Raw genomic sequence first — 110,820 nt, 5'->3', positions numbered from 1 at the left:
CGAGATTGCGGAAATCCGGATGGCCGTTATACCAGCCGACAAAGGCCATCGAGCCATAACAGCCCGGCAAATCCTCGCCCGGCACGCCCAGTGGCCGGTCGGCATGGGCACCCAGCGCCAGCACCACGGCGTCGTAATGGTTGCGCAGCTCGGCCAGCGGCAGGTCGCGACCCACCGCGACGTTGCCCAGGAAGCGCACATTTTCGTTGGCGAACAGACGGTCGAACTGCCGCGTCACCGCCTTGGTGCCCTGGTGATCCGGGGCGACGCCGAACCGTACCAGTCCATAAGGCGTGGCCAGCCGGTCGAACACGTCGATTTTCAGCTCCGGACGCTGGCGGATCAGGGCATCGGCGCAAAACAGCCCGGAAGGGCCACTGCCGACAATGGCGATATGGTGCAGCACGGCTTCGTTTCGTCTATGATTGCCAAAATGTCGCCGCAACCTTAGTGCAGCCTGACGCCGTTATGCAAACCTGGTACCCCGGATTTCCTCCCAGCCGGCCGGGCTGTTTCATATCCGAAGCGTTTCCCGACCGATGAGCGAACAAGACCCTCCCAGTTTCCGCGTGCTCAATCCGCAGGGCCGCGCGCCGGCGGTGCTGATCTGCGACCATGCCTCGCGCCGCGTGCCGGTAGCGATGAGCAATCTGGGCCTGCCGGACGACGAGCTGCTGCGCCATATCGGCTGGGATCCCGGTACCGCGGCAATCACCGAGAAGCTGGCGCAGACTCTCGATGCGCCGGCCGTACTGAGCGGCGTGTCGCGTCTGGTGATCGACTGCAACCGCCGGCCCGACGATCCGACGCTGATCTGCGAAGTGAGTGACGGCACCATCGTGCCAGGCAACCGCAACCTGGATGAGGCCGAGCGCGAGCGCCGGCTGAACAAGTATTTCCATCCCTATCATGCAGCGATTGCCGACACGCTGGATGCGGCGGGCCAGCGCGTGCCCGAACCGGCATTGCTGTCGATCCACAGCTTCACGCCCCGTATGCGTGTGAAGGGCCTGGATCGCCCCTGGCATATCGGCGTGGTCTGGGACCGCGACGGCCGCCTGGCCCAGCCGCTGCTGAAGGCGCTGCGCGACGAAGGCGACCTGGTGGTGGGCGACAACGAGCCCTATAGCGGCAAGGACCATTCCGGCTATTCGATCTTTGCCCATGGCCAGAACAAGGGCCTGCATCATGTGATGATCGAGGTGCGGCAGGATCTGGTCAGCACCGATGCCGGGATCAATGAATGGGCGGGGCGGCTGGACCGCTGCTTTCGCCGCATGCTGACCGAGGCGGGGCTGCTGCGCCCGGCCGTCGGCGCCGCCTGACGCAACCGGCATCGGGGGAAGAATGGCGGTCGACGATTTCACCATCGGTATCGAAGAGGAGCACCTGCTGGTGGATCGCCAGACCGGCGTGCTGGCGGTGGAGCCGCCCGATGCGCTGCTGGCCGAATGCGAGTCGCTGGTCGGCGGCCAGATCAATCCCGAATTCCTGAAATGCCAGATCGAGATCGTCACCAAGGTCTGCCGCGACATGGGCGAGGCGCGCGCCGATCTGGTGCGCCTGCGTTCGGCCATTGCCGAGGTGGCGGCCAAGCATGGCCTGGCGCCGATTGCGGCCTCGACGCATCCGTTTGCGAAATGGAGCGACCAGAAGCATACCGACCGCGAGCGCTACGACCGGCTGGCGAAAGACCTGGCCGGCGTGGCGCGACGGCTGATCATCTGCGGCATGCATGTCCATGTCGGCATCCCGGACGAGGACCTGCGCATCGACCTGATGAACCAGGTCAGCTATTTCCTGCCGCATCTGCTGGCGCTGTCGGCGTCTTCGCCTTTCTGGCAGGGCGAGGAGACCGGGCTGCAGTCCTACCGTCTGTCGGTATTCGACAGTTTGCCCCGCACCGGATTGCCCGAACGCCTGGAGACCTGGGGCGAATACCAGCGGCTGGTGAACCGCCTGACCCAGGCCGGCCTGATCGAGGATGCGACCAAGCTGTGGTGGGATATCCGTCCTTCGGCGCGCTACCCCACGCTGGAACTTCGCGTCACGGATGTTTGTACAAGACTCGATGACGGCATCAGCATCGCCGCGCTGTACCGCTGCCTGTTGGCCGCACTGCTGCGGCTGCGGCAGAAGAACCAGCGCTGGCGTCTCTATGCCAATGCGCTGATCGACGAGAACCGCTGGCTGGCCCAGCGTTATGGAATCGCCGGCAAGCTGGTCGATTTCGGCAAGGGCGAGGCGGTGCCCTATGCGGGGTTGCTGGAGGAACTGATCGAGCTGGTGCGCGAGGAGGCCCTGGCGATGGGCTGCCTGGCTGAAGTAGAGCGGGCGCGGGGTATCCTCTCGCGCGGCACCTCCGCCCAGCGGCAGTTGCAAGTCTATCGTGACGCGCTACATGCTGGCATGGACAAGCCGGCAGCGCTGAAGACCGTGGTCGACTGGCTGATCACCGAGACGGTGAATTTCGAAATACCGGGTTAAAAGGAGGCCGCGATGGCTGATGCAATCGACGACAAGACGCAAGTAGAGCTGGAGGCCGCCGCTTTCCGCCGGCTGCTGGAGCATCTGCGCGAGCGCACCGATGTGCAGAATATCGATCTGATGAACCTGGCCGGCTTCTGCCGCAACTGCCTGTCCAACTGGTATCAGGACGCAGCCAAGGACAAGGGCATCGCCATCGAAAAGATGGCGGCGCGCGAGACCATCTACGGCATGCCCTATGCCGACTGGCAGGCGAAATACCAGAAGGAAGCCTCGCCGGAGCAGCAGAAGGCCTTCGCGGAATCGCAGAAAACCCACAAGCACTAGGGATAACCGCGATCTGTCCACAGGCGACGCATTCCTGTGGATAACTGACGGCCGAACGAGAGCAAGTGGTAGGCGGGCGGGCCATGCTGGCTATAATCCGCGCCAACCGCGTTTTCACTGTTTTGCAAAGGTCGCCTGCCATGGCCAAACTCATTTCCGGCAACTTCTCGACAGATCAGCTCAACCAGCTTGTTGCGCGCATCGAGCGTCTGGAAGAAGAGAAGAAGGCGCTGGCCGACGACATCAAGGAAGTCTACGCCGAAGCCAAGGCGCATGGCTTCGATATCAAGATTCTGCGTCAGGTCATCCGCCTGCGCAAACTCGACAAGGCCGATCTGGCCGAGCAGGAAAGCTTGCTGCAGGTCTATATGGAAGCGCTGGGCATGACGACCGATCACAGCGCCGGCGCCGAAGCGGCCGAGTAAGCATGCGCGCCGCCGCCAGCCTGATCTGCGGACTGGCGGCGCTTTTCGCTCTGGAAGCGGGTGCGCAGCAACGGCCACAACTGGTGCCGCCGCTCACCAACGAAGACGCCCAGGCCTGCGTCACGGTCGCCAACCTCACCGAATACAACTGGCCGATCGGTATCCGCCGCGAGGGCCGCGTCAATTCGACCCTGATCGCCAAGCCGCGCGAAGTGAACCGCTATTGCGCGCCTGACCGTCTGGCGCCGAACGAGGTCATCATCGTGCAGCTCAAATCGAGCTGGTTTCCGTTGGGCGAGTGCCGCCTGAAGAATCGCGGCACCATGGAAATCTATCGCGAGAAAAGCGACATCACCGACAGTGGCGAAGCCACCAAGGTGAAATGCCACGAGGGGCGCTAGGTCACTCCGTCACGGCCGCGCCAGCGCCCACCGCCAGACCGGGCCGTCTTCGGGATCGTCCACCGCTTCAATCAACGCGAAGCCGCGTTTGCGCAGGATCGCCGTCGAGGCATTCTCCTCCGGCAGCGTATGGGCCAGCACCACCTTCACATCATATTCGTTGAAGGCGATTTTCAGCAGCTCGCGCGCCATCACACTGGCCACGCCCTGGCCTTCGTAACCCGGGAAGGTGAAATAGGCGATTTCGATCAGGCCCTGCACCGGGGCTGACTTGAAAGCGCAGGTACCGACCAAGGCATTATCGGTCTCGCGCAGCGCGAAATAGCTCAACCAGGGATCGGTGGCGCGGGTCCGCTCATAAAGGTCGAGAGTGGCCGTTGCCATTTCGGCGGCGATTTCGGCCACCTCGGCACGGTTGGGATGCTCGGCCAGAACCGCCATCGGACTGGCAGACAGGCTTTCCAGATAGGGAGTGTAGAGCGGCTTGAGCGTCAGCATGGGCGGGTTCTGGCCGATCCGACCCGGTTGCGCAAGGCTTCAGCGCTGGCTCAGCCACGCCAGCACGGTCGGCAGCACCACTTCTGGCTTGCGCACCCAGCGGAAATGATCGACCCCGTCGATGCCCATGGCTTTCGGATCGAGGTGGTGACGGCTCAACTGGGCCTGCGGCATCTTGCCGACCAGGCCGTCGGTTGCGCGTTTGGGCGCGAAGAAATCGCCCTGCAGCGAGATCGCCAGTACCGGCAGTGTCACGCTGGCCAGTGCATCCCTGTGGTTCAGGCGCGGGCTGCCCAGGATGAAATCGCCGGTACGCGCCTGCCGCGCCCAGTCGGCAATCACGCCGCGCGCTTCGCGGCCGGCGAAACGGAAGCTCTGGCCGGGGAAATGGCCGAGCAGGCGTGCGGTAAGTGTTGCGGCCTGGCTGTAGAGCAGGAAGCCGAAGCCCCAGAGTTTCCAGTGCACCGAACTGATTGCCACCAGGATCAGGCCGGAAAGCTGTGCCTGTTGCTGCCCCGCATAGAGCATGCTGATCTGGCCGCCGAGACTGTGGCCGAACAGATACAGCGGCGCCTGCGGAAAGCGCGCCTTCACGGCGGCGACGGCCAGCGGCCAGTCTTCGGTCAGCATCTCGTGATAGCCGAAATCGTAATCGCGTCCGGGCCGGCGGCCGCCGCTTTCTTCATGGCCGCGCAGTTCGGCAACAGTGACGTGGCAGCCGGCCTCGCGCAAAGCTTGCGCCAGACGGTCGTAATAGCCGGCTTTCACGCCCATCGCCGGTTCGATCAGCAGCGCCGGCGCCCCGGCATCGGCGGCCGGATAGACGGTCAGCGCGAAGCTGGTTCCTTCATTGCGCTGCAGACGGATGGTTTCGGGTGTAATGGCAGGTGTCGTCATGGCGCGATCAAGCCACGGCCGGACGGGCGGCGCAATTACCTTTCGGGTTATACCGCTGCGGCATGCCGCAGCGGTATCCCATCACATCCGGTTTATTCTGCCCGGGTTACTCCGCCGCTGTGGCCAGCGGCGCCGGGTTGCGGAAGCTCGCCAGCAGCTTGGCTTCCTTGTCCTTGGCATCCTTCAGGTGCTTCACCTTCACATGGCCGTAACCGCGGATGTCCTCGGGGATTTTCGCCAGTGCCACGGCAAGGCCGTGGTTGTCCGGCGTCAGCTTGGCGCAGAGCTCTTCGATCAGGGCGAAATAATCCGCGATCAACTGGCGTTCGATCTGGCGCTCGTGGGTGTAGCCGAAGACATCGAGCTTCGTGCCGCGCAGCCCCTTCAGTTTGGCCAGCAATGTGAAGGCCCGCATCATCCAGGGACCGAACTGCCGTTTCGTCGCGACGCCGGTTTCGGGATCGGGCGGGTTGATCAGTGGCGGTGCCAGATGGAAGCTCAGTGTGAAGTCACCCTCGAACTGTGCGTTCAGCTTTTTCAGGAACTCGCCGTCGGTATAAAGCCGGGCAACCTCGTATTCGTCCTTGTAGGCCATCAGTTTGTAGGCATAGCGTGCGACCGCCTCGGCGAAGCCGGTCATGCCCTTGGCCTTGTTTTCGGCGGCGCGGGCGGTTTCGACCAGCGCCTTGTAGCGCTGCGCATAGGCTTCGCTCTGGTAAGCGACCAGCCGCGGCATACGGTCGGCCAGCAGTTCGTCGGTGGTCTTGGCAAAGGTCTTGAATTCCGAGACCGGGATGGCCGGACGGGCGATCTCGTCGACCGCCTTGGCATCCTGGGCATAGAGACGGCCCCAGTTCAGCGCCGTCTTGTTGCCTTCGATGGCCGTGCCGTTCAGTTCGATCGCCTTCAACAGGGCGTCCAGCGACACCGGGATCAGGCCGCGCTGCACGGCATAGCCCAGCATGAACATGTTGGTGGCGATGGCGTCGCCCATCAGTGCGGTGGCGATGCGGGTGGCCTCGACGAATTCCGACAGGTTCTCGCCGGCGGCGTTGCGGATCGCCTGCGTCATCTGGTTGTCGTCCAGCTGCAGGTTCGGGTTGAGCTGGAAGGCGGCCGTTGGCGTCAGGTGCGTGTTGATCAGAGCCCGGGTCGCGCCGCGCTGCATCTTCTCCAGAGCCGCGTCGCCGGCTGCCACCACCATGTCGCAACCCAGCACCAGATTGGCACCGCCGGCCGCCACGCGCACGGCATGGATATCTTCCGGGTTCTTCGCGATACGCACATGGCTGAGCACGGCGCCGTTCTTCTGCGCCAGGCCGGTGAAGTCCAGCACGCTGGTGCCATAGCCCTGCACATGGGCTGCCATGCCCAGAATCTGGCCGATGGTGACGACGCCGGTGCCACCGATGCCGGTGATCAGGATGTTGTAGGGCTGGTCCAGCGGCGCGGTCTCGGGCGCCTTCAGGTTGGCGAACAGACCGTCGGCCGCGTTTTCGGGGTTGTGCTGCACCTTCACCCTGGCGCGCTTGACCTTGCCGCCATGCACGGTGACGAAGCTGGGACAGAAGCCTTTCACGCAGGAAAAATCCTTGTTGCAGGACGACTGGTTGATCTTGCGCTTGCGGCCGAGCTCGGTTTCCTGCGGCTCGACCGAGACGCAGTTGGATTTGACCGAACAGTCGCCGCAGCCCTCGCAGACCGCCTCGTTGATGAACACCCGCTTGTCCGGATCGGGGAAGGTGCCGCGCTTGCGGCGGCGGCGCTTCTCGGCGGCGCAGGTCTGGTCGTAGATGAGGACGGTACAACCTTCGATCTCGCGCAGTTCCTTCTGCACGGCATCCAGATCGTCACGATGATGGAAGGTGACGCCCGGCGCCCATTCGGTGCCGACCGGATACTTGTCCGGCTCGTCGCTGACGAGCGCGATGCGGCGCACACCCTCGCCATAGACCTGCAGGCTGATCTGCTGGGGCGTGAGCTGGCCGTCATGCGGCTGGCCGCCGGTCATGGCGACCGCGTCGTTGAAAAGAATCTTGTAGGTGATGTTCACCTTGGCCGCGATGCTGGCACGCAGCGCCAGCAGACCCGAATGGAAGTATGTGCCGTCGCCCAGATTGGCGAAGATGTGGTTGTCCTCGGTGAACGGGGCCTGGCCGATCCAGGGCGTGCCTTCGCCGCCCATCTGCGTAAACGTCGCGGTCGAGCGGTCCATCCACAGCGACATGAAATGGCAGCCGATGCCGGCTACGGCGCGGCTGCCCTCGGGCACGCGGGTGGAGGTGTTATGGGGGCAGCCCGAGCAGAAATACGGCGTACGCTGGGTCTTGCCGATGCTGCTGGCCGCCGTCTCGCGCTCTTTCTGCTCGATGAAGGCGATGCGCTCCTCGATGCGGGCATTGGTGCCGTAACGCTTGAGCCAAGTGTAGAGCGCCTTGGCCACAATGGCTGGCGAGATTTCACCCGAAGAGGGCAGCAGCCACTTGCCGTCGGCATCGAACTTGCCGATGACGCGCGGGCGCACGTCTTCGCGCCAGTTGTAGAGCTGCTCTTTCAGCTGGTTCTCGATGATCGCGCGCTTTTCCTCGACGACGATCACTTCCTCCAGGCCTTCGGCGAAATGACGGGCGCCTTCGCGTTCCAGCGGCCAGACCATGCCGACCTTGTAGAGCCGGATGCCCAGATCGGCAGCCATCTCCTCGGTGATGCCGAGGTCTTCCATGGCTTGCCGCACGTCCAGATACGACTTGCCGGTGGTGATGATGCCAAGTCGCGGACGCGGGCTGTCGATCACCACGCGGTCGATCTTGTTGGCGCGGGCAAAGGCCAGGGCAGCATAGGCCTTGTGGCGCTGCAGCCGGTCTTCCTGCTCCAGGATCGCATCGGGCCAGCGGATGTTCAGGCCGCCCGGGGGCATCTGGAAATCGGTGGGATACTTGATCTGCAGGCGACCGGGATCGATGGAGACGCTGGCCGAGCTTTCGACGGTTTCGGTCTGGCACTTGAAGCCGACCCAGACACCGGCATAGCGCGACATCGCCCAGCCGAGCAGGCCGTAATCGATGAACTCCTGGACATTGGCCGGATGCAGCATCGGCATCATCGCGGCCATCATCATATGTTCGGACTGATGCGCCACGGTGGAGGAGGCGGCGCCGTGATCGTCGCCGCACAAAGCCAGCACGCCGCCATGGGGCGAGGTGCCGGCAGAATTGGCATGTTTGAACACGTCCATCGAACGGTCGACGCCGGGGCCCTTGCCATACCAGATCGAGAAGACGCCGTCGTATTTGGCCTTGGGGAACAGGTTGAGCTGCTGGCTGCCCCAGACTGAGGTGGCGGCCAGGTCTTCATTCACACCCGGCTGGAATTCGATGTGGTTCGCTTTAAGGAATTTACGCGCTTTCCAGAGCTGCTGGTCGAACAGACCCAGCGGCGAGCCGCGGTAACCGGAGATGAAGGCTGCGGTGTTCAGGCCGGCGGCCAGATCGCGCTTTCGCTGCAGCATTGGCAGGCGCACCAGCGCCTGGGTTCCGGTCAAAAAGACGCGACCGCGTTCGAGGGTGTATTTATCGTCCAGCGTGACATTCGCCAGCATTCGATATCCTCCCGATACCTTAGCTCTGAACTCTTTAAAGCGCGCTCTGAGCGGTCGCTTCCGGCGACCGGCCAAATAGGTCAGTATTGCTTACCTAATTATAGGGCGCTCGCGGCGCCGGGTCGAGGACTAAAACGTGCTGTGTTCCACATGGTGCGGCCGGGTTGCTCTTTCATCTGATTCTGATAGACAGCGCGGGGGTGTCAACGCACCGCAATATCAAGTTCTGGATCATCCATGGCCATTCTGCTCACCGGCGCCGCAGGATTTATAGGGTTTCATGTCGCGCAGGCCTTGCTGCAGCGCGGTGACGAGGTGATCGGCCTCGATAACCTGAACGATTATTACGATCCACGCCTCAAACACGCACGACTCGAACAGCTTCAGGCTCATAAGGGTTTCCGATTCCATCAGGTGGATATTGCCGAGCCCGATCTTGTGCGCGAAGCAGTCAAGGGCGCTGATATCCGCAAGGTGATCCATCTGGCTGCCCAGGCCGGCGTGCGCTATTCGCTGACCAATCCATACGCGTATATCCGCGCCAATGTGCTTGGCCATACCGTGATCCTGGAACTCTGCCGCAGCCTGCCCAACTGCGAGCACCTGGTCTACGCCTCGTCCTCATCGGTATACGGCGGCAACACCAAGCTTCCCTTTGCGGTGGAAGACCGGGTCGACGCGCCGATTTCGCTCTATGCCGCGACCAAAAAAGCCGACGAGCTGATGAGCCATGCCTATGCGCATCTCTTCGGTCTGCCCCAGACCGGTCTCCGCTTCTTCACGGTCTACGGTCCCTGGGGCCGGCCGGATATGGCGATGTACATTTTCACCAAGGCGATCTTCGAAGGCCGCCCGATCAAGGTGTTCAATTACGGCAACATGGAGCGCGACTTCACCTATATCGACGATATCGTCGCCGGCGTGATCAAGACCTTGGATAATCCGCCGCCGGCCGATGAACACGGCCGCCGCTATCGCCTGTATAACATCGGCAACAACAAGTCCGAGCCGCTGCTACGCATGATCGACCTGATCGAGCAGGCGGTCGGCCAGAAAGCCGAAAAAGAGCTATTGCCGCTGCAGGAAGGCGATGTGCCGGCCACCTATGCCGATATTTCGGCGATCCAGCGTGACACGGGCTTCAAGCCGACAACGCCGATCGATGTCGGGATCCCGCGCTTCGTTGACTGGTATCGCCGCTATCACAACATGGTCGGATGAGCCCAGTCTGCCATGAGTGAAGTGCCGCAGATCACGACCGAAAGCTTCGACCCGAAGGTGGTCGAAGCCATGGTCCTGCAGGGTATTCCGCATTGCGCAGCCCTGGGCGTGAAAGTGATCGAGGCGACGCGTGAGCATGTCACGCTGTCACTGCCCTATAATCCCGATCTGGTCGGCGACCCGGTCAGCGGCGTGCTGCATGGGGGTGCCGTGACCTCGCTGATCGACAGCGTCGCCGGTATGGCGGTTTTCGTTGCGCTGTTCACGGCGCAGCGGAAATTGCAGGCCATTGCCACGCTGGATCTGCGCATCGACTATCTGAAGCCGGCGATGGCACAGAAAGACCTGTATGCGACGGCAGAATGCTACAAGCTGACCCGGTCGATCGCCTTCATCCGGGCGCGCGCCTATCATCCGGATACTCCCGACGATCTGGTGGCAAGCTGTGTCGCCACCTTCATGATCGGCTCTTCCGACAAGCCGCCGCTGCCCAAGGACATTCCGGCTCCAGGGCAGGCGTCATGAGCCAGGATTTTCCGGCCCTGATCGCTGCGGCGCGGGCGAAGCGCGATTTCTCGCCCTTTCTTGAGGCCGTGCCGTATTTCCGTTTCCTCGGGTTGAGTGTGCGCGAGCGGGATGGCGAACTAGTCTGTGTATTGCCCGCCGATCAAAAGCTGATCGGCAATGCGCGTCTGCCGGCATTGCACGGCGGCGTGGTCGGCGCCCTGCTGGAATCGGCGGCTATCGTGCATCTGATCTGGGCCGGCGACACCGACACGATCCCGAAGATCATCGATCTCTCGGTGGACTATCTGCGCTCGGCCCGCCCGGTCGAGACTTTTGCACGGGCGATCATCACCAAGCATGGCCGCCGTATCGCCAATGTCCGCGCCGAGGCCTGGCAGGACGACCCGGCCCGGCCGGTGGCGACCGCGCACGCGCATTTTCTGCTGGGATAACAGCCGCTTTACCTGGCTCGGGCTGGTCAAACCCGGACTCAGCGCCCATATAATGCTGCAACCGCATAACGAGGTTTCCGCATGGCTTCCCCTGCTGCCGTTTCTCCCGCTGCCCCTGTTGCCGCCAACGATTTCGGCGCCCTGCCGGTCTGGGATCTGACTGATCTCTACCCTGGTCTGGACTCGGCGGAACTGCAGCGCGATCTGGCCAGGGTGGCCGATGGCGCGGCAAAGCTGGAGCAGACCTGGAAGGGCAGGATCGGAACGGCGTCGGGCGACGATCTGGCCGGCGTGATTGCGGAATACGAGCAGATGCAGGATCTGATCGGCCGTATGTATTCCTACGCCTCGCTGGCCTATGCCGGCGACATGGCCGATCCCAAGGTCGCCGGCTTCTACCAGGACATGCAGGAGAAGCTGAACGACATCACCACCAAGCTGCTGTTTCTGACGCTGGAGCTGAACCGCATCGAGGACGCAGCGCTGGAGCAGAAATACGCGGCCTCGGCCAGGCTCTCGCATTACAAGCCCTGGCTGCGCGACCTGCGGCTGTTCCGCGAGCATCAGCTGGAAGATGAACTGGAACGACTCCTCCATGAAAAGGCCGTGGCCGGCCGGGCCGCCTGGAATCGCCTGTTCGATGAGACCATGGCCGGCCTGCGCTTCCCCTATGGCAAGGAGCAGCTGACCGCCGAACAGGTGCTGCACAAGCTCTCGGATACCGATCCCAAGACCCGCAAGCTGGCGGGCAAGACGCTGGCGAAAGTCTTCAAGCAGAATGTGCGGCTGTTCGCGCTGATCACCAACACACTGGCCAAGGACAAGGAAGTCGAAGACCGCTGGCGCAAGTATCCGACGCCCGAGGCCTATCGCCATCTGTCCAACTGCGTCGAACCCGAAGTCGTCAACGCGCTGACCGATGCGGTCACCGCCGCGTATCCAAAACTTTCGCACCGCTATTACAAGCTGAAGGCCCAGTGGATGGGTACCAAGAAGCTGAACTGGTGGGACCGCAATGCCCCGCTGCCCGAGGACAACGACCGGGTGATCGCCTGGGATGAGGCGCGTGACATCGTGCTGAAGGCTTATGGCCGCTTTTCGCCGCAGCTCGCCGATCTAGGCCGGAAATTCTTCGATAATGCCTGGATCGATGCTCCGGCGCGGCCGGGCAAGGCGTCTGGCGCCTTTGCCCATCCCACCGTGCCGAGTGCGCATCCCTACCTGCTGCTGAACTATCAGGGCCGCACGCGCGATGTGATGACGCTGGCCCATGAACTGGGCCATGGCGTGCACCAGTTGCTGGCCGCCGAGCAGGGTCCTCTCATGTCGGATACACCGCTCACGCTGGCGGAAACCGCCTCGGTCTTCGGCGAGCAGCTTACGTTCCGCGCCCTGCTGGATGCTGCCGGTCCGGAACGCCGCAAACTGATGCTGGCCTCCAAGGTCGAGGACATGCTGAACACCGTGGTGCGTCAGACCGCCTTCTTCAAATTCGAGCGTCAGGTCCATGCCGCCCGCCGCGAGGGCGAGTTGACGCCGGATCGCATCGGCGAGATCTGGATGGGCGTGCAGAAGGAAAGCCTTGGCCCGGCGCTGAAATTCGATGCGGATTACAGCACCTTCTGGTGCTATATCCCGCATTTCATCCATTCGCCCTTCTATGTGTATGCCTATGCCTTCGGCGACTGCCTGGTGAACGCGCTTTATGCCCGTTACCAGGATGCCGAGCAGGGTTTCCAGGAGAAGTATTTCGCCATGCTGAAGGCCGGCGGTACGCTGCGGCACCAGGAGCTGCTCAAGCCCTTCGGTCTCGACGCCTCCGATCCGGCCTTCTGGTCGAAGGGCCTGAACGTGATCGGCGGCTTCATCGACGAACTGGAACAGCTCTCTTAAATGTCAGAACGCGACAGCACGCTGGGCCGGGTCCGCCGTTACGCCAGGGTCGGTGCGTCCGTTGGCGGTCTGGCGGCGCGGCTGGGGGCTGAGCGTGTATTGGGCGTAAAGATGGATCGCGGCCGGCATGCCGCCGATCTGCGCGCCGCGCTTGGCGGGCTGAAGGGCCCGCTGATGAAGGTGGCGCAGATCATGTCCACCATCCCCGATGCGCTGCCCAAGGAGTATGTGCAGGAGCTGGCGCAGCTTCAGGCCAACGCGCCAGCCATGGGGCCGGCCTTTGTTAAACGCCGTATGGTCAGCGAACTCGGGCCGCAATGGCAGACGAAGTACAAGAGCTTCGATCTCGCCGCCTCGGCAGCGGCCAGCCTGGGCCAGGTACATCGCGCCACCGTCAGGGATGGCGGGCTGCTGGCGGTGAAGCTGCAGTATCCCGACATGTCATCGGCGGTGGAGGCGGACCTGAAGCAGCTCAAGCTGATCTTCGCCATCTACAAGCGCTACGATGCGGCCATCGATACCACGCATATCCACGACGAGATCGCCACACGGCTGCGCGAGGAGCTGGATTACGAGCGCGAGAGCCGGCATATGGGGCTCTATGGCACCATGCTGGCCGACGAGGCGCAGGTGCATGTCCCCGTCGCCCTGCCGGATCTCACCACCAAGCGCCTGCTGACCATGAGTTGGCTTGAGGGGCGGCGTCTGCTCGATTTCCAGGATGCGCCCCAGGAGACCCGAAACACCATCGCCATGAACCTGTTCCGCGCTTGGTATGTGCCGTTCTACCGTTGCGGCGTGATCCATGGCGATCCGCATCTGGGCAATTACACGGTGCGCGAGGATTTCGGCATCAACCTGCTGGACTTCGGCTGCGTGCGTATCTTTCCGGCGAAATTCGTTGCCGGCGTGATCGACCTCTATCGTGCCATCTCAACCAATGACCGTGCGCTGGCCGTGCATGCCTATGAAACCTGGGGCTTCTCCGGCCTGAGCAATGACGTGATCGACACGCTCAACCTATGGGCCGAGTTCGTCTATGCGCCGCTGCTGGAAGACCGGCCGCGTCGCATCCAGGAAATGGAGCAGAGCGGCGTCTATGGCCGCGAGGTGGCCGAGGAGGTGCACCGCAAGCTGAAAACGCTGGGTGGCGTCACGCCACCGCGTGAATTCGTTTTCATGGATCGTGCCGCCATCGGGCTCGGGGGTGTGTTCCTGCATCTGAAGGCCGAGATCAACTGGCACCGGCTGTTCCACGACCTGATCGCCGGTTTTGACGCGACGGCGCTGGCCAAACGCCAGGCGGCGGCGCTGAAATCCGCCGGGCTGGAACTGCCCGAGGCGGCCTGAAGCCCGGGAACCGCAGCTGGCCTTGTGGGTTTCACTCCGAGGAGAGGAGACCGCAAATGCCGCCGCAGACCCCTGCCAGCCATCCGCCCGAAACCCATGAACCGGCCGCCTTCGAAAGCGACCTCGATCGTCACCGCAGCGGCGATGACGAAGTCTATGGCTCCCATGGCGTCCAGGCTGACACCGTGCTGCCACCGGCCCGGCCCGGACGGCTGCGCGGCCGGCCGCTGAAACGGGTGGGGCGGGACCGGGTCTGAACCGATTTGCGGTTGCCGGAGCGCCACTTTGGCCTGAAAATGGCGGCATGATCGACAGCCTGTCATCTTTTTCGTCGGCCATTGCCGCCAGCCCTGCGAAAGCCGGGAATGCTCCGGCTCTCGATCCGGCGACATTTCCCGGCGCAGCCGTGTTCGGCGGCATCGCCGGGCAGTCGCCGGAGCAGCGCAGGGCGCTGGCGCGCCAGCCGGTGGTCACGGGGGGCGGCCTTTCCAGCGGCGCCACACTGCTCGGCGCCCAGCAGAGCGCCTCCTCCGGGGGCAGCAGCGGCGCCAAGTCGCCGGGCGAGCTGACCGAGGAAGAGCAGAAGGCGGTCGCCGAACTCAAACAGATCGATGCCAAGGTGCGCGCCCATGAGCGCGCCCATGCGGCCGTCGGCGGCGCCCATGCCGGTGCGCCGTCCTACAGCTACACCCGCGGTCCCGATGGCCAGATGTATGCGGTGAGTGGCGAGGTTGCCATCGATATCGGGGCGGAGAATGACCCCGAGGCCACCCTGCAGAAAGCCACCCAGGTGGCGGCCGCAGCTCTGGCGCCGGCCGATCCTTCCGGCGCCGACCGCGCTGTGGCCGCCGCTGCGGCTGCTTTGCGGCTGGAGGCTCTGGCCCAGATTCGTGAGCAGAAGCGCGCCGAACAGGCGGAAAAGGATACCGATAAAGGCAGCGGGGGCACTGCTCCGGCCGGCGAAGCCAGCCGGGCGACGCAGGCCTACCAGGCCGCCATCGGCAACGCCATCAGCCAGTCCAGCCGGGGGCTGGGTCAGCTGGTCGGCCTGAGCGCCTGATTTCGCAGGCCTTTCCGGCCATCCGCCGCTGCGGCAGGGGTTGTGCCGGCTTTGGACGCCAGCGTAATATCCCAGCCCGATTCAACGTTTACGACAATCCCTGAGAGACAGAGGGCGTTATGGCCGAAGAACACAAGATGGGCACCATGGACATCAGCCAGCACAAGGCATCCTGGGATGGCTTCATGAAGATGACCACCTGGGGCTCGATTGCCACGATCGTGCTGCTCATCCTGCTGGCAATTTTCGTGGTTTAAGACGGCCCGGCGGCGCCCTATCGGCGCCGTCTTTGTTTTTAAGCGTTCGGGGGGATCTGCATGAAAATCGGTATTCCGAAGGAACGCCGCACCGGTGAGAAGCGGGTCGCCGCCTCGCCGGAGACGGTGAAGAAATTCGTCGGCCTTGGCTGCACGGTGGTGGTCGAAACCGGCGCCGGTCTCGCCGCCGATATCCCCGATGACCAATACACCGCCATGGGCGCGCAGATTGCGTCCGATGCCAAAGCCGCGATCGGCGACGCCGATATGGTGCTGAAGGTGCAGCGGCCGATGACGGCGGCCGAAGGCAGCGATGAACTGGCGCTGCTGAAGAAGGGCGCCGTGCTGGTTGCCGGCCTGCAGGCCCTGCAGCAGCGTGACCAGGTGAAGGCCTATGCTGCCGCCGGCGTGAATGCCTATGCCATGGAACTGATGCCGCGCATCACGCGCGCGCAGTCGATGGACATTCTCTCCTCGCAGTCAAATCTCGCCGGCTACAAGTCGGTGCTGGACGCGGCGGCCCATTTCGGCCGCGCCTTCCCGATGATGATGACTTCGGCCGGCACGATTGCCCCGGCGCGTGTCTTCATCATGGGCGTTGGCGTGGCAGGACTTCAGGCCATTGCGACGGCAAAACGCCTCGGCGCCGTGGTGTCGGCCACCGATGTGCGCCCGGCCACCAAGGAGCAGGTCGAAAGCCTGGGCGGCAAGTTCGTCTGGGTCGACGACGAGGAAGCTCGCAGCTCGCAGACCGCCGGCGGCTACGCCAAGGAAATGTCGGCCGAGTACAAGGCCAAGCAGGCGGCCCTCGTGGCCGAAACCGTGAAGAAGCAGGACATCATCATCACCACCGCACTGATCCCTGGCCGTCCGGCTCCGGTGCTGGTGACGGAAGAAATGGTGAAGTCGATGCGTCCCGGTTCGGTCATCATCGATCTCGCGGTGGAAGCCGGCGGCAATTGTCCGCTGAGCAAGCCCGACGAGGTCGTGGTGGTCAACGGCGTCAAGATCGTCGGCTATACCAACTATCCCAGCCGCGTCCCGGTCGATGCCTCCAACCTTTATGCCAAGAACCTGTGGAATTTCCTCAGCCCGCATTGGGACAAGGACGCCAAGACCTTCAAGTTCAATCCGGAAGACGAAACCGTCACCGGCACCTGCCTGACCCGCGATGGCCAGGTGGTGCATGCGATGCTGAAAGAGGGGAACTGATCATGGGTGAGATTTATTCCTTCTTCTCGCTGCTGACGGTTTTCGCGCTCGCCTGCTTCGTCGGCTATTACGTGGTCTGGAGCGTGACGCCGGCCCTGCATACGCCGCTGATGAGCGTCACCAATGCGATCTCTTCGGTCATCATTGTTGGTGCGCTGATCGCCGCCGGCGCGTCGGCGGTATTCGACGCCTCCAAGGTCTTCGGCCTGCTTGCCATCGCCCTGGCTGCCGTGAACATCTTCGGCGGCTTCCTGGTCACGCAGCGCATGCTGGCCATGTACAAGAAAAAAGAAAAGAAGTGAGGGCCGCGCCATGCCGATCCAACTGACCGCGCTGCTCTACCTCGTCAGCTCCATCCTGTTCATCCTGGCGCTCCGCGGCCTGTCGTCGCCGGAGACCAGCCGCAAGGGCAATACCTACGGCATGGTCGGCATGGGCATTGCCGTGCTGACCACCATCGCCAATCTGGGCGCGCTCAGCGACACCATCGTCTGGGTGCTGGTGGCGCTGGTGATCGGCGGTGCCGTCGGCACCGTGCTGGCCCGCCGTATCCAGATGACGGCGATGCCGCAGCTGGTTGCCGCCATGCACAGCCTCGTCGGCCTCGCTGCCGTGTTGGTGGCCGCGGCTGCCTTCTACAATCCGGCGCCCTACGGCATCGTCAATGCTGCCGGCGTGATCACGGTGGCGGCGCGCATCGAGATGTCGCTCGGCGTGGTGATCGGCATCATCACCTTCTCCGGTTCGCTGGTGGCGTTTGCCAAGTTGCAGGGCCTGGTCTCCGGCAGCCCGGTGATCTTCAAGGGGCAGCATTTCCTGAATGCCCTGATCGGCCTGATCATTGTCGGGCTGGTCGTGGCCTTCTGCATGAACCCGAGCCGCGAACTGTTCTGGGCGGTGACGGTGCTGGCGCTGATCGTCGGCTTCACCATCATCATCCCGATTGGCGGTGCCGACATGCCGGTCGTCGTCTCGATGCTGAACAGCTATTCGGGCTGGGCCGCGGCCGGCATCGGCTTCACCCTGCAGAACCCGGCGCTGATCGTCACCGGCGCGCTGGTCGGCTCCTCGGGTGCGATTCTGTCCTACATCATGTGCAAGGGCATGAACCGCTCGCTGTTCAACGTCATCCTTGGCGGCTTCGGCGGCGATACCGCCGCGGCGGCCGGCGGCCAGAAGGTCGACCGTCCCTACAAGAAGGGTTCGGCTGACGACGCCGCCTTCATCATGAAGAATGCCGGCAAGGTCATCATCGTGCCGGGCTACGGCATGGCGGTCAGCCAGGCCCAGCATGCGCTGCGCGAGATGGGCGACAAGCTGAAGGAAGAGGGCGTGGAAGTGAAATACGCCATCCATCCGGTGGCGGGTCGCATGCCCGGCCATATGAACGTGCTGCTGGCCGAGGCCAATGTCTCCTATGACGAGGTGTTCGAGCTGGAGGAGATCAACTCCGAATTCCAGACCGCCGATGTCGCCTTTGTGATCGGCGCCAATGACGTGACCAACCCGGCTGCCCGCGACGATCCGAAGAGCCCGATCTTCGGCATGCCGATCCTGGATGTGGACAAGGCCAAGACCGTGCTGTTCGTGAAGCGCTCGATGGCCTCGGGCTACGCCGGTATTGATAACGAATTGTTCTATAAGGACAATACGATGATGCTACTGGCCGATGCCAAGAAGATGGTGGAAGACATCGTCAAGGGGCTCTGAAGCTTCCGCCTGGGGCAAACCCACCCGTTCAGACGGCCCGGATCGCGAGTCCGGGCCGTTTTTTGTTTGGAATTTCTATAAATCATAATTTTTCCATTGCACTTTTGACGCGAGCGGAATGTGCTAAACACGGGCGCGAAAAAAGGCCCAGACACAAAACACGTTCCACGATCATGTCCTCTCTGTCCGATCAAGATCTGATAGCGTACGATCCTGCCTTGCTGCGGGAGGGCGCAGACGTGATGCAGGTCCTCGATTTCACCCATCGAAACCTTGAGAACGCCAACTTTGAGGGCCGCACCTTGCAGCGGGCCAAACTGGCGGGCAGCAACCTGCGTTCGGCCCGTATGTCGCGTGCCGACCTGCTGGAAGCCGACCTGTTCGGGGCCGATCTGGCTCGCGCCGACCTGCAGGGCGCCAACCTGACCAAAGCGATCCTGCGCGGCGTGAATCTCAAAGGCGCCAACCTGAACAACGCCGTCCTGATCGACGCCGATTTCCGCGGCGGCGTGATGATGCGGCCCGGCGGGCAGACCCGCGTGGGCAGCGAAATCCCCGATCTGACCGACTGCCTGCTGGAATATGCCACGGCCGCGCGTGCGCAGTTCTCGGGCGTCGACCTGAGTGGCGCTTCGCTGGTGGGCGCTGATCTGTCGGGTGCGAATTTCTTCGGCAGCAACCTGCGCAACGCCGATCTGTCCTATGCCAATCTCAAGGGGGCGAATTTAAGCGACTCCAAGCTGATCGGCACGCGGCTTGTGGGCGCCAATCTCAGCAACGCGCAGATCGTCAATGCCACGGTAGACGGTGTGGTGGCGGTGGGCGCGAATTTTGCCGATGCGGTGATCCGCGGCGTCGGGATGGATGGTTTCGACACCGAGAACCAGAAGCTGGTGGAAGAGTATGATTTCGCCGCTGACCTGGCCGATGCAGTGGACCAGCATCGCACCTGGATGGTGTCGGGCGGCAAGAATGGGCGCCAGCTCAATCTTTCGGGGCGTATGGTCGCCTACCACGATTTCTCGGGCATGAATTTTGATGGCGCCGATTTTACCGACAGCGACTTGCGTGGCTGCAGTTTCGACCGGTGCAGCCTGCTGATGGCGAATTTCGTGCGCGCCAACCTGGCAGGCGCCAGCTTCGCGCAGGCCAGGATTTCCGGCGCGCGCTTCGTGGAGGCCAACCTGCGCTGGGGCAACCTGTCAGATGCGGCCTCGGGCAGCCTGCCGATCTACCTAGGCGATGGACGCTTTACCGGCCGCCATGCCACCACCGATTTCAGCCGGGCCAACATGGCCAATGCGAAGCTGGATGGCCTCGACCTGACCTCCTGTCTGCGCGACAGCGGCACTGCCGACTGACCGCTTTCAGTCTTCCGGCGTTGCCGCCGTGGTGCTGCGTATCAGATCGGCATGCTGCAGGCCGCAGTAATACGGCTCGCCCTGATCGGGGAAGGCATTGAGCTTGGCGTTGTAGCAGCGATGCTTGAAACCATGCTTGTCGGTGATGGTGATCAGCGTCGGCCGGTGCCGGCCATCCTCCAGCGGGCCGGTCAGGTAGAAGGCAATGCGGTCGATCCGATAGCCCAGGATGCGCAGCTCGCCCAGATTGGACAGCCGCTCGCTGGTTGCGATCAGGAATGTTTCGGTGTCGCAATGCTTCTGCCCCAGGCCCAGCGGGCGCTCGAAGTCGCCGATCAGCAACTGGTCGGACAGGGCGGTACTGATCAGGCGGGCCACCTGGATGGTGACATCGCCGACGATGAAGGAGCCGCCGTCGCTGCCGTCCTTGCGCGGCTGGTGATACAGGAAATGGCTGCCGATGCTCAGGCATAGACGCAGCACCGGCACCGTCGAGGCCGTTGTCACCGTACGCTTCAGGGCCGAGAACAGGATCTGGAAGATGGCAACGGCGCAGAAGAAATCGATATCAGCGCGTAGGCCCTGGCGCTCGTTCCAGACATAGAAGCCGTCGCCTGTTGTGGTGCGGCCGAAACTCACGGCCAGGCCCTGTACCCGCGCCATCTCCTCGGCCAGGTTGAGCGAGAATTCCAGGGTGGTGAGCTGGGCGGCCTGCAGCTCCGGGCTGGCCTTGGAAAACTCGACGATGTCGATCAGCAGTACCGCACGATGTTGCGTGCGGGTTACGGTGAACAGGCTGAAGACCTGTTCGACCAGGGCCGGCGGTGTTTCGCCGGGGCCATAGCCCACCGGCATCTCCAGGCGCAACTCGACCGGCTGCACGTCCAGCAGGCGGGCGGCATCGTCCAGCTCCGCGCCATTCATCAGGTTGCCCTCGCCGAACACCGACAGATGCCGGGCATGGTCGCTGAACAGGCGGACCTTGGGCACGGTAATGATTTCGATGCCGCGCCGGCTGGGCCGCCAGCCCACCAGGGCGTTGCTGCCGAACCGCCACAGATCGAAAAAGATGCCATGCAGCTGCTGCTGCACCGCATTTTCACGGAATGCCCCGTATGCCGTCATTTTTTAAGGGACCCACCCCTTGGAGTTTGCGGTTGAATAGCCGCACCCGGGGCGGCGAATCAACGGCAATCTCTGCCGCCCCCATGCTGCCCCGAACCGGGCGGTCTGCATACCCTTCTGTGCCGGACGGCGCGCCGGCCGGGCCGATTGGGGCCGGAAGCGGTCTTTTTCAGCCCCGGGCAGGGAACCGACCCCCCGGTTTTACGTTTGAAGCTATGGACTTGTGCCAGGCAGGCGGCACTTTGGGTGCCGTCAGCCTTGCAGGAATGGCAAAACCGCCTATGTTAGGTTCGTCATTCTACTTGGACTGCCGGCCTGCTACCCCCCTCGATCATTTCGGATGGGTCCAGACCTCTGCCATCCTGGACATAGTCTGATGCGACGTACATGAGTGCGCCGCTGTTACCATCTGAACGAGGAATAAGCACATGGCCGTCGGCACTGTGAAATGGTTTAACGGCACTAAGGGTTACGGTTTCATTCAGCCGGAGAACGGCGGCGCGGACGTGTTCGTCCACATCTCCGCCGTCGAACGCGCTGGCATGTCCGGCCTGAACGAAGGCCAGAAGGTTTCCTTCGAGGAGCAGCGCGATCCGAAGCGCGGCAAGACCTCGGCGGTGAATCTGAAGGCCGTCTGATCCATCATCGGATTTAGGCGAAGGGGCGTCCGGCGACGGGCGCCCCTTTTTCTATCCCCATACCTCATTGCAGGTATGCCTTATTGCAGGAGAGCGTCATGGCTTTCAAACCGAACTACAATCAGCAGCGCGCCGAACGCGATCGCGCCAAGGAACAGAAGAAGCAGGAAAAGCTGCAGAAGCGCCAGGAAGAGTCGGAACGGCGTAAAAGCGGTCAGACCGATGATGCCCCGGATGGCGGCGTGACGTCCGATCCGGCCTGAGGCCGCCTAGAGTTTTTGTGGAGTAGCCCCATGGCCAAGAAGAAAATCAATCCGAACGCCGCCTTCATCCTGTTTCACGTCATCTATCAGGATGGCGCGCAGACCTCGAACCGCCGCGTGCCGTCGGAACTGATCGGCGGTCTGGATGGCGAAGCCCCCATCAAGGCCTTCCTCGAGGGGCAGGATCGCGAGATCGCCGAAAAATCCGGCCGTCCGCGCGGCCCGATCAAGACTATCACCCGGGTTCCGGGCCAGTAACGCGGCCTCAGCGCTGCCGCAGCTTGCCCAGCAGGCTGCTCAGCGCGGCGCCCTGGCGGGCGTTCAGTTGTATTGCCGGCGCTGACGTCGGCGCCATCACGGCATCGTCCTGGGGATTGGCAATCCGTCGCAGCGCCCGCACCAGATCGAATTGGTCGATCGGCTTGGGCACGAAATCATCGGCGCCGGCGGCCAGATAGCGTTCGCGGTCGCCCTTCATCGCATTGGCAGTCAGCATCACCACCGGGATTTTGGCCACTGCGCCGTCCAGGGCGCGGATGGCGCGGGTGGCGCTCATGCCGTCCATCTCCGGCATCTGGCCGTCCATCAGCACCACGTCATAGGGGCCGCGCTGGGTCACGGCCGTCACCGCCTCGCGGCCGTTCTCCACGATATCGGCGCGGCAATCCATCAACGCCAGCAGATTGCGCACCAGCATCTGGTTGCCGGGATGGTCCTCGGCGACCAGCACGCGCAGGCCGAGGCGGGGCAGGGTCGGCTGGCCTTCGCCATCCAGGGCGGCGTCGGGCATGCCCAGTGCGCGGTCGCAGAGGATGGTGAAGCGGAAGGTGGTCCCGTTGCCGTAGCGGCTTTCCACGTGGATGTCGCCGCCCATGGCCTGGATCAGCTGGCGCGAGATCGCCAGGCCGAGTCCGGTGCCGGCATGGCGGCGGGTCATCGACAGGTCGACCTGGCTGAAGCGCTTGAACAGCTTCTGCAGGTCTTCTTCGGTCATGCCGATGCCGGTATCGCGCACGGCGCAGCTCAGCTCGAAGCGGCCGTTGTCGATCGGTCGGCAGGCCACTTGCACATCCACCCGGCCACGGTCGGTGAACTTGATGGCATTGCCGATCAGGTTCAGCGTCACCTGGCGCAGGCGGCGTGCATCGGCACGCAGGGCTGCCGGCAGCGAGCCGGTGATGGTGAGTTGTACCGGCAGGTCCTTTTCGGCGGCGCGCTGCTGCACCAGTTCGATGGCGCCGCGGAACAGCGGCTCCGGCGCGAAATCCTCGGGCATCAGCTCGATCTCGCCCGACTCCAGCCGCGAGAGATCGAGGATGTCGTTGATCAGCGCCAGTAGGTGGCGGCCGGATTCCTGCGCCACCTGGGCATATTGCCGGGCATCGTCGTCCAGCGGCCGGTAGAGCATCAGGGTGATCATGCCGAGCAGCGCGTTCAGCGGCGTGCGCAGCTCATGGCTCATATTGGCAAGGAAATCCGACTTGGCCTTGGTCGCGCTCTGCGCCAGTTCCATCGCGCGCTGCAGCTCGGTGGTGCGGGCGGCGACCTGTTCGGCCAGCACCCGGTTGTCGGCGCGGATATGGCGCTCGGCCTCGATCAGGGCGGCGGCCATGGTGCGGATCGCCGCATGCAGGTCGGTCAGTTCGCGCGGCGCCACGGCCGGCAGCGGCGGGAAGGCGATGTCGCGGGCGCCGCCGGCAATCGCCGTTGCGGTGTCGCTGACGCCGGTGAAGACCCGGGCGAGATAGCCGGCCAGGCTCCAGCCGGCCACGGCAAAGACGGCAGCCAGCCCCAGGCCGAGCAGCCAGAGATTGCGTTCGAAGCGATGCAGCGTGGCGAGCGCACTGGCTTCGGGCCGGCGCAGCACCACATGCCAGCCCAGGCCGGGGAAACTGTCATACCCGGGCGAGCGCACCGCCACGGTCAGAAAGCGGCCATCAGGCCAGTCGGCCATGGCGCCGGCATCCCTGGCGGCGACCAGATCGCGCAGCAGCGGCTTGGCCGTCGTGCTTTCATTGATGAAAGAGCCGGGCAACGGCACGCCATCCTTGTCGACCAGCGCCACCTGGATATCGGTGCGGTCCAGCCCCAGGCTCTGCAGCACGTCATGGCGCAGGCGGTCCGCCCAGCGCCAGTCCATATGGGCGGCGAGCACGCCGATGGTTTTGCCGCCCTTGTCGGTCAGCGGCAGCGCGATATCGACAAAGCGCAGCGGCTCGCGGCCGCCGGGATTGAGGATCTTGTCGAGCATGACGGCTTCATGCACGTCGCCGAACCACAGCCCCTTGATGCCCTGCTGGAACACCGGGCGCGACGAGCCGTCGGCGCCTTCCATCAGGCCATCATTGGCGGCGATGACAATACCCTTGTCATTGGTGACGCCGAGATAGGCATAGCGCTTGCCGCCGCGCGGCCCGGCATTCAGCCGCTCGATCTCGGCGCGCATGGCGTCGGGCTGCCAGTTCGGATTGCGCATGACATCCAGCCGGCTGAGCAGGACCAGCTCCTGGGCGCGGTGATGCATGCCGGTGTCGAGACGGTTGGCCAGCTGGATGCCGGCCATGCGCAGCTGTTCGGCGGCGCGACGCGCGATCAGCTCGGCGCCGTAGATCTGCAGAATGCCGGCGGCGATCAGGATGGTCAGCGCCGGAATCGCTGCCAGCAGCAGCGCCAGCCCGGCGCGCAGCGGAATATGGCGCCGCCCGGCATGGGCGGCAGCCTTGAGTTCACCCCCGATTGAGGTTCTGCCGAGCTGTTCCATTGGATGTCCGATTGATCCGTGGCGGGCAATCTAGACCGTGGGTCGGGCCCGTCCTATCGCCGTTTTCCCGTCCAACCGGAATACGGGGTTATTTTCCGGTAACCTCCGGCCACGACTCGGGATTCGCCATGCCGTGGCCGGGGCTAGACGGCGCGTTTCAGCGTCACGATGGCCTCGTGCAGCGCCTGCAGGAAGGCCGAGCGGTCCTTCTGCGAAAACGGCCGCGGCCCGCCGCCCACGCGCTCGGTCGGGCTGGCGTCGCGCAGACTGGTCATCAGGTTGCGGGTGGCGAGGTCCATGCCGATCGAGGCCTCGGTGAAGGTGCGCCCCGTCGGGCTCAGGACCGTGGCGCCGGTCTTCACGCAGCGGGCGGCCAGCGGGATATCGGCGGTGATCACGATGCTGCCGGGGCCGGCCTGTTCGGCGATCCAGTCATCGGCCTTGTCCAGCCCGGCTTCCACCACCACCAGCCGCAGCCAGGGCTCGCGCGGCACGTTGAGCCAGGCATTGGCCACCACCACCACGGCGGCGCCATGGCGTTCGGCCACCTTGTAAATCTCGGCCTTGACCGGACAGGCATCGGCATCGACATAGATGGTCGGCGGCTGGGACATGGCTGCTTTATGCCATGCCATGATAGGATCGCGCCATGAGCAAGGCCTTCACCAAAGAGTCGGACAACGACCCCGACGACGACCTGGAAGACGCCGCGCCGCCGATCCCGGCTGGCGCCAAGAATTACATCACCCCTGCCGGCCTGAAGCGCCTGCAGGGCGAACTGCGCCAGCTCAAATCCGTCGAGCGGCCCAAGGTGGTGGAGATCGTCTCCTGGGCCGCTGGCAACGGCGACCGCTCGGAGAATGGCGACTATCTCTACGGCAAGAAACGCCTGCGCGAGATCGACCGCCGCATCCGCTTCCTGCTCAAACGCCTGGAAATCGCAGAGCCGGTCGATCCGAAGCTGCAGAAGAACCGCGACCAGGTCTTCTTCGGCGCCACGGTCACCTATGTCGATCCCCATGGCGAAAACAAGACCGTGCGCATCGTCGGTATCGACGAGGCGCGGCTGGAACAGGGCGAGGTGAGCTGGATTTCGCCGGTCGCTCGCGCCCTGATGAAGGCGCGCGCCGGCGATATCGTCGACCTGCGCACGCCGCACGGGCCGGAACAGATCGAAGTGCTGAAGATCGCATACGAGGACCAGGCCGCATGATGAAAGCCATTCCGGTGAAGCTCGCCGAGATTTACGTGCCGGCGAAATTCAAAAGCACCCTGGATGCGGCCAAGGTCTCGACGCTGGCCGACCAGATTCTGGTCGATGGCGGCATGACCACGCCGATACAGGTGCGCCGCGACGAGAAGGAAAAACGCTATGTGCTGATTGCCGGCTTGCACCGGCTGGAAGCCATGCGCTCGCTCGGCGAGGCGACGATTGCCTGCTACATCGTGGCGGCGCGCAAGTTCTGATCCCCATGCAGCCGTTTGACGCCATCATCATCGGCGCCGGTGGCGCCGGGCTGTTCTGCGCCGGTGTGGCCGCGCAGCGCGGCCGGCGCATCCTGCTGCTCGATCATGCCGACCAGCCGGGCGAGAAGATCCGTATTTCCGGCGGCGGCCGCTGCAACTTCACCAATCTGCATGCCGGCCCGAACGATTTCCTGTCGCAGAACCCGCATTTCGCCAAATCGGCGCTCAGGCGCTACACCTGCCAGGACTTCATCGCCCTGGTGGATCGTCACGGCATTCCCTGGCACGAGAAAACCCTGGGTCAGCTGTTCTGCGACGGCAGCTCCAAGCAGATCATCCAGATGCTGCTGGACGAATGCAGACACGGGCCCGGCCAGGTCGATATCCGGCTCGCCACCTCCATTGCCACAGTCGCGAAAACCGACAGCGGCTTCCGCGTCGGGACGGCGAATGCCGAGTCCTTTGAGGCCACGCAGCTGGTGATCGCCACCGGTGGACCCAGCATCCCGAAAATGGGCGCCACCGGCTGGGGCTACGATCTGGCCCGGCAGTTCGGCCTCGCTGTGATCGCGCCGAAGCCGGCGCTGGTGCCGCTCACCTTCGATCCGCGCGAGGCCGGCCGCTGGACCGACATGGCCGGCGTGGCGGTGGAAGACTCGGAAGCCGCCTGCGGGAAAAAGTCCTTCCGCGAGGCGTTGTTGTTCACGCATAAGGGCCTCAGCGGGCCGGCGATCCTGCAGATTTCCTCCTACTGGGAGCAGCGCGGACGGACGGAGCCGGTGCGGCTCAACCTGCTGCCCGGCCGGGATGGTTTTGCGCTTTTGAAAGCGGCGCGCGCCGAGCGCCCGAAAGCCGACCTCGCCACCGTGCTTGCCACCCTGCTGCCCCGGCGGCTGGCGCAGCGGCTGGCCGAGATTGCGGTCTCAGACGGCGCGCGCATGGCGGACCTGTCGGATGCGCGCCTGCGCGGCGTGGCGGCGGTGATGCAGGACTGGCAGCTGCAGCCCGGCGGCACCGAAGGCCACGCCAAGGCGGAAGTGACGCTCGGCGGCGTGGATACGGATGCGCTGTCGTCGCAGACCATGGCGGCGAAAGCCGTGCCCGGCCTCTATTTCATCGGCGAGGTGGTGGACGTGACCGGCCATCTCGGCGGCTTCAATTTCCAGTGGGCGTGGAGTTCCGGCCACGCGGCGGGGCAGGCGCTGTAGCGCCAGCCAGCAGCGTAAGGATGGGTCAGCGCGGCGGCCCGCCCCTGACGTCCCAGCGCCCGACTTCCCAGCGCCCGACTTCCCAGCGGACACCATTCAGCATCACCATGGTGGGCGGAGACAGCAGGACCGGCGTGGCGGGGCGGCTGCGAATCTGCAGGATCATCGCCGCGGCCAGCAGCACGGCGGCCAGCGCTGCGACACCAGCCGGATTGCCGGCGCCGGGCAGCAGCGCCAGCAGCAACAGGCCCAGCAGCGCGGCACGGTGATGTGGCGGGCTGACGGGCCGCGGCAGGCGGCAATTGGCGGGATGGGAACGAGGATAGCGGCGCATGGCCATAGTCTGGCCGGGCCGTGGCCGTGGCGGCAGGCAGACAAACAGTAACGCCGCCGCAGGTATCCGGAAATTTAGCAGGCCGGCCGGTGTTTTTGGGGGGCAACGCCAAATCCCCCCACCGTCATGCCACGGCAAGGCCGTGGCATCCACGTCTTGGGTTTCGGCAAAGAGTCGTGAATGCCACGCAGGCGTGGCATGACGAGAGTGTAGCCTGGCGCCTCAGGCCGTGGCGCGCTGCTTCGCCAGTTCGGCATTCAGGCTGCCCGGCTGCAGTTCCGGTACGATCTGCCGGGTCTGCACGATCTCGACGGTTTCGAACACCGGCTCGCGGAAATAGGGATCGCGGGCCAGATGGGCATCCAGCGCCGCGCGGTCGGGCATCTCCAGCACCATCAGGCTGCCGATCACCGCGCCGCTGTCATCGATCATCGGTCCGCCATAGCGAAACACCTCGCGGCAGCCGGCGACGAATTCCAGATGGGCGGCGCGCCATTTCTGGCGCATGCCGGTGCCGGGACGGTCCTTGGCGGTGACGATGAAGAGCATGATGGGGCCTCCGAAATGCGGGATGGCTGTGAATAGCACGATGAGGCTATGCGGTCAGCTTGCTGACGCGGATGTGAATGACGTCCAACCTGTGCCGAGACTCTATTCCATCGGCGAAGTGGTGGGCGTTATCGGCTATCTCAGCGGCTTCAATTTTCAGTGGGCTTTGGAGCGGGTAACCCTGTAGGGGCATCGCGGTATCGTTAGCTAATATAGGATCGTCGCTGCGCAGTTTCCATCATGCTAACCGAATCGTTAAATACTATGAGGAGGGATCCATTAAATCTCGCTCAAGTTCCGTAACCTCTCTTCGGAGGATGCGGAAGAATTGCTTCCTGTTCTCATCTTCAGGTCGTTTCATCAAATCTTCAACTGAAGTGCCAGTCATTTGGCTTAATGCTTCTACGATCTGTCTTGGAGAATATGCATCGAAGTTTGGGATGTACGACGTGTTCTCGCTGCTATAGCGAATTTCGTGATAAGCGCGCACGAATTTCTTTAATCTTGGAATGAGATGGCTCAAGCCCCGAATTTTAAATTGTTTGATAATAAAATGATCAAGACTTTCAAATTGTTTTAAGTTCTCCGATAGCGAAAAGAAAAAAACCCACCCGTATCTTTGTTCGTTAAACACGCAGCCAGTGATCTTGATATTAAGGCGCCATATAAGCTTTGATTCATTAGGCTTGTGCTTGTGTGCCGTTAGAACCGAAAGGATTGTTGAGTACATCTTCTTGTAAGAAGTCTCTCTGATAGAGATTAAGCTTCGCGTTATATGGAATCCTAAATAGGAAACGCCTTCATCAACTGATGCGGTTGTTGTTTTTGTTCCTTCTTCTTCCAAAGGATGAAATTCCAGTCCTAATGGTTTGGTGAGGTGCTTTACGGCGCTGTACGCCGTAAGAACTTCCCCCTCTGGGCAAATGATAAGGATATCATCCACGTATCGAAGGTATTTCCATTTTTCAGAAAGCACTTTATCGACTTCTGCCAAATAAACAGAAGACAGCATATTTGATATACTCAGTCCCTGCGGGACGCCCTTCTCATTTTTTCTCTTACCCGTGAATGTCTTTAAGGCTTTCCGAATTAGCTCTATCGCCTCTTTTTTCTGAGTGTGCTTTCGAATTTTCCGAATTAGTACGTCGTGTAAAATTGATGGAAAATATTCTTTTACGTCTAAGCGGAGAAAATGAAGAGGCTCTTTAGAAGTTCGAATGTAGTCTCGTATTTCTTTTATATAGACGTGTGGTTTTTTTGTTCTCAGGTATGGGAATAGTTCTATTAAGAAATTGCACAATGCCCGTAATGTTAGGCGGTCTCGGAATGTTGGAATGGAGATAATGCGGGGGGGTCTTCCGGCGCCTTTTGAGATCAGTTTCTCTCTATAAGGCGTATATTGGTATCTATTTTGAGATACCTTCTCAGAGATGATCGATATCTCTTGATTTAAGCGCTCTGAGAAATTCCGATGAGATACCCCATCCAATCCAATTGCGCCGGATTTATCTAGATGCTCTTTAAATATCTCAAGTAACGACTCTTCTTTAAATATTGCATTAAATATCAAATAAGGGCGCATCGCAGTATCAAAGCAATGCGACGAATGGAATTAAAGGCAATATCACGCTGGCAATAACAAAAAAGTAGAAAACTATTTTTCTTATATAGAATCCCAGAATTTTCTTCCATGTTGGCTTTATATCGAGTCCGTCGTGGTTTGATTTTATTGGCCTGTTTCTGAGGTGAGAGTTTACGACGATCAGGTCATCATAGTCCTGCTCGGAATGATTCGGATATTGCGAGAGTATATCATGATACCGAGTGGTTAATTCAGCATAGGAAAAGGTGCCGTCTAAAAGGCCCTGGAGTTTTAGGTAGCATTCGCGAAATTGAATTGCTTTCTCAAAAAAGCGGAATCCGTATATGGCGATAGAAAATGCAAATACCGCGATGCTTAAGCAAATCATGATTTTTTCGAAGTAAGCGATAATATGGGTGAATTTCTCCGCCCATATCGAATAAACAATCAGATGAAGAGAAAGGTATAAGTTTAGTGCGTGGGATGTTGTGCCGTAAACTCGATAACGTGCTTCGGAAATGATCCGCGTTTTATAGGTTATCCATATTTTATCTTTGTATTTCTGGGCAATGTCTTCCAATGTTTTCAACCTCGGTGAAGGGGTGCGGGTGTAAAGACTGATAAGCAACTATCTCCCACTTTGTGGGATAGCAATGGAAGCTAGGGGTTGCCCCCTGCTGTCTAAGAGGAGCCCCTCTATTAGGGGAGCTAGTCACAGGGTTCCTGCAACTCCACCCGCACCGGAAAACCTTACATTTTTCACATTATTTATGGCAAGGACGCATCCGCTGGGCGTGCTTAAGGCACTATTCTTTACGTTTAAGCATGCGTAGTGTTCCGCCTACTGATCGAGTGAAAAGGGAAACGCCATGGCCGCTGAGGCCCAAGAAATCGTTGAAGGCACCACCTTCGATTACATCATTGTCGGCGGCGGTACCGCCGGCCTGCTGCTCGCCAACCGGCTGTCGAAAGACCCCAGGAACAAGGTGCTGGTGGTCGAGGCCGGCGGCCGCGACAACTGGGTCTGGTTCCACATCCCCATCGGCTACCTGTTCGCCATCGGCAATCCGCGCGCCGACTGGTGCTACCAGACCGAACCGGTGCCGGGCCTGAACAACCGCGCCATCGGCTATGCGCGTGGCAAGGTGATCGGCGGCTGCACCGCCATCAACGCCATGGTCTACATGCGCGGCCAGGTGCAGGATTACGACACCTGGGCGCAGATGGGCCTCTCCGGCTGGGGCTGGGACGATGTGCTGCCCTATTTCAAGAAACACGAAGACTTCCATGGCGGCGCATCGGCGCTGCATGGCGCCGGTGGCGAATGGCGCGTGGAAAAAGCCCGCGTGCGCTGGGATCTGCTCGACAGCGTCCAGCAGGCCGGCGAGCAGATCGGCATTCCAAAGACGGAAGATTTCAACCTCGGCACCAACGAGGGCTCGGGCTATTTCCAGGTCAACCAGAAGAAGGGCTTCCGCTGGTCCACGGCTTCCGCCTTCCTGCGACCGGTGATCGACCAGCGACCCAATCTCGGCATCGTCTCCAATGCCCATGTCGAAAAGATCGAATTCGATACCGCCACCGACAGCGGCCGGCCGCGCGCCAGATCCGTGATCGTGTCGGACGATTTCGAGCGCCGCCGCGTCAAGGCGCGCAAGGAGATCATCCTCTCGGCCGGCGCCATCAACTCGCCGCAACTGCTGCAGTTGAGCGGCATCGGTCCCGCGGCGCTGCTGAAAGAGCACGGTATCGATGTGCTGGTGGATGCGCCCGGCGTCGGCGCGAACCTGCAGGACCATCTGCAGTTGCGGCTGATCTACAAGGTGAAGGGCGCGCGCACCATCAACGATGCCGGCCTGTTCGGCCGCGCACTGATGGGGCTGGACTATGCGGTGCGTCGGCGTGGAGCGCTCACTATGGCGCCCAGCACCTTCGGGATGTTCACGCGCTCGTCGCCTGAGCATGAGACGCCGAATGTGGAATTTCATATCCAGCCGCTGTCGCTGGACAAGTTCGGCTCGCCGCTGCATGCCTTTCCGGCGTTCACCGCCAGCATCTGCAACCTGCGGCCGACGTCGCGCGGCCATGTGAGGATCAAATCCAGTGATCCGAAGCAGGCGCCGGCGATCCAGCCTAATTACCTGGATACCGAAGCCGATATCCAGGTGGCGGTCGACAGCCTGAAGCTGACGCGCAAACTGGCCGCCGCGCCGGCTCTGGCGAAATACCGGCCGGAGGAATACCTGCCCGGCCCGCAGGTCCAGACCGAAGCCGACATGCGCGTCGCCGCCGGCCAGATCGGTGCGACGATCTTCCATCCGGTGGCCACGGCGAAGATGGGCGTCGACGGCGATCCGATGGCGGTGCTGGACGGGCGCCTGCGTGTAAGAGGGGTGGATGGCCTCAGGGTGATCGATGCCTCGGCCATGCCGCTGATCCCCTCGGGCAATACGGCGTCGCCGACGCTGATGATCGCCGAGAAGGGCGCTGAGATGGTGCTCGAAGATAATCGCGGCTAGGCGAGGTCGCGGCCGAGGAAGTTGGAGATATTCAGGATCAGCGCCGCGTCATCATGGCCGGTTGCGGCCCGATGGGCGAAGGGTAGGAGCATGCGCCTGTAGCGCTGATAGTCGCGGTTCATCCAGAACAGGCTGCGCTCCACATAGTGCGGCTGGCCGCTGCGGCAGACGAAATCATATTCGGGCTGGATCTTGGCATTTTCGGCCCCGTGAAACTGCGCCATGGTCAGGCCGGTAAATTCATAGCCGTGCACCTCCACCATGGCGGTGCCAGCCAGCCGCACGCGATAGTCGAAGCCGTTTGCCCCTCGCGTGACGTCCCATAGCACGATATGGGGCAGCAGATCCGGGATGCTGAGCGGGTCGAGATCCTTGCGGTCGGGCAGGGGGCCGCCGTCATTGCGGGGCAGGCTCCGCCACCAGTCGAGGGCGCGACGCAGGCGCGCATCGGTGATGCGGTCAAGATCGGCGCCGGCGGCAATAGGCGGATCAGGGGAGAGCATGGTCCGACTCTGCGCGACCGGCCGTTCCGATACCAGCAGATTCTCCAAAGATCCGATGCCGGGAACGAAAACGGCGGCCTGTGGCCGCCGTCTCTGCACTGTATGTGGGGCGCCTTACTTGATGCCGGCGGCGCGCACGATGCCTTCGGTGATCATCTTGGCGGCCTCGTCGGGGCCGACCCAGCCGGCGCTCTTCACGAACTTGCCCTTTTCCAGGTCCTTGTAGTGGACGAAGAAATGCTCGATCTGCTCGATCAGGCTGGCCGGCAGGTCCTGGTAGGTCGCGACATTGGTGTAGAAGGGATGCAGCTTGTCGACCGGCACGGCGATGATCTTCTCGTCGCCGCCGGCCTCGTCTTCCATCTTCAGCGCGCCGATCGGGCGCGAGCGGATCACGGCGCCGGCCACCACCGGCACATGGCTCACCACCAGAATGTCGCAAGGGTCGCCGTCGCCGCCCAGGGTATGCGGGATGAAGCCGTAATTGGCCGGATAGAACATGGCGGTGTGCAGGAAGCGGTCGACGAACAGCGCACCCGAATCCTTGTCCAGTTCGTATTTCACCGGCACGCCGCCGGCCGGAATCTCGATCACGGCGTTGATGTCGTAGGGCGGGCTCTTGCCGACGCTGATGCGGGCGATATCCATGGTCGTGGTCCTTTGGTCCTTGGGGACTCTGGCGGGGAAGCGGCGTCTTTTTCGCAAATGCAGCAGAAAACGCAACCGCTTGATCCTTAATATTTTCGTCGCAGATGGTGCCTCCCGGTGACTAAGATGGGGCCTCTGGAGCTGGGGGGAGTATGCATCGGGAACGCAACGTCAAGATTGTCGCCACCTTAGGCCCCAGTTCCAGCAGTCCCGACCGTATCCGGGCCCTGTTCGAGGCCGGCGCCGATGTCTTCCGCCTCAATTTCAGCCATGGCAGCCATGCCGATCATCTGGAGCGTATCCGGACGGTCCGCGCCCTGGAGATCACCAGCGGCCGGCCGATCGGGCTTTTGGCGGATTTGCAGGGGCCCAAGCTGCGAATCGGCGCCTTCCGGGATGGTGCGGTGGAGCTGCTGCAGGGCCAGAGCTTCCGTCTCGACCTGCAGGCCGGCGCCGGCGACATCACGGGGGTGCAACTGCCGCATCCCGAAGTGCTGGGCAGCCTGAAGCCCGGCGCCGAGCTGCTGCTCGATGACGGCAAGCTGCGCCTGCGGGTGAAGGCCATCGGCGTCGGCTGGGCCGAGACCGAGGTGCTGGTCGGCGGCCGTTTGTCCGACCGCAAGGGTGTCAACCTGCCCAATGTGGTGGTGCCGCTCTCGGCGCTGACGCCCAAGGATCGCGCCGACCTGGCCTTTGCGCTGGAGCACGGCGTCGACTGGGTGGGCCTGAGCTTCGTGCAGCGGCCCGATGATCTGCGCGAGGCGCGCGCCCTCATTCAGGGCCGCGCGGCGCTGCTGGCCAAGATCGAGAAGCCCTCGGCCGTGGAGACGCTGGACGAGATCGTCACGCTCTGTGACGCGCTGATGGTGGCGCGCGGCGATCTCGGCGTCGAGATGCCGCTGCAGGCGGTGCCGGGCCTGCAGAAACGCATCGTGCGCACGGCGCGCCGTGCCGGCAAGCCGGTGGTTGTCGCGACGCAGATGCTGGAAAGCATGATCAAGGCGCCGGTACCGACGCGCGCCGAGGTCTCCGATGTGGCGACGGCGGTCTATGACGGCGCCGATGCGGTGATGCTGTCGGCCGAAACGGCGTCCGGCGATTATCCCATCGAGGCCGTGCGCACCATGAACAGCATCGCCGAGCAGGTGGAGCGCGATCCGCTCTATCGCGGCATCATGGATGCCGAACACAATAACCCGGAGAATACTGCGTCCGATGCGATCACCGCGGCCGCCCGCCAGGTGGCCGAAACCATCAACGCCGCCGCCATCGTCACCTATACGATGTCGGGCTCGACGGCGCTGCGCGCCGCGCGCGAACGGCCGCGGTCGCCGATCCTCTGCCTGACGCCGCTGACCGAGACGGCGCGGCGGCTCAGCATCGCCTGGGGCGTCAATGCGGTGGTATCGGCGGATGCGATCAACTTTTCCGACATGGTGTCGAAGGCGGTGGCATTTGCACGCACCAGCGAAATGGCAAAGCCCGGCGATAATCTGGTCGTGACTGCCGGCGTGCCCTTCGGGACGCCGGGCAATACCAATGTGTTGCGGATTGCGCGGGTGGAGGCCGGCTGATGCCGACGATTGCGTTACTGATCGGTTCGAATGTGCTGATGACCTTTGCCTGGTACTGGCACCTGAAATACCAGGAGCAGGCGCTGTGGAAGGTGATCCTGATCTCCTGGGGCATCGCCTTTTTCGAATACTGCCTGGCGGTGCCAGCCAATCGTATCGGCTACACCACCGGCGGCTTCACGGCGGCACAGCTGAAAGTCATGCAGGAGGTGATCACGCTGGCGGTGTTCGCCGGTTTTGCCGTGTTCTATCTGGGCGAGGGGCTGCGCTGGAATTACCTGGCCGCCTTCTTGTGCCTGATCGGCGCGGTCTTCTTCATCTTCCAGAAATGAAGGCGGCCTAAAGCTCTTTGGCGTCGATCTTCCGGCGCAGCTCTTTCAGCTTGTCGGCGCCGTCGGTCAGATGCGGGTTGGCGGCCATGGCGCGGCGATAGGCGCGCAGCGCTTCTTCCAGGTTGTCCAGCCGCTCCATAATCAGGGCCAGACCGGTCAGCGCGCCGAAATGCCGTGGCTCAAGTTTCAGCGTGCGCTCGATATCGGCCACCGAGCCGGCATAGTCGCCGGCCAGGAAGCGCACGGTGGCGCGTTTGTTGTAGGCCTCGGGGAAATCGGGCTTCAGTTCGATGATGGCGGTGAAGATATCGGCGGCGCGCTTGTGGTCGCCCTTTTCCATCACCGTCATGCCGCCCTGCATCAGGGCATCCAGCGTGTCGGACTCGCTCTTGCCCCAGGCTTCCCAGATCTTGCGCTCAAGCTGGCGCGCCTCGATGGGATTCTGGGTGTCCTGCAGTTTCTCGAACAGGCTGTCGACCACGCTCTGCCCGGCCGCCGGAAGCGCCAGGAACAGCAGCGAAAGCAGCGTGGGGATCGCCAGTAACCGCATGAGTCGAATGGTAGGTCCGCAGCCAGCCCCCGGCAAGGGCCGTTTTGCCGGCGCATTTATTTGTGATCGCCGGGAATAAACCGGCCTGCCGGCGGTCTAACCCTCCAGCGGCTGCCGCGAGGGCGGCCGGCCAACCAAAAAGGGGATTTCCCGATGATGATGCGCAACCTGATGCTGAGCGGCCTGCTGGTTCTCGGCCTTGCCGCCTGCGCCACCCAGACCACCGCGCCGGCCGTGCCCGGCGATACCGCCCTGGGATCGGTTCTGGTCGATGCCAAGCGCATGACGCTCTACACCTTCGACCGTGACACCGCGCCGGGCAAGTCGGCCTGCAACGGCCCCTGCGCCGTCAACTGGCCGCCGCTGGTGGCAACCGCTGGCGACATGACCAAGGGCGACTGGAGCGTGATCACCCGCGACGACGGCAGCAAGCAGTGGGCCTACAAGGGCAAGCCGCTTTATGGCTGGGTGCGCGACACCAAGCCGGGCGACACCACCGGCGACGGCTTCCTGAACGGCGCCTGGCACGTCGCCAAGCCCTGATCCGGAGGGTATGGTCGGGCGGCGACCCAGGGACGTTACCCCGCTGTCGCCGCTCACCGCCTGGACATCTGCATGCTGTTCCGCCGCGCCCCGCATCCGATTGAAGCCGAGCTGCCGCGCCTGCGTCGCTTCGCGCTGGCGCTGACGCGCAGCCGCGATGGTGCCGACGACCTGGTGCAGGACTGTATCGAGCGGGCGCTTGGCGCCTGGGGCACGCGGCGGGGCGATGCCGGCAGCCTGCGGCCCTGGCTGTTCGCCATCCTGCATAACCGCTGGCGCAGCCGGTCGCTGCGCGAAGGCAGCCGGCCCGACGGGAATGCGCTGGAGGATGCAGCCGAACCGCAGGCCAGCGGCGGACAATGGGAGCGCCTGGAATTGCGCGACATGGATGCTGCATTGGCCCTGCTGCCCGAGGACTGGCGCGCCCTGCTGCTGTTGGTCGTGGTGGAAGGTTTGAGTTATGAGGATGCGGCCAAGGTGCAGGATATTCCGGTTGGCACCGTGATGTCGCGGCTGGCGCGGGCGCGTGATCGTCTGCGTCGTCTGATGGATGGCGAACCACCGGAAGGCAGGGATGGCCAGGCGGTTCATCTGAGGAGAGTGAAATGACCGGCGATGCTGCAAGGACCGTGACCGAAGCGGATCTGCAGGCCTATGTCGATGACCGTCTGCCGGCCCATCGCCGCGCCGATGTGGAGGCGTATCTGGCCCTGCATGCCGAGGATGCGGCGAAGGTTGCCGCCTGGCAGCAGCAGACCGAAGATCTGCGCGCGCATTTTGCCCCGGCACTGGATGAGCCGGTGCCGGCCGAACTGGCGGCGTTGTTTGCCATCCAGCGTCAGCGCAGTGCAGCGACGGCCCGGATGCTGCGCATCGCCGCGCTGCTGCTGGTTGCCGTGCTGAGCGCCGGCGCCGGCTGGTTCGGTCGCGGCTATATGTCGCCCGCCGTCACGGTGGCGGGCCTGCCGCAGGAAGCGACGCGGGCGCATCTGATATACAGCCGCGAAGTGCTGCATCCGGTGGAAGTCACCGCCAAGGAAGAGCAGCATCTGGTCGCCTGGCTGTCCAAGCGTGTCGGCACGGCGCTGAAGGTGCCCAGCCTGATCGCCCAGGGCTACGGCCTGGTGGGGGGCCGCCTGCTGCCGGCCTCCAGCGGCAATCATGCCGCCGCGCAATTCATGTACGAAAATCGCCAGGGTCAGCGTCTGACACTCTATGTGCGCTCGGGCGAGGGCAGCACGGATACATCTTTCCGCTTCGCCGGCGAGGGTAGTGCGGCAGCTTTCTACTGGGTCGATGGTGGTTTCGGTTATGCCCTGACCGGCGAGAGCGGCCGCGAAGCCCTGCTGCCGGTGGCGCGCGTGGTCTACGAACAGCTCAGCCGCTGACCGGTTTTTACAGGCGGCCGAGGCCGGCCTGGCGCAGCAGCGCCGCACCCAGCGGATGCGAGGGGTTGGCGCCATCGAACTTGATGGTGAAGTGATCGGCACCCTTGATGCGCAGCAGGCTGGCATTGGTGCCGGCATCGCGCAGCGCCTGATGGAAATCCACACTCTGGGCGATCCAGCCCTCCGGCTCGGCATCGCCGCAGGCGACCAGCACCGGCCCGGTGACGCGTCCAGCCAGCTTCAGCGACTGGCGCGCCAGGCTGTTGCGCACGGCCATAGCGCCATCCAGCCGGATATCGGCGTTGACGCTGACATGCAGCACCGGTTCCAGCTCATAGACGCCGCTGACCAGGCCTAGTGATGCAATGGGTGGCTGAGGAGGAAGATCGCCAGGCCAGGGTGCGGCGGCCATCATGGCGGCCAGATGCGCACCGGCCGAATGGCCGATGACATGGATTTTCGTCGGATCGGCGCCCCAGTCCGCGGCGCGGCTGGCGATATGCACCAGCGCATCCTGCATCTGGCGCACGATGGCATCGATGGTGATGGCAGGGCAGAGATCGTAGTTCAGGTTCACCACGACGGCGCCGGCCTTCACGAAGGGCACGATGGCGAAGGTGGTGGTGTTCTTGTCTAGCCCGCGCCAATAGCCGCCATGGATGAAGACCACCAGCGGCGCATTGGGCTTCACGACGGCAGGTTTGTGCAGATCGTAGGTCTGCAGCGGGCCCGGTCCGTAGCGCAGATCGTAGTCGCCGCCGATCTCGGCCTTGGCCAGGGCCGAGCGTTCGACATAGGCGTTGAAATGCTGCTCGAAAGCCGGCACGGCCTTGCGCGGATTGAACTGCGCCTCGATCTGTTCGGAGGACAGGCCGCGCCAGTCGAAGCTGCTCATATCCGGGTCAATCCTTGTAGGTGCCGGCCACGCGGGCGCGGGTTTTCAGCAGGGCCAGTACGGTATCGATGGTCGGCGTGGCGATGTTCAGCTTGCCGGCCAGCTCGGCGATGACACCGATCAGGGCGCCGATTTCCATCGGCCGTTCGGCTTCCAGGTCCTGCAGCATCGAAGTCTTGTGCGGACCGACCTTCTGCGCCGCATCCATGCGCTGGGCGATGGTCATCGGGAACTGGATGCCGAGCGCTTCGCCGATCTTCTGCGCTTCGGTCATCATGCCGCCGAGCACCGCTCTCGCATCCGGATCGGCCGCCAGGCCGCCGAGCGTGCCATGGGTGAGCACGCTGACCGGGTTGAAGGACAGGTTACCCCACAGCTTGGTCCAGATCTCCTGGCGAATGTTGTCCACGACGGGGGCGTCTATACCCGCTTCCGTCAGGATTTTGCTCAACTGCTGCACGCGCGCGGATTTGCTGCCGTCCGGTTCGCCGATCGGCAGGCGGCTGCCGCCGCTATGGCTGATCACGCCGGGTGCGGAAATGGCGCCGGCAACCCAGACCACGCTGCCGATGGCGCGCTCCGGTCCGATCAACGACCATTGCCGGTCACCGGGATCGACGGAGGCCAGCCGCGTGCCATCCAGCGGACCGCCGTGACGATAGAAATACCAGTAGGGCATGCCGTTCATCGCCGTAATCATGGCGGTATCGGGTCCGAACAGCGGCAGCATCTTCTGCGCCATGTCGGGCACCGCCGGCGCCTTCAGGCTGAGGATCACCACATCCTGCGCACCGGCTTCGGCCGGATCGTCGGTGCAGGCCGGATGGGTGGTGAACCGTCCACCTGCGGTCTCCACCGTCAGGCCATGGGCGCGGATGGCGTCGCGATGGGCGCCACGGGCGATCAGGGTCACCTCATGGCCGGCACGTGCCAGCAGGCCGCCAAAATAGCCGCCGATGGCGCCCGCACCCACGATAGCGATCTTCATCTCAGGCTGCCTCGATATTGGGACGATGCTGGGCCATCCAGTTGGTCAGGCGTTCGCGTTCCAGTGCGGTGGCCCAAAGGCCGCATTTGGTGCGACGCCACAGCACATCGTCGGCCTCGCGCGCCCATTCATGGCGCATCAGGTAATCCACCTCGCGGGCATAGAGCCCGCCGCCGAAATGTTCGCCCAGATCGACGGCCCATTGCGCATCGCCCAGAATGGCATTGACCGCGGCGCCATGCCGGCGCGCCAGGCGGGTCAGCCAGGCCGGGTCGAGGCCGGGATAACGATGCTTCAGATCGGCGACAAAGGCTTCGAAGGTGAGGGCGCCGAGATCGCCGCCCGGCAACGGCTGGGTGCCCGACCAGCTTTTGCCCATCTTGGGGTAGAAGGGCAGAAGCTTGTCCATCACCTGCTCCGACAGGCGGCGCGCCGTCGTCAGCTTGCCGCCATAGACCGACAACAGCGGCGGCTCACCGGTTTTGGCGTCGAGGTCCAGCACATAGTCACGCGTAATGGCGGAGGGGTCGCTGTCGCCATCGTCATACAGCGGGCGTACGCCGGAATAGGACCAGACGATCATGTCGCGGGTCACGTCCTGCCTGAAATACTCGCTGGCGGCTTCAAGAAGGTAGGTGGTCTCTTCCTCGCTGATGCGCGGCGGGCCGTTCAGTTTCTCGAGCTGCACGTCGGTAGTGCCGACCAGGGTGAAGTCGCGCTCGTAGGGAATGGCGAAGATGATGCGGTTGTCGGCATTCTGGAAAATGTAGCAGTGGTCGCCATCGAACAGCTTTTTCGTCACGATATGGCTGCCCTTGATCAGCCGGACACTGTTCTTCGGCGTCTGGCGGAAGGCGCCTGTCAGTGTCTCGCGCACCCAGGGACCGCCGGCATTGACGATGCCGCGCGCCGTCACCTGCCGCGTGCTGCCATCGATCTGGTCGGTCAGCGTCGCATGCCACAGGCCGCCTTCGCGTTTTGCGGCTGTAACCGCGGTGCGGGTGTGGATCTGCGCGCCCTTCTGCCGGGCGCTCATGGCGTTCAGCACAACGAGACGCGCATCGTCGACCCAGCAGTCGGAATATTCGAAGCCGCGCTTGAATTTCGATTTCAGCGGTTTGCCACGCAGGTCGCCGCTCTCGAAGTCGACGCCGATGGAGCCGGGCAGGGTCTGGCGGCCAGCCAGGTGATCGTACAGGAACAGGCCGATACGGATCATCCAGGCCGGACGCAGGCCCGGATGATGCGGCAGCACGAAACGCAGCGGCCAGATGATATGCGGCGCCATCTTCATCAGCACTTCGCGCTCGCCGAGCGCTTCGCGCACCAGACGGAATTCGTAATGCTCCAGATAGCGCAGGCCGCCATGGATCAGCTTGGTGGCGGCGGAAGACGTGGCACCGGCCAGGTCGCCGCGTTCAGCGAGGACGACGCTGAGGCCGCGGCCGGAGGCGTCGCGGGCAATACCGGTCCCGTTGACGCCGCCGCCGATAATCAACAGATCGGCAGGTTCAGAAGACATTGAAAACAACCGCTGGAAGGCTGGAAAGCGGCCTTTATACGGTCACGCTGACTTGCTGTGCAAGGTCGAGGTCCAGGCGGCCGCGCCGGGCGGCGCTGCGATAGGCGCCCAGGGCCGCATTTCGGGCCTCGGCCGGGGGCTCGGCCTCCTCGGTCTGGGCCAGCTGCTGGGTATGGTAGGTGTTGACCCCAAACGCTTCGCGCCAGGCGCGCCGGCGCTCCAGATGGGGCGGAATCTCGATCGTCGGATCGGCGGCCTCGCCACGATCGCTGCGCCGCCGCAGCAGTTCCATCACGCCCGGGCTGGCGCTGCGGGTCTTTTGCAGCAGGCTGCTGCCCTGGGTGGAGGGAGAATCGCCGGTTTCGGTGCGGAAGGGTTCCGCGGTCGTACGCTGGCGTTTACGGGTTTCGGAGGCGGAATCCGGCTGCGCGCCCGCAGGCGTGACCCCGATCCCAATAACCGCCGGATTGACCATGAAACCCCGTCCTTAAGCCCCGGACTCAAGCAGGGATTCGGTAAACGCGAGGTTAATCATGTAAAATTGTGACCGGATTTTACGGCCGATCCAGGCGATAAACGTCCACCATGCCCATGCGGCCCTTCACAGCCAGCCGGCCGACCAGCGGCGGCGGCGGCTCCAGCCGCGCCAGGCCCACGGTCTGGGCACTGGCGAGGGCGATGAACGGCTCGTGCGCCAGCTGGTGATCGTGGCCAAGCTGTTCCAGGCGCTGGGCCGTGTTCACCGTGTCGCCGACCACGGTGTAGTTGATCCGGCCGGGCGCCCCGATATTGCCGACCACCGCCGGGCCGGAATGCAGGCCGATGCGCATGCGCAGGGTTGGTTTGCCCAGCATGGCCCGGCGGGCATTGTCGGCCGCCAGCGCCTGACAGATCGCCATCACCGCCCGGCAGGCATGGGCGGCATGGTCTTCATCGCGCTTGATCGCGCCCCACACGGCCATGACGGCATCGCCGATGAACTTGTCGACAATGCCGTTCTCGGCTTCGATGCAGGCAGTGACCAGGGCGAAATGGTCGTTGAGGATTTCCGCCGTCTCCTCGGCGCTCATCTGCTCCGACATGGCGGTGAAGCCGACCAGATCGGTGAAGATGACGGTGACGTCGCGCAGCTTGCTGACATTGACGGCATCCTCGCCCTCGCGCACCAGGCGGTTGACCAGCTTGCGCGGCACATAGTTGCCGAACCAGTGCAGCGCCGCATTGGCAGCGTTGATGGCCTGTCCGGCGTCGTCCAGCTCGCGCAGACGCGTGCGATCCAGCGGCGGCGCATCGAAGTCGAGATTGCGCAAACGGTTGGCGGCGGCGCCGATGGCCAGCAGCGGCCGGCGGATCAGATGCGCAAGACGCCAGGCGATCAGCAGCGACAGCACCAGGCTGAGCAGGCCCACGGCGGCGGCCAGCTGCAGGCGGCTGATTTCGCGGTCGATCTGGTCGAAGGCGAAATAGCGGCCGACCAGCCAGGGCTTGTCGCCGAAGCTGGTGATGCGGCGATAGACAAAAATCCACTGGCGACCTTCGGCCTCGATGATATGGGCGCTGTCGGCATCGCCGAGCAGGCTGCGCGCCATCACGCGGTCGAGCCGGCCGCTCCAGATGCGGCGCAGCACGGGATCGTGAATCTTGTTCAGGCGCGGAACCGGGTTCTCCATCGAGAGGCCGTATTCGTGATTCAGCAGCGTGGGATGCGCCAGCACGAAATCGTCGTCATAGAGGATGAAGTTGGCGGCTTCGTTGTCGACGCTGTCGGTCTCGATCAGCCGCGACAGCGTCACCAGCGACACCACGGCCAGCACCTGACCGACGAAGACCTTGTCGATCACCACCGGGGCCTGGGCATTGATGAGGGCCTGGCCGATTTCGGGATTCCAGATCAGGTCGCCCCAGTGCACCGGCTTGTCATGCAGGTCGGGCCGGTTCTGCAGTTCGAACAGGCGGCGCAGCGCCTCCAGCCGCGCGGCCGCGTCGGGGTAGTCGCGCAGGCTGTCATGCAGGGCCAGCAGGTTGCCGTTCTGGCGGATCACGCGGGTGGCGATGGTGTCATTGCGCAGGAAGCCGAGGGCGTCGACCTGTGGCAGGGCGTCCAGGGCCGCGCTCATGTAATCGGTCAGGCGGCCGAGGTCGTTGACGCCGATCTGTTTGCGCTGCAATCGGGTGCGCAACGCTTCCACCTGGTCGGCGGCCGGGTCCAGCTGGTCGCGGGTGCGCTCGACAAGCTGGTTGACGATGCGGTCGTTGCGGTCGCGCAGCAGTTCCACCGTATTGAGGCGGCCGCTCAGCATGGCAATGCCATAAGCGATGCCGGCCAGCACGACGAGCAGGCCGACCGCCATGGTCAGGACAAAGGTGATGGACGGGCGCACGCGCACCCGGCGCGAGCCGGACTTCACTGGAGGCGGATTGGCAGGCGGGAGTGTGGCCCGCTCACCCCTTGGTTCGGGCAAGAGCTTCGACCTGCTTGCGCAGATCTTCCATCTGCTTTTTCAGGGTATCGACCTCGGCGGGCTTTTCACCAGCGGCGGCCTTGTCGGCATCGAGAGAGTCGCTGCCCGCCACGAAGGGGTTGAACAGCGTCATGGCGCGCTGGAACATCTGCATGTTGTTGCGGCCCATTTCCTCGATGCTGCGGAACGGGAACATCTCGCCGAAGGCTTCGGCCATATACTGGCGCATCTCGTCCTGATTGCGCTGGAACGAGGCCATCGAGATTTCGAGATAGCTCGGCACCAGGGTCTGCAGGCTGTCGCCGTAGAAGGTGATCAGGCGGCGGAGGAAACCGATCGGCAGCAGCTGCTGGCCGACCTTCGATTCTTCCTCGAAGATGATCTGGGTCAGCACGCCGCGGGTGATGTCTTCGCCGGTCTTGGCGTCCTCGACCAGGAAATCCTGACCGTCCTTCACCATCTGGCAGAGGTTTTCGAGCGTCACGTATGAGGACGTCGCCGTGTTGTACAGCCGCCGGTTTGCATACTTTTTGATCTTGATCGGCGCTGCTGTCGTCTGCTCGGTCTCGGCCACGGTTCCCACGCTCCCTAGGTCTGTTATCACACATCTTCGCGCGTATTCCTTTGTATACGCAAGTCTCTTGTGCGCCGCGAAAGGGTGGCCGGGAAAGCGTGCTTGGGTGTAGGCTGCACCCCATGAGCGATCCCAAGTCAGGTTCCGGCGAAGGCGATGCCCAGGCGCTGGCGCAGCGCTTTCTCGATCTTTGGCAGGAGCAGGCCGGCCTGCTGGCCACCGACCCGAAACTGGCTGAATTGTCGGCCACCTGGCTCAATCTCTGGAAGCAGGGCGCGGCCGCCGCGGGTCAGGCGACGGGGCAGCCCCAGACGGCAGGGCAGCCATGGGCCTGGGCTGCGGGGCAAGGAGGCGGAAATGTCGCAAAACCAGCACCCGGAGCCGCAACGCCTCGGCCCGCGTCCGCTGCCGCTGCATCTGGCGACGGCCAACCTGATGTTGCTGAGCTCGCTCGCCGTCTGGCCGACTGCGAGGCACGCCTCGCCGCACTGGAATCCGCAGCTGCAGGCCCGGTTCGCCGCGCTGGCGCCGGACCTGGCAGGCGTCGACCCAAGTGACTTCACCGCGGAACTGATCGACGCCGGTCTGGCGCGCCTGACCGCCATGAGCAGCGCCATGCTGCGTTACCGCCAGCATGAGTATCAGCGCCGGCTGCCCGATCCGCCGGTGCTGTGGCGCGAGGGCAGCAGCCGGCTTTTGTCGTTTGCCGATGATGGCCTTCCGGTACTGCTGGTGCCCTCGCTGGTCAATCGGTCCTATATCCTCGATCTGGCCGAGGGCCAGAGTCTGGCGCGCTGGCTGCCGCGGCAGGGTCTGCGGCCCTTCCTGCTCGACTGGGGCGATCCGGGCGAGACAGAGCAGCGCTTCGACCTGACCGCCTATATCGCCCGCCAGGTGCGGGCGCTGGCCGCCGTGAAGCAGGCTGCCGGCCGTGCGCCGGTGCTGCTGGGCTACTGCATGGGCGGCAACCTGACGCTGGCTGCCGCGCTGCAGGCGCCTGACGATGTTGCGGCGCTTGCCTTGCTGGCAACGCCCTGGGATTTCCATGCCGGCGGCGCCCATCACGCAGCGCTGGTGCAGGCTCTGGCACCGGCGCTGGTGCCGCCGCCTGCATCTGCCGCCGATGCGCCGCCGCCGATGCTGGATGTCGATACGCTGCAGGGTTTCTTCTGGGCGCTCGATCCGCTCACCGCCCTGAAGAAGTTCACGCTGTTCCAGGCGATGCCGCCGGGCGGCGATGCCGAACGTCGCTTCGTGGCGATGGAGGACTGGCTGAATGACGGCGTGCCGCTCGCCGGCCCGGTGGCGCGCGACTGTCTGCTTGGCTGGTATGGCGACAATCTGCCGGTGCAGGGGCGTTGGAAGGTCGCCGGGCGTGCGGTGCGGCCGCAGGACTGGCGCAAGGATACACTGGTGGTGCTGCCCGAACGCGACAAGCTGGTGCCCAAGGAAGGGGCTGCCGCTTTACTGGGCCAGTTGCCGCATCGGCAACGACTGGATGCGGCCAGCGGCCATATCGGCATGGTGGCCGGTCCGCGCGCCGAGACCGGGCTGTGGCAGCCGCTGGCCGCCTGGCTGCGGCAGGCCTCTGCTCTGCCGACGGAGCAGTCCGCAAAGCCGGTACGCCGTCGCAAGACCAAAGTGCAAGCCTGAGCCACGCTTTTGCCGGGGCGCAGGTCTTGCCGCAGTTGCGAAAAGACCGCTATCGTTTCGTCAAAATCAACGTCTCGACCTATATCAATTATATAAGTCCAGTCTGGAGGGACATCCCATGACCGATATCGTCATTGCCAGCGCCGCGCGCACGCCGGTCGGCTCCTTCAACGGTGCGCTCAGCGGCGTGCCTGCGCATTATCTCGGCCAGGTCGCCATCGATGGTGCGCTCAAGCGCGCTGGGGTTGCCGCCGCCGATGTCAGCGAAGTCATCATGGGGCAGATCCTGACGGCGGCGCAGGGCCAGAATCCGGCGCGCCAGGCGTCGATCAATGCCGGCCTGCCGGTGGAAGTGCCGGCCTGGGGCGTCAACATGCTCTGCGGCTCGGGCCTGCGCGCGGTCGCGCTGGGCTTCCAGGCGATCAAGAACGGCGACAGCGAGATCGTGGTTGCCGGCGGCCAGGAAAGCATGAGCCAGGCACCGCATGCAGCCTACCTGCGCGCCGGCCACAAGATGGGCGACCTCGGTTTCATCGACACCATGATCCGCGACGGTCTGTGGGATGCCTTCAACGGCTATCACATGGGCAACACGGCCGAGAACGTGGCCAAGCAGTTCCAGATCACCCGCGACCAGCAGGATGAATTCGCCGCCAGGAGTCAGAACAAGGCGGAAGCCGCGCAGAAGGCCGGCAAGTTCAAGGACGAGATCGTTCCCGTCACCATCAAGGGCCGCAAGGGCGACACCGTGGTGGAGAATGACGAATACATCCGTCATGGCTCCACCGTGGAAGCCATGAAGGCGTTGCGTCCGGCTTTCGCCAAGGATGGCTCGGTGACGGCGGGCAATGCATCCGGCATCAACGACGGCGCCGCTGCCGTGGTGCTGATGAGCGCGGACGAAGCCAAGAAGCGCGGCGTGAAGCCGCTGGCCCGCATCGTCAGCTGGGCGCAGTCGGGCGTCGATCCGTCGATCATGGGCACCGGCCCGATCCCGGCGTCGCGCGCGGCGCTGAAGAAGGCCGGCTGGAAGGCCAGCGATCTCGATCTCGTCGAGGCCAACGAAGCCTTCGCCGCCCAGGCCTGCGCCGTGAACAAGGATATGGGCTGGGATACCGACAAGGTGAACGTCAATGGCGGCGCCATCGCCATCGGCCATCCTATCGGCGCTTCGGGCGCCCGCGTGCTGGTGACGCTGCTTTATGAAATGCAGCGCCGCGATGCCAAGAAAGGCCTGGCCACGCTTTGCATCGGCGGCGGCATGGGCATTGCGATGTGCATCGAACGCGACTGATCGCATGAAGAAAAAGGCCGGGAGGGGAGATCCCGGCCTTTTTTCTGTACCGAAATTGCCAACATCTGACGTCATAACAGCAAAAAAGTATTCAACAGGAGGATCATCATGTCTCGCGTAGCGATTGTCACCGGCGGCACCCGAGGGATCGGCGCTGCGATTTCCCGTCTGCTGCATCAGAGTGGGTACAAGGTTGCAGCGAACTATGCGGGCAACACCGAACGCGCCAAGGCCTTCGAGTCTGAAACCGGCATCAAGACCTATCAGTGGAACGTCGCTGATTTCGACGAATGCCAGAACGGCGTCAAACAGGTGGAGCGCGACCTCGGGCCGATCGATGTCATCGTCAACAATGCCGGCATCACCCGCGATGGCACCATGCATCGCATGGGGCATGACCAGTGGCAGGCGGTGATCGATGCCAATCTGGGCGGCTGTTTCAACATGTGCCGCGCCGCCATCGATGGCATGCGCGAACGCGGCTTCGGCCGCATCGTCAATATCGGTTCGATCAATGGCCAGGCCGGCCAGTACGGCCAGGTGAATTATGCGGCGGCCAAGTCCGGCATCCACGGCTTCACCAAGGCTCTGGCGCAGGAAGGTGCGGCGCGCGGCATCACCGTGAACGCGATTGCGCCCGGCTATATCGATACCGACATGGTGGCTGCCGTGCCGGCCAATGTGCTGGAGAAGATCGTCGCCAAGATTCCGGTTGGCCGGCTGGGCCGCGCCGAGGAAATCGCGCGCGGCGTGCTCTTCCTGGTAGCCGACGAAGGCGGGTTCATCACCGGCTCGACGCTTAGCATCAACGGCGGCCAGCATATGTATTGAGGCCGGGCAATCCGGCGCTACCAGGCCCGCAGCGCAAGCTGCGGGCTTTTTCATGTCTGCGGCGGATCCAGGGGTGCCAGGGCCACCAGCAGGAAACCGATCCTGTCGTCATGGCCCGTGAACGGCAGGATCAGGCGTTCCACGGTGATGAATTCGCGCCGCGGCCCCATGAAGGGCGAACGGCTGGCATGGGGCTCGCCGCTGGCGATCACCGCCTCCATGCGGGTTATCGCCAGGCGTATCTCGGGCGTATCGCCCAGCGTGTCGAGGAAACGGCCGGTCGGGTCGTAGCCGAACAGTTCAGTCACGCCGGTCCCGGCCACCCGGTAGCGATAGCGCATGGGGTCGCCCGGATGCAGTTCGATATAGAGCAACCAGGGCAGGATGCCGCCCGGCAGGGTCAGCGGATCGATCGTGCTGCGTGGCGGCGCACGCCCGTCCGGCAGGCGGTGGCCGCTCCAGTAATCCAGAAGCCGCAGCAGCAGGGGGCTGGTAAGATCGGCCGGCAGCATTGATAAGCGGCACCAAAGCAGCAAAGACAGTCCAACGTTGCATCGCCCCCGGCTTAAGTAAAGGAAAACCGCTGTTTCCGCTGATCACACCGGCGTCAGATTTTTTTAGTCACAACCACGGCTAACACAAATCCGCCATGATCGGAGCAGAGCTTAACGCTGAAAGCAGTCCCAAGGAGGCTGTGCCATGCTTCGTAGTGCCATCGCCTGTTCCGCCCTTATCGTTGCCGCCGGCGTCATGCTGTCACCGGCGCCGGCCAAGGCCGACAGCTTCTCGTTCGGCTATTCTTCGGGTGACTACCGGCGCGGCTATTACGGGCCGCCACGCTACCACCACCATTATCACCGCCCGCCGCCGCGCTATTCCTATTATCGCTACGACTATTACGCGCCGCCGCCCCCGGTGATGTATGTTCCGCCGCCGGTGGTTTATGCGCCGCCGCCAGTCTATGCCGCGCCCCAGGTCTATGCAGCGCCGCCGATGATATCGGCCGCACCGGCTTCGCCGGTTTATGTCGCGCCGAACGGCCAGTATTGCCGCGAGTATCAGGGCGGCGTCTCGGTTGGCGGCTCGCCCCAGCGTGGTTATGGGACTGCCTGTCTGATGCCGGACGGCGCCTGGCGCGTCATGAACTGACCGTTTTCCCGCTGCCGGCGTGACCACAGTTTGGTCACGCCCATGGGCATCTGCCGTCGCTACCTCAGTAGGATGGCAACGGCAGAGGAGGCGGGTGTGGCGGCAGACCGGAAAACCTATCTGAAGCAAGGCTATCGCCACATTGGCGGCTGGCTGTTTCCCTACAGCGCGCAATTCATCGATACGCTGGCGAGCCTGCAGCGCGATGCCGAAATCCCCGGCGGCGTCGGCGAGATCGGCGTGCACCATGGCAAGCTGTTCATCCTGCTGGCCCTGGCCTTGCGGACCGGCGAGAAGGCGGTTGCCATCGATGTCTTCGGCGACCAGCATCTGAACCTCGACCAGTCCGGCGCCGGCGACCGCTTCGTCTTCGAAGGCAACCTCCACCGCTGGCTGCCCGACAGCAGGGCCGTCACCATTCTGCAGCACTCGTCTTTCGACGTTACGCCAGAAGCCATCCTCAGAGCCGCCGGCCCCCTGCGGCTGGCATCCATCGACGGCGGTCATACCGAGGCCTGCGTGGTCAACGACTTCGGTCTGATCGAAGCCGTGCTGGCGCCGAAGGGCGTCGTCATTCTGGATGACTGCTTCAATGAATTCTGGCCCGATGTGGCATCGGGTGTGGCGCGCTACATGCTGGCGCCGTCCACCAAGCTGCGGCCCTTCGCCATCACGCCGAACAAGACCTATTTCACCCTGGCTGACGATGTCGGATTCTATCGCGGCAAGCTGCGCCACTATGCCGGCTACTATTTCGAAAAGACGGCGCAGATGTTCGGCGGCGATGTCGATATCTACGGCACCCAGGCCTATACCTTCTCGCTGAAAAAGCGGGCCATCGAATGGGTCAAGTCGACCCCGGCCGCGCCCTATGCCCGCGCCCTGCATGCCGCTGTAAAAAACCGGTAACCGCGACTCCAGGTCGCACGGCGCGGTCGGAGCCGGCCCGCTGGCCTGTGCTATACTCGCCCCGATCCATTGCTCCGGGGAAACCATGTCCTTGTCCGCACCCATGCCGGCCGCCGCCGCACCGCCTGTCGTCGAAGACCGCCTGTCGCTGGTGCAGCGCCGGCGCAAGCAGTTCGCCTCCGGCAGTGGCCTGCTTCTGCTGCTGGTCCTGCTGTTCACCGAATCGATGTGGCCGTCGGAAACCGTCCTGCATGAAAGCCTGGAGCTGTTCGGCTATCTGCTGATCGTGCTGTGCATCGCCGGCCGCACCTGGTGCTCGCTGTATATCGGCGGGCGCAAGAAGCAGGTGCTGGTCGATCAGGGGCCGTATTCGATGAGCCGCAATCCGCTCTACCTGTTTTCGGTGATCGGCGGCCTCGGCGTCGGCCTGCAGGCCGGCAATCTGGTCACCGGTCTGGCGCTCGGCCTGTTCGTCTTTGCCCTGTTCAGCGTGGTGATCCTGCAGGAAGAGGCCTTCCTGAAATCCCGCTTTCCGGCCGAGTTCGCCGCCTATGCCGCCCGCGTGCCGCGCTGGGGCCCGCGTCTGGGCGCCTGGCATTCCGACCAGGAACTGACCGTGCAGACCCGTTTCGTGCTGGTCACTTTCCGCGATGCGCTGTGGTTCCTGCTGGCGATTCCGCTTCTGGAGGGAATCGAGATGTTGCAGGATGGCGGCTGGCTGCCGGTGCTGCTGCAACTGCCGTAATTCTCCGCTGTGCGCTGCAGCATGGCAAAATAGCATTTGACGATCGTTTGCCTTGCAAACAATAATCCTCCGTAACAAAAAACCACGGAGGAAATACCATGCGCACCGCTCTTCGCGTCGCGGCCCTGCTGGCTGCCGGCGTTCTGACCGCCCCCTATGCCCAGAATCAGGCCCTGGCCCAGGACAAACCGATCAAGATCGGCGTGCTGAACGACATGTCCAGCGTCTATGCCGATTTCCAGGGCCCGGGTTCGGTGCTGGCGGCGCAGATGGCAGCCGAAGACTACATGAAAACCAGCAAGCGCAAGGTCGAGGTGATCTTCGCCGATCACCAGAACAAGCCCGATGTCGGCGCCAACATGGCGCGCCAGTGGTATGACGTGGACGGCGTCGACGTGATCGCCGACCTGCCCAACTCGGCCGTGGCCCTGGCGGTGAACCAGATCGCAAAAGACAAGAACAAGACCGTGCTCGGCTCCGGCGCCGGCAGTTCGCTGCTGACTGGCGAACAATGCTCGGCCAATTTTGTGCACTGGACCTACGACACCTGGTCCTACGGCCATTCGGCGGCCCGCGCCGCTTTCGATCAGGGCGGCAAGAAGTGGTATTTCATCACGGCCGACTATGCCTTTGGCCATGATCTGGAAAAGCAGGCCAGCGACGAAATCAAAGTGCTGGGCGGCACCATTGTCGGCGCGGCCCGTCATCCGGTCGGTGTCAGCGATTTCAGCTCCTTCCTGCTGCAGGCGCAGTCGTCCGGCGCCGATGTGGTGGCCTTCGCCAATGCCGGCGGCGACCTGACCAACTCGCTGAAGCAGGCCGCCGAATTCGGCCTGGCGGAGAAGCAGCGCATTGTCGGCCTGATCTTCGGCGTCACCAACGTCCCGGCGCTCGGCCTGAAGGCGGTGCAGGGCCTGCAGTCGGTCGCGCCGTTCTACTGGGACATGAATGACGGCACGCGCGAATGGTCCAAGCGTTTCCAGGCCCGCCATGGCAAGAAGATGATGCCGAACGACATGCATGCCGGCGTCTATGCCAGCCTGATGCATTATTTCAAGGCGGTGGACAAGGTGGGCGGGCAGGCCGATGGCCGCGCCGTGGTGGCGGCGATGAAAGCGATGCCGACCGACGACGCGCTGTTCGGCAAGGGCACCATCCGTATCGACGGCCGCAAGATGCATCCGATGTATCTGCTGGAAGCCAAGAAGCCGGCCGAGTCCAAGGGCGACTGGGATTACCTGAAGGTGGCGGGCACCGTGCCGGCCGAGAAGGCCTTCCGTCCGCTGGCCGACGGCAATTGCCCGCTGGCGAAGTAAGCCTTTTGAACACGTGAGGCCGGCGCCGGATTGCATCCGGCGCCGGTTGCTTTTCTACTTCTCCGCAACGAAACGCCGGACCCGGCGTTGGTCTGGACCGTTTGCGGAGGACGCTATGAAGATTGTGGCCATCACCGGCGGGGCGCAGGGCATCGGCCGCGGTATTGCGCTCGCCTTCGCCGATGCCGGTTATGCGGTTTCGATCGCCGATCCGGCCCATGATGCCGGCAGCGAACTGCTCGACATCCTGAAAGGTCGCGGCGCCAAAGCCAGTTTCGCGGTGACCGATGTATCCGATCCCGCCGCCGTGGAGGCCTGGATTGCACAAACCATACGCGAACTGGGTTGCCCCACGGTTCTGGTCAACAATGCCGGCTTCATGATCCGCAAGCCGTTTCTCGATCTGCCGCTGGAAGATTTCGATGCCGTGATCGCCGCCAACCTGCGCGGCACGTTCATCTGCTCCCAGGCGGTGGCGCGCGAGATGGTGAAGCGCAGCGAAAGCGGCGGCTGCATCATCAACATGGCCTCCACGCGCGCTTTCATGTCGGAGCCCGGCACCGAGGGCTATTCGGCGTCCAAGGGCGGCATTGTCGCGCTGACCCATGCGATGGCGATCAGCCTGGGACCGCAGCGCATCCGGGTGAACAGCATCAGTCCCGGCTGGATCGAGACACGCGACTGGCAGTATTCCAAACGCGCTGAAACGCCTAAGCATTCGAACGAAGACCGCGAGCAGCATCCGGTCGGCCGCATCGGCAGCCCTGAGGATATCGCCGAGGCCTGCCTCTATGTCGCGTCAGCGGGCTTCATGACCGGCCAGAACATCGTCATCGACGGCGGCATGAGCGTGAAGATGATTTATGCGGAGTGAAATGGCTGGGGCGGGAGGGATCGAACCTCCGAATGGCGGTACCAAAAACCGCTGCCTTACCGCTTGGCTACGCCCCAGCAGATCCCTGTAGAAACAGGGCAGGTCAAGCGGGGCGGACAATACTGGGGGCGGAAGAGGGTTTCAACCCGCCGCGGTCGCCGCCACCCACCATTTCGGATGGGCGCGACCGATATTACGGGCGGCGAAATCGGCCTCTTTTCTGTCGGCGAACAGGCCGAAGCAGGTGGCGCCCGAGCCGGACAGCCGCGCCAGCAGGCAGCCGGCCTGGGCCCGGATCGCCGCCAGCACCGGGTCGATCTCCGGCGCCATGAACCGCGCCGGCGCTTCCAGGTCGTTGCGGCGCGCCCGCAGCAGGATGGCCAGATCGGCGGCGCTGTCGGGCCGGCGTTCCAGCGGCTGCGGCGGACCGAAGCGGCCGCCCAGTGCGGCAAAGACATCCCGGGTCTCCAGCGCGATGCCGGGATTGACCAGCACCAGCCAGAGCGGCGGCAGGGTCGGCGCCGGTGTCAGCTGCTCGCCGATCCCCTGCATCAGCGCGGCGCGGCCGAGCAGGCAGGCCGGCACATCGGCGCCGAGCTTGACGGCGGCGCGGCTTAAACCCTCGTCATCCAGTTCGATCTGCCAGAGCGCGCGCAGGGCATGCAGGGTGGCGGCGGCATCGGCCGATCCGCCGCCGATGCCCGAGGCCACCGGCAAGGTCTTGGTCAGCGTCAGGGCCGCACCCTTTGCCGCGCCGGTCTGCAGGTTCATCGGCTGCAGCAGGGCGGCGGCGCGTAGCACCAGGTTGTCGGTCGCATCGGCCTGCAGGATTTTCGCCTGCGGGCCTTCGATGGTCAGGGACAGGTCTTCGGCAGCCGCGGCGGTCACCCGGTCGCAGGCGCCGGCATCCTGCGCAAACACCACCAGGCTTTCCAGGCTGTGATAACCGCCATGTTCCGCATGGTCTGGGCGCTTGCCGGTGACATGCAGGAACAGATTGATCTTGGCCGGCGCCAGCCGGCTCAGCGCCGCGGCCGTCATGACGTTCTACTTGGCGGCGACCGGGTCGAGACCGTGATCGATCTTGCGCTGGACCGTCAGTCCCAGTTCCTGTTCGGGATTGAGGCCGAGGGCGCGGCGCCACTGGAACCGCGCCTCTTCCTGACGGCCGACACGCCAGTAGGCATCGCCCAGATGATCGGTAATCACCGGATCGCCGCCCTTGAGTTCGACGGCGCGCTCCAGCTGCACCACGGCTTCCGTGTATTTGCCCTGGCGATAGAGCGCCCAGCCGAGTGAGTCGACGATGGCGCCGTCATTGGGACGCAGTGCTACGGCGCGTTCGATCATCTTGGTGGCGCGCTCGACATTGCGATGCATGTCGACCCAGGAATAGCCCAGATAGTTCAGCACCAGCGGCTGGTCGGGCTGCAGCTCCAGGGCCTTCACCATATCGGCTTCGCCCTTGTCCCACTGCTTGGAGCGTTCGAAGGCCACGCCACGGCCGAACAGGATGCTCCAGTGGCGCTGTTCCAGACGCGGAATGCGGTCGAGCGCCGCCGTATATTCCTTCGCCGCCTCGGGCCATTTCTCCATCTGGCGATACATATCGGCCAGCGTCAGCAGCGCCATCGGGCTGGCCGGTTCGGCCGAGGCCATGCGGCGCAGGATGCGCGCGGCTTCGTCGGTGCGGCCAAGCTCGTTGATGCACCAGGCCGAGCGCAGCTGGGCGCTGGTCGTCAGGGCCGAGCCGGTCGACACCTTGCTGTACATGTTCAGCGCCTGGTCGAAGCGGTTGCGGCCCTCGTAGATGTCGCCCAGCAGCATGCGGGCATCGTCCAGGTCGGGGCGCATGAACAGCGCCAGCTGCAGGTGCAGCTCGGCCAGCTCGCCGCCATCGGAACGGCCCAGCGCCGAGGCCGAGGCGAACATGGCTTCGGCCATGCCTTCCACCGCATTGCCGACCAGGGGTTCGACCGCCTGGCCACGACGGCTGTCGAGCCGGCGTAGGGCATGCAGCAGCACGGGATTGTCGGGGTTGAGCGCCAGCTGTTCGTTCAGCAGGCTGCGCGCTTCCGCGCCGCGGCCCTGACGTTCGAGGAACCGGGCATAGCCGTCCACCAGCCGGTTGCCGGCGCCGCGGTCGCGGCCCTCGATGGCATCGCGATAGGCAGCCTCCGCCGGCTCGGGCTGGTTGACCACTTCGAGCAGCAGCGGCTTGAGATGCACATAGACGCCGCTGAGCAGCGGATGGCGCTCCAGCTTCTGCAGATTGCTCATCGCCTGGTCGCTTTCGCCCTTGCCGGCATGGGCGAAGGCGGCAAGCAGCGGATTGAAGGCGGCATGGATGCCGCCGCTGGGGCCGGCGGCCACCAGTCTCAGCACGCCGTCATAGTCGCGCGCCAGCATCATGGCCGAGGCCTGGGTCATGCGCGGCAGGTATTCGGCCGGATTGATCTGTCGCAGCACCGGCACCAGCGTGACCGCCTCATTCACGCGGCCATCGGCGATTAGGGCAATGAAGGCGCCCTGGGCCAGCATGCTGCTACCCGGGTCGTCGCGCAGCGCCCGCAGGTAATAGTTGGCGGCGGCGGTGTTGTCGTTGTGCTCGCGTGCATGGCGGGCAGCGAGGAAATTGCCATACGGGCTGTCGAGACGATACGTGCCGCGTGTCGAACCCTTATTCGAACCGCTTGGTCCGCCGCAGGCACTCAGCGGCAGAACGATCGCCAGCAGCAGGGCTGCAGCGAGCGAGGAGGAGAGGCGAATACGGGAGGCGGCTGTATCTGTCATGGCTCACATGTTTGGGTAATTTGGACCGCCGCCCCCCTCAGGCACGGTCCAGTTGATATTCTGCGCCGGATCTTTGATGTCGCAGGTTTTGCAGTGGACGCAGTTCTGCGCATTGATCTGGAAGCGCGGGTTGTTGCCGGCGTCGTCGCGCAACACCTCATAAACGCCTGCGGGGCAGTAGCGTTGCGCCGGTTCGTCGAATTTCGGCAGGTTCTCTGCAATCGGGATCGACGGGTCCTTCAGCTTCAGATGGATCGGCTGGTCTTCCTCATGGTTGGTGTTTGACAGGAACACCGAAGACAGCTTGTCGAAGCTGATCTTGCCATCGGGCTTGGGGTAGGCGATAGGCTGACAGTCCTTGGCCAGCTTCAAGGTCTCGTGATCGGCCTTGGTATGCCGTGTGGTCCAGGGCACCAGGAAGCCCAGCCCCAGATCGTTCAGCCACATGTGGATGCCGCCCAGCAGGGTGCCGATCCACATGCCGTATTTCATCGCCGGCTTGACGTTGCGCACCTTCCACAGGTCCTTGAACGACCAGGAGGCCTTGAAGGCTTCCGGATAGGCGACCAGTTCGTCGCCGCCGGTGGCGCCAGCCTTCAGCGCCTCGAACGCGGCTTCGGCGGCCAGCATGCCGGACTTCATGGCGTTGTGGCTGCCCTTGATGCGCGGCAGGTTGACGAAACCGGCCGAGCAGCCGATCAGGGCGCCGCCCGGGAAGGTCAGCTTCGGGATCGACTGCAGGCCGCCCTCGTTGATGGCGCGCGCCCCATAGGAGATGCGCTTGCCGCCTTCGAAGAACTCGCGGATGTCGGGATGCGTCTTGAAACGCTGGAACTCATCGAAGGGCGAGAGATAGGGATTCTCGTAGCTCAGATGGATGACGAAGCCGACTGCCACCTGGTTGTCTTCCAGATGGTACATGAAGCTGCCGCCGCCGGTGCTGTTGTCCAGCGGCCAGCCCTGTGTATGCACCACCAGGCCCGGCTTGTGCTTGGCCGGATCGATCTGCCACAGCTCCTTGATGCCGATACCAAACTTCTGCGGATCGACGCCGTCGCGTAAGGAGAATTTCTTCATCAGCTCCTTGGCCAGCGAACCGCGCACGCCTTCGCCGATCAGGGTGTATTTGCCGCGCAGCTCGACGCCCGGCGTGTAGCCCGACTTGTGTTCGCCATCGCGGCCGATGCCCATGTCGCCGGTGGCGACGCCCACCACTTCGCCCTTGTCGCCATACAGCACTTCGGCGGCGGCGAAGCCGGGGAAGATTTCCACGCCCAGCTCTTCGGCCTGCGTTGCCAGCCAGCGGCAGACGTTGCCCAGCGAGACGATGTAGTTGCCGTGATTGTTCATCAGCGGCGGCATGGCGATATTGGGAACCGGAATGTGATTCGCTTCGGTCAGGATCCAGAAGCGATCATCGGTGACCGGGGTGTTCAGCGGCGCGCCCTTGGCCTTCCAGTCGGGAATCAGCTCGTTCAGCGCGATCGGATCAACGACGGCGCCCGACAGGATATGGGCGCCGATTTCCGAGCCTTTTTCGATGACGCAAACCGATACGTCGTGATTCTGCTCGGCAGCCAGCTGCTTCAGACGGATCGCGGCAGCCAAGCCGGACGGGCCGGCGCCGACGATAACCACGTCATATTCCATCGATTCGCGTTCAGACACGGGGCACCTCTGAAGTGATGTCTTTTTTATTTGGGGGCGTCGCTGCTGGTCAGCTTGACGCTCCCTGCCTGCTTACCAGACTATGGGGTGCAAGCCAACGGCGCGACGCCCGGCCGGAGCCCGATGAACGCCACGGAAACCCCTGATTTTCCTCCCAGTCTGCTCGATATTGCCCTGTTCTATGCCGAAGCCGGCGTCGACGAGGCGATCGGCGATGTGGCAATCGACCGCACGGTTGCGCCGCTACCCAGGCCGGCGCCCGCGCCGGCAGCGAACCCTGCCGTAGCGGCATCGCCGGCCGCGACTCCGGCGACCGGCCCAGCCTTTGGTGCGGCAGCTTTCCAGGCCTCGCGCGCCACCCAGCTGCCCAATCCGGCCCTGCTGTCGGGTCAGGCGGTGGAAACCGCCGCCACTAAGGCCGCCCAGGCCTGCAGCACGATCCCCGAGCTGGAAGCCGCGATCAAAGCCTTTGACGGCTGCGCGCTGAAGGCCACCGCCACCAATACGGTGATCGCGCGCGGCAACCCGAAGGCCGCCTTCATGATCGTCGGCGAAGCACCCGGCCGCGACGAGGATGCGCAAGGGTTGCCTTTCGTGGGCGAGAGCGGCCAGCTGCTCGACAGGATGCTCAAGGCCATCGGCTGCGACGACAGCAATGTCTATATCTCCAATCTGCTGTTCTGGCGTCCGCCGGGCAATCGCGATCCTTCCACGGAAGAGATTCTCGCCTGCAAGCCCTTCGTCGAGCGGCTGATCGAACTGGTGCAGCCGAAACTGATTGCCTGCGCCGGCAAGTTTTCCGCCGCCACGCTGCTCGGCACTACCCAGGGCATCACGCGCGTGCGTGGCCGCTGGCACGAATACAAACGCGGCGATGTGACGATCCCGGCGATGCCGCTGCTGCATCCGGCCTATCTGCTGCGCCAGCCCGGCGTGAAACGCGAAGCCTGGCGTGACATGCTGGAACTGCGCAGCAAACTGGATGAATTGACGCGCGCATGACGCGGATCTTCTACGGCTGGGTCGTTGTCGCCGCCGCCTTCCTGGTGATGTTCACCGGCTTTGGCGCGGCCTACAGCTTTCCGGCCTTCTTTGAGCCGTTGAGCCGCGAATTCGGCGCCACGCGTGGCACGGTCTCGCTGGTCTTCTCGGTCGCCGGCTTTTTCTATTTCGCGCTCGGCGCCATCAGCGGGCGGCTGGCAGATCGTATCGGGCCTCGGCCGGTGGTCGGCTTCGGCATGGCCTGCATCGGCATCGGCCTGATTGCTGCCAGCTTCGCCGACAGCCTCGCCGGCGTCGTCATCTTCTACGGTCTGGGCATCGGCATCGGCGTCGGCTTCTCCTATGTGCCGGCCATCGCCACGGTGCAGCGCTGGTTCGCGGCCAAACGCGGCCAGGCGTCTGGCTGGGCCGTGGCCGGAATCGGCATCGGCACCATGGCGGCGCCGCCGGCGGCAGCCTTCGCTATCGAATATCTGGGCTGGCGCGGCGCCTATGTGCTGATCGGCATGGCCGCGCTGCTGCTGGGCGCGCTGGCCACCTGGCTGTTGCGGGCCTCGCCGGCCAGCATGGGACTTCAGCCGGATGGCGCGGCCGCCCCCGTAACGACAACGGCCGGTCCACCGGCGGGTCTGGAGCTTGGCGCGGTGCTGCGCCATCCGGCCTTCTGGCTGCTCTATGCCGCCGGTGCGCTGAACTGCATCGGCACCTTCGTGCCCTTCGTGCATCTGGCGCCCTTTGCCATGGACCAGGGCCTGACGCGCGGGCAGGGCGTCTGGCTGGTCGGCCTGATCGGCATCGGCAGCACGCTGGGCCGCTTCGTGCTCGGCGGCCTGGCCGACCGCATCGGCCGGGGCAAAACCTTGAGCCTCGTCATGCTGCTCAGCGGCATCGCGCTGGCCTACTGGAGCGTGGCGCAGGGCTTCTACGAACTGGCGATCTTCGCGCTCGCCTTCGGCCTGTTCTATGGCGGCTTCGTCGCCCTGATCCCCGCCGTCGCCGCCGACCTGTTCGGCCTGCGCGCCATGTCCTCGGTGCTGGGCGTGCTCTACACCTCGGTGGCGCTGGGCACGCTGCTCGGACCGACCTTGGCCGGCTGGGTTTACGACACGGCCGGCAGCTACACCTGGCCGATCCTGATCTGCGCCGTCGGCTGCGTGGCCGCCGCCGCGATCATCCTGCGCCTGCCGGCTGCCATAAAGCATTGAAAACAAAGGCCGCGACTGTTGGTTGCGGCGTCTTTACTTGTCCCTTAACCGCATCTGCGCTATCCCAGACGGCCACGAAGCGGGGGAATGAATGCGTCTGGGGGGGTGGCTCCTTGTTTGCGGTCTGGGTCTGGCTGCCGCGGCACCGGCCGCGGCGCAGTCGGCTGACCTGCCCGTGATCCTCGGTGCCGAGGATACCGAACGCTACCAGCGCATCTTCGATCTGCAGACCGATGCCGAATGGGCCAAGGCCGATCGCGAGATGGCGCGCCTGAAAGACCGGCTGCTGACCGGCCATCTGCTGCACCAGCGCTACACCCATCCGACCGGCTACAACGCCTCTTACGTCGAACTGAGCGACTGGCTGTCGAAATACCGCGACCATTCCGGCGCCGACGAAATCTATCGCGCCGCGCTGAAGAAGAAGGGCCGCAAGGACAAGGGGCCGGTGACCCCGCTGGGCACCGATGTCGGCGAATATGCCGGCGAGCAGCCGGGCACGGTGGCCACCACGCGCCGCATCCCGCAGTCCAGGGACCGCGACCCCGAGCATCGCAATGCCATCGTGCAGGCCGAAAGCCAGTTCACCGCGCTGCTCAAGCGCGACCGCCTGAACGAGGCCGAGGCGCTGCTCAATAAGCCCGATATCCGCAGCAAGCTCAGCGCGGTGGAGTATGACGACTGGCGCCGCCGCTTGGCCTGGGTGGCGCTGCTGGAAGGCCAGGACGACCGCGCGCTCGCCCATGCCGCCGCCGCCGCCCAGCGCTCGCGCGCCCGCCTGTCGGAGCCCGACTGGGTCGCCGGCCTCGCCGCCTGGCGGCTGGGCAAATACGACAACGCCGCCCATCATTTCGAGAATCTGGCGTTTTCCAAAGTGGCGACCAGCTGGGAGAAATCCGCCGGCGCCTGGTGGGGCGCGCGCGTGCAGCTGCGCCTGCGTCAGCCCTCCGAGGCCATCCGCCTGCTGGAAATCGGCGCCAACCAGGAACGCACCTTCTACGGCCAGCTGGCGCTGGCGCAGCTTGGCACCGACCAGCCGCTGCGCTGGACGCCGCCGCCGCTGGATGCCGCCGACACGCGCAAGCTGCTCGACATTCCCGCCGTGCGCCGCGCCCTGGCCTTGAGCGAAGTGGGCGAGGCGGTGCGGGCCGACCGCGAAGTGCTGCGGCTGTTCGCGCAGTCGTCGGACACCATGGCCGGCGCGCTGCTCGGTCTTGTCTCGCGCATGCAGGCCGCACCGGCCTCGTCGATGAAGATTTCGATTGCCTGGTACACGGTGAAGGGCGAGGGCTTCGATTCCGCGCTCTATCCGCTGCCGCCCTGGGAGCCCGAGGGCGGCTTCAGCGTCGACCGCGCGCTGGTCTTCGCCTTCATGCGCCAGGAAAGCGCCTTCAACGCCCGCGCCATGAGTACGGCGGGCGCCACCGGCCTGATGCAGCTGATGCCGCGCACCGCCGGCGCGGTGGCCAACGACAAGAGCCTGCATCACAAGACCGGGCGGCATAAGCTGTTCGCGCCGGAATACAATATCGAGCTGGGCCAGCGCTATCTGCAGCATCTGCTGGAAATGCCGATGATCCGCGGCAACCTGCTGTATCTGACGGCGGCCTATAATGCCGGCCCGGGCAACCTGCAGAAATGGCTGCGCGCCTCGCCCGACCAGAACGACCCGTATCTGTTCATCGAGACCATTCCCTTGGGCGAGACCCGCAATTTCGTGCAGCGCGTGCTGACCAACTACTGGGTCTACCGCGCCCGCATCGGCCAGCCCGATACATCTTTAAGCGCCACCATGACCGGCGGCTGGCCGGTCTATCGCGGCTTTGATCGCGCCGAGCAGCGGGCAGAGAAGAAGAACTGACGCTGGTCACTAGCCGTCGCCGGCCGCAAATCCTAGGTTAGTGGCGTCTTCAGTCGAGGAGCCGCCATGTCCAGTCTCGCCCCCCAGTCCTATGTCGATGCCGATGGCAAGCGCCTGTTCGTGCCGGTGCGCATCGCCGTGCTGACCGTTTCCGACACCCGCAATTTCGAGGATGACAGATCCGGCAACACCCTGGCCGAGCGCCTGACCGAGGCCGGCCATATGCTGGCGGCGCGGGCCATCGTGAAGGATGACGTCGCGGAGATTCAGGGCCAGCTCACCGACTGGATCGATGACGACACCGTGGATGTGATCCTGGCCACCGGCGGCACCGGCGTGACCGGGCGCGATGTGACGCCGGAAGCCTTCGAGGGCATTTACGAGAAAAGCATCCCGGGCTTCGGCGAGCTGTTCCGCATGCTCAGCTACCAGAAGATCGGCACCTCGACGATCCAGTCGCGCGCCACCGCCGGCGTCACGCGCGGCACGTATCTGTTCGCGCTGCCCGGCTCGCCCGGTGCCTGCCGCGATGCCTGGGACATGATCCTGAAAGACCAGCTCGACTACCGCCACAAGCCCTGCAATTTCGTCGAGCTGTTTCCGCGCCTGCGCGAGCATGAGCGCCGCGGCGGTGGGAAATAACAGACTGGCCCCATGCCTTTTGCATGAACTGGCACTTATCCTGGAACCGCTGTCGGGGTAATCAGGTCGGATAAAATTGCAGAAAGTGTGAATCCATGTCCGATATCGTCATCCGTCCCATCGCTGCCACCGAACGGGCGCAGTGGGAGCCGCTCTGGCTCGGCTATCTCGCCTTCTATGAAAAAAGCGTGCCCGCCGCCGTCACCGATGCCACCTGGACGCGCCTGCTCGATCCGCAGAATGCCATCGAGGGCCTGATCGCCTGGGAGGGCAGCACGGCTCTGGGCCTGGTGCAGTATCTGCTGCATCCCTCGACCTGGAACCTGGGCGGCAATGTCTATCTGCAGGACCTGTTCGTGGTGCCGCAGGCGCGCGGCAAACGCATCGGCCGCCGCCTGATCGCCGCCGTCACCGAGGCATCAAAAGCCAAGGGCGCCGGCGTGCTCTACTGGCAGACCGAGGAATTCAACGGCACGGCGCGCCGGCTGTATGAGCGCGTGGCCAAGCGCGCGCCCTTTGTGCGCTACAACATCGAACTGTAAGCCGCGGTTTTCCGGGGTAGTATAGTTCTTGAAATGTTCTCATGGCCGGATTATGCTTCCGGCCATGAAGAAGATCGCCCAGCGCGCCATTTCCACGCCCGAAGACCACGCCCATCCCGATGCCCGGCGCGGGCGTGGCGCGCTGTCGACGGTGCGCAGCCGCTACGACACCGAAACGCGGCAGAAGCAGGATGACGGCTGGGACAATCTGGAAGAGGCGGATCCGATCCGCACCCATCTGCATGAGGATGCGACGCGCAGCATCATCTCGTGGAACAAGTCGCCTGATATTCCCTTCGATCGCTCGATCAATCCCTATCGCGGCTGCGAGCATGGCTGCATCTACTGCTTCGCGCGTCCCAGCCATGCCTATCTCGGCTTCTCGCCGGGCCTCGATTTCGAGACCGAGATCATGGTCAAGCGCAATGCCGCCACGCTGCTGCGCAAGGAGCTGGCGCATAAGAATTACAAGATCGCCACCATGTCGATGGGGACCAACACCGATCCCTACCAGCCGGTCGAGCGCGACCTGAAGATCACCCGCAGCATCATTGAGGTGCTGCTGGAAACCCGCCATCCGCTCGGCATCGTCACCAAGAACCACCTGGTCACCCGCGATATCGACCTGTTGTCGCAGATGGCGAAGCTCGGCCTGGTGAAGGTCTATCTCTCGGTCACCACGCTGGACCGGCATCTGGCGCGCAATATGGAGCCGCGGGCCTCGACGCCGGGCAAGCGGCTCGAAGCCATCCGCATGCTCAACGACGCCGGCATCCCGGCCGGTGTGATGACGGCGCCGATGATTCCGGCGATCAACGACATGGAGATGGAAAATCTGCTGGAGGCCGCCTGGGAGGCCGGGGCGCGCGAGGCCGGCTGGGTCTTCCTGCGGCTGCCGTATGAGTTGCGCGAGCTGTGGCGCGAATGGCTGCAGGCGCATTATCCGGATCGCGCCTCCAAGGTGATGAAGCTGATCCAGGATGCGCGCGGCGGCCAGGATTACGTCGCCGATTTCGGCGACCGCATGCGCGGGCAGGGCGCCTATGCCGACCTGATCGCCCAGCGTTTCCGGCTGGCGATCAAGCGCATCGGCTTCAACGAGCGGCGGCTCAGCCTGCGGAAAGACCTGTTCCGGCCGCCGGTGCTGGATACCCGGCAGGGGAGCCTGTTCTGAGATGGCGAAGCGGCCGACCGATCGTCTGCAGAAAATCTGCATGGCGCTGCCCGAGGCCGAGGAGCGCGAGACCTGGGATATTCCCACCTATCGCATCCGCAACAAGATCTTCGCGCTGGAAAGCGCCATTCAAGAGCGCCGTGCCGTCTGGTGCAAGGCGGCAGAGGGCAGCCAGGAACTATTGGTCAACGCCGATCCGGACCGTTTCTTCGTGCCGCCCTATCTGGGCCACAAGGGGTGGGTCGGCATGTGGCTTGACAGGCGCGTCGACTGGACTGAAGTCGCCGAACTCGTGCGCAGGAGTTACATCCTGATCGCGCCGAAGACGCTGGCAGTGAAGGTCGCCGAACCTCAGGCGAAGGGATAAGGCCCGGGATAGTCGCCGACCAGGCAGTAATGCGTAATGAGGCCGGTCTCCGCCCGCCAGTGATGCAGCAGGAAGGCCGGCGGTTCCAGCCAGGATTGCGATTTCGCCGCGGGACTGAGCTGCAGCGCGATGGTCGTGGCCGTGCTGGGCGCGGTGCACAGCGCCGTGCCGCCGAAACGCAGCTGCATGAAGCGGTGCACATGGCCGCAGGTGATGCGCTCCACCGCCGGATAGCGCCGGACCAGCGCGGCGAACCGGTCGCCGCCTTCGCACCAGTAGGGATCCATATAGGGAATGCCGGTGGCAAACGGCGGCTGGTGCAGCATGATGATGGTCGGCCGGTCCGGGGCGCGCGCCAGCGCGGTTTCCAGCCAGCCCAGCGCCGCATCGTCGATCGCGCCGTGATGTTTGCCAGGCAGGGTGACGTCGAGCGCCAGGATACGCACGGGCCCGCGATCATCGATCACATAATGCAGGGGGCCGCCGTCATCTGCCGGCAGATACGGCTGGTCGTCAAAGGCGGTGCGAAAGGCGGCGCGCGCGTCGTGGTTGCCGGGGATGACCAGCCACGGGATGTCCAGCGCCGCCAGCAGCTCGCGCGCCATCGCGTATTCGGCCGGGTCGCCATGGTCGACGATATCGCCGGTCAGCAGCACCAGGTCGGGCCGGGGCGTCCACGCATTCAGTTGCGCCACGGCTGCGGCGAAGCTGGCATTCGAGTCGGCGACGCCCTGGTAGAGCTGGCCGCGCGGGCGGATATGGGGATCGGAAAGCTGGGCGATGAGCATGGGGAGGAAAGCTGAAGGGTTTTATTCACTGTGACTGGGAACTCCGTCCCTGCCTAGCCTGTTCTGCGCAGGACCGCCTCAGCTCCGCGGTCGGTCCAGGAGTAGTCGCCCATGCCCAGCCGCGAATTCAGCCCGTTCAGCCTTGCAGCCAACCCTTTCCGCGCGCTGGATCGCCAGATCGACCGCATGCTGGACCGTTTCGAGGCCGGGTCCGGCGAACGGATGGGCGAGCCGCTGTCACCGTCTCTGTTCATGCGGGTGGTGGGCATCACCAGCCACAATGCCGCCCCCCCGAAGGCCGACACGGCCGAGGACTGACCGATGACGGCGAAGCAGCAGCGTGTCAGGGAAACCGAAAAGACCCTGAAGGACGCGAAGAAGAAACGCGTCGAGGGCAAGCCGGCGTCGGGCCGCCTCGCGCCCGACCCCAAGGGCCGTGACCGGGGGCCGAAGCATCCCGGCCAGGATGTGGTCAATCCCGATCCGGATTAGACCGCACGCCTTGCCGCCTAGTCGGCGGCATCTTCCACCACATCGTAATCGTCATCTTCCGGCCATGAGGTTTCGGTCAGGCGCCGCTGCGCCTCCAGCAGATGGCCGATGGCATCGTTCAGCGCGTCGTTGCAGGTGCTGACGTCGCGCAGGATGCCCTTCGAGCCGGCGGCGCCGCGGCTGAAGGCGACATTCAGATCGTTCTGCGCCTGCATCACATGCTCGAGAATCTGCATGCTGCTCTGGTAGGCGGATTGCAATTTCGTGGCTGCGACCATGACGCGCTCCTGTCGTTCGCCCTGTCTATCTTCGCTGTGCCCCCACAACCCCATGCTAGCCAAGCAGCGTCACGGTGCCAGTAAATTATGGCGACATCGTGCGAGAGGATTTTTTTCAGAGGTCGGGAACCGATCGCCACAACCACGCTCTGCGCGGAGAACGGCGAGAAAGCTTGGCGATTAAGATTGCTGTACCAGCGTTGCGGGTTCGATGGCCTTTCAGCATAGTGCTGTGCAGGGCCGTGATAGGTAGCCCCGGCAGGCTTATGCGCCATCGTGGAGAAGAAAAGCATGCGTCTTTTGGTGGTCGGTGCCGGTTCGACCGGCGGATATTACGGCGGTCGCCTGGCCGAAGCAGGACGCGATGTCACCTTCCTGGTGCGCCCGGGTCGGGCGGCGCAGCTGCAGAAGACCGGCCTGCAGATCGTCAGTCCGGCCGGCGATGCGACGGTGACGCCGAAGCTGGTCACGGCCGGCCATATTGCCGGCCCATACGATGCGGTTCTGCTGACGGTGAAGGCCTATTCACTCGGTGCCGCCCTGGATGACATGGCGCCCGCGGTCGGCCCCGATACCATGATCATCCCCGTGCTCAACGGCATGCGGCATGTCGATGCCATCGCCGGACGCTTCGGCAAGGCATCCCTGATCGGCGGCCTGTGCCGCATTCCGGCCCAGCTCGATGCCGAAGGTCGGGTGATCCAGATGGGCAGGTTCCACGATCTGGCCTATGGCGAGATGGACGGCCGTGTCACGTCGCGGATCGAAAGGCTGGATGCCCTGCTGAAGAATGCCGGCTTCGACGCCAAGCTGACGTCGCATATCGAACGCGAGATGTGGGAGAAGTGGATTCTTCTGGCGTCGCTCGGCGGCCTGTGCTGCCTGATGCGCGGCACCGTGGGCGATGTGGAAGCGGCGCCCGGCGGCACCGCTTTTGCGCTCGGCCTGATCGATGAAGTCGTCGCCACCGTGAAGGCTGTTGGCGTTGCACCCAGCGAGGCCTTTGTGGCCAATACGCGCGAGACGCTGACCAAGACCGGGTCTGCCCATACCTCGTCGATGTATCGCGACCTGCTGAAGGGCGTCGCCGTCGAGGCCGACCAGATCATCGGCGATCTGGTGGCGCGGGCGCAGCAGGCCGGCATTGCCACGCCGCTGCTGTCGCTCGCCTATACCAGTCTAAGCGTTTACCAGAATCGCCTGGCGGCAGGGTAGGACGGGGCGCCGCTCAGTTCCGCCGCAGCGGCCACAGCCGGCGCGGATCGATGCCGGCCGGGAATTTCATGACCAGGATGAAGACAACGCCGATCATCGGCCAGAAGAACCAGATGCGGCCCGGACTGGTCGCCAGGTTGATCACGGCCAGCAGCAGCAGGACCACGCCGTACCGCCAGGCGCGCTGGCGCCAGGCGGCGAATTTCACTTCCGGATCTTCGGCATCGGCCTGCTGCGGCCCGGTCTGCTGCGGCCCAGTCTGTTGCGGCAGGGGGCGCTGCGGCACGGTCTCGCCGCGATACGGCGCGGCGGCCAGGCCATGGGCGCCAACCAGCACACGATAGGCCGGCACCGGTTCGGCGATATTCTTGATCTCGCGGTCGCCGATGAAGGCGAAGCCGATATCCAGCTTCTTGCGCACCTGCTCGAACACCGTGCCCGAGATGCAGATGCCGCCGGCCTCGGCCAGCGATTCCAGCCGGGCGGCGATGTTCACGCCTTCGCCGTAGATGTCGTTGCCCTCGATCATCACGTCGCCGATATTGATGCCGATGCGGAACTGCATCGGCGTGCTCTGCGGCGTGTCCTCGTTGCGGATGGCGATGCGGCGCTGGGTTTCCACGGCGCAGAACACGGCTTCGACGGGCGAGCTGAACTCGGCCAGCAGGCCGTCGCCCCAGGTGTTGATCAGGCGACCGTGATGGCGCTCGATCTCGGCCACCATCACCTCGCGATACTGCTTGAGCCGCGTCACCGTGCCGACCTCGTCCATCTCCACAAGCGCGCTGTAGCCCTGCACGTCGGCGCAGAAGATGGTGGTCAGTTTGCGGCGGATGCCGTCAGCATCGGTCATCGAGAAAGCGTCCCTGCTTTTTATTGGCGGCAGTATACGGCCGCGCTTTGGCAACACAGCGGTATTTACGCCGCGATGTGATGGCGGGCAATGAAACCGCCATCGATGCGGTTACACGGCTGACCAGGCGCTTCCCTGCGGTCTTGACAAAATGTTCATTATATGTTCTGATTTAGCCGCTGATCTTTGACATCGTGAATCTGTACCGGCCATTCGTGGCCTTCCGTCGGGATGGGGGAGGAACGGGCAAGGTCGAATACCATTGCATGCAAACCGGGTGGGCTCAGGATGGCGGCAAAAGGCTCCAGATGGCTCCAAATGGTCCCGCGCTGGTCCGGTTTGGCAAAGTTTGGCTCCAGATGGTTCGATATGGTTCGAGTTGGCAGGTTTGCACGCTGGGCCCGACCAGCACTCGCCAGCAACATCAATGGGTTATGTGGAAAAAAGGGGGCGGGGATGGTGGGCCCGGAGGGACTTGAACCCCCAACCAGACCGTTATGAGCGGCCGGCTCTAACCAGTTGAGCTACAGGCCCACGCGTCCCCTGCGACGAAAAAGGCCCCGGCTTTGAGACCGGGGCCCTGATCTCGTCCTGCCCGATACGGCTTACGTATCGAGGAAGGAGCGCAACTTACGCGACCGGCTCGGGTGCTTCAACTTGCGCAGCGCCTTGGCTTCGATCTGGCGGATACGTTCGCGGGTCACCGAGAACTGCTGGCCGACTTCTTCCAGTGTATGGTCGGTGTTCATGCCGATGCCGAAGCGCATGCGCAGCACGCGCTCCTCGCGCGGGGTCAGCGTCGCCAGCACGCGAGTGGTGGTCTCGCGCAGGTTCGAGTTGATCGCGGCATCGACCGGGAGCACCGCGTTCTTGTCCTCGATGAAGTCGCCCAGATGCGAATCTTCCTCGTCGCCGATCGGCGTTTCGAGGCTGATCGGCTCCTTGGCGATCTTCAGCACCTTGCGCACCTTCTCCAGCGGCATGCCGAGCTTGGTCGCCAGTTCTTCCGGGGTCGGCTCGCGGCCGATCTCGTGCAGCATCTGGCGGCTGGTGCGCACCAGCTTGTTGATCGTCTCGATCATATGCACCGGGATGCGGATGGTGCGGGCCTGGTCGGCGATCGAACGGGTGATCGCCTGCCGGATCCACCAGGTGGCATAGGTCGAGAACTTGTAGCCGCGGCGGTATTCGAACTTGTCCACCGCCTTCATCAGGCCGATGTTGCCTTCCTGGATCAGATCGAGGAACTGCAGGCCGCGGTTGGTGTATTTCTTGGCGATGGAGATGACGAGGCGCAGGTTGGCCTCCACCATTTCCTTCTTCGCCACGCTGGCCTCGCGCTCGCCTTCGCGCACCTGCTTGTAGATGCGCTTGAATTCCGAGATCGGCAGGCCGAACTCGGTGGCAATCGCGGTGATCTGGTCGCGGACCGGCGTCACTTCCTTGGGGCCGGCCTCGCCGAAGCGCGCCCAGCCCTTGTGGGTCTTCAGCTTGGCGACCTTGCCGAGCCAGTTCGGATCGAGCTCCTGGCCGTCATACTGCTTGAGGAACTCGTCGCGCGGAATCTTGAAGCTCTCGGCCGAGCGCAGCAGCTTGCCTTCCAGCATCATCAGCCGCTTGTTCAGGCCATACATGCTTTCGACCAGGCTTTCGATGCGGCCGTTGTTCAGGTGCACCGATTCCATCAGGACAATCATTTCCTGCTTGGACTTGGCATAGGCCTTGTCCTTCTTGGCATCGGCATCGGCATGCACCAGAGCCGCCTGCAGACGCTCTTCCTGCGTCTTCTGCAGCTTCTTGTAATGCTTGGCGATGGCATCGAAGGCTTCCAGCACCTGCGGCTTCAGCTGGGCTTCCATCGCGGCGAGCGACAGGTTGGCCTCGTCTTCCTCGTCGGGCTCTTCAGGCGCCGCCGGCACTTCCGGCTCGTCGCCAGGCGCAGCCTTCTTCTTCTCGGCCTTCACCAGGACGGGGGCAGCAGCAGCGGCAACCGCCGGCTTGGCCGGCTTCGCATCCAGCTTCGGCGCCGGGGCCGTGGCATCTTCGGCCTCGTCGGCTTCCACGCCATCGAGCGCGGCATTGTCGGGGCCGCCGCCGGCGCCGCCGAGCGTGGCTTCCAGATCGACCACGTCGCGCAGCAGGATCTTGCCGTCGACCAGGTCGTCACGCCATTTCACGATCGCCTGGATGGTCAGCGGGCTTTCGCAGATCGCGCCGATCATCTTCTCGCGGCCGGCCTCGATGCGCTTGGCGATGGCGATTTCGCCCTCGCGCGACAGCAGCTCGACCGAACCCATCTCGCGCAGATACATGCGCACCGGATCGTCGGTGCGGTCGACCTCGGCCTTGGCCGGCGCGGTGGCGGCGGCTTCGCCGTCGCCGCCTTCGGCTTCCGCTTCGCCGTCTTCCTTGTCGACCGCAGCGACGCCGCCGTCTTCCTGCTCTTCGCTTTCCACGATGGTGATGCCCATTTCGGACAGCATCGCCATGGTGTCTTCGATCTGCTCGGACGAGACATGCTCGGGCGGCAGCACGGCATTGATTTCGTCATAGGTGACGTAGCCGCGCTCCTTGGCTTTCGCCAGCATGCGCTTGATGGCAGCCATCGACGCGTCGATCAGCGGCGTGTCGACGGTTTCTTCTTTTTCGGGTGCTTCTGCGGTGTCAGGGGCCGCTGCCTGTTTCGCCATGCCGGTTCCTAACTGTCCTGTCTTGTAAAATGCTCAAGGCCGCCCGGGGTGAGCGGCCTGGTATTCAATCCGTATCCGATACCGAAACCTGGCTGCGCGCCGAACCGACCTCTGCCTGTAAGGCCTGGAAGCGCTGCCATGCTTCGGGATTTGTATCGCTGGCCAGATCGGCCTCTGCCGCTGCCAGCTCCTGCTCCAGCTCCGCCAGACGGTACCGCTGCACAGCCTGCCACCACCCTCGCTCAACCTTGTCCGCCGGCGTATCGGCGCGCGCAAAGGGCTCCAGGATCCGGCCGGTCTCGCCAGTCACGAGGTCGAGTGCGGCCCCGAGTCCTCGCTGCCTGAGATGGGCTGCGAAGGCCTCGCCGTCAAGACCCGGATGGCGGGAGGCTTCTTCTAGAATCCGGCTCTTAAGGCTGTCAAGCGGCCCCGGGGGGAAGGTTAGGGCGGCAAAGGCGTCGCCATGGTCCTCCAGCAGCCAGGGATGGGCCAGAACGGCGGCGATCAGGGCCTTCTCGGTGCGGCCCGGCGCGGCATTGACCGGCCCGCCCACGGCCAGGGGCGGCAGGGGCTTGCCGAACTGCCCCTGCGGGCGATTTGGGCGGTTATTGGGGGTCCAGGTCCGGGTCGGGGCGAAAAGCGTGCGCAGGCGGGCCCGGAAATGGTCGCGATAGTGGTTCTGGACTGCCGGGTTCTTGATCTGGCGGGCGACCTCGTAGAGGGCGGCTTCGAGGGCGGCGCGGCGCTCCGGGGTGTCCAGCGGCCTTACTTCAGTTTCTTTTCGCCACAGGATATCGGCCAGCGGCAGGGCGGCGGCCAGCACTCCGTCCATGGCGGCACGGCCCTGGCTTTTGATCAGATCGTCCGGGTCCTGGCCGCCGGGCAGGATGGCAAAGCGGAAGGAGTGGCCGGGTTCCAGCAGGGGCAGGGCGCGGTCGGCCGCCCGCATGGCGGCGCGGATGCCGGCATTGTCGCCATCGAAGCACAGGATCGGCTCGGCCGAGAGCCGCCAGAGCAGGGCGATCTGCTCCTCGGTCAGCGCGGTGCCGAGCGGGGCCACGGCATGGTCGATGCCGGCTTGGGCGAGCGCGATGACGTCCATATAGCCTTCCACCACCACCACCGTGCCGCTGTCGCGGGCGGCCTCGCGGGCCATGGCATGGTTGTAGAGGTTGCGGCCCTTGTGGAAGAGTGGCGTCTCCGGCGAGTTGAGATACTTCGCCGGTGCATCCGGATCGAGCGCGCGGCCGCCGAAGGCGATGATGCGGCCGCGGCGGTCGCCGATCGGGAACATGACGCGGTGGCGGAAACGGTCATAGCTGGCGCCGCCGTCTTCCGGCTTGATCAAAAGCCCGCTCTCGATCAGCAGGTCTTCCGGCAGCTTGCGGGCCAGCATGGCCTCTTTCAGCGCCGTGCGGCTCTGCGGCGCATAGCCCATGCGGAAGCGTTCGACGGTTTCGGGTTTCAGGCCGCGCTTCTGGATATAGGCGCGCGCCTCATTGCCCACGGCGCCTTTCAGCTGCGCCTGGTACCAGCTTGCGGCTTCCTCCAGCACCTTGCCCAGCGTGGCGACCTGTTCGGCCTTTTCACGATCCTCGGGCCGCATGCGCGGCACCTCGAGGCCGGCTTCCTGGGCCAGCAGCTCGACGGCTTCGGGGAAGGCCATGCCGCTGCTGCGCATGGTGAAGCCGATCACGTCGCCATGGGCGCCGCAGCCGAAGCAGTGGAAAAAGCCCTTGTCGTCGTTGACGGTGAAGGAGGGCGACTTTTCGTTATGGAAGGGGCACAGGCCGCTGAATTCGCGACCACGCTTGATCAGGCGCACCGAGCGGCCGACCACGCCCGACAGCGGCAGCCGGTTGCGCAGTTCTTCCAGAAACGAATCGGGGAAGGCCATGGCTCTTCCTAAATCGCTGTTTCAGCCGCGACTCGGACCGACTCGGGATGGGTCAGCTGAGTTGAGCCTTCAGGATAGCCGCTGCCTTGCCGAAGTCCATCTGACCGGCGTATTTCGCCTTCAGAATCGCCACCGCCTTGCCCATGTCCTTGATGCTGGCGGCGCCCGACTCGGCGATGGCGGCCTTGGCGGCAGCCTCGACGTCCGAGTCGGAGAGCTGCTGGGGCAGGTAGCCCTCGATGATGGCGATTTCTTCCTTTTCCTGGGCGGCCAGTTCGGCCCGGCCGCCGGCCTCGAAGGCGGTGGCGGATTCACGGCGCTGCTTCACCATATTCTGCAGCAGGGACAGGATGGCGCCATCGTCGATGCCGGTGCGCTCTTCCGCCGAGGTGCGGGCGGCAATGTCCTTGTCCTTGATGGCAGCCAGAACCATGCGGATGGTGGCCAGACGCCGGGCGTCCTTCGCCTTCATGGCATCCTTCATCGCCTGGTTGAGCGTGTCGCGCAGCATCGCAGTCCTCTTGCGGTATACGGAATCGGGGTGTTTTCGGAAGGCGCGCAGCATAGCCCAGACGGCGATACAGCGCAAAAGGAATAAGTATATGATTTTTCTTTGTTTTTAACCTCTGAGGCAGGCTTGACGATGGCCGCGGTTTTGATATGGTCCGGCCTCGGTTGAAGCGGCGCCCGCCGCCGCCGCAATCATCGTTGAACAGCTGTGCCGTACCGCCGGATGCCATCGCCTCCGGTGGTTTTTTGCGGCCTGACGTCTGCCTTGCCGAGAGTATGGAGCCCATCATGGCCGAGACACCGAAATACGCCGCCGCACCCGGACCGGGTTATACGGGCGTGGTGGTGCTGGCCGATGGCAGCGTCTACTGGGGCCACGGCACCGGCGCCGAGGGCGACGCGGTGGGCGAGGTCTGCTTCAACACCTCGATGACCGGCTATCAGGAAATCCTCACCGATCCCTCCTATGCCGGCCAGATCATCACCTTCACCTTCCCGCATATCGGCAATGTCGGCACGAATGCTGAAGACATTGAGACGCAGGGCATTGCGGCCCGCGGCCTGATCCTGCGCGCGCCGATCACCGGCCCGTCCAACTTCCGCAACAACAGCCAGCTGACCGACTGGCTGAAGCTGCGCGGCCTGATCGGCGTGTCGGGCATCGATACCCGCGCCATGACCCGGCGCATCCGCGACCAGGGCGCGCCGAACGGCGTGATCGCGCATCGCCGCGACGGCAAGTTCGACCTGGCGGCGCTCCACGCGAAGGCCAAGGGCTGGCCGGGCCTGGAAGGCATGGACCTCGCCGCCGAGGTCACCTGCCGGCAGACCTACAGCTGGGACGAGACGCGCTGGCAGCTCGGCAAGGGCTACGGCAAGCTGACTAACCCGAAATTCCATGTCGTCGCCATCGACTACGGCATCAAGCGCAACATCCTGCGCTGCCTGGCCGATATCGGCGCGAAGGTTACCGTCGTGCCGGGCAACGCCACGGCGGAAGATGTGATGCGTCATAAACCTGACGGCGTTTTCCTGTCGAACGGCCCCGGCGATCCGGCGGCGACCGGTGAATATGCCGTGCCGACGATCAAGGCGCTGGTCGACAGCGGCAAGCCGGTCTTCGGCATCTGCCTCGGTCATCAGATGCTGGCGCTCGCGCTCGGCGGCAAGACCGGCAAGATGGATCGCGGGCATCGCGGCGCCAATCATCCGGTGAAAGACCTGGAGACCGGCAAGGTGGAGATCACCAGCCAGAATCACGGCTTCTGCGTCATTGAGGAAACCCTGCCGCAGAACGTGGTGCGCACCCATGTGTCGCTGTTCGACGGTTCCAATGAAGGCATCAAGCTGACCGACAAGCCGGTCTTCTCGGTGCAGCATCACCCTGAGGCCTCGCCCGGTCCGCAGGACAGCCATTATCTGTTCAAACGCTTTGCAGAGTTGATGGAGCAGCAGCGCGGTTAATCCCGCGCGCGCTTCGCTCCCAGGTGAATCATGCCCAAACGTACTGACATCAAAAGCATCCTGATCATCGGCGCCGGTCCCATCGTGATCGGTCAGGCCTGTGAGTTCGATTATTCCGGCACGCAGGCCTGCAAGGCGCTGCGCGAGGAAGGCTATCGCGTCATCCTGATCAACTCAAACCCGGCCACGATCATGACCGATCCGGGTCTGGCGGATGCCACCTATATCGAACCGATCACACCCGAGATCGTCGCCAAGGTGATCGAGAAAGAGCGGCCCGACGCGCTGCTGCCCACCATGGGCGGCCAGACTGCGCTGAATACCGCGATGAAGCTGGACGAGATGGGCGTGCTCAAGCAGTTCGGCGTCAAGATGATCGGCGCCACGCGCGAAGCCATCGAGATGGCCGAGGACCGCGAGCAGTTCCGCCAGGCGATGAACCGCCTGAAACTCGACATGCCGCGGTCTGGCACCGCGCATACGCTGGACGAGGCGCGCGCGCTGCTGCCCACCGTGGGCCTGCCGGCGGTCATCCGCCCGTCGTTTACGCTGGCCGGCACCGGCGGCGGCATCGCCTATACGCATGAGGAATTCGACGAGATCGTCACCCGTGGCCTCGATGCCTCGCCCACCACCGAAGTGCTGATCGACGAGTCGGTGCTCGGCTGGAAGGAATACGAGATGGAGGTTGTCCGCGACCGCAAGGACAACTGCATCATCATCTGCTCGATCGAGAATATCGATCCGATGGGCGTGCATACCGGCGACAGCGTGACGGTTGCGCCGGCGCTGACGCTCACCGACAAGGAATACCAGATCATGCGCGACGCCTCGATGGCGGTGCTGCGCGAGATCGGCGTGGAGACCGGCGGTTCGAACGTGCAGTTCGCCGTCAACCCGGCCGACGGCCGCATGGTGGTGATCGAGATGAATCCGCGCGTGTCGCGGTCGTCCGCGCTGGCCTCCAAGGCCACCGGCTTCCCGATTGCCAAGGTCGCCGCCAAGCTGGCGGTTGGCTACACGCTGGACGAACTGATGAACGACATCACCGGCGTGACGCCGGCGTCGTTCGAGCCGACCATCGACTACATCGTCACCAAGATGCCGCGCTTCACCTTCGAGAAGTTCCCCGGCACCGACCGCCTGCTGAACACCTCGATGAAGTCGGTGGGCGAGGCGATGTCGATGGGCCGCAGCTTCCAGGAGAGCCTGCAGAAGGTGCTGCGCTCGATGGAAACCGGCCTGACCGGTCTGAACGAAGTGGCCATCGCCAATGCCGATGATGTGGATGGCAAGGATGCCATCGTTGCAGCATTAGCCAAGCCGACGCCGGATCGCCTGCTGGTGATCGCCCAGGCTTTCCGTCATGGCCTGAGCGTTGCCGAGATTCATGCCGCCTGCAAATACGATCCCTGGTTCCTGGAGCAGATCGAAGAGATCGTGCAGACCGAGGAGCGGGTCCGCAAAGCTGGCCTGCCCAAGGATGCCGATAATCTGCAGGCCCTGAAGCGTATGGGCTTCTCCGATGCCCGTTTGGCCGAGCTGGTGCAGCAGCCGGAAGCCGAGGTTTCGGCGGCCCGCCGCAAGCTCGGTGTCGTGCCGGTGTTCAAGCGCGTCGATACCTGCGCGGCGGAATTCGAAAGCCGCACGCCCTATATGTATTCGACCTACGAATTCGGGCCGAATGCCGAATGCGAGGCGCAGCCGCAGGACCGCAAGAAGGTGATGATCCTGGGCGGCGGCCCGAACCGCATCGGCCAGGGCATCGAGTTCGATTACTGCTGCGTGCACGCGGCCTATGCGCTGAAGGAAGCCGGGTTCGAGACCATCATGGTCAACTGCAACCCGGAAACCGTGTCCACCGATTACGACACCTCGGATCGCCTGTATTTCGAGCCTCTGACCGTGGAAGACGTGCTGGAGATCGTGCGCGTCGAGATGTCGACGGGCACGCTGCTGGGTGTGATCGTGCAGTTCGGCGGCCAGACGCCGCTGAAGCTCGCCGCCGGCCTGGAAGCGGCAAAAGTGCCGATCCTGGGCACTTCGCCGGATGCCATCGACCTGGCCGAGGACCGCGAACGCTTCCAGCAGTTGCTGCAGCAGCTGAATCTGAAGCAGCCGGTCAACGGCATTGCTCGGTCGGAAGACGAGGCTCGCGCTGTGGTGGCGAAGATCGGCTATCCGGTGGTGATCCGCCCGTCTTATGTGCTGGGTGGCCGCGCCATGGAAATCGTGCGCACCAATGCCCAGCTCGAACGCTACATGACTGAGGCCGTGAAGGTTTCGGGGAATTCGCCGGTACTGATCGACAGCTACCTGTCGGATGCCATCGAGGTCGATGTCGACTGCCTGGCCGATGCGGAAACGCAGTTCGTCGCCGGCGTGATGGAGCATATCGAAGAAGCCGGCATCCATTCCGGCGACAGCGCCTGCACCCTGCCGCCTTACAGCCTGGCGCCCGATATCATCGCCGAGATCAAGACGCAGACCCAGGCGCTCGCCCGGGCCCTGAAGGTCGTCGGTCTGATGAATGTGCAATATGCGGTCAAGGACGGCACGGTTTATATCCTTGAGGTCAATCCGCGTGCCTCGCGCACGGTGCCCTTCGTGGCAAAGGCCATCGGCGTGCCGCTGGCCAAGATCGCCTCGCGCGTCATGGCGGGCGAGAAGCTGGCCAGCTTCAATCTGCACGAGACCAAGGTTGATCATATTGCCGTAAAGGAAGCGGTCTTCCCGTTCGCCCGCTTCCCCGGCGTCGACATCATTCTCGGCCCGGAGATGAAGTCGACCGGCGAGGTGATGGGCATCGACCGCGATTTCGGGACGGCCTTTGCCAAGGCCCAGCTGGCGGCCGGCACCATCCTGCCGCTCAAGGGCAGCGTGTTCATTTCGGTGCGCGATGGCGACAAGCCGGCCCTGGTGGATGCGGCGCGACGTCTGATTTCCATGGGCTTCGAGATCGTCGGCACCACCGGCACGGCCCGCTTCTTCGAGGAGCACGGCATCGCCGTCAGTCGCGTCAACAAGGTGATGGAGGGCCGCCCGCATGTGGTGGATTCCATGAAGAACGGCGCTATCCAGCTGGTCTTCAACACCTCCGAAGGCTCGGCCTCGATCCGCGACAGCTTCGACCTTCGGCGTACGGCGCTGATGAACAAGATTCCGTATTTCACCACCGTGGCCGGCGCCAAGGCCGCGGTGCGGGCAATTGAGGCCCTGCGGTCAGGAAGCCTTGCGGTCGTCCCCCTCCAAGCCTACTTTTAACGGTCAGACAGGAAGGGAATTATGCAGAAGATTCCGATGACCGCGACCGGCTACCAGCGCCTGGAGGCCGAGCTGAAGAATTTGAAATCGGTCGAACGGCCGTCGGTGATCCGCGCGATCTCGGAAGCGCGCGAGCATGGCGACCTGTCCGAAAATGCCGAATATCATGCGGCGAAGGAACGCCAGGGCTGGATCGAGACGCGCATCCTCGAGGTTGAAGACAAGCTCAGCCGCGCCGAGGTGATCGACGTATCCAAGCTGTCGGGCGACAAGATCAAGTTCGGCGCCACCGTCGTGCTGGCTGACGAGGATACCGACGAAGAAAGCACCTACCAGATCGTTGGCGCCGACGAGGCCGATATCAAGGCTGGCCTGCTGTCGATCACCGCGCCGCTGGCGCGGGCGCTGGTTGGCAAGGCCGCCGGTGAGAATGTCGAGGTCACCACGCCCGGCGGCACCAAGGCCTACGAAATCGTCTCGGTCGGCTTCAAGTAAAACCGGATAGCAGCGAGGGAGCCGATGTCTGATCGCGCCGCTCTCGACAAGCTGTATAACAACCGCGCCGCGGTGCCGACGCATCCGCAGGACCTGGAGCGCTGGGCCACGCGCAGTGCCGAGGCGCGGCAGACGCTGCCTTGCCGCAAGGATATCGCCTACGGGCCGCATCCGCGCGAGACGCTGGACCTTTTCACGCTCCCGCAGGCCGGCGGCCCGTTGCTGGTGTTCATCCATGGCGGTTACTGGCAGGCGCTGACCAAGAACGAGAATGCCTATCTCGCCACCGGCTATGTGCCCACCGGCCTGGCCAATGTGGCGGTGGTGAACTATCCGATTGGCCCCGAGGCGGATATGGACCGCATCGTCGCCTCGATCCGCCGCGCCATCCTGTTCCTCTGGCGTGAGGCGGCGCCGCTCGGGTTCGACCGCAACCGCATCCATGTCAGCGGTCATTCCGCCGGCGGCCATCTGACCGCCATGGCGCTGCTGACCGACTGGGCAAAGCTGGATGGCGCCGCGCCCGCCGATCTGGTGAGAAGCGGGTTTTCGGTTTCCGGCCTGCATGACCTGCGGCCGATCCAGCAGACCTACCTGAACGACAAGCTGGGCATGGATCAGGCGGTGGCAGCGCGCAATTCGCCGCTGCTGCTGCTGCCGGACTTCGGCGGACCATTGCCGCCATTGGTTTGCGCCGTGGGCGGAGCGGAAACGCCGGCTTTCCACCAGCAGCAACACGATTTCGTGACGGCCTGGCAGGCGCTTGGCCGCAGCAAGGTGACTGCGATCACAGCGCCTGACCGGCATCATTTCGATATCATCGACGAACTGGTGTTGCCTGGCCGGGCCTTGCACGAGGCAATGGCCGCGCTGCTGCGCTGAGGGGGAAACGATGAGCGGACCAAAACGCCTGCTGCTGGTGGATGACGACACCATCCTGCAGAGCCTGCTGGCAGAACAGCTGGAAACCACGCGCGAATTCTCCACGCTCTGCGTCAACGATGCCGTTGCGGCGCTGAAGCTGCTGCCGGGCGAGCATTTCGATCTGGTGCTGCTGGATGTCGGTCTGCCCGATATGGATGGCCGCGATCTCTGCCGCAAGATGCGCGAACAGGGCATGCGCGCACCGATCATCATGCTGACGGCGGCCGATGGCGAGGCCGACACCATCCTGGGTCTGGAATCCGGCGCCAACGACTATGTCATTAAGCCGTTCAAGCTGGGGGTGCTGCTGGCCCGTATCCGGGCGCAGCTGCGCCAGTTCGAGCAGAGCGAGGATGCGGTCTTTTCGATCGGGCCCTACAGCTTCCGGCCGTCCAACAAGATGCTGCTGGATACCGAGAAGGCCGGCAAGAAGGTGCGGCTGACCGAAAAGGAAACCGCGATCCTGAAATACCTGCTGCGCGCCGGCACCAAGCCGGTGCCGCGCGAAACCCTGCTGGCTGAGGTCTGGGGCTACAATGCCGGCGTCTCGACCCATACGCTCGAGACCCATATCTATCGCCTGCGCCAGAAGATCGAGCGCGATCCCGGCGCGGCACGGCTGCTGATCACCGATCCGGGCGGCTACCGCCTGCAGCCATAGGGCTTATGCGCCGGTAAATCTCGGCGGACGCTTCTCGCCCATGGCCAGGCGGCCCTCGGCAAAATCCCCGGTGCGGAAACTGCCGGCGGCGCGGTCGCGGGCAGCGCGCTCGTCGAACAGGCCATTGGCGATCTCGTTCAGGCTCTGCTTCATGCCGCGCACGGCCAGCGGAGCGAGGCTGGACAGTGTGGCGGCCAGCGCCTGCGCCCGGGCCTCCAGTTCATCAGCCTGAACCAGCCAGTCGAGAAACCCGGTGCGCAGCATTTCGGCGGCATCGAAGGTTTCCGTGGCCAGGAACAGGCGCTTGGCCGGGCCGAGCCCCAGCCGGGTGACAGCGCGCTTCAGTCCATGCGGGTGGTACTGGATGCCAAGTTTCGCCGGTGGAATGAAACAGCGGATGTCTTCACGGCCAAGACGGAAATCGCAGGCCAGTGCCAGATCGGTGCCGCCGCCATAGACGCCGCCCTGCAGCACGCAGAGCGTGGGAAAGGGCAGGGTTTCCAGGCGGTCGCAGACGCGTTCCAGAGGGTTGTCGCGCCAGTCATGGCCGGCCACCGAGCCGAAATCGACGCCGGCGCAAAAGCTCTTGCCCTGGGCGCAGAGCAGCAATGTGCGGATATCGGATCGTCCGGACAGCTCTATTAACGCAGCGTCAAGCGCGTCCAGGTCGGCAATTTCCAAGGCATTGTGCTTTTCCGGGCGGCAAAATGTGACGGTCGCCAAGGAACCTTGGATTTCAGTAATAAACGCTTGAGACATGCGCCCGCCCGCCCTTAATCTTCTCCATGACAGATTTCCGCACAGACCTCGCTGACCGGCAAGGCTCAGTCGGCATAGAAGGCTCTCCATCCCTCGACGCTGACGGGAAAAAGGAGGCCACGGTGGGGGTTGAGGATTTTTACGTTCGCTTCTGGGGCGTGCGCGGCAGTATTGCCGTCGGTTCGCCGGAAGTGATGCGCTATGGGGGCAACACTTCGTCGATCGAGGTGCGATGCGGCTCGCACCTGCTGATCTTCGATACCGGCACCGGCGTGCGCGCGCTCGGTATTACGCTCAGCGAGCGGAAGCAGCCGATCGATGCCGATATCTTCTTCAGCCATACCCATTACGACCATGTCTGCGGCATGCCGCATTTCTGCCCGGCCTTCGATCCGCGCAATACATTCCGCATCCATGCCGGCCATGTTACCGATACCGGTGGCATCAAAGGCGTGCTGAAGCAGATGATGTGCTCGCCGCTGTTTCCGGTGCCGCTGGAAATCTTCCAGGCGAAGATATCCTTCCATGATTTCGCGCAGGGCGCGGTGCTGCAGCCGCATCCGGGCGTGACCGTGCGCACCGGCCCGCTGAGCCATCCCGATCTTGCCACTGGATATCGTGTCGAATTCCAGGGCAAGTCGATCTGCTACTTGACCGATACCGAGCATCCCGAACAGGGCATGGACGAGAATATCCTGAAGCTGATCGCGGGTGCCGACATCGTCATCTATGACTCGATGTACACCGCCGAGGAGCATAGCTGCCGTAAGGGCTGGGGCCATTCCACCTGGCAGGCCGGCGCCAAGCTTTGCGATGCTGCCGGCGTGAAGACCTTCGTGGTGTTCCATCACGACCCCGATCACGACGACGCCTTCATGGACAAGGTGGCCGCCGATGTGGCCGTCGTGCGCCCCGGATCGGTGGTGGCCCGCGAGGGCCTGGTCCTGCGGCCCTGATGCCGGCCGGCCTGCACTGGCGGCGGCTCCGCATGGGGCTGCAGACGATCCTTGGCCTGCGCGCACAAGGGTTTTTCATTCCCTATCGCTATGCCGATGGCATCGCTGCACGTCAGCCGGTTTACGATGCCATCGCCGGGCAGTTTGCTGCGGCCGAGCCGGCGTTTACCGATCTACTGCATCGGGCTGACGCCTTCGCCGATACGCTGTTGTCGATAGCCGCCGACAAGGCACCGCCGCCCGCGCCGCGGTTTACGCAAAGCTGGTTCCCGACGCTTGATGCCGTCGCTGCCTACACGCTGGTGCGGCAGCATGCACCCAAGCGGATCATCGAGGTCGGCTCCGGCCATTCCACGCGCTTCCTGGCCCGTGCCGTGGCCGATGCCGGTCTCGCCACCGAGATCATCGCCATCGATCCGCAGCCGCGCGCGGCCCTGACCGGCCTGCCGGTGCGTTTCATACCCGCCATCGTGCAGACCGCCGATCCGGCGCTGTTCGCGGCCCTGCAGCCCGGCGATATCCTGTTCATCGATTCCAGCCATATCCTGATGCCGGGCAGCGATGTCGACTGGCTGTTCAACCGCGTGCTGCCGGCATTGCCGCCCGGCGTGCTGGTGCATATCCACGATATTTTCCTGCCCGACGACTACCCGCCCGATTGGGCCTGGCGTGGCTATAACGAGCAGCAGCTGATCGGCGCTCTGCTGGCGGGCGGTTTCCGGCCGCTCTTTTCCAGCCATTACGCCCTGACACGGATGGCGTCGGCGGTCAGCGGCAGCGTGATCGGCCGCCTGCCGCATGTGGCCGAGGCGCGACCCGCCAGCCTGTGGCTGGTGAAACCGGCCTAGCGGTAGGGATCGGCGGCGTCGCGCAGGCCATCGCCGAAGAAGTTGAAAGCCAGCACCACGATGATGACCGGCAGGGCCGGCGCCATCAGCCAGGGATACAGCGCCACCACATTGATATTCTGGGCTTCGTTCAGCAGAACGCCCCAGGAGGTGATTGGCGGTCGCAGGCCCAGGCCGAGGAAGGACAGTGCGGTTTCGCCCAGAATCATCGACGGCACGGAAAGCGTGGCCGAGGCGATCAGATGGCTCATGAAGCTGGGCAACAGGTGGCGACCGATGATGCGGCTGGGCGAGGCGCCCATCAGCTTTGCCGCCGTGGCAAAATCCTCTTCGCGCAGGCTGAGCAGCTTGGAGCGCACGGCCCGCGCCAGTCCGGGCCAGTCGAGCAGTCCCAGGATGATGGTGATGCCGAAATAAACCAGGATCGGCGACCAGGTGATGGGCAGGGCCGCGGATAATGCCATCCACAGCGGCAGTTCCGGCAGCGAGCGGATCAACTCGATCAGGCGCTGGATCACCGTATCGATCCAGCCGCCGTAATAGCCGGAGATGCCGCCCAGCACGATGCCGATGATGAAGCTGATGGCGATGCCGATCAGGCCGACCGTCAGCGAGATGCGGGTGCCATAGACGATACGCGAAAAGATATCGCGCCCGAGGCGGTCGGTGCCGAGCAGATAGAACTCACCGTTTTCGGCCGGACAGACGAGATGGAACCGCATGGGCACCATACCCCAGAAATCATAGGCATCGCCCTGGCAGAAGAAGCGCAGCTTCTGCACCCGGTTGGGGTCCGGCGTATATTCGCGCTTCAGCGTTTCGGTATTCATCTTGAAGCGCTGGCCGTAAACAAAGGGTCCGACGAAGCTGCCTTCGTGGAACAGGTGGATTTCGTGGGGCGGCGCATAGATGCCGCGTGGATTGCGGGTTTGCAGGTTGTAAGGCGCAATAATCTCCGAGAACAGCGTGGAGGCGTAGATGATCAGCAGGATCACGCCGCTCCACAGCCCCAGACGATGGCGGCGGAATTTCCACCACATCATTTTCCATTGCGAGGCCCGGTAATACTGCTCCTGGCCCGGGGTCATGGCCTCGATCGAATGGGGATCGAAGGGCTGCGGGTTGACCCAGTGTTCCACGGGCTGGCGGTTCTGATCGCTGCTCATGGGGTCCTACTTGGCCTGGCCGCCGGCGAGGCGGATGCGGGGATCGAGCAACGCCAGCAGGATATCGGAAACCAGCATGCCGATCACGGTCAGCAGGGCGAGGAACATCAGGAAGGAGCCGGCCAGATACTGGTCGAGCGACTGAAGGGCACCGAGCAGCATCGGTCCGGCGGTCGGCAGGCTCATCACCACCGACACGATCACCGAGCCGGAGACGATGGACGGCAGCAGGTTGCCGATATCGGCGATGAAGGGATTGAGTGCCATGCGGATGGGATACTTCACCAGCATGCGCAGGGGCGGCAGGCCCTTGGCCCGCGCCGTCGTGACATACTGTTTCTGCAACTCATCCAGCAGATTGGCGCGCAGCCGGCGGATCATGGCTGCCGTCCCGGACGTGCCGATGACAATGACGGGAACGATCATATGCACCATGAGCGAGCGGATCTTTTCGCCATTCCAGGGCGCATCGATCAGTTCGGGGTCGACGAGGCCACCCATGCTGACGCCGAACCAGATGTTCGAATAATAGAGCAGCACCAGGGCAAGCAGGAAATTCGGCGTTGCCAGGCCGATATAGCCCAGCAGCGTGAAGCCATAGTCGCCCCATGAATATTGCCGCGTGGCGGAATAGACGCCGATGGGGAAGGCAACCAGGTAAATGAAGATGATGGTGAAGACGTTGATGATGGCGGTCATCGCCAACCGGTCGCCGATCAGTTCGCCAACCGGCCGGTTGTATTCAAACGACCAGCCCCAGTCGCCCTGCAGCAGGCCGGAAAAACCGTTCGGTCCCGGCCAGAAGCCCATCCAGATGCCGTATTGCTCGAACAACGGCCGGTCGAGGGCATATTGCTGGCGCAGGAATTCCGCGCGTTCCAAGGCGCCGGTTTCACCCTGGGCGCGCAATTCGGCGATCTGGTTGCTCAGATAGTCGCCGGGCGGCAGCTTGATGATCAGAAAGATCAACAGACTGATGACCAGCAGGGTGGGGATCATCAGCAGCAGTCGACGCGCGAGGTAAGTCAGCATGTTGTCTATCGTCCGGCTTTACGGCTGCAGCCAGAAGGTTTCCGGACGGTAGAGACCGACGAAAGCGCCGGGATCCCAGTTGAACACGCCTTCTTTCGGGATGTTCATCATCTTCTTGCTGGCGACGATTGGCTGGAACACGCCGCTGATCACGCCGATGGTGAAGGTCTGCTCGGTGTGAATGGCCAGCATGCGGTGCCAGATGCGTGCACGTTCGGCGGCGTCGCCGGTGTCGAGCCAGGCCTGGTACAAGTCGAACAGTTCCTGCGCCAGCGGCATATCGACCGGCTCGCCCGACTGATGGGCGGTTTCGTGCCACTGTCCCCATTTCGGCCATTGCAGGCCGTATTGCGAAGTCGGGGCCAGCTCATTGGGTTTGGTATCGGCATTCGGCAGGCCGTTTTCCAGGCCAGCCCAGACCGACATGATCGCCTCGCCGGAGAAAATGCGGTTGCGTACGACATCGCGCTGGCTCGGCTTGGCGAACAGCTTGATGCCGATCTTGGCCCAGTTCTCGCCGATCAGTTCCAGGATATCGGTCTGTTCCGTGTCTTCGCCGGCAGTCTCGACGATCACTTCCGCCGGCCGGCCATCGCTGAGTAGTCGGATGCCATTGCCGTCGCGCTTGGTCAGGCCGATCTGGTCCAGCAGGCGGTTGGCGGCCGCATAATCCAGCTTGGCATTGGTGTGCTGGTATTCCGGCTTGAACAGCGGGCTGTCGGGCAGCACGGTGTTGTTCGATTCAATGGCCAGGCCGAAGAACAGCGATTCATTGATGCCCTGACGGTCTATGCCGAGGGACAGGGCGTGGCGGAAGCGGGCGTCGCGCATCAGGCGCCGCCAGACCGGGTCGTTGGCATTGAGATTCGGATAGAGCGTGAAATGCGAACCCTTGGCTGTGCGCCACAGCAGCGTCTTGTAGCCGGCGCGCTTCTCGTTTTCCTTCAGGAAGGTGAAGTTGTTGAACGTGATGTTGCGGAATTGCAGATCGGCCTCGCCGGCGCCGCTCTTGGCCGGAATCAGCTTGCCGTCCGCCTGGGTCATGACAATGCGATCCAGATAGGGCAACTGGCGGCCGTTGCTGTCGATGCGATGGAAATACGGATTGCGCATGGCGATAAAGCGCACCGCTGGCGGCTTGGTGGCGATGACCCAGGGATCGAGACCGGGCAGATCGGGATTGTCGCCCTCGATCATATTGTCCATGCGGTTATGCAGGGCGGCCCAGTTGGCCCGCTTTTCAGCCGTAACCAGTGCCGCCAGCTTCTGCGCATCGGCGTAACGGCTGTGGAACTGCTTCAGGTAATGCGCCGGGCGATAGAGATTGAAGGCCGAGGTGCCGGCGATGCGGGGCAGGAAGGCGGCATTGCGCTTCGACCAGCTGTAACGGATCGTTGTCTCGTCAAGGAATTCTACCTTCGGTCGCTCGCCGTCGATCAGCAGATCGGCGGGTGGACCGGAAGGGTTGAGTTCCTTGTTGTTGGCGACATCTTCCCAGTAATAGCGGAAATCGTCGGCCGTGAAGGGATGGCCGTCCGACCAGCGATGACCCTTGCGCAGATGGAAGGTGAAGATGCGCTCTTCCTGGACATCCAGCTTTTCCACCAGGTCGGGCACGATCTGGTATTTTTCATCATAGACGACCAGGCGCGTATAGCCGATGACGTTGAGCAGCCGGGTTTCGCGGGCGCGGCTGATCAGGGTGCGCATGTCGCCGCCAGGGCGCCCGGCTTCGGTCGGCGCCTTGAAGCTGATAATCATCGGATGTTCGGGCAGGCGCTTGGCGATCGGCGGCAGTTTCCCGGCATTCACCTCGGCGGCGAACATCGGGGTTTCCTGCAGGTCAGGTGTCTGCGCAACGGATGATCCGGCGCCAAGCGTGAGGCCGAGGGCTATGCAAAGGGCGAATAAGGTCTTCATGCAACCAGGTCCCGGAAATCGGCGGAGGCGGCAGCGCGGACCAGGTGGCCATCGCCAACTTCAATCATGCCCGGACGCGCCGTGGAGTCGATAGTGAAGGGGCGCGGCCATGCGGCTGGCTTGGACGCCTTGTCTTCCATGAGCAGACGCAGGTCGAGGCGGCTGTTGGGATCAGGCTTGGGCACGGCCGACAGCAACGCCTTGGTGTAGGGATGGATCGGATTGCTGAACAGCAGTTCACGCGGCGCCAGTTCCACCAGGCGGCCGGCACACATCACGGCGATACGGTCGGCAATATAATCCACCACGGCGAGGTTGTGCGAGATGAACAGGTAGGTGAGGCCGAGTTCGCTTTTCAGGTCCTTCAGCAGATTCAGGATCTGCGCCTGGATCGAGACATCCAGTGCCGAGACCGGCTCGTCGCAGATCAGCAGGTCGGGTTGCAGGGCGAGCGCACGGGCGATACCGATACGCTGGCGCTGGCCACCCGAGAAGGAATGCGGGTAGCGCCGCAGGAAGCGCGGATCGAGGCCGACCAGCGTCATCAGTTCTTTGACGCGTGCAAAGCGCTCGTCGGCATCGCCGATGCCATGAATGATCAAGGGCTCGGAAACGATGTCGAACACCGTCATGCGGGGGTTCAATGACGAAAAGGGGTCCTGGAAGATGAACTGCACCTGGCGGCGATAGCGGAACAGCGCGTCGTCCTCCAGTTTCAGGACGTCGACCATCTGGTTGCCATCATGAAAGCGGATGCTGCCGCTGTCGGTGCCCACCGCGCGCAGGATCATCTTGCTGGTGGTGGTCTTGCCACAGCCGGATTCGCCGACCAGTCCCAGGCACTCGCCGCGCTTTACGGTAAAGCTGACATCGTCGACGGCAGGCACTTCGCCAGCCTTGGTCTTGCCGAACAGGCCGCTCTTGCGCAGGGAAAAGCTTTTGCTGATATGGGAGACATCCAGCAGGGTTGCGTTTTCCGCGGTTGTCGGCGGGCGCTTGTTGCCGCTGCGCAGCAGGCTGCCGACCTCACCTTTGATTTCGCGGATCGGCACCAGTCGCTCGCCCGGCTTCATATTGAAGCGCGGCACGGCATTCAGCAGGGCCTTGAGATAAGGATGCCGCGGTGCACCGAAAATATCCTGCAGGGCACCGCGTTCCATGACCTGGCCGTGATACATGACCACGATCTCGTCGGCCATGTTGGCGACCACGCCGAGGTCATGGGTAATCATCAGCACGGCCATGCCCAGCTCGCCCTGCAGATCTTTCAGCAGTTTCAGAATCTGGGCCTGAATGGTGACGTCCAGTGCCGTGGTCGGTTCATCTGCGACCAGCAGGGCGGGGCGGCATACCAGCGCCATGGCGATCATGGCGCGCTGGCGCAGACCGCCGGAGAGTTCAAAGGCGTAGGTCTTCAGGGCGCGCTGCGGATCGGGGAAGCCGACCAGCCGCAGCATTTCCATCGTCAGTTCGCGCGCCTGGGCTGCATCGGCCTTGCGGTGCAGTTGCAGCGCCTCGGTGATCTGGTCGCCGATGGTGTGGAGCGGACTGAGCGACGTCATCGGCTCCTGGAAGATGATCGAGATGCGGCCGCCCTGCAGTTCGCGCATGGCGCTGGAGCCGCGGGGCAGAGCGGCGATATTCACCGAGCGCCCGGGCTGTTCCGGGTCGTTGAACAGAATGTCGCCACCGGCAATGCGGGCCATCTTGGGCAGGATGCCGAGGATGGCCTGGCTGACCACCGACTTGCCGGAACCGGACTCGCCAACCAGAGCCACGGTACCGCCCTGGGGGATGCGGAAACTGACGCCATCGACAGCCCGGATCAGGCCTTCGGGCAGGTCGAAATGCACTTTGAGGTCTTTGACCTCAAGAACATTGGCATTGAGGTCCGATATGCTGGCGACCGGGGCGCTCATGGCCGTGACCCTTGCATGGCTCGCAGGCGTGCGGCGTTAAGACGGGAGGTCTCATCGATGACAGCGCCGGTCCGTCCGGCCGCGGCAAACGCCTGCTCGACCAGAGTCGGAAACCCGATCAACTCGCTATCGGCGCGCAAAGTTCCCCCATTCCCCTCAACGATCACCCGCAGCCAGCCTTCGCTGCGGTCGCGGCGGGTCGAATAATAACGCAAGGTAACCTGCCGGACCTCGCACCATGGCAAGACCAGCCGCTTCCCCAAACCCCATCGCCCGGTGCATGTCACGCCTGCCTCGTCGAGTGATATCTCGATCTGCTGGCGCCACAGAGTGACGGCGCCCAGCCAGGTCAGTAACAGGCTCAAACCAGCCAACAGGGCAAAAATGACAGATTGAGGCGCGGCAAACAACAGAAGTCCCAGACAGATAACCAGGCCCAGGCCGGCCCGCAGGTAGTCCGGCCACAGCCGGGAAAAGGGGTAGTACAGGCGGGTCATGACCGGGTCATGACAGGTTCGGGCAGCCCGATGGACAGCGCGGTGGCGGCGTCGACCCAGCGGACGGCGGGGTGCCGGGTGGCCCGGAAGAAACCGGCGACGAAATCCCACACCATCTGGTCATGCCGCAGGTGGTGGGTGAGCAGGCCGACAGGTTGCTCCGGTAGCTGGCCAAGCCGCATGGCGCGCAGGGTTTCGATGCCTGCGGTCAGGCCCCGGCTGAGCCCGGCGGCGGCATTTCCGCCATGCCAGTCAATCGGATCGATATGGGTGTTCAGCCAGGCCAGGCCATCGGCAGCCCAGTAATCCTGGCGGGGCTTGAAACCGGAGATAGCCGTGAAACCCAGCCCGGGCAGGGCCGGCAGGATGTCGCCGGCTGCCCGATTCCACGGCGGCACCAGCACCGGCAGCAGGAAGTCCGCGAAGAGCTGCTGCATCCGTTCGCGTCCGTTTCGCAGGTCAGACAAACGAGCTGCCAGGGGGCGATCAGAGGGGAATTCGGATTTCTTCTCGGTCAAGCCTGCGTGATTTGCATGTGCGAAGCCGTGCTGCATTGCAGCAATGCCAGGCAGGCCGGTCAAACGCTCGGCCAGTCCCGGCTGCACCTGTGCGGGAATAATGGCCAGCGCCAAAGGGGCCGCGCTGCTTTCATGCAGGTCGAGCAACTGCTCCAGCGCCGGCGTGGCATCAACGGCGTCGTCGTCGCGCCACCAGAATGTCGCCGCCCGGCCTTCGGCGGCCCAGCGGTCGAGTTCCGATGTCAGGGCATGCCAGTCAGGTAAAGCTGACGTCATCGCCGCTCGTCCAGGAAGCGCCGGACCAGGTGCACCGTGTAATCGGCGCCATCCAGGCGGATGCCCGGGCCTGTCGCCCTCGGCGCGGTCAGAGCCTGGTCGATACGCGCGGCCAACCGCTCGGGTGTGATCTCGGTTTCGCGCAGCACCTGCAGCAGGCCGCGTTCGGCCAGCAGTTCGGCGCGCAGGGCCTGTTCGGTTTCCTCGCCGCCGGCAAACGGCACCACCACAGCCCGCGCACCGCTGCTCAGGGTTTCCATCACCGTATTGTAGCCGGCCTTGCTGATGGAGAGCAGGCAGTGTCGCAGCATGCCGGGGAAGTCCGGCCGCACCGTTTCGATGGTGACGCCCGGCCCGGCCTGCCGGCGCAAGTCATCGATCGCCGCCGGATCTTCGTGCCGGCTGACGAGAAAACGCCAGGGCTTGTCGCGTGCAGCGGACAGGGGTTTTGCCGCCAGTGCCGTGCGGAAGAGCGGCAGGCCGACGGCGCCCCCGCCGGCCGAGACCAGAACCTCATCGCGGCCGGCATCGGTCTGCGGGATCGCATGCTGCTCCACAATATAGCCGGTATAATGCAGTTGACTGGTGATGCGTTCGGCCAGTGGAAACGTCTTCTCAAAAGGCACAACAGCCGGATCACCATGGATCAGGGCATGATCGTAGTAGTCCTGCAGCCACTGGATGCTGTCCAGATCGCGTTCCGGCTTGGTGCGGTCCACCAGGATATCGCGCACCGAGCAGAACACCATCGGTCGCGGCTGACGCTGGCGGATATTGGCCAGCAAGGGCAGCAGTTCGAACCGCATCGGCCGGCGGCCGAAGGGGAACAGTTCGGTCAGCAGGGCATCCGGCGCGAAACTGTCGAAGACGCCCTGCAGGCGGGCAATGCGCATGCTGCGCCAGGCATCGGTGATCTCGGCACCGGTTTCATCCAGCAGGATCTTGAAGCTGGCATCCTTGGCGCGCGCCGGCGGCAGCTGCACGAAGCTGACGCCGTCCAGACCGTGCAGGGTGGGGTCCGGCATGCCGCCCGAGACCAGTTGCACCGGGCTGCCGGTGCGGGCGAATGCACGGGCGATGGCGGCCACGCGATGCAGATGCCCGACCCCAAGCAGATGCTGCACATAGATCATAATGCGCGGCGCGGTCATCTCGGTTCACTCCAGCGGAATATTGGCCGCCAGCAGTTCCGGTCGGCCATCAGCGGTTATGCGAAATTCCTGCAGGCAGCGCCAGTCCAGTTTCACCGGCGGCTTGCCCAGCATCGGCCAGTCGAAGGCCAGCGCCAGAATGGCGCGGATCACACCCTTGTGGGTCACGGCGCCGCAATCGCCATCCAGGCGCTGCAGCCAGGGGAGCAGGCGCTGCTGAACCTGACGCGGACTTTCTCCACCAGGTGGCAGCAGGTCCAGGCCGCGGGCTTCGTTCTCGGCGAAGGCAGCGCCATATCGGGACTGCAGGTCAGCCAGACTGTGGCCTTCATAGGCCCCCCAGTCCATTTCGATCAGCTCTGGTGCCACCGCGGCCTGAAGGCCCAGGGCTTGCGCCGTTTCACGGGCACGGCGAAGCGGACTGACAAACCATGGGCGCGCACGATAAGCATCTGGAATCCGCTGCTTTGCGAAAGCCGCGCTGCCGGCCGCGGACAGCGGAATATCAGCCCGGCCCTGCAACCGGCCGGCGGCATTCCATTCGGTCGGCCCGTGCCGTAACAACACCAGGCGGGTCATGATCCCGGCACCAGGCGGTCCAGAATTGCCGTCAGCCGCATCTGGGCGGCCGGCATCGCATGATTGGCGGCCACATGGCGAGGAGCTGCTAGCGCCAGACGCAACCGTTCGGCCGGATCTGTCAGCAATCGGAGCAGGCCGGCCGCAAAGGTTGCGGGCTGATCGTCGGGGACGAGCCAGCCGCTTTCCCCATGACGCACAATATCCGGCACGCCACGGGTCATCACCGAGAGGATCGGCAGGCCGGCCGCCTGGGCTTCGAGCAGAGCCATGCCGTAGGCTTCATTGATGGCCGGCCAGACATACAGATCGCAGGCCGCATAGAGCGCCGACAGCCTGTCGGATTCCAACTGGCCAAGAAAACTGACGCGCTCGCGCAGTGGCGCGAACGCGGCTTCGACGGCAGCGCGTTCCGGCCCGTCGCCAGCCAGCAGCAGTTGCCACGGCTGATCCAGGGCCAGCGGCAGGGCTTCGGCCAGCCGCCGAAACGAAGCGAGCTTGTCGCCGCTGCGCATCATGCCGACCGCGAGCAGCCACGGCCGGTCCGGCGGCAGCGCGAAGCGGGCAGCCATGGCCCGGCGATGATCATCGCGCTGCGCGGCGGACGTCATGAACAGGCCGGTTTCCAGGAAGGGTGGGAAGGGAATCACTTTAGCCGGGCCGGCAAGGTCACCCAGACAGGCGCGGTCCAGCGTTGTCACGGCCAGCAGGGCGTCGGCGGCGCGGATCGCTGTTTCAGCCTGGGCATAACCCGCAGCCCAGGGGCCATTCTTGCGCTTCGGCGCCACCGAGGCTTCCGCGATGACATAGGGCATGCCGGCCTGCGCCTTGAGCGCCGGCGCCAGATAGTCGGGGGCCTTATGATAGACATGGTAGGTGAAAAGCAGATCCGGTTTTGCCTGTGGATCGGCCTGCCAGTTCGCCAGCAGGCGGGCCACTTCTGTTGCTGCTGTGGCCGCCGTTGCCGCTTCTCTGGCCGGATCGCCATCGCGGTTATAGCTGCGAAGATCCGAGATCAGGTTGACCTCATGACCCAGTCCCCGCAGGGCGGCCATGAACAATCGCGCAATGCGGCGATCGCCCGACGGTGCCGGATGGTCCGGTGGCTTCAGTGGGGCATAGAAGCCGATCCGCATGGTCGTCTCAGGCCGTCAGGCCGAAGCGCTTCGCCAACTCGGCGATGCCGCGGGTCATGCCGAAGTCCTGCCGCACCCGGGCTGCCGCGCGGGTGCCAAGCCGACCTCGCAATGCCGGATCGACAATCAGGTGATTGAGGGCAACAGTCAGCTCGTCTGCGTTTTCCGCCGGCACCAACAGACCGGTTTCGCCATCGACAATCAGTTCCGGAATGGCTGAGATCGCGCTGGAAATACAGGGCAGGCCCTGGCTCTGCGCCTCCATCAGGACGTTGGGCAATCCATCCATGTCGCCGTCGCTGTCACGCCGGCAGGCCAGCGCGAAGATATCCGCTTCGCGGTAGGCGGCGATCACCGCCTCCTGGGCCTGGGGGCCACGCCAGGTGATCTTTTCCGCAATCCCGAGCCGGGCGGCCTGTTCCTTCAGGCTGGGCAGCAGCGGCCCGCCGCCAATATGCGTGAAATGCCAGTGCAGGTCATCGCGCAGCTGCGCCAGGGATTTCAGCAGGAGATCGAAGCCTTTTTTCTCAACGGCGCGACCAATCGAGAGCACCTGTACCGGGTCCTGGGCATCGCGGCCGTCGCGCCCGGGGCGCCATGCTGGTGGATCGGGGAAGCGGCCAAAATCCAGGCCGTGATAGACAAGGCTGACCTTTGAAGAATCGCTGAGCGCGGTCAGATGCGTGACGTTATGGGCCGTGCATGTCACGGCCCAGCGGCAATCGGTCAGCTTTTCGCGTTTTTCCCAGTCCGGTGTAATCCAGATGTCGCGGGCATGCGCAGAGGCCGTCCAGGGATACTGCAGAATCTGGGCTGCGTAGCGCGTCACAGATCCGGGTGTGTGAATGAAATGCGCATGCAGGTGGCGATAAGGGGCGGGCAGCTCAGCGGCCAGCACCAAAGCCTGGCCGAAGCGGCGCATGCGGTTTGGGGTCCGGTCGCGCTTCAGATCGCGCCACCATTGCGATAAGGCCATCCGATAGCCGGGCAGCCTGCGGGCGCACCACCAGCCGCGCAACACGCGCAGCGGCTCCTGATACAGGTATTCCGGCAGATACAGAACTTTGGCTCGAATCTGATCGTGCAGCGGATGGCGCTTTTTGTCGGTTGGATGGCGCAGGGACACGATCAGAATATCCAGCCCCAATGACTCCAGCGCAGCGATCTCCTGCGCGATGAAAGTCTCCGAGAGCCGGGGATAGCCTTTCAATACGAAGGCAACGGCGTTGGGGGGGGACGCAGACATACGCTTCAGCTTTTACTGTACCGGCGAGGGTTCAGCCCCGCAGCTCAACAACATTGTCGGTCGTCGCCTGTCCCGAAGGGCGCAGCCAGGGCTGGACAAGGCGGTCAAGATTGTCGAGCCCTTCCAGCAGGCCGGGAATGACGATCTCGGAGGGCTGGGGCTGGCGGGGCAGGTTGCGTAAGGCGGCAGCCATGACGGCGGGGCTGTATTCTCCGTCATCTTCCAGCATGCGCACCAGACCGAGCTGCTGGGCGCGGTCGGCACGGATATACTGTTCCATGCGCGGCCGTTTGCGCGGCACGATGATCGCGCGCTTGTCCAGGCTGAGGATTTCGCAGAACGTGTTGTAGCCGCCCATGGCCAGCACGCCGACGGCATTCTGCACCAGATGCTCCATATGGGCATCGAAGGTGATGGCCTCGACGCGCGGCAGCTTGGCGACTCGTGTCAGGAAATCGGTGCGGCGCTCTTTCTGCATGAAGGGGCCCAGCACGATCAGGGCCGGGTAGGGCAGCATTTCGTTGCTTTCATAGGCGCGCAGCACCCATTCGATCAGGCCCTCGCCATCGCCGCCGCCGCCCGGGGTCACCAGAAGGAAGGGGCGCTGGGTGATTTCCGGCAACTGGTGCTCCGGCGTGGCCTCGGCCGAAAAACGCGGCAGGTAGCCGGTATACACCACCTTGCGCCGCACCTTTTCCGGCAGGGTAATGCCTTCCAGCGGGTCGCAGAACTGCGGCAGGCCGTAGACCCAAATCTGGTCATACAGGTTCTTCAGCGCCGGCATGACGTTCTTGCGTTCCCATTCCGGCTTCAGGGCGCTCGGTTCGTCCATGACGTCACGCAGGCCCAGAACCAGGCGGGTGCCGCGGGTTTTGAGCATTTTCATGGTCTCGAGGACTTCGCCGCGCAGGCCGAGCGGCTCCTTGTCGACGATGAAAATGTCGGGGTCGAATACGCGTGCCGTGTGCTGGATGATTTCAGCGCGCAGCTTCAGGGTTTCCTCGATATCCATTGGCAGGCTGAGCGACGTGTACTGGCCGTCGCGCAGCTTGATCACGCCGGGGATGCGGACGAAATCGACACGACTGCGGAAATCGAAGCTGCCGATGATGGGGGAGCCGGACATGATGAGGACAGACATGTCCTTGTGCCGCTCGACCAGGGCATGGGCGATCGTTCGGCACCGGCGCAAATGGCCAAGTCCAAAGGTGTCGTGGCTGTATATCAGCACACGGGTGCCATCGCTGCGCGATACCATGCTGATTCCCCCCATGCGGGAGCTGGGACTTGGGGTAATAATCTTTCGGGACTATGGCATAGCCCGGGGGGCGAGGCCAAGCCCCTGATCGTGCCGGTAAACCTATGTATAAGATGCTTTCTGTGGCTGCGGGACCGGCCAGTCTGGGCGATTGAGCCGGATAGCGGCCATAGGTTAAGGTCGGCAGGCCTAGGGGACGTCGTGGAAAAGAATCTCTACAGCTTTATCCTGAAATACAGTCTGAAACAGCAGGTGATCATCACTGTGCTGTCGGTCCTGTCTTTCGTGCCGTATTACTATTACCTGTCGATGCCCAAGACGATTGTCAATCAGGGCATCCAGGGGAAGGACATCAGCTTCCCGGTCGATCTGTTCGGCCTGGGCTACCCGCTCGATCACACCATGTACCTGATGGTGCTTTGCGTCGGGTTCCTCGGATTGGTGCTGGTCCAGCAGGGCTTTAAATACGCCATCAATTATTTCCAGGGCGTGGCCGGCGAGCGCATGTTGCGCCGTCTGCGCTATGATCTCTACGCCCAGATCCTGCGCTTCCCGCTGCCGACTTTCCGGCGCACCAGCCAGGGCGAGATCATCCCGATGGTGATTGCCGAAGTGGAGCCGATCGGTGGCTTTATCGGCGAAAGTTTTGCGTTGCCGATTTTCCAGGGCGGCATGCTGCTGGTGATTTTCGGCTTCCTGCTGGTGCAGAATCCCCTGATGGCCTTCGCCGCCGTGGCCCTGTATCCGGTTCAGTTCTATGTCGTGCCGCGCATGCAGGCCAAGGTGCGGGCCCTGGGGCGTGAGCGGATCAAGAACCAGCGCCGGCTGTCAGACCGCATCGGTGAAACCATCAGCGGTGTAACCGAATTGCACACGCATGACGCTTCCAACCGCATGCTTTCGGAATTTTCCCGCCGCCTGAGCTTCAGCTACTGGATCCGGGTCGAGATTTTCCAGCGCAAGTTCATGATCAAGTTCCTGAACAATTTCATTCAGCAGCTGGGTCCGTTTTTCTTTTACGCAATCGGCGGCTATCTCACCATCCGCGGCCAGATGGATGTGGGCACGGTTGTCGCCGCCGTGAATGCGCATAAGGAAATGGCAGCGCCGTGGAAGGAATTGCTCAACCACTATCAGACGCGCGAGGACGTGAAGCAGAAATACGAGCAGGTGATCAGCCAGTTCGAGCCTGACGGCATGCGCCCTGCCGATGACCAGCATGCGGAGCCCGAGCAGCCGGTGGTTCTGGCCGGCCCAATGGCGACCTCTGGCATTGTGCTGCATGACGACCAGGGCCTTCCGGTGCTGGAGAATGTCAATCTTTCACTGCCCTGGCCGGCGCGCGTCGCCATTGTTGGCGACCATGGTCGCGATGAAATGCTGCAGGTTCTGGCCCGCACGCTGCTGCCCGTGCGTGGTAAGGTCGTTATCAACGACCAGAATATTGCCGATCTGCCCGAGACTGTGACAGGCCGGAAGCTGGCTTACGTCGGACCGTCCAGCTACGTCTTTAACACCAGCCTCGGCGATAACCTGTTCCTCGGTTTAAGGCATCGGCCCAAACATCCACGCCAGTTGCAAGGCGATGACTTGCGCCGTTTCGAGCGCGAGTTGGCCGAGGCGCTGGCATCAGGGAATTCGCCGTACGACCCCGACGCCGATTGGACGGATTATGAGGCGGCGGGCGCCAAGACGCCGGAAGACATCACGGGTATCGCCATCGCGGCGCTGAAAGCGGCGGCCTTGGAAGAGGATGTCTATCAGATCGGCATGCGCGGCACGGTCGATCCCGAGGCCAAGCCGGATGTGGCCGAGCGGGTGCTGGCGGCGCGCCGGTCCTTCCGCGAGAAGCTGACCAGTGGCGCCCTGGCGGACCTCGTCGAAAGCTGGGATCCAGAGCGCTACAACAGCAATGCGACGGTGGCCGAGAATCTCATGTTCGGCACGGCTCGCAATGGCGTCTACAACGAAGACAGCCTGGCCCGTGATCCGCATGTGCTGGGCGTTCTGGATCAGGTCGGGCTGCGGCGGCGGTTCCTGGAGATCGGTTACGAAGTGGCCGGTACCATGGTCGAACTGTTTGCCGATCTACCGCCAGACCATGCTTTCTTCCAGCAATTCAGCTTCATTTCCTCCGACGACCTGCCCGACTACAAGGACATGCTGATGCGGGTGAAGCCCGAGGCATTGGACCAGGTGTCGGAGGAAGATCGTGTGCGACTCATGTCGCTGCCGTTCAAGCTGATCCTGGCCCGGCATCGCCTGGGGCATTTCAATGATGCGGAGCGCGCCAAGATTCTGGAGGCGCGCCGCATCTTTGCCGAGACTCTGCCTGAAAACCGCCGGGATGCGATTGCCTTTTTCGACCCAGAGCATTTCACCGTATCGTCCAGCATCGTCGACAACATTTTGTTCGGTCGCGTGGCTTATGGTCAGGCCCAGGCGCAGGAGAAGATTGGCCGCGTCATGGCCGATGTGGTCGAGCAGCTTCAGTTGCGTGAGCCGATCATTGCCGTTGGCCTGCAGTTCGAGGTCGGCATTGCCGGCGGCCGTCTCAATGCCGGCCAGCGCCAGAAACTAGCCATCGCACGTGCGCTGCTGAAACGGCCGGACTGGCTCATGCTGTCCGAGGCGACGGCCGCAATGGATCCGCGTAGTCATGCCGCTGTCATCAAAGCTGTCGTCGAGATGCGCAAGGATTCCGGTCTAGTCTGGTCCCTGCAGCGCGCTGCCGATGCGGAACAATTCGACCTTGTAGTCATGCTCGAAAACGGACAGGTCAGTCAGGTCGGGGCGTTTGCGGAGCTGCGTGACAGAAGCAGTCGATTCAAGCAGATGCTGGCGCCGACCTGAATGCGCGGAATGAAGGAGACTGCGTCATGAGTTTGAATGAAGAAGTCGAACTGCTGCGGCGCATTCCGCTTTTCGCCAAGATCGAGCCTTCGAAGCTGAAGCTTCTCGCTTTTACCAGCCAGCGTTTGACCTACAAGGCGGGCGATGTGCTGTTCCATCAGGGCGATCCCGGCGATGCGGCCTTTGTCATTATCGGCGGTGAAGCTGACGTCGTGGTGGACACGCCTGGTGGTCCCCTGAAGGTGGCGCATCTGAAGCAGAATGATTTTGTCGGCGAGATCGCCATCCTCTGCGATGTGCCGCGTACGGCGACGGTGACCGCTTCCAACGAGGTGACGACCCTGCGGATCGAGAAGGATCTGTTTTTCCGGCTGATTGCCGATTTCCCGCAAATCGCCATCGAGATTATGCGCGTGCTTGCACAGCGCCTGGAGCGCACGACGGCGGACCTGCGCGAATTGTCGGCGCGTGCGAAGGGCTGACGGCAGGTGAGCCGCCTCGACAGCTTTATCCGTCGGTTGACGGCGCAGCGCGAGATACTCAACTGGGCCATTGCCGAAATTGCGCCTCGCGATGGGCTCGTGCTGGAAATCGGTCTGGGCAATGGCCGGACCTACGATCATCTGAAGGCCGGCCTGGATGCCGGGCGCATTTACGCTTTCGACCGGGCGAACAATGCCAATCCGCGGTCGATCCCATCCGAGGACCGTCTGATCCTGGGTGAATTCTCCGATACGCTGCCGGCCTTCGCGGCCCGGCATCCCGGCGCCGCCACTCTGGTGCATAGCGACGTAGGGCTTGGCGATCCGGAAGCCAATGCGAGGCAGGTTGTGCAGATGAGCGGGTGGTTACCACCGCTGCTGGCGCGCGGTGCGCTCTTGCTCAGCGATCAGAAACTGACGCATCCTGACCTGGCATTACAGCCGCTGCCGGTTGCGATACCGGCAGACCGCTATTTCTTTTATACCAAGATCTGATTGAGTGATGGAATACAAACCGTAGATTCAATAATCAGCAGGCAGGCTATGTCGGAAGCAAAGAAGCAGAAAATTGCCATCCTTGGCGGCGGCGTGGCCGCACTGACCAGCGCTTTCTATCTGGCGACAAGCCCCGGCGCGGCTGAGAAATACGACATCACCATTTACTCGATCGGCTGGCGGCTGGGCGGGAAATGCGCGACCGGCCGCAATCCGGAATTCGGGCAGCGGATCGAGGAGCACGGCATCCACGGTTTCCTCGGCTCGTATTACAACACCCTGTCGATGATGACCGAATGCTACGACAAGCTCGGGCGTCCGCCGGGACAGCCGCTCGCCACGTTCCAGGAAGCGTTCTATCCCGTGGACAGCATCCTGTGCTGGGAATTCCGCGACTACCGCTGGGTGAACTGGCCGATCAACGTGCCGCGCAATTCGCTGGAGCCGTGGCAGCCGACCTCGATGCCGACGCTGCAGCACTGGGTCACCGCGATCGTCGATTTCCTCAACCATTTTGCCGACCATCATCCGTCCGGCGCCACGTTCACGGAGAATCTCCAGCTCAAGGCCGCCGGCGTCATGCTCAAGGGCCTGAGCAGTCATATGGCGGCGATGCAGCGCGGCGATGCCGGGCCGCTGCAGAAGGGCATCGAGCAGTTCCTCGATTTCTTCAAGAAGGCGGCCGAGCATCTGGTTGTCGACAATGACCCGCTGCGCCATCTGTACATCACGCTGGACTATTTCCTGACCATGCTGCGCGGCATCCTGGCGGATGACGTGCTCAACAAGGGCTTCGATTTCCTGGACGACGAGAATTTCTCGGACTGGTTCGCCCGCCATGGCGGCTCGATGCTGATGATTTCCTCGCCGCTCAGCCTGAATACGCCGAACCTGTCCTACCAGTATCCCGATGGCGACACGACGCGACCGCCGGCGATGGCGGCCGGCGCCTATCTGCACTGGACGCTGCGCGAATTCGCCTATCTCGGGTCATTCGGCTGGCTGTTCGCCGCCGGCACGGGCGATACCGTGGTGGCGCCGCTCTATCTGGTGCTGAAGCGGCTCGGTGTGAAATTCGAACTGTTCCACAAGGTGCGCGAGATCACCGCGACGCCGGACGGCAAGGGCGTGGACGAGGTGGTGTTCGACCTCCAGGCCACGTTGAATGAACCCGAAAAGGGCTACGATCCCCTGATTGAGCTGCCGCTCAAGGCCTATGGTGGCAAGACCCTGCCGGTCTGGCCGGACCGGCCGCGGTATGAGCAGCTTGTCCAGGGCGAAGAGATGAAGGCCGCCAAGGTCGATATCGAAAGCTACTGGACGCCGTGGAAACCGGTGGGGGAAAAGCGCATCAAGGTTGGTCGCGACGTGGATACGGTGATCTGCGCGATTTCCATCGGCGCGCTGCCGGTCCTGGCACCGCAGCTGATGCAGGCCAATCCGAACTGGCCGCCCATGGTCGACAAGATCAAGACCGTGCAGACCCAGACGCTGCAGATCTGGATGAATCGCACGCTCAAGGACATGGGGCTGCCCTTCGTTTACAAGAACTACGACCGGCTGATCGGCGCCACCTTCGTCAATCCGATTGATGGTGTGGCCGATTTCACCGACCTGATCCCGGTGGAGGACTGGCCCGAGGATCACATGCCGCAATCGCTGCTGTATTTCTCCGGCGCCGCTCCGCAGTACGATGCGCAGCCGCCCTTCAGCGATCACGACTACCCCAAGCGCGAATATGCCCGCGTGAAGGCGCAGGCGCAGCAGTATCTGCAGGCCTGCATGGGAGCGCTGCTGCCCAAATCCACCACCAACGCCGTGAACCCACCCGGCGACCAGATCGGTTTCGATTTCGGCCAGCTCGTCTGTCCCTACAACGACACGACGACGCTGGGCGTGGCGCGCCTGGGTCAGCAGTTCTGGAAGCCGAATATCGATCCCACCGAACGCTACGTGACCTCGCCGCCGGGCAGCACCAAATACCGGCTGAAAGCCTGGGACTCGGGCTTTAATAACCTGGTGATCGCCGGCGACTGGATCTATACCGGCCTCAATGTCGGCAGCTTCGAGGGCGCCTGCATGGGCGGCAAGCTGGCGGTGCATGCCATCGATCCGGCCGCGATGCCGCTCGACAAGGTCTACGGCTATCCGCCGGCCCAGGGCCCCAAGGCGACTAGTCTCTGATGGCCGGCGGTCGGCCCGGTGCGCTCAATCTTTTAACCGACGTGCCTGGCCTGCAGGTCGGCCATGCTGTCAATGAACCGTTGCGCAGCGGCGTCACCGTCATTCTGCCGGACCAGCGCGCGGCCTGTTCGGTCGATGTGCGCGGGGGTGGTTCGGGTACACGTGAGACCGACCTGCTGCGACCCGAGGCCGCCGCAACCGCGGTGGACGCCGTTTGTCTCTCCGGTGGTTCGGCCTTCGGTCTCGATGCCGCGTCAGGGGTCATGCACTGGCTGGCCGAACGCGGTCGGGGCGTCATGGTGCGTGGGCATGTCGTACCGATTGTACCGGCTGCCATTCTGTTCGACCTGGCCAATGGCGGCGACAAAGCCTGGGGCGAAGAACCGCCTTACCGCTCTCTAGGCCGCACGGCGTGTGGCGCGGCGGCTGCGGGCGGTTTTCCGCTGGGCAATGTCGGCGCGGGGTATGGCGCCATGGCCGGCCAGTTGAAGGGCGGGCTGGGCAGCGCATCCTGGGTCGAGACCGATGGACTGGTCGTTGCGGCGCTGGTGGCGGCCAATCCGGTGGGCAGTGTGCTGACCCCGGGCAACCGCAGTTTCTGGGCCGCACCCTGGGAGCAGGGAGCCGAGTTCGGTGGCCTGGGATTCGAAGCTGCCGCTGTCGATCTGGGGATCGCGGCGGAATCGCGTCTGGCGCAGGCCGGTGCCCATACTTGTATCGGCGTGGTGGCGACGAATGCCCGGCTCGACAAAAGTTTTTTGCGCCAGATTTCAGTCATGGCGCATGACGGGCTGGCCCGCGCCGTGCGGCCGGTTCATACGCCGTTTGATGGCGATACGCTCTTTGCGCTGGCGACCGGTGCATGGCAGGATAGCAGTAGTGCCGCTGACCCATCCTGGCTGGTTGCCCGGATCGGCAGCATCGCTGCCGATTGTGTTGCCCGTGCCGTTGCGTGCGGCGTCTGGGCGGCAGAGCCGCTGGGCGCCTTGGACAGCGCCCGGCATGCGGTGGCGAAGGCAAGGAACTCGTAAAGGAGACGATCATGCAGGGCTGGAAAGTATTTGGCATTGCGCTCGGAGTGACCGCGTCGCTCACGGCGGCTCAGGTTCTGGCGCAGACGAAGAAGGATGCGCTGGTGCTGGCGATGACCCTGGAACCGCCGGGTCTTGATCCCACCATTGCGCCGGCTGCCGCCATCGGCGAGGTGACGCATTACAATATATTCGAAGGCCTGACCAAGATTGCCGAGAATGGCGAAGTGGTCCCGCTTCTGGCTGACAGCTGGACGGTTTCACCGGATATGAAGGTCTTCACCTTCAAGCTGAAATCCGGCGTAAAATTCAATGACGGCACGACCTTCGATTCAGCCGATGTGAAATACGCCTTCGAGAAGTATGCTGGCGAAAAGAGCACCAACAAACGCAAGGCGGTGTTCACCAATATCGCCTCGATTGAAACGCCGGATCCGTTGACCGCGACGGTCACGCTGAAAACCACCGATCCGACATTCCTGTTCAGCCTGGGCGAAAATACCGCCGTTATCACCGCCCCGGAATCGAGTGAGACCAACGCCACCAAGCCGGTCGGCACCGGACCCTATAAGCTGGAGCAATGGGTGAAGGGCGATTCCGTAACCCTGACGGCGGCCGATACCTATCGCAATGCCGGCGCCATCAAGATCAAGACGGTCAAGATGCGCTTCATCAGCGACCAGGGCGCTCTGGTCGCAGCGGTTCGCGCTGGCGACGTCGATGCGGTGCCGATCGGCATCACCGGCGAAAACGTGCGTGAATTCGAGAAGGACAAGCGTTTCAAGGTGACCGCCGGTTCGACCGAAGGCGAGACCATGGTCATCATCAACAACAAGCGCAAACCGTTCGATGACGTGCGGGTACGTCGTGCGCTGACTTACGCCATAGACAGGGAAGCCGTGGTCGAGGCGGCCTCGGCCGGGTATGGCAAGGTGATCGGCAGCCACTTCCCGCCGCATGATCCGGCCTATGTCGACCTGACCAAGCAGTATACCTATGATCCGGCCCGTGCCATCGGCCTGCTGAAAGAGGCCGGCGTCAGTAATCTGGAAGTCACACTGCGTCTGCCGCCGCCGCCCTACGCCCGCCCGATCGGCGAGGTGGTGCAGGCCATGCTGTCGCAGGTTGGCATCAAGGCCAAGATCGAGAATGTCGAATGGGCGCAGTGGCTCGACGGCACCTTCAAGAACAAGAATTTCGACCTGACCGTGATTAGTCATGTCGAACCGAATGATTTCGTCAAATATGCCGAGCCTGAATATTACTGGCAGTATGACAGCCAGAAAGCCAAGGACCTGATCGCCAAGGCGAACTCGACGCTGGACAAGGCGGAGCGGACCAAGGCTCTGCAGGACCTGCAGCGGCTGCTGGCCGACGATGCGGTCAACGTCTTCCTGTACAACTTGCCGCGTCTGGGCGTGTACAAGCAGGGCCTGACCGGTTTCTGGGTCAATGCTCCGATCTTCGTCAACGATCTGACGGCGGTCGCTTGGCAGTAAAAGAATTCAGGCAAAGAAAAAGCCCGCCGGCAAAACCGGCGGGCTTTTTTTATCTCGTCTCTGCGCCGGATCAGCGCACGAAGACATGCACCTCGTTCGTGGCCGACTGCACATTGCCGCCGGCGGAAACATTCACGCGGCTGGCCGGCAGACCCATATCGGACAGCGAGCGCAGCACGCGGTCCGCATTGCGGCGGGCCTGGTTCTGGTTGCTGGCCGTCTGCGCCTGGGTGCCGGCGCCGGCGACGGCCACCACGTCGAACACCGCATTCGGCTTGCGGGCCAGGGCCTGCGAGACGGCGTTGTACAGGGCCTGCTGATAGGGCACGTCGGCGCGGTCGAAGCGGATGACAACCAGCGGGGTGCGGCCATCGGTGCTGACCGGGCCGGCAGCATCGGCGGCAGCAAACTGCTGGGCGCCGGCATAGAAATTGGCGCGATTGCCCAGGCCCGGGCCAAGCAGTTCGCCCTGTTTGATCGCGGCGGACAGCGTGGTCAGGTTGGTGCGTTCGGCGCCGATGTAATTGGTCTGGCGGGCAACATCCTGGCTGACCTCGCCCAGCACGCGGTCGATCAGCACGACGGTGCGGGCGGTTTCGTCCTCCAGCACGGCGAGCTGACGATGGTCTTCATCGATGGCGCCGGAGAGGCTGTAGCTCGATTTGATCGACTGCAGCAGGTAGGTCGACATCGCGGAATCGGCGGCCACCTGATTGGCCAGATTGCTCAGATTGCCGACATCGGCCGACATGCGGTCGAGATCGACCTGGGCCTGGCCCCACTGGCTGACCAGAATCGGGTTACCCGGGGTGGTGCCCATCTGCAGGCGGGTCGACACGGCAGCGACCGTGCCGTGGTAGCGCTGCGAATTCTGGGTGGCGCTGGTGCGGATACCCTGCAGCTGCTGGTTCCGCTGGGTCACCTGACCCTGCAACTGGGTCAGTTCGGTGCGCATCTGCTGCACCTTGGTCCCGACGAAAGTGCCGGTCGGCTGGCCGGGCGTAACGCCCGGGGGCACGAAATTGGTGGTGTTCAGGCTCGGCGGGCTGAGGGTCGGATTCGGGTTCGCCTCTGCGGCCGACGCAGGAATCTGCTGGCGATAGGTGTTCGTGCCGGCCGGGTCTTCACCGGTCAGGGAAGGCCAGAGTTCGTCGCCGACATAGGAGCAGCCTGACAGCAGCAGAGCGATGGAAACGGTGCCGACCGAGGTCAGACCGCGACGACGCTGCACCGGATTACGAACATAATTTGCCATGCCACGCCGTCTCGCGTTGATGTTTAGGACTGTTGTCTGCTGGCCTGGAGGCCCCCCGCCACGACAGGATCGCGCCGCCGAAAACGGTCGACTCAAACCTGCTGCGAACAGCGGCATTCTAGGGTTCGTCAATAGCGCCCGCAAGCACCATCTTCCTGTAGAATCCGAGGCTTGCGCCTGTTGCCAACAATCCGGGCTTGGCCCTTGCATCCCCCCGGTGAATTGAGTAGGTTCCGCCCCCGTTGCGGTATCGCCGCGTGTGCGCTCGTAGCTCAGCTGGATAGAGCACCAGACTACGAATCTGGGGGTCAGGAGTTCGAATCTCTTCGAGCGCACCATTTTTTCAATGACTTAAAGAATGCCGCTTCTCCCGCAGGGGTTCTGCCGGGGGTATTTTGCGAAATTATAGCTTCCCTGGCATTTGCCATTCTGGGAAGTCGGGCTGGTGGATTTGGCTCCCGGTCAATTCCGCAAAAGCTGCCCCCGAGTCGGTGGAGTAGCGCCTGAGCATTTCCGGGGCAGTCTCCAAAAACGGCGAACTGTCACGCCCCACCATTTTCAGGCTTTTTACCGTCGCCCGGCAGGCGTCTTTTCCGCTCTGCCGAGCTTCCAGGTTCGCCCATCCTCAAGTGTCACCGGCCAGCGGCGTTTCGCCACCTCGGTGCCGCGCGCCGTGCGATGGGCCGGCACGATCAGGGTGCCGCTGCCATCGCGGCGCTGCCTGAATTCTGCAATCACGGTGATGTCGTCGGAGAATTCCAGCGACACATAGGTCGTGTCCTTGTCCGGCAGGGCGAGAGCGGATTTCGCCAGCGGGACGGGATGTAGCCGTTGGCCGGGATAGAGATGCGAATGTCCGCTGGTTGCCCGGACATAACGGTTCATGAGGGGCGCTATTCTTCCAGCGCGGTGCAGACGATTTCCATGGTCTGCATCACATGCTCGCGCGCCAGTTGCTCAGCGCGATCGCCATCATGGGCTTGCAGAGCCTCCAATAGCTGCTGATGCTGCGCATGCGATACATCCAGCTGCTCGCCGGAGAAGATAATCGGGTCCTGCATGTTCCAGTAGTGGAACTGCGTCTTTTCGTGGAACTGCAGCAGCATCGGATTCTGCGAGGCCTGCAGAATCTTCTGGTGCAGTAGCTGGTTCATGCGGTTCAGCGTCTTGCGCGTCGGGGTGTTTGGCGGGACCATTTCGCCAATCAGCGTAGCGATCTCGGTCAGCTCGGAATCGGTGATGCGTTCGGCTGCCAGGCGCGTGGCATAGCCTTCTATTGCGATGCGGCTCTCGAAGATCGCTTTCACGCCGGCGGTATCGACCGTCTGCACGACCCAGCCGCGATCGCGAACCACGAAGCCTTCGCCCTGCAGCCGCAGAAGGGCTTCGCGCACCGGTGTACGGCCGGCATCTAGATTCGCCGCGAGGTCTTCTTCCACCAGACGGGCGCCGGGACGCAGGTCGAGTGAAAGGATCCTGGTGCGCAATTCGCGATGGACGCTGGATGCCTGCAGGTCTGCCGAATTCTTACGTGTCATGATTCGCCCCTAAGCACTGATCCAGCCATGATTCCGGGCCGCCAAACAAGACTGCGACACGCGGCGCCGATTAACGGATCGGCACGTATATTTTTTCATATACAGAATTATATACTCCACGGCGAGTGCGAAGTGAAAAGGCCCTGTGAGCATGAATTTATTGGCGGTTTTTCGGGTTAATATTTTCGTATACAAAGACATATATTTTTGTAAATATTGAGTCGTATTCACGATTCAGCAAGGATCATTCGATGTTCTATTTCGCATACTGCACCTGGCTCAACGACCCGGAAATCCGCCGTTACATCCCGAACTGCAAGCTGATCACCAAGGCCTACGCGGCCAACTACCGCCTGCAGTTCCATGCCGCCGGCGACCGCAAGGACCGCGGTTGGTGCCATCTGAACGGCGTGATGGATGCATGGGGCGAGAAATGCCTCGGCGCCGTGTTCGAGGACACCAGCGGTTTCGCCGAGGACTACGACGATTTCGAGCGTTTCGCGCTCACCGTCCATGGCGACGACGGCAAGACCTACGACTGCTGGACCTACCGCCTGATCACGCCGGGCATCGCGATGCGGCCGCCGAATTTCTACTGGCAGCATATCCCGGACGGCCTGAAGGCGATGAAATTCCCGGCCGACTATATCGCCAAGGTGCAGGCCACCTTCGATGCGGCGGCTGAATGCCCGCGCGCCGACCGGCCAAATCCATCCGCCATTCCGGGCAAATCTGCCGCCAGCCGATAGTCCAAACCATCAGGCAGGACCGTTATAAAAACAGGGGGTGTATCATGTTCAAGAAAATCGCGTCTGTCGTCTTTACCGTTTCCATGGTTGGCCTGGGGGGGATGACCCAGGTTTCAACTGCGCATGCTCAGGTCAAGCTTTCGCCTGAGGTGCTGGCGCTGATTCCGGCCGAGATCAAGCAGCGTGGTACGTTGCGCGTCGGCTCGCAGCAGACTTTCCCGCCGGTGGAATTCCGTGAACCGGGCAAAACGGAAGTCACCGGTGCCAGCGCCGACCTGCTGGTTGAAGTGGCCAACCGGCTGAACCTCAAGCTTGATTACATCCAGTCGGAATATGCAGCCCTTATTTCCGGCGTCGAAGCCGACCGCTTCGATATCGCATCGGGGGGCATCAGCGACACGGAAGAGCGCGAGCAGAAACTCGACTTCGTCAATTACATGCAGTCGGGTGGCAGCATCATGGTGCTGGCGGCCAGTACCGATAAATTCGACACCATCATGGATTTTTGCGGCAAGGGCATCGCCACGATGCTGGGCGGCCGCACGATCATGACGGCGGTGGAAGCGGCTTCCGAGCGTTGCACCAAGGATGGCAAGCAGCCGATCCGTGCCGAACAGCTGCCGACCGCGCCGGATTCGCGCATGCAGCTCGATCTCAAGCGGGTGGAAGGCTATATCGGCGACTTTCCGGCGCTGGTCTATATGGGATCGCAGTTCCCGGGGCGCTACCGCATCGTCGGCGGCAACTACATGTTGACGCCCTACATTACTTCCTGGGCCTTTGCCAAGAATCGTGCCGGCCTGCGCGATGCTGTGCAGAAGGCGACCCAGAGCATGCTGGAAGATGGCACTTACAAGAAGATCCTCGAGAAATGGGGCGTCGGTGGCGCGGCTTTGCCGGTCATCACCGTCAACCTGCCGTCGAGCAAGCGGTAACACTGTGAGGTGGCGTGCCGGCCGTTGTCATGGCCGGCACTGTCGTCGGCGGTTCGGCCGGGTGTTCCGAGGGGCATCCGGCCGGATCGAACCAGAGGCAGGGTGGTGTGCTATAACGCCGTCATCCGCGTCCCATTCCAGAGGCTAGTCCCGTGACTCCTTCCCTCCGCAAGCCAGCGCATCCGACGCGCCGCGTCGTGCATCGCCGGCACTGGGGTGCTTGGCTGTTCGGCATCATCGTGCTGCTGCTGCTGGGTGCCATCGTCAATGCCGGCATCAAGTCGAAGGTGGTAGATCCCGGCATCTTCCTTGATTACGTCTTTAGCAAGAACATCCTGATCGGAGCTGGCAATTCGATCATGCTGGGCACGGTGGCTTTGCTGCTGGCAGTCGCTGTTGGCCTGATCGTGGCGATCATGCGGGTCAGCGGCAATCCGATCCTCGTCGGCTTTGCGGCGACATACGTTTATCTGTTCCGCGGCACACCCATGCTGATTCAGCTGATCTTCTGGTTCAACGCGTTTCCGATCATGTTCACCGACCTGCATATAGGCATTCCGTTCACCGATATCGTTCTGGTGAATGCGCCGATGACCAAGGTGATCACGCCCTATGTGGCGGCCCTGGCGGGTTTAAGCCTGGCTGAAGGCGCCTATATGGCCGAAATCATCCGTGGCGGTTTCCTTGCGGTCGACCAAGGCCAGCGCGATGCGGCCCGCTCGCTCGGCATGACCGGGAATGCGGTAATGCGCAAGGTGGTGATCCCGCAGGCGGCGCGCATCATCGTGCCGGCCACCGGAAACCAGTACATCATGCTGCTGAAATCGACTTCGCTGGCTTCGGCCATCGGCTATCTCGAACTGCTGCGCATCAGCACGGATATCTACGCGGCGAACTTCCGCGTCGTTGAACTGCTGGCCGTCGCCGGCTTCTGGTACCTGGTGATGACGGCGGTGGCCACCGCGTTGCAGACCACGCTCGAAAAACTCTATCCGCACCGGTAGGCCGCCATGACCCAGACTCCTGTGGCTATCGAACTGTCTAGCTTGACCAAGTATCGCGGCACCCAGGCGGTGCTGCGCGATGTCAGCTTCACCGTGCCGCGCGGGCAGGTGGTTGCCGTGCTGGGGCCTTCGGGTGCCGGCAAGTCGACGCTACTGCGTTGCATCAACCATCTGGAGACCATCGACGGCGGCAAGATCTTCGTCGAGCAGCAGCTGATCGGTTATCGCGAAGAGGCCGGCGTGCTCTACGAACTGGCCGACCGTGATATCAGCCTGCAGCGCCGCGGCATCGGTATGGTGTTCCAGAGCTTCAACCTGTTCCGACATGTGACCGTGCTCGACAATGTAATGTCCGGCCCCGTGCATGTGCTGCATATGCCACGCAACAAGGCCGAAGTGCTGGCGCGCGGCCTGCTGGAACGCGTTGGTCTGCAGGAAAAGGCCGGGGCCTATCCCAACCAGCTATCGGGCGGCCAGCAGCAACGCGTGGCGATTGCCCGCGCGCTGGCGATGTCGCCCGCCGTCATGCTGTTGGATGAGCCGACCAGCGCGCTCGATCCCGAACTGTCGCAGGAGGTGATCGCAGCGATCCGTCGCCTGGCCGATGACGGCATCACGCTGATGATCGCCACCCATGAAATGGCATTGGCGCGGGATTTCGCCGATCGCGTGCTATTCATGGTCGATGGCGCGCTGGTGGAAGACGCGCCGGCCAAGCAGTTCTTCAGCGATCCGCAGCATGAACGCAGCCGGCAGTTCCTCTCGCGCATGAGTGCGCATTGATTTTCCGAGCATAAGGGTATCGTCATGTCGCCGTTCAAACAGCTCCATCACATCTGCATCGTCGTCCACGATCTCGCCTCTTCCGTTGCCTATTACGAGAAGCTGGGAGTCGGGCCATGGTATGATTATCCCAAGGGCGGCAAATACGAATTCTTCGAGGTGCCGAACAAGGCCGCCTCGGATGGCATGCGCTACAAATGCGTCGATCTCGACAATGTGCAGATCCAGCTGTGCCAGCCGCCGGAACTGGACTCACCGCAGCGCCGCTTCCTCGATACTCATGGCGAGGGCGTCTATCACCTGGGCTTCGAGGTACCGGACCGCGACCAGGCCGAGGCTGCCGGCCGCCAGCTCGGCCTTGGCGTGGTGGCGCGTGGCAAGCGCGTGGATGGTTCGGGCTTTGCCTATTTCGATACGCGCGAAGGTGCCGGCGTGGTGTTGGAAATCCGCAAGACCGCCTGACCCGAATATCGGCGCAACTGGATGAATGAAGGTTGCGTCTTTTGAAGACTAAATCTAGCGGAAAAGCACGGGGTGAGTGCTGAATAAATTGGCGCGTTCAGATTAATAATATTGTAAATTAATAACTTAATAAATTTCTCAAGGTTGCGCCTTTCGTGTTGACTCGGTTGCGCCTTTTGACCGATGGTCTCGCCAGAAGGGCCTTGAAACAGGCTTGAGTCGTAGGGCGGGAGCGGCGCGTGCCAGTCACCACAATCGGCGTGAAGATTGACGAAGACCTCAAGGCCCGACTGAAACAGGCCGCCGACGGCATCGGGCGCTCGCCGCACTGGCTGATCAAGCAGGCGATCTTCTCGGTGTTGGAAAAGGTCGAGCGCGGCGATGCACTGGATGACCTGTTCGCCGACAGCAAGGCGACTATCGACCTGTCCGATGCCCCGGCCGGGCAGGATGCCATGCAGCCGCCCTTCCTGGAATTTGCCCAGACCGTGCAGCCGCAGAGCGTGCTGCGGGCGCAGATTACCGGCGCCTATCGCCGGCCCGAGCCGGAATGCCTGCCGCAACTGATCGCCGAAGCGACGTTGCCCAAGCCGGTGACGACGCTTGCCCGCGATCTCGCCCGCAGGCTGGTCGAGGCGTTGCGCGCCAAAAG

General features: G+C 63.5%; 110 protein-coding genes, 3 tRNA genes and 1 pseudogene (2 of these 114 running past the window's edge). 67 read left to right on the top strand and 47 right to left on the bottom strand.

The features are described from left to right. Window positions 1–406, bottom strand: partial view of a ferredoxin--NADP reductase domain-containing protein gene (locus AC1ROB_RS16035; RefSeq protein ID WP_492970125.1) — the beginning only. It extends 872 nt beyond the left edge of the window; the window shows 406 of its 1,278 coding nt (coding positions 1–406); the start codon lies at window positions 404–406; its stop codon lies off the left edge, out of view. Between the two features lie 133 nt (window positions 407–539). Here AC1ROB_RS16035 and AC1ROB_RS16030 point away from each other — a divergent pair, with 133 nt between their 5' ends. From AC1ROB_RS16030 to AC1ROB_RS16010, 5 genes are all read left to right on the top strand, one after another. Beyond that, window positions 540–1,325: an N-formylglutamate amidohydrolase gene (locus AC1ROB_RS16030; protein WP_492970126.1), complete on the top strand. Its 786-nt coding sequence runs from the start codon at window positions 540–542 to the stop codon at window positions 1,323–1,325. Window positions 1,326–1,347: 22 nt separating this feature from the next. Beyond that, window positions 1,348–2,487 (top strand): carboxylate-amine ligase, encoded by a 1,140-nt coding sequence (locus tag AC1ROB_RS16025; protein ID WP_492970127.1) that lies wholly within the window; start codon window positions 1,348–1,350, stop codon window positions 2,485–2,487. A 12-nt stretch (window positions 2,488–2,499) separates the two neighbouring features. Beyond that, on the top strand, window positions 2,500–2,814 hold the full coding sequence (locus tag AC1ROB_RS16020) for a DUF1244 domain-containing protein (RefSeq protein WP_492970129.1): 315 nt from the start codon (window positions 2,500–2,502) through the stop codon (window positions 2,812–2,814). Between the two features lie 140 nt (window positions 2,815–2,954). Beyond that, window positions 2,955–3,239 (top strand): DUF2312 domain-containing protein, encoded by a 285-nt coding sequence (locus tag AC1ROB_RS16015; protein ID WP_492970130.1) that lies wholly within the window; start codon window positions 2,955–2,957, stop codon window positions 3,237–3,239. A gap of 2 nt (window positions 3,240–3,241) precedes the next feature. Beyond that, the gene (locus AC1ROB_RS16010; protein WP_492970131.1) at window positions 3,242–3,640 is read left to right on the top strand and encodes a hypothetical protein; all 399 of its coding nucleotides are present in this window, start codon (window positions 3,242–3,244) and stop codon (window positions 3,638–3,640) included. A 9-nt stretch (window positions 3,641–3,649) separates the two neighbouring features. Here AC1ROB_RS16010 and AC1ROB_RS16005 read toward each other — a convergent pair whose 3' ends face one another. The 3 genes from AC1ROB_RS16005 to AC1ROB_RS15995 all read right to left on the bottom strand — a co-directional run bounded on the left by AC1ROB_RS16005 (window position 3,650) and on the right by AC1ROB_RS15995 (window position 8,633). After that, the gene (locus tag AC1ROB_RS16005; protein WP_492970132.1) at window positions 3,650–4,138 is read right to left on the bottom strand and encodes a GNAT family N-acetyltransferase; all 489 of its coding nucleotides are present in this window, start codon (window positions 4,136–4,138) and stop codon (window positions 3,650–3,652) included. A gap of 39 nt (window positions 4,139–4,177) precedes the next feature. Further along, a complete protein-coding gene (locus AC1ROB_RS16000; RefSeq protein WP_492970133.1) occupies window positions 4,178–5,035 on the bottom strand; it encodes an alpha/beta hydrolase family protein in 858 nt (285 codons plus the stop codon). Between the two features lie 106 nt (window positions 5,036–5,141). Continuing rightward, window positions 5,142–8,633, bottom strand: a complete 3,492-nt coding sequence (locus AC1ROB_RS15995) for an indolepyruvate ferredoxin oxidoreductase family protein (RefSeq protein ID WP_492970134.1) — start codon at window positions 8,631–8,633, stop codon at window positions 5,142–5,144. Between the two features lie 237 nt (window positions 8,634–8,870). Here AC1ROB_RS15995 and AC1ROB_RS15990 point away from each other — a divergent pair, with 237 nt between their 5' ends. The 12 genes and pseudogenes from AC1ROB_RS15990 to AC1ROB_RS15935 all read left to right on the top strand — a co-directional run bounded on the left by AC1ROB_RS15990 (window position 8,871) and on the right by AC1ROB_RS15935 (window position 19,656). Then, entirely contained in the window at window positions 8,871–9,854 is a 984-nt protein-coding gene (locus AC1ROB_RS15990; protein WP_492970135.1) for an NAD-dependent epimerase/dehydratase family protein, read from the top strand. Window positions 9,855–9,866: 12 nt separating this feature from the next. Then, a complete protein-coding gene (locus tag AC1ROB_RS15985; protein WP_492970136.1) occupies window positions 9,867–10,379 on the top strand; it encodes a PaaI family thioesterase in 513 nt (170 codons plus the stop codon). After that, on the top strand, window positions 10,376–10,813 hold the full coding sequence (locus tag AC1ROB_RS15980) for a PaaI family thioesterase (RefSeq protein WP_492970137.1): 438 nt from the start codon (window positions 10,376–10,378) through the stop codon (window positions 10,811–10,813). Before AC1ROB_RS15985 ends, AC1ROB_RS15980 begins: the two co-directional genes overlap by 4 nt. Before the next feature lie 81 nt (window positions 10,814–10,894). Next, on the top strand, window positions 10,895–12,706 hold the full coding sequence (locus tag AC1ROB_RS15975) for a M3 family oligoendopeptidase (protein WP_492970138.1): 1,812 nt from the start codon (window positions 10,895–10,897) through the stop codon (window positions 12,704–12,706). Continuing rightward, on the top strand, window positions 12,707–14,056 hold the full coding sequence (locus AC1ROB_RS15970; RefSeq protein WP_492970139.1) for an ABC1 kinase family protein: 1,350 nt from the start codon (window positions 12,707–12,709) through the stop codon (window positions 14,054–14,056). A gap of 56 nt (window positions 14,057–14,112) precedes the next feature. Continuing rightward, on the top strand, window positions 14,113–14,313 hold the full coding sequence (locus AC1ROB_RS15965; RefSeq protein ID WP_492970140.1) for a hypothetical protein: 201 nt from the start codon (window positions 14,113–14,115) through the stop codon (window positions 14,311–14,313). A gap of 47 nt (window positions 14,314–14,360) precedes the next feature. After that, on the top strand, window positions 14,361–15,116 hold the full coding sequence (locus AC1ROB_RS15960) for a putative metalloprotease CJM1_0395 family protein (RefSeq protein WP_492970141.1): 756 nt from the start codon (window positions 14,361–14,363) through the stop codon (window positions 15,114–15,116). 119 nt (window positions 15,117–15,235) lie between these two features. After that, entirely contained in the window at window positions 15,236–15,373 is a 138-nt protein-coding gene (locus AC1ROB_RS15955) for an aa3-type cytochrome c oxidase subunit IV (RefSeq protein ID WP_492970142.1), read from the top strand. A 60-nt stretch (window positions 15,374–15,433) separates the two neighbouring features. Further along, window positions 15,434–16,585, top strand: coding sequence for a Re/Si-specific NAD(P)(+) transhydrogenase subunit alpha (locus AC1ROB_RS15950; RefSeq protein WP_492970143.1), 1,152 nt, complete (start codon window positions 15,434–15,436; stop codon window positions 16,583–16,585). 20 nt (window positions 16,586–16,605) lie between these two features. After that, a pseudogene (locus AC1ROB_RS15945) lies at window positions 16,606–16,887 on the top strand (proton-translocating transhydrogenase family protein); the annotation flags it as partial. A gap of 10 nt (window positions 16,888–16,897) precedes the next feature. After that, complete coding sequence (locus tag AC1ROB_RS15940) at window positions 16,898–18,295, top strand: NAD(P)(+) transhydrogenase (Re/Si-specific) subunit beta (RefSeq protein WP_492970144.1); 1,398 nt, start codon at window positions 16,898–16,900, stop codon at window positions 18,293–18,295. 242 nt (window positions 18,296–18,537) lie between these two features. Continuing rightward, a complete protein-coding gene (locus tag AC1ROB_RS15935) occupies window positions 18,538–19,656 on the top strand; it encodes a pentapeptide repeat-containing protein (RefSeq protein ID WP_492970761.1) in 1,119 nt (372 codons plus the stop codon). A gap of 6 nt (window positions 19,657–19,662) precedes the next feature. Here the strand turns inward: AC1ROB_RS15935 and AC1ROB_RS15930 are convergent, their stop codons facing one another. Next, window positions 19,663–20,781 (bottom strand): hypothetical protein, encoded by a 1,119-nt coding sequence (locus AC1ROB_RS15930; protein WP_492997206.1) that lies wholly within the window; start codon window positions 20,779–20,781, stop codon window positions 19,663–19,665. 428 nt (window positions 20,782–21,209) lie between these two features. Here AC1ROB_RS15930 and AC1ROB_RS15925 point away from each other — a divergent pair, with 428 nt between their 5' ends. The 3 genes from AC1ROB_RS15925 to AC1ROB_RS15915 all read left to right on the top strand — a co-directional run bounded on the left by AC1ROB_RS15925 (window position 21,210) and on the right by AC1ROB_RS15915 (window position 21,940). Beyond that, window positions 21,210–21,419: a cold-shock protein gene (locus tag AC1ROB_RS15925; RefSeq protein ID WP_492970146.1), complete on the top strand. Its 210-nt coding sequence runs from the start codon at window positions 21,210–21,212 to the stop codon at window positions 21,417–21,419. A 98-nt stretch (window positions 21,420–21,517) separates the two neighbouring features. Further along, a complete protein-coding gene (locus AC1ROB_RS15920) occupies window positions 21,518–21,682 on the top strand; it encodes a hypothetical protein (protein WP_492970147.1) in 165 nt (54 codons plus the stop codon). A 30-nt stretch (window positions 21,683–21,712) separates the two neighbouring features. Then, on the top strand, window positions 21,713–21,940 hold the full coding sequence (locus AC1ROB_RS15915) for a hypothetical protein (RefSeq protein WP_492970148.1): 228 nt from the start codon (window positions 21,713–21,715) through the stop codon (window positions 21,938–21,940). Window positions 21,941–21,947: 7 nt separating this feature from the next. On the opposite strand, the gene AC1ROB_RS15910 is transcribed toward AC1ROB_RS15915, so the two are convergent. Further along, window positions 21,948–24,443 (bottom strand): hybrid sensor histidine kinase/response regulator, encoded by a 2,496-nt coding sequence (locus AC1ROB_RS15910; protein WP_492970149.1) that lies wholly within the window; start codon window positions 24,441–24,443, stop codon window positions 21,948–21,950. A 143-nt stretch (window positions 24,444–24,586) separates the two neighbouring features. Next, the gene (locus AC1ROB_RS15905) at window positions 24,587–25,057 is read right to left on the bottom strand and encodes a YaiI/YqxD family protein (protein WP_492970150.1); all 471 of its coding nucleotides are present in this window, start codon (window positions 25,055–25,057) and stop codon (window positions 24,587–24,589) included. A gap of 35 nt (window positions 25,058–25,092) precedes the next feature. Here AC1ROB_RS15905 and greB point away from each other — a divergent pair, with 35 nt between their 5' ends. The 3 genes from greB to AC1ROB_RS15890 are packed head-to-tail and all read left to right on the top strand — an operon-like array spanning window position 25,093 to window position 27,118. After that, window positions 25,093–25,656 carry a transcription elongation factor GreB gene (gene greB, locus AC1ROB_RS15900; protein ID WP_492970151.1) on the top strand — a complete coding sequence of 188 codons (564 nt, stop codon included), beginning with the start codon at window positions 25,093–25,095 and terminating at the stop codon, window positions 25,654–25,656. Continuing rightward, a complete protein-coding gene (locus tag AC1ROB_RS15895; protein ID WP_492970152.1) occupies window positions 25,653–25,910 on the top strand; it encodes a ParB N-terminal domain-containing protein in 258 nt (85 codons plus the stop codon). Before greB ends, AC1ROB_RS15895 begins: the two co-directional genes overlap by 4 nt. Window positions 25,911–25,915: 5 nt before the next feature. Next, window positions 25,916–27,118: a BaiN/RdsA family NAD(P)/FAD-dependent oxidoreductase gene (locus AC1ROB_RS15890; RefSeq protein WP_492970153.1), complete on the top strand. Its 1,203-nt coding sequence runs from the start codon at window positions 25,916–25,918 to the stop codon at window positions 27,116–27,118. 25 nt (window positions 27,119–27,143) lie between these two features. Here the strand turns inward: AC1ROB_RS15890 and AC1ROB_RS15885 are convergent, their stop codons facing one another. The 4 genes from AC1ROB_RS15885 to AC1ROB_RS15870 all read right to left on the bottom strand — a co-directional run bounded on the left by AC1ROB_RS15885 (window position 27,144) and on the right by AC1ROB_RS15870 (window position 30,211). Then, on the bottom strand, window positions 27,144–27,452 hold the full coding sequence (locus AC1ROB_RS15885) for a hypothetical protein (RefSeq protein ID WP_492970154.1): 309 nt from the start codon (window positions 27,450–27,452) through the stop codon (window positions 27,144–27,146). Window positions 27,453–27,674: 222 nt separating this feature from the next. Next, window positions 27,675–28,001, bottom strand: coding sequence for a YciI family protein (locus AC1ROB_RS15880; protein WP_492970155.1), 327 nt, complete (start codon window positions 27,999–28,001; stop codon window positions 27,675–27,677). A gap of 262 nt (window positions 28,002–28,263) precedes the next feature. Then, window positions 28,264–29,583: a reverse transcriptase domain-containing protein gene (locus tag AC1ROB_RS15875; RefSeq protein ID WP_492970157.1), complete on the bottom strand. Its 1,320-nt coding sequence runs from the start codon at window positions 29,581–29,583 to the stop codon at window positions 28,264–28,266. Window positions 29,584–29,590: 7 nt separating this feature from the next. After that, window positions 29,591–30,211, bottom strand: a complete 621-nt coding sequence (locus AC1ROB_RS15870; RefSeq protein WP_492970158.1) for an SLATT domain-containing protein — start codon at window positions 30,209–30,211, stop codon at window positions 29,591–29,593. A 241-nt stretch (window positions 30,212–30,452) separates the two neighbouring features. Here AC1ROB_RS15870 and AC1ROB_RS15865 point away from each other — a divergent pair, with 241 nt between their 5' ends. After that, window positions 30,453–32,102, top strand: coding sequence for a GMC family oxidoreductase (locus AC1ROB_RS15865; protein WP_492970159.1), 1,650 nt, complete (start codon window positions 30,453–30,455; stop codon window positions 32,100–32,102). On the opposite strand, the gene AC1ROB_RS15860 is transcribed toward AC1ROB_RS15865, so the two are convergent. Then, complete coding sequence (locus AC1ROB_RS15860) at window positions 32,099–32,605, bottom strand: PAS domain-containing protein (protein WP_492970160.1); 507 nt, start codon at window positions 32,603–32,605, stop codon at window positions 32,099–32,101. The genes AC1ROB_RS15865 and AC1ROB_RS15860 overlap by 4 nt on opposite strands. Before the next feature lie 114 nt (window positions 32,606–32,719). Next, window positions 32,720–33,253, bottom strand: coding sequence for an inorganic diphosphatase (gene ppa, locus AC1ROB_RS15855; RefSeq protein WP_492970161.1), 534 nt, complete (start codon window positions 33,251–33,253; stop codon window positions 32,720–32,722). A 152-nt stretch (window positions 33,254–33,405) separates the two neighbouring features. On the opposite strand from ppa, the gene pyk reads away from it, so the two are divergent. Further along, window positions 33,406–34,827, top strand: a complete 1,422-nt coding sequence (gene pyk / locus AC1ROB_RS15850) for a pyruvate kinase (RefSeq protein ID WP_492970162.1) — start codon at window positions 33,406–33,408, stop codon at window positions 34,825–34,827. Then, window positions 34,827–35,159: a DMT family protein gene (locus tag AC1ROB_RS15845; RefSeq protein WP_492970163.1), complete on the top strand. Its 333-nt coding sequence runs from the start codon at window positions 34,827–34,829 to the stop codon at window positions 35,157–35,159. The genes pyk and AC1ROB_RS15845 overlap by 1 nt, the downstream gene beginning before the upstream one ends. Before the next feature lie 7 nt (window positions 35,160–35,166). Here the strand turns inward: AC1ROB_RS15845 and AC1ROB_RS15840 are convergent, their stop codons facing one another. After that, window positions 35,167–35,709 carry a tetratricopeptide repeat protein gene (locus AC1ROB_RS15840; protein ID WP_492970164.1) on the bottom strand — a complete coding sequence of 181 codons (543 nt, stop codon included), beginning with the start codon at window positions 35,707–35,709 and terminating at the stop codon, window positions 35,167–35,169. Between the two features lie 153 nt (window positions 35,710–35,862). Here AC1ROB_RS15840 and AC1ROB_RS15835 point away from each other — a divergent pair, with 153 nt between their 5' ends. The 3 genes from AC1ROB_RS15835 to AC1ROB_RS15825 all read left to right on the top strand — a co-directional run bounded on the left by AC1ROB_RS15835 (window position 35,863) and on the right by AC1ROB_RS15825 (window position 37,640). Beyond that, window positions 35,863–36,252: a COG4315 family predicted lipoprotein gene (locus tag AC1ROB_RS15835; RefSeq protein WP_492970165.1), complete on the top strand. Its 390-nt coding sequence runs from the start codon at window positions 35,863–35,865 to the stop codon at window positions 36,250–36,252. A gap of 72 nt (window positions 36,253–36,324) precedes the next feature. Next, window positions 36,325–36,861, top strand: coding sequence for a sigma-70 family RNA polymerase sigma factor (locus tag AC1ROB_RS15830; RefSeq protein ID WP_492970166.1), 537 nt, complete (start codon window positions 36,325–36,327; stop codon window positions 36,859–36,861). After that, a complete protein-coding gene (locus AC1ROB_RS15825) occupies window positions 36,858–37,640 on the top strand; it encodes an anti-sigma factor family protein (protein ID WP_492970167.1) in 783 nt (260 codons plus the stop codon). Before AC1ROB_RS15830 ends, AC1ROB_RS15825 begins: the two co-directional genes overlap by 4 nt. 7 nt (window positions 37,641–37,647) lie before the next feature. On the opposite strand, the gene AC1ROB_RS15820 is transcribed toward AC1ROB_RS15825, so the two are convergent. The 6 genes from AC1ROB_RS15820 to phaR form a co-directional block, all read right to left on the bottom strand. Next, the gene (locus AC1ROB_RS15820; RefSeq protein WP_492970168.1) at window positions 37,648–38,535 is read right to left on the bottom strand and encodes an alpha/beta hydrolase; all 888 of its coding nucleotides are present in this window, start codon (window positions 38,533–38,535) and stop codon (window positions 37,648–37,650) included. A 7-nt stretch (window positions 38,536–38,542) separates the two neighbouring features. After that, window positions 38,543–39,523 (bottom strand): 2-dehydropantoate 2-reductase, encoded by a 981-nt coding sequence (locus tag AC1ROB_RS15815; RefSeq protein ID WP_492970169.1) that lies wholly within the window; start codon window positions 39,521–39,523, stop codon window positions 38,543–38,545. A 1-nt stretch (window position 39,524) separates the two neighbouring features. Beyond that, a complete protein-coding gene (glpD, locus tag AC1ROB_RS15810; protein ID WP_492970170.1) occupies window positions 39,525–41,045 on the bottom strand; it encodes a glycerol-3-phosphate dehydrogenase in 1,521 nt (506 codons plus the stop codon). Window positions 41,046–41,079: 34 nt separating this feature from the next. Further along, entirely contained in the window at window positions 41,080–41,520 is a 441-nt protein-coding gene (locus AC1ROB_RS15805) for a hypothetical protein (RefSeq protein ID WP_492970171.1), read from the bottom strand. Window positions 41,521–41,599: 79 nt separating this feature from the next. Continuing rightward, window positions 41,600–43,426 carry an adenylate/guanylate cyclase domain-containing protein gene (locus tag AC1ROB_RS15800; protein WP_492970172.1) on the bottom strand — a complete coding sequence of 609 codons (1,827 nt, stop codon included), beginning with the start codon at window positions 43,424–43,426 and terminating at the stop codon, window positions 41,600–41,602. Between the two features lie 61 nt (window positions 43,427–43,487). Beyond that, window positions 43,488–44,081 carry a polyhydroxyalkanoate synthesis repressor PhaR gene (gene phaR / locus AC1ROB_RS15795; RefSeq protein WP_492970173.1) on the bottom strand — a complete coding sequence of 198 codons (594 nt, stop codon included), beginning with the start codon at window positions 44,079–44,081 and terminating at the stop codon, window positions 43,488–43,490. Between the two features lie 357 nt (window positions 44,082–44,438). Between phaR and AC1ROB_RS15790 the strand changes: the two genes are divergently transcribed. The 3 genes from AC1ROB_RS15790 (at window position 44,439) to phbB (ending at window position 47,859) form a co-directional block, all read left to right on the top strand. Then, a complete protein-coding gene (locus AC1ROB_RS15790) occupies window positions 44,439–45,734 on the top strand; it encodes an alpha/beta fold hydrolase (RefSeq protein WP_492970174.1) in 1,296 nt (431 codons plus the stop codon). A 118-nt stretch (window positions 45,735–45,852) separates the two neighbouring features. Continuing rightward, complete coding sequence (locus AC1ROB_RS15785) at window positions 45,853–47,028, top strand: acetyl-CoA C-acetyltransferase (protein WP_492970175.1); 1,176 nt, start codon at window positions 45,853–45,855, stop codon at window positions 47,026–47,028. Window positions 47,029–47,136: 108 nt separating this feature from the next. Continuing rightward, window positions 47,137–47,859 carry an acetoacetyl-CoA reductase gene (gene phbB, locus AC1ROB_RS15780; RefSeq protein WP_492970176.1) on the top strand — a complete coding sequence of 241 codons (723 nt, stop codon included), beginning with the start codon at window positions 47,137–47,139 and terminating at the stop codon, window positions 47,857–47,859. Between the two features lie 50 nt (window positions 47,860–47,909). Here phbB and AC1ROB_RS15775 read toward each other — a convergent pair whose 3' ends face one another. Beyond that, entirely contained in the window at window positions 47,910–48,371 is a 462-nt protein-coding gene (locus AC1ROB_RS15775) for a PAS domain-containing protein (protein WP_492970177.1), read from the bottom strand. A 187-nt stretch (window positions 48,372–48,558) separates the two neighbouring features. Between AC1ROB_RS15775 and AC1ROB_RS15770 the strand changes: the two genes are divergently transcribed. The 5 genes from AC1ROB_RS15770 to AC1ROB_RS15750 all read left to right on the top strand — a co-directional run bounded on the left by AC1ROB_RS15770 (window position 48,559) and on the right by AC1ROB_RS15750 (window position 52,852). Continuing rightward, a complete protein-coding gene (locus tag AC1ROB_RS15770) occupies window positions 48,559–49,008 on the top strand; it encodes an RT0821/Lpp0805 family surface protein (RefSeq protein WP_492970178.1) in 450 nt (149 codons plus the stop codon). Window positions 49,009–49,104: 96 nt separating this feature from the next. Beyond that, window positions 49,105–49,917, top strand: a complete 813-nt coding sequence (locus AC1ROB_RS15765; RefSeq protein WP_492970179.1) for a class I SAM-dependent methyltransferase — start codon at window positions 49,105–49,107, stop codon at window positions 49,915–49,917. 85 nt (window positions 49,918–50,002) lie between these two features. Further along, window positions 50,003–50,662 (top strand): methyltransferase family protein, encoded by a 660-nt coding sequence (locus AC1ROB_RS15760; RefSeq protein WP_492970180.1) that lies wholly within the window; start codon window positions 50,003–50,005, stop codon window positions 50,660–50,662. A 98-nt stretch (window positions 50,663–50,760) separates the two neighbouring features. Continuing rightward, entirely contained in the window at window positions 50,761–51,978 is a 1,218-nt protein-coding gene (locus tag AC1ROB_RS15755) for an ABC transporter substrate-binding protein (protein WP_492970181.1), read from the top strand. 115 nt (window positions 51,979–52,093) lie between these two features. Then, a complete protein-coding gene (locus AC1ROB_RS15750; protein ID WP_492970182.1) occupies window positions 52,094–52,852 on the top strand; it encodes an SDR family NAD(P)-dependent oxidoreductase in 759 nt (252 codons plus the stop codon). A gap of 2 nt (window positions 52,853–52,854) precedes the next feature. Here AC1ROB_RS15750 and AC1ROB_RS15745 read toward each other — a convergent pair. From AC1ROB_RS15745 to AC1ROB_RS15730, 4 genes are all read right to left on the bottom strand, one after another. Continuing rightward, window positions 52,855–52,929 (bottom strand) — tRNA-Gln (locus tag AC1ROB_RS15745). A 64-nt stretch (window positions 52,930–52,993) separates the two neighbouring features. Then, window positions 52,994–53,893, bottom strand: coding sequence for a 4-(cytidine 5'-diphospho)-2-C-methyl-D-erythritol kinase (locus AC1ROB_RS15740; protein ID WP_492970183.1), 900 nt, complete (start codon window positions 53,891–53,893; stop codon window positions 52,994–52,996). Window positions 53,894–53,899: 6 nt separating this feature from the next. Then, window positions 53,900–55,645: a tetratricopeptide repeat protein gene (locus AC1ROB_RS15735; RefSeq protein ID WP_492970184.1), complete on the bottom strand. Its 1,746-nt coding sequence runs from the start codon at window positions 55,643–55,645 to the stop codon at window positions 53,900–53,902. Between the two features lie 3 nt (window positions 55,646–55,648). Continuing rightward, a complete protein-coding gene (locus AC1ROB_RS15730) occupies window positions 55,649–57,295 on the bottom strand; it encodes an electron transfer flavoprotein-ubiquinone oxidoreductase (protein WP_492970762.1) in 1,647 nt (548 codons plus the stop codon). A 141-nt stretch (window positions 57,296–57,436) separates the two neighbouring features. Here AC1ROB_RS15730 and AC1ROB_RS15725 point away from each other — a divergent pair, with 141 nt between their 5' ends. The 7 genes from AC1ROB_RS15725 to AC1ROB_RS15695 all read left to right on the top strand — a co-directional run bounded on the left by AC1ROB_RS15725 (window position 57,437) and on the right by AC1ROB_RS15695 (window position 64,106). Continuing rightward, entirely contained in the window at window positions 57,437–58,315 is an 879-nt protein-coding gene (locus AC1ROB_RS15725; protein WP_492970185.1) for a uracil-DNA glycosylase, read from the top strand. Next, the gene (locus AC1ROB_RS15720) at window positions 58,312–59,520 is read left to right on the top strand and encodes an MFS transporter (RefSeq protein ID WP_492970186.1); all 1,209 of its coding nucleotides are present in this window, start codon (window positions 58,312–58,314) and stop codon (window positions 59,518–59,520) included. The genes AC1ROB_RS15725 and AC1ROB_RS15720 overlap by 4 nt, the downstream gene beginning before the upstream one ends. Window positions 59,521–59,611: 91 nt before the next feature. After that, a complete protein-coding gene (locus AC1ROB_RS15715) occupies window positions 59,612–61,381 on the top strand; it encodes a lytic transglycosylase domain-containing protein (RefSeq protein ID WP_492970187.1) in 1,770 nt (589 codons plus the stop codon). Window positions 61,382–61,447: 66 nt separating this feature from the next. Further along, the gene (moaB, locus tag AC1ROB_RS15710; protein ID WP_492970188.1) at window positions 61,448–62,023 is read left to right on the top strand and encodes a molybdenum cofactor biosynthesis protein B; all 576 of its coding nucleotides are present in this window, start codon (window positions 61,448–61,450) and stop codon (window positions 62,021–62,023) included. Between the two features lie 95 nt (window positions 62,024–62,118). After that, window positions 62,119–62,565, top strand: coding sequence for a GNAT family N-acetyltransferase (locus AC1ROB_RS15705; RefSeq protein ID WP_492970189.1), 447 nt, complete (start codon window positions 62,119–62,121; stop codon window positions 62,563–62,565). A gap of 64 nt (window positions 62,566–62,629) precedes the next feature. Then, window positions 62,630–63,739 (top strand): PA0069 family radical SAM protein, encoded by a 1,110-nt coding sequence (locus tag AC1ROB_RS15700; RefSeq protein ID WP_492970190.1) that lies wholly within the window; start codon window positions 62,630–62,632, stop codon window positions 63,737–63,739. Between the two features lies 1 nt (window position 63,740). Beyond that, the gene (locus AC1ROB_RS15695; protein ID WP_492970191.1) at window positions 63,741–64,106 is read left to right on the top strand and encodes an MmcQ/YjbR family DNA-binding protein; all 366 of its coding nucleotides are present in this window, start codon (window positions 63,741–63,743) and stop codon (window positions 64,104–64,106) included. Here AC1ROB_RS15695 and AC1ROB_RS15690 read toward each other — a convergent pair. Continuing rightward, window positions 64,091–64,894, bottom strand: coding sequence for a phosphodiesterase (locus tag AC1ROB_RS15690; RefSeq protein WP_492970192.1), 804 nt, complete (start codon window positions 64,892–64,894; stop codon window positions 64,091–64,093). The two genes, AC1ROB_RS15695 and AC1ROB_RS15690, sit on opposite strands and share 16 nt — an antisense overlap. 111 nt (window positions 64,895–65,005) lie before the next feature. Here AC1ROB_RS15690 and AC1ROB_RS15685 point away from each other — a divergent pair, with 111 nt between their 5' ends. Together AC1ROB_RS15685 and AC1ROB_RS15680 are read left to right on the top strand one after the other, a co-directional pair. Then, window positions 65,006–65,212, top strand: coding sequence for a hypothetical protein (locus AC1ROB_RS15685; protein ID WP_492970193.1), 207 nt, complete (start codon window positions 65,006–65,008; stop codon window positions 65,210–65,212). 3 nt (window positions 65,213–65,215) lie between these two features. Beyond that, entirely contained in the window at window positions 65,216–65,386 is a 171-nt protein-coding gene (locus AC1ROB_RS15680) for a hypothetical protein (RefSeq protein ID WP_492970194.1), read from the top strand. A 17-nt stretch (window positions 65,387–65,403) separates the two neighbouring features. Here AC1ROB_RS15680 and AC1ROB_RS15675 read toward each other — a convergent pair whose 3' ends face one another. Then, window positions 65,404–65,664 carry a hypothetical protein gene (locus tag AC1ROB_RS15675; protein WP_492970195.1) on the bottom strand — a complete coding sequence of 87 codons (261 nt, stop codon included), beginning with the start codon at window positions 65,662–65,664 and terminating at the stop codon, window positions 65,404–65,406. Window positions 65,665–65,955: 291 nt separating this feature from the next. Here AC1ROB_RS15675 and AC1ROB_RS15670 point away from each other — a divergent pair, with 291 nt between their 5' ends. After that, window positions 65,956–66,879 (top strand): ketopantoate reductase family protein, encoded by a 924-nt coding sequence (locus AC1ROB_RS15670; RefSeq protein WP_492970196.1) that lies wholly within the window; start codon window positions 65,956–65,958, stop codon window positions 66,877–66,879. Window positions 66,880–66,892: 13 nt separating this feature from the next. Here the strand turns inward: AC1ROB_RS15670 and AC1ROB_RS15665 are convergent, their stop codons facing one another. The 5 genes from AC1ROB_RS15665 to AC1ROB_RS15645 form a co-directional block, all read right to left on the bottom strand. Further along, complete coding sequence (locus tag AC1ROB_RS15665; RefSeq protein ID WP_492970197.1) at window positions 66,893–67,732, bottom strand: adenylate/guanylate cyclase domain-containing protein; 840 nt, start codon at window positions 67,730–67,732, stop codon at window positions 66,893–66,895. 457 nt (window positions 67,733–68,189) lie between these two features. Next, window positions 68,190–68,266: transfer RNA gene (locus AC1ROB_RS15660), tRNA-Ile, on the bottom strand. A gap of 71 nt (window positions 68,267–68,337) precedes the next feature. Next, the gene (gene rpoD / locus AC1ROB_RS15655) at window positions 68,338–70,422 is read right to left on the bottom strand and encodes an RNA polymerase sigma factor RpoD (protein ID WP_492970198.1); all 2,085 of its coding nucleotides are present in this window, start codon (window positions 70,420–70,422) and stop codon (window positions 68,338–68,340) included. Between the two features lie 64 nt (window positions 70,423–70,486). Next, the gene (gene dnaG, locus AC1ROB_RS15650; RefSeq protein ID WP_492970199.1) at window positions 70,487–72,319 is read right to left on the bottom strand and encodes a DNA primase; all 1,833 of its coding nucleotides are present in this window, start codon (window positions 72,317–72,319) and stop codon (window positions 70,487–70,489) included. Between the two features lie 52 nt (window positions 72,320–72,371). Then, window positions 72,372–72,830: a GatB/YqeY domain-containing protein gene (locus AC1ROB_RS15645; RefSeq protein WP_492970200.1), complete on the bottom strand. Its 459-nt coding sequence runs from the start codon at window positions 72,828–72,830 to the stop codon at window positions 72,372–72,374. A 287-nt stretch (window positions 72,831–73,117) separates the two neighbouring features. Here AC1ROB_RS15645 and carA point away from each other — a divergent pair, with 287 nt between their 5' ends. The 5 genes from carA to AC1ROB_RS15620 are packed head-to-tail and all read left to right on the top strand — an operon-like array spanning window position 73,118 to window position 79,637. After that, window positions 73,118–74,293 (top strand): glutamine-hydrolyzing carbamoyl-phosphate synthase small subunit, encoded by a 1,176-nt coding sequence (gene carA, locus AC1ROB_RS15640; protein WP_492970201.1) that lies wholly within the window; start codon window positions 73,118–73,120, stop codon window positions 74,291–74,293. Between the two features lie 30 nt (window positions 74,294–74,323). Next, window positions 74,324–77,557, top strand: coding sequence for a carbamoyl-phosphate synthase large subunit (gene carB / locus AC1ROB_RS15635; RefSeq protein ID WP_492970202.1), 3,234 nt, complete (start codon window positions 74,324–74,326; stop codon window positions 77,555–77,557). A 21-nt stretch (window positions 77,558–77,578) separates the two neighbouring features. After that, on the top strand, window positions 77,579–78,052 hold the full coding sequence (gene greA, locus AC1ROB_RS15630; protein WP_492970203.1) for a transcription elongation factor GreA: 474 nt from the start codon (window positions 77,579–77,581) through the stop codon (window positions 78,050–78,052). Window positions 78,053–78,076: 24 nt separating this feature from the next. Next, window positions 78,077–78,934 carry an alpha/beta hydrolase gene (locus AC1ROB_RS15625; RefSeq protein ID WP_492970204.1) on the top strand — a complete coding sequence of 286 codons (858 nt, stop codon included), beginning with the start codon at window positions 78,077–78,079 and terminating at the stop codon, window positions 78,932–78,934. Between the two features lie 10 nt (window positions 78,935–78,944). Then, on the top strand, window positions 78,945–79,637 hold the full coding sequence (locus AC1ROB_RS15620) for a response regulator transcription factor (protein ID WP_492970205.1): 693 nt from the start codon (window positions 78,945–78,947) through the stop codon (window positions 79,635–79,637). Window positions 79,638–79,640: 3 nt separating this feature from the next. On the opposite strand, the gene AC1ROB_RS15615 is transcribed toward AC1ROB_RS15620, so the two are convergent. Next, window positions 79,641–80,396 (bottom strand): enoyl-CoA hydratase/isomerase family protein, encoded by a 756-nt coding sequence (locus tag AC1ROB_RS15615; protein WP_493031498.1) that lies wholly within the window; start codon window positions 80,394–80,396, stop codon window positions 79,641–79,643. A 122-nt stretch (window positions 80,397–80,518) separates the two neighbouring features. On the opposite strand from AC1ROB_RS15615, the gene AC1ROB_RS15610 reads away from it, so the two are divergent. Further along, window positions 80,519–81,352, top strand: coding sequence for an MBL fold metallo-hydrolase (locus AC1ROB_RS15610; protein WP_492970207.1), 834 nt, complete (start codon window positions 80,519–80,521; stop codon window positions 81,350–81,352). Between the two features lie 32 nt (window positions 81,353–81,384). Further along, the gene (locus tag AC1ROB_RS15605; RefSeq protein ID WP_492970208.1) at window positions 81,385–82,200 is read left to right on the top strand and encodes a class I SAM-dependent methyltransferase; all 816 of its coding nucleotides are present in this window, start codon (window positions 81,385–81,387) and stop codon (window positions 82,198–82,200) included. On the opposite strand, the gene AC1ROB_RS15600 is transcribed toward AC1ROB_RS15605, so the two are convergent. Genes AC1ROB_RS15600 through AC1ROB_RS15550 form a run of 11 tightly spaced genes read right to left on the bottom strand, consistent with a single transcriptional unit; the run spans window position 82,197 to window position 94,697 of the window. Then, a complete protein-coding gene (locus AC1ROB_RS15600) occupies window positions 82,197–83,366 on the bottom strand; it encodes an ABC transporter permease (protein ID WP_492970209.1) in 1,170 nt (389 codons plus the stop codon). The genes AC1ROB_RS15605 and AC1ROB_RS15600 overlap by 4 nt on opposite strands. Before the next feature lie 6 nt (window positions 83,367–83,372). Next, on the bottom strand, window positions 83,373–84,398 hold the full coding sequence (locus AC1ROB_RS15595) for an ABC transporter permease (protein WP_492970210.1): 1,026 nt from the start codon (window positions 84,396–84,398) through the stop codon (window positions 83,373–83,375). Between the two features lie 18 nt (window positions 84,399–84,416). Beyond that, a complete protein-coding gene (locus tag AC1ROB_RS15590) occupies window positions 84,417–86,318 on the bottom strand; it encodes an ABC transporter substrate-binding protein (RefSeq protein ID WP_492970211.1) in 1,902 nt (633 codons plus the stop codon). Beyond that, on the bottom strand, window positions 86,315–88,237 hold the full coding sequence (locus AC1ROB_RS15585; protein WP_492970212.1) for an ABC transporter ATP-binding protein: 1,923 nt from the start codon (window positions 88,235–88,237) through the stop codon (window positions 86,315–86,317). The genes AC1ROB_RS15590 and AC1ROB_RS15585 overlap by 4 nt, the downstream gene beginning before the upstream one ends. Then, the gene (locus tag AC1ROB_RS15580) at window positions 88,234–88,734 is read right to left on the bottom strand and encodes a hypothetical protein (RefSeq protein WP_492970213.1); all 501 of its coding nucleotides are present in this window, start codon (window positions 88,732–88,734) and stop codon (window positions 88,234–88,236) included. Before AC1ROB_RS15580 ends, AC1ROB_RS15585 begins: the two co-directional genes overlap by 4 nt. Further along, window positions 88,731–89,528 (bottom strand): polysaccharide deacetylase family protein, encoded by a 798-nt coding sequence (locus AC1ROB_RS15575; protein ID WP_493031496.1) that lies wholly within the window; start codon window positions 89,526–89,528, stop codon window positions 88,731–88,733. The genes AC1ROB_RS15580 and AC1ROB_RS15575 overlap by 4 nt, the downstream gene beginning before the upstream one ends. Beyond that, window positions 89,525–90,679 carry a glycosyltransferase family protein gene (locus AC1ROB_RS15570; RefSeq protein ID WP_492970215.1) on the bottom strand — a complete coding sequence of 385 codons (1,155 nt, stop codon included), beginning with the start codon at window positions 90,677–90,679 and terminating at the stop codon, window positions 89,525–89,527. Before AC1ROB_RS15570 ends, AC1ROB_RS15575 begins: the two co-directional genes overlap by 4 nt. A 6-nt stretch (window positions 90,680–90,685) precedes the next feature. Further along, complete coding sequence (locus AC1ROB_RS15565; protein ID WP_492970216.1) at window positions 90,686–91,258, bottom strand: histidine phosphatase family protein; 573 nt, start codon at window positions 91,256–91,258, stop codon at window positions 90,686–90,688. After that, window positions 91,255–92,394, bottom strand: a complete 1,140-nt coding sequence (locus AC1ROB_RS15560) for a glycosyltransferase family 4 protein (RefSeq protein WP_492970217.1) — start codon at window positions 92,392–92,394, stop codon at window positions 91,255–91,257. Before AC1ROB_RS15560 ends, AC1ROB_RS15565 begins: the two co-directional genes overlap by 4 nt. Window positions 92,395–92,401: 7 nt before the next feature. Further along, a complete protein-coding gene (locus AC1ROB_RS15555; RefSeq protein ID WP_492970218.1) occupies window positions 92,402–93,640 on the bottom strand; it encodes a glycosyltransferase family 4 protein in 1,239 nt (412 codons plus the stop codon). A 31-nt stretch (window positions 93,641–93,671) separates the two neighbouring features. Beyond that, a complete protein-coding gene (locus AC1ROB_RS15550) occupies window positions 93,672–94,697 on the bottom strand; it encodes a glycosyltransferase family protein (protein WP_493031494.1) in 1,026 nt (341 codons plus the stop codon). Between AC1ROB_RS15550 and AC1ROB_RS15545 the strand changes: the two genes are divergently transcribed. From AC1ROB_RS15545 to AC1ROB_RS15520, 6 genes are read left to right on the top strand one after another with little or no spacing between them, the layout of a single operon-like run. Further along, window positions 94,605–97,751 (top strand): ABC transporter transmembrane domain-containing protein, encoded by a 3,147-nt coding sequence (locus tag AC1ROB_RS15545; RefSeq protein WP_493031492.1) that lies wholly within the window; start codon window positions 94,605–94,607, stop codon window positions 97,749–97,751. The genes AC1ROB_RS15550 and AC1ROB_RS15545 overlap by 93 nt on opposite strands. A 26-nt stretch (window positions 97,752–97,777) precedes the next feature. After that, complete coding sequence (locus AC1ROB_RS15540) at window positions 97,778–98,233, top strand: cyclic nucleotide-binding domain-containing protein (protein WP_492970221.1); 456 nt, start codon at window positions 97,778–97,780, stop codon at window positions 98,231–98,233. Between the two features lie 6 nt (window positions 98,234–98,239). Beyond that, window positions 98,240–98,728 (top strand): class I SAM-dependent methyltransferase, encoded by a 489-nt coding sequence (locus AC1ROB_RS15535; protein ID WP_492970222.1) that lies wholly within the window; start codon window positions 98,240–98,242, stop codon window positions 98,726–98,728. Window positions 98,729–98,776: 48 nt separating this feature from the next. After that, complete coding sequence (locus AC1ROB_RS15530) at window positions 98,777–100,912, top strand: NAD(P)-binding protein (protein WP_492970223.1); 2,136 nt, start codon at window positions 98,777–98,779, stop codon at window positions 100,910–100,912. Then, the gene (locus AC1ROB_RS15525) at window positions 100,912–101,943 is read left to right on the top strand and encodes a P1 family peptidase (RefSeq protein WP_492970224.1); all 1,032 of its coding nucleotides are present in this window, start codon (window positions 100,912–100,914) and stop codon (window positions 101,941–101,943) included. The genes AC1ROB_RS15530 and AC1ROB_RS15525 overlap by 1 nt, the downstream gene beginning before the upstream one ends. Before the next feature lie 11 nt (window positions 101,944–101,954). Then, window positions 101,955–103,442 (top strand): ABC transporter substrate-binding protein, encoded by a 1,488-nt coding sequence (locus tag AC1ROB_RS15520; RefSeq protein ID WP_492970225.1) that lies wholly within the window; start codon window positions 101,955–101,957, stop codon window positions 103,440–103,442. Window positions 103,443–103,512: 70 nt separating this feature from the next. Here the strand turns inward: AC1ROB_RS15520 and AC1ROB_RS15515 are convergent, their stop codons facing one another. Continuing rightward, window positions 103,513–104,697 (bottom strand): hypothetical protein, encoded by a 1,185-nt coding sequence (locus AC1ROB_RS15515; protein WP_492970226.1) that lies wholly within the window; start codon window positions 104,695–104,697, stop codon window positions 103,513–103,515. A 261-nt stretch (window positions 104,698–104,958) separates the two neighbouring features. Between AC1ROB_RS15515 and AC1ROB_RS15510 the strand changes: the two genes are divergently transcribed. Next, window positions 104,959–105,035 (top strand) — tRNA-Arg (locus tag AC1ROB_RS15510). 229 nt (window positions 105,036–105,264) lie between these two features. Here the strand turns inward: AC1ROB_RS15510 and AC1ROB_RS15505 are convergent. Continuing rightward, window positions 105,265–105,582: a hypothetical protein gene (locus AC1ROB_RS15505; RefSeq protein WP_492970227.1), complete on the bottom strand. Its 318-nt coding sequence runs from the start codon at window positions 105,580–105,582 to the stop codon at window positions 105,265–105,267. Between the two features lie 8 nt (window positions 105,583–105,590). Then, complete coding sequence (locus tag AC1ROB_RS15500; protein WP_492970228.1) at window positions 105,591–106,235, bottom strand: GntR family transcriptional regulator; 645 nt, start codon at window positions 106,233–106,235, stop codon at window positions 105,591–105,593. A gap of 251 nt (window positions 106,236–106,486) precedes the next feature. On the opposite strand from AC1ROB_RS15500, the gene AC1ROB_RS15495 reads away from it, so the two are divergent. The 6 genes from AC1ROB_RS15495 to putA all read left to right on the top strand — a co-directional run. Continuing rightward, window positions 106,487–106,984: a gamma-glutamylcyclotransferase family protein gene (locus tag AC1ROB_RS15495; protein ID WP_492970229.1), complete on the top strand. Its 498-nt coding sequence runs from the start codon at window positions 106,487–106,489 to the stop codon at window positions 106,982–106,984. 44 nt (window positions 106,985–107,028) lie between these two features. Continuing rightward, window positions 107,029–107,919, top strand: a complete 891-nt coding sequence (locus tag AC1ROB_RS15490; RefSeq protein ID WP_492970230.1) for an ABC transporter substrate-binding protein — start codon at window positions 107,029–107,031, stop codon at window positions 107,917–107,919. A gap of 152 nt (window positions 107,920–108,071) precedes the next feature. Next, window positions 108,072–108,923: an amino acid ABC transporter permease gene (locus AC1ROB_RS15485; RefSeq protein ID WP_492970231.1), complete on the top strand. Its 852-nt coding sequence runs from the start codon at window positions 108,072–108,074 to the stop codon at window positions 108,921–108,923. Between the two features lie 6 nt (window positions 108,924–108,929). Next, window positions 108,930–109,706, top strand: coding sequence for an amino acid ABC transporter ATP-binding protein (locus tag AC1ROB_RS15480; RefSeq protein ID WP_492970232.1), 777 nt, complete (start codon window positions 108,930–108,932; stop codon window positions 109,704–109,706). A gap of 24 nt (window positions 109,707–109,730) precedes the next feature. After that, a complete protein-coding gene (locus AC1ROB_RS15475) occupies window positions 109,731–110,168 on the top strand; it encodes a VOC family protein (protein ID WP_492970233.1) in 438 nt (145 codons plus the stop codon). Between the two features lie 239 nt (window positions 110,169–110,407). Then, window positions 110,408–110,820, top strand: the 5' portion of a protein-coding gene (gene putA / locus AC1ROB_RS15470) for a trifunctional transcriptional regulator/proline dehydrogenase/L-glutamate gamma-semialdehyde dehydrogenase (protein WP_492970234.1). The gene runs 3,472 nt beyond the window's last position; 413 of the gene's 3,885 nt are visible here — the first part of the coding sequence; it begins with the start codon at window positions 110,408–110,410; its stop codon lies off the right edge, out of view.

The sequence above is a fragment of the Ferrovibrio sp. GW821-FHT12F09 genome (assembly GCF_058806775.1).
This window is presented reverse-complemented; position numbering and strand designations above follow the sequence as displayed.

Bases quoted from the DNA above. Each gene is read 5' to 3' on its own strand.
- AC1ROB_RS15790 (WP_492970174.1), top strand. From the start codon at position 44,439: ATGTCGCAAAACCAGCACCCGGAGCCGCAACGCCTCGGCCCGCGTCCG.
- AC1ROB_RS15505 (WP_492970227.1), bottom strand. From the start codon at position 105,582: ATGAACCGTTATGTCCGGGCAACCAGCGGACATTCGCATCTCTATCCC.
- AC1ROB_RS15950 (WP_492970143.1), top strand. From the start codon at position 15,434: ATGAAAATCGGTATTCCGAAGGAACGCCGCACCGGTGAGAAGCGGGTC.
- AC1ROB_RS15515 (WP_492970226.1), bottom strand. From the start codon at position 104,697: ATGGCAAATTATGTTCGTAATCCGGTGCAGCGTCGTCGCGGTCTGACC.
- AC1ROB_RS15525 (WP_492970224.1), top strand. From the start codon at position 100,912: ATGGCCGGCGGTCGGCCCGGTGCGCTCAATCTTTTAACCGACGTGCCT.
- AC1ROB_RS15475 (WP_492970233.1), top strand. From the start codon at position 109,731: ATGTCGCCGTTCAAACAGCTCCATCACATCTGCATCGTCGTCCACGAT.
- AC1ROB_RS15860 (WP_492970160.1), bottom strand. From the start codon at position 32,605: ATGCTCTCCCCTGATCCGCCTATTGCCGCCGGCGCCGATCTTGACCGC.
- AC1ROB_RS15665 (WP_492970197.1), bottom strand. From the start codon at position 67,732: ATGACCGATGCTGACGGCATCCGCCGCAAACTGACCACCATCTTCTGC.
- AC1ROB_RS15990 (WP_492970135.1), top strand. From the start codon at position 8,871: ATGGCCATTCTGCTCACCGGCGCCGCAGGATTTATAGGGTTTCATGTC.
- AC1ROB_RS15715 (WP_492970187.1), top strand. From the start codon at position 59,612: ATGCGTCTGGGGGGGTGGCTCCTTGTTTGCGGTCTGGGTCTGGCTGCC.
- AC1ROB_RS15885 (WP_492970154.1), bottom strand. From the start codon at position 27,452: ATGCGCCGCTATCCTCGTTCCCATCCCGCCAATTGCCGCCTGCCGCGG.
- AC1ROB_RS15530 (WP_492970223.1), top strand. From the start codon at position 98,777: ATGTCGGAAGCAAAGAAGCAGAAAATTGCCATCCTTGGCGGCGGCGTG.
- AC1ROB_RS15890 (WP_492970153.1), top strand. From the start codon at position 25,916: ATGCAGCCGTTTGACGCCATCATCATCGGCGCCGGTGGCGCCGGGCTG.
- AC1ROB_RS15935 (WP_492970761.1), top strand. From the start codon at position 18,538: ATGCAGGTCCTCGATTTCACCCATCGAAACCTTGAGAACGCCAACTTT.
- pyk (WP_492970162.1), top strand. From the start codon at position 33,406: ATGCATCGGGAACGCAACGTCAAGATTGTCGCCACCTTAGGCCCCAGT.
- AC1ROB_RS15995 (WP_492970134.1), bottom strand. From the start codon at position 8,633: ATGCTGGCGAATGTCACGCTGGACGATAAATACACCCTCGAACGCGGT.
- AC1ROB_RS15760 (WP_492970180.1), top strand. From the start codon at position 50,003: ATGTCCTTGTCCGCACCCATGCCGGCCGCCGCCGCACCGCCTGTCGTC.
- AC1ROB_RS15645 (WP_492970200.1), bottom strand. From the start codon at position 72,830: ATGCTGCGCGACACGCTCAACCAGGCGATGAAGGATGCCATGAAGGCG.
- AC1ROB_RS15615 (WP_493031498.1), bottom strand. From the start codon at position 80,396: ATGTCTCAAGCGTTTATTACTGAAATCCAAGGTTCCTTGGCGACCGTC.
- AC1ROB_RS15915 (WP_492970148.1), top strand. From the start codon at position 21,713: ATGGCCAAGAAGAAAATCAATCCGAACGCCGCCTTCATCCTGTTTCAC.
- phbB (WP_492970176.1), top strand. From the start codon at position 47,137: ATGTCTCGCGTAGCGATTGTCACCGGCGGCACCCGAGGGATCGGCGCT.
- AC1ROB_RS15490 (WP_492970230.1), top strand. From the start codon at position 107,029: ATGTTCAAGAAAATCGCGTCTGTCGTCTTTACCGTTTCCATGGTTGGC.
- AC1ROB_RS15730 (WP_492970762.1), bottom strand. From the start codon at position 57,295: ATGGAATATGACGTGGTTATCGTCGGCGCCGGCCCGTCCGGCTTGGCT.
- AC1ROB_RS15605 (WP_492970208.1), top strand. From the start codon at position 81,385: ATGGGGCTGCAGACGATCCTTGGCCTGCGCGCACAAGGGTTTTTCATT.
- AC1ROB_RS15590 (WP_492970211.1), bottom strand. From the start codon at position 86,318: ATGAAGACCTTATTCGCCCTTTGCATAGCCCTCGGCCTCACGCTTGGC.
- AC1ROB_RS15825 (WP_492970167.1), top strand. From the start codon at position 36,858: ATGACCGGCGATGCTGCAAGGACCGTGACCGAAGCGGATCTGCAGGCC.
- AC1ROB_RS15720 (WP_492970186.1), top strand. From the start codon at position 58,312: ATGACGCGGATCTTCTACGGCTGGGTCGTTGTCGCCGCCGCCTTCCTG.
- AC1ROB_RS15705 (WP_492970189.1), top strand. From the start codon at position 62,119: ATGTCCGATATCGTCATCCGTCCCATCGCTGCCACCGAACGGGCGCAG.
- rpoD (WP_492970198.1), bottom strand. From the start codon at position 70,422: ATGGCGAAACAGGCAGCGGCCCCTGACACCGCAGAAGCACCCGAAAAA.
- AC1ROB_RS15540 (WP_492970221.1), top strand. From the start codon at position 97,778: ATGAGTTTGAATGAAGAAGTCGAACTGCTGCGGCGCATTCCGCTTTTC.
- carB (WP_492970202.1), top strand. From the start codon at position 74,324: ATGCCCAAACGTACTGACATCAAAAGCATCCTGATCATCGGCGCCGGT.
- AC1ROB_RS15965 (WP_492970140.1), top strand. From the start codon at position 14,113: ATGCCGCCGCAGACCCCTGCCAGCCATCCGCCCGAAACCCATGAACCG.
- AC1ROB_RS15555 (WP_492970218.1), bottom strand. From the start codon at position 93,640: ATGTCTGCGTCCCCCCCCAACGCCGTTGCCTTCGTATTGAAAGGCTAT.
- AC1ROB_RS15620 (WP_492970205.1), top strand. From the start codon at position 78,945: ATGAGCGGACCAAAACGCCTGCTGCTGGTGGATGACGACACCATCCTG.
- AC1ROB_RS15690 (WP_492970192.1), bottom strand. From the start codon at position 64,894: ATGCTCATCGCCCAGCTTTCCGATCCCCATATCCGCCCGCGCGGCCAG.
- AC1ROB_RS15980 (WP_492970137.1), top strand. From the start codon at position 10,376: ATGAGCCAGGATTTTCCGGCCCTGATCGCTGCGGCGCGGGCGAAGCGC.
- AC1ROB_RS15930 (WP_492997206.1), bottom strand. From the start codon at position 20,781: ATGACGGCATACGGGGCATTCCGTGAAAATGCGGTGCAGCAGCAGCTG.
- AC1ROB_RS15675 (WP_492970195.1), bottom strand. From the start codon at position 65,664: ATGGTCGCAGCCACGAAATTGCAATCCGCCTACCAGAGCAGCATGCAG.
- ppa (WP_492970161.1), bottom strand. From the start codon at position 33,253: ATGGATATCGCCCGCATCAGCGTCGGCAAGAGCCCGCCCTACGACATC.
- moaB (WP_492970188.1), top strand. From the start codon at position 61,448: ATGTCCAGTCTCGCCCCCCAGTCCTATGTCGATGCCGATGGCAAGCGC.
- AC1ROB_RS16005 (WP_492970132.1), bottom strand. From the start codon at position 4,138: ATGCTGACGCTCAAGCCGCTCTACACTCCCTATCTGGAAAGCCTGTCT.
- AC1ROB_RS15750 (WP_492970182.1), top strand. From the start codon at position 52,094: ATGAAGATTGTGGCCATCACCGGCGGGGCGCAGGGCATCGGCCGCGGT.
- AC1ROB_RS15625 (WP_492970204.1), top strand. From the start codon at position 78,077: ATGTCTGATCGCGCCGCTCTCGACAAGCTGTATAACAACCGCGCCGCG.
- AC1ROB_RS15575 (WP_493031496.1), bottom strand. From the start codon at position 89,528: ATGACGTCAGCTTTACCTGACTGGCATGCCCTGACATCGGAACTCGAC.
- AC1ROB_RS15570 (WP_492970215.1), bottom strand. From the start codon at position 90,679: ATGACCGCGCCGCGCATTATGATCTATGTGCAGCATCTGCTTGGGGTC.
- AC1ROB_RS15820 (WP_492970168.1), bottom strand. From the start codon at position 38,535: ATGAGCAGCTTCGACTGGCGCGGCCTGTCCTCCGAACAGATCGAGGCG.
- AC1ROB_RS15495 (WP_492970229.1), top strand. From the start codon at position 106,487: ATGTTCTATTTCGCATACTGCACCTGGCTCAACGACCCGGAAATCCGC.
- AC1ROB_RS15985 (WP_492970136.1), top strand. From the start codon at position 9,867: ATGAGTGAAGTGCCGCAGATCACGACCGAAAGCTTCGACCCGAAGGTG.
- AC1ROB_RS15695 (WP_492970191.1), top strand. From the start codon at position 63,741: ATGGCGAAGCGGCCGACCGATCGTCTGCAGAAAATCTGCATGGCGCTG.
- AC1ROB_RS15785 (WP_492970175.1), top strand. From the start codon at position 45,853: ATGACCGATATCGTCATTGCCAGCGCCGCGCGCACGCCGGTCGGCTCC.
- AC1ROB_RS15975 (WP_492970138.1), top strand. From the start codon at position 10,895: ATGGCTTCCCCTGCTGCCGTTTCTCCCGCTGCCCCTGTTGCCGCCAAC.
- AC1ROB_RS15595 (WP_492970210.1), bottom strand. From the start codon at position 84,398: ATGCTGACTTACCTCGCGCGTCGACTGCTGCTGATGATCCCCACCCTG.
- AC1ROB_RS16010 (WP_492970131.1), top strand. From the start codon at position 3,242: ATGCGCGCCGCCGCCAGCCTGATCTGCGGACTGGCGGCGCTTTTCGCT.
- greA (WP_492970203.1), top strand. From the start codon at position 77,579: ATGCAGAAGATTCCGATGACCGCGACCGGCTACCAGCGCCTGGAGGCC.
- AC1ROB_RS15580 (WP_492970213.1), bottom strand. From the start codon at position 88,734: ATGACCCGCCTGTACTACCCCTTTTCCCGGCTGTGGCCGGACTACCTG.
- AC1ROB_RS16000 (WP_492970133.1), bottom strand. From the start codon at position 5,035: ATGACGACACCTGCCATTACACCCGAAACCATCCGTCTGCAGCGCAAT.
- AC1ROB_RS15925 (WP_492970146.1), top strand. From the start codon at position 21,210: ATGGCCGTCGGCACTGTGAAATGGTTTAACGGCACTAAGGGTTACGGT.
- AC1ROB_RS15910 (WP_492970149.1), bottom strand. From the start codon at position 24,443: ATGGAACAGCTCGGCAGAACCTCAATCGGGGGTGAACTCAAGGCTGCC.
- AC1ROB_RS15905 (WP_492970150.1), bottom strand. From the start codon at position 25,057: ATGTCCCAGCCGCCGACCATCTATGTCGATGCCGATGCCTGTCCGGTC.
- AC1ROB_RS15770 (WP_492970178.1), top strand. From the start codon at position 48,559: ATGCTTCGTAGTGCCATCGCCTGTTCCGCCCTTATCGTTGCCGCCGGC.
- AC1ROB_RS15830 (WP_492970166.1), top strand. From the start codon at position 36,325: ATGCTGTTCCGCCGCGCCCCGCATCCGATTGAAGCCGAGCTGCCGCGC.
- AC1ROB_RS15725 (WP_492970185.1), top strand. From the start codon at position 57,437: ATGAACGCCACGGAAACCCCTGATTTTCCTCCCAGTCTGCTCGATATT.
- AC1ROB_RS15680 (WP_492970194.1), top strand. From the start codon at position 65,216: ATGACGGCGAAGCAGCAGCGTGTCAGGGAAACCGAAAAGACCCTGAAG.
- AC1ROB_RS15700 (WP_492970190.1), top strand. From the start codon at position 62,630: ATGAAGAAGATCGCCCAGCGCGCCATTTCCACGCCCGAAGACCACGCC.
- AC1ROB_RS15670 (WP_492970196.1), top strand. From the start codon at position 65,956: ATGCGTCTTTTGGTGGTCGGTGCCGGTTCGACCGGCGGATATTACGGC.
- AC1ROB_RS16020 (WP_492970129.1), top strand. From the start codon at position 2,500: ATGGCTGATGCAATCGACGACAAGACGCAAGTAGAGCTGGAGGCCGCC.
- AC1ROB_RS15895 (WP_492970152.1), top strand. From the start codon at position 25,653: ATGATGAAAGCCATTCCGGTGAAGCTCGCCGAGATTTACGTGCCGGCG.
- AC1ROB_RS15480 (WP_492970232.1), top strand. From the start codon at position 108,930: ATGACCCAGACTCCTGTGGCTATCGAACTGTCTAGCTTGACCAAGTAT.
- AC1ROB_RS15685 (WP_492970193.1), top strand. From the start codon at position 65,006: ATGCCCAGCCGCGAATTCAGCCCGTTCAGCCTTGCAGCCAACCCTTTC.
- AC1ROB_RS15955 (WP_492970142.1), top strand. From the start codon at position 15,236: ATGGCCGAAGAACACAAGATGGGCACCATGGACATCAGCCAGCACAAG.
- AC1ROB_RS15840 (WP_492970164.1), bottom strand. From the start codon at position 35,709: ATGCGGTTACTGGCGATCCCCACGCTGCTTTCGCTGCTGTTCCTGGCG.
- AC1ROB_RS15740 (WP_492970183.1), bottom strand. From the start codon at position 53,893: ATGACGGCCGCGGCGCTGAGCCGGCTGGCGCCGGCCAAGATCAATCTG.
- AC1ROB_RS15875 (WP_492970157.1), bottom strand. From the start codon at position 29,583: ATGCGCCCTTATTTGATATTTAATGCAATATTTAAAGAAGAGTCGTTA.
- AC1ROB_RS15970 (WP_492970139.1), top strand. From the start codon at position 12,707: ATGTCAGAACGCGACAGCACGCTGGGCCGGGTCCGCCGTTACGCCAGG.
- AC1ROB_RS15960 (WP_492970141.1), top strand. From the start codon at position 14,361: ATGATCGACAGCCTGTCATCTTTTTCGTCGGCCATTGCCGCCAGCCCT.
- AC1ROB_RS15835 (WP_492970165.1), top strand. From the start codon at position 35,863: ATGATGATGCGCAACCTGATGCTGAGCGGCCTGCTGGTTCTCGGCCTT.
- AC1ROB_RS16025 (WP_492970127.1), top strand. From the start codon at position 1,348: ATGGCGGTCGACGATTTCACCATCGGTATCGAAGAGGAGCACCTGCTG.
- AC1ROB_RS15520 (WP_492970225.1), top strand. From the start codon at position 101,955: ATGCAGGGCTGGAAAGTATTTGGCATTGCGCTCGGAGTGACCGCGTCG.
- glpD (WP_492970170.1), bottom strand. From the start codon at position 41,045: ATGTCTTCTGAACCTGCCGATCTGTTGATTATCGGCGGCGGCGTCAAC.
- AC1ROB_RS15560 (WP_492970217.1), bottom strand. From the start codon at position 92,394: ATGCGGATCGGCTTCTATGCCCCACTGAAGCCACCGGACCATCCGGCA.
- AC1ROB_RS15880 (WP_492970155.1), bottom strand. From the start codon at position 28,001: ATGCTCTTCATCGTCACCGCCAAGGACCGTCCCGGCACCGGCATGCGC.
- AC1ROB_RS15775 (WP_492970177.1), bottom strand. From the start codon at position 48,371: ATGCTGCCGGCCGATCTTACCAGCCCCCTGCTGCTGCGGCTTCTGGAT.
- AC1ROB_RS16030 (WP_492970126.1), top strand. From the start codon at position 540: ATGAGCGAACAAGACCCTCCCAGTTTCCGCGTGCTCAATCCGCAGGGC.
- carA (WP_492970201.1), top strand. From the start codon at position 73,118: ATGGCCGAGACACCGAAATACGCCGCCGCACCCGGACCGGGTTATACG.
- dnaG (WP_492970199.1), bottom strand. From the start codon at position 72,319: ATGGCCTTCCCCGATTCGTTTCTGGAAGAACTGCGCAACCGGCTGCCG.
- AC1ROB_RS15845 (WP_492970163.1), top strand. From the start codon at position 34,827: ATGCCGACGATTGCGTTACTGATCGGTTCGAATGTGCTGATGACCTTT.
- AC1ROB_RS15805 (WP_492970171.1), bottom strand. From the start codon at position 41,520: ATGGTCAATCCGGCGGTTATTGGGATCGGGGTCACGCCTGCGGGCGCG.
- AC1ROB_RS15815 (WP_492970169.1), bottom strand. From the start codon at position 39,523: ATGAAGATCGCTATCGTGGGTGCGGGCGCCATCGGCGGCTATTTTGGC.
- AC1ROB_RS15755 (WP_492970181.1), top strand. From the start codon at position 50,761: ATGCGCACCGCTCTTCGCGTCGCGGCCCTGCTGGCTGCCGGCGTTCTG.
- AC1ROB_RS15735 (WP_492970184.1), bottom strand. From the start codon at position 55,645: ATGACAGATACAGCCGCCTCCCGTATTCGCCTCTCCTCCTCGCTCGCT.
- greB (WP_492970151.1), top strand. From the start codon at position 25,093: ATGAGCAAGGCCTTCACCAAAGAGTCGGACAACGACCCCGACGACGAC.
- AC1ROB_RS15600 (WP_492970209.1), bottom strand. From the start codon at position 83,366: ATGAGCAGCGATCAGAACCGCCAGCCCGTGGAACACTGGGTCAACCCG.
- AC1ROB_RS15920 (WP_492970147.1), top strand. From the start codon at position 21,518: ATGGCTTTCAAACCGAACTACAATCAGCAGCGCGCCGAACGCGATCGC.
- AC1ROB_RS16015 (WP_492970130.1), top strand. From the start codon at position 2,955: ATGGCCAAACTCATTTCCGGCAACTTCTCGACAGATCAGCTCAACCAG.
- AC1ROB_RS15585 (WP_492970212.1), bottom strand. From the start codon at position 88,237: ATGAGCGCCCCGGTCGCCAGCATATCGGACCTCAATGCCAATGTTCTT.
- AC1ROB_RS15500 (WP_492970228.1), bottom strand. From the start codon at position 106,235: ATGACACGTAAGAATTCGGCAGACCTGCAGGCATCCAGCGTCCATCGC.
- AC1ROB_RS15565 (WP_492970216.1), bottom strand. From the start codon at position 91,258: ATGACCCGCCTGGTGTTGTTACGGCACGGGCCGACCGAATGGAATGCC.
- AC1ROB_RS15940 (WP_492970144.1), top strand. From the start codon at position 16,898: ATGCCGATCCAACTGACCGCGCTGCTCTACCTCGTCAGCTCCATCCTG.
- AC1ROB_RS15865 (WP_492970159.1), top strand. From the start codon at position 30,453: ATGGCCGCTGAGGCCCAAGAAATCGTTGAAGGCACCACCTTCGATTAC.